At 55.3% G+C, this 111,750-nt stretch carries 130 protein-coding genes, 1 tRNA gene, 1 other RNA gene and 2 pseudogenes (2 of these 134 only partly in view); 60 read left to right on the top strand and 74 right to left on the bottom strand.

Going from position 1 to position 111,750, the window contains the following annotated elements; all coding sequences use genetic code 11:
• The 6 genes from C5Y83_RS06435 to C5Y83_RS06410 form a co-directional block, all read right to left on the bottom strand.
• On the bottom strand, positions 1-1,192 hold the 5' portion of the coding sequence (locus tag C5Y83_RS06435) for a terminase large subunit domain-containing protein (protein ID WP_146117670.1). The gene continues 377 nt to the left of window position 1, outside the view; the window shows 1,192 of its 1,569 coding nt (coding positions 1-1,192); its start codon is at positions 1,190-1,192; its stop codon lies beyond the left edge, outside the window.
• A gap of 18 nt (positions 1,193-1,210) precedes the next feature.
• Entirely contained in the window at positions 1,211-1,594 is a 384-nt protein-coding gene (locus C5Y83_RS06430; RefSeq protein WP_105328827.1) for a hypothetical protein, read from the bottom strand.
• A 2-nt stretch (positions 1,595-1,596) separates the two neighbouring features.
• On the bottom strand, positions 1,597-1,950 hold the full coding sequence (locus C5Y83_RS06425) for a hypothetical protein (protein WP_105328826.1): 354 nt from the start codon (positions 1,948-1,950) through the stop codon (positions 1,597-1,599).
• On the bottom strand, positions 1,947-2,381 hold the full coding sequence (locus C5Y83_RS06420) for a hypothetical protein (protein WP_105328825.1): 435 nt from the start codon (positions 2,379-2,381) through the stop codon (positions 1,947-1,949). The genes C5Y83_RS06425 and C5Y83_RS06420 overlap by 4 nt, the downstream gene beginning before the upstream one ends.
• 230 nt (positions 2,382-2,611) lie before the next feature.
• Positions 2,612-3,541 carry a hypothetical protein gene (locus C5Y83_RS06415; RefSeq protein WP_105328824.1) on the bottom strand — a complete coding sequence of 310 codons (930 nt, stop codon included), beginning with the start codon at positions 3,539-3,541 and terminating at the stop codon, positions 2,612-2,614.
• A gap of 107 nt (positions 3,542-3,648) precedes the next feature.
• On the bottom strand, positions 3,649-3,978 hold the full coding sequence (locus C5Y83_RS06410; protein ID WP_105328823.1) for a DNA-binding protein: 330 nt from the start codon (positions 3,976-3,978) through the stop codon (positions 3,649-3,651).
• Positions 3,979-4,362: 384 nt separating this feature from the next.
• Here C5Y83_RS06410 and C5Y83_RS06405 point away from each other — a divergent pair, with 384 nt between their 5' ends.
• Positions 4,363-5,613 (top strand): tyrosine-type recombinase/integrase, encoded by a 1,251-nt coding sequence (locus C5Y83_RS06405; protein WP_105328822.1) that lies wholly within the window; start codon positions 4,363-4,365, stop codon positions 5,611-5,613.
• A gap of 119 nt (positions 5,614-5,732) precedes the next feature.
• On the opposite strand, the gene C5Y83_RS06400 is transcribed toward C5Y83_RS06405, so the two are convergent.
• Together C5Y83_RS06400 and C5Y83_RS06395 are read right to left on the bottom strand one after the other, a co-directional pair.
• Positions 5,733-5,806, bottom strand: a tRNA-Ile gene (locus C5Y83_RS06400).
• A 422-nt stretch (positions 5,807-6,228) separates the two neighbouring features.
• Positions 6,229-7,203: an acyltransferase family protein gene (locus tag C5Y83_RS06395; protein ID WP_105328821.1), complete on the bottom strand. Its 975-nt coding sequence runs from the start codon at positions 7,201-7,203 to the stop codon at positions 6,229-6,231.
• A 320-nt stretch (positions 7,204-7,523) separates the two neighbouring features.
• Here C5Y83_RS06395 and C5Y83_RS06390 point away from each other — a divergent pair, with 320 nt between their 5' ends.
• Positions 7,524-8,438: a metal-dependent hydrolase gene (locus C5Y83_RS06390; RefSeq protein ID WP_105328820.1), complete on the top strand. Its 915-nt coding sequence runs from the start codon at positions 7,524-7,526 to the stop codon at positions 8,436-8,438.
• Positions 8,438-8,806 (top strand): hypothetical protein, encoded by a 369-nt coding sequence (locus tag C5Y83_RS06385; protein WP_105328819.1) that lies wholly within the window; start codon positions 8,438-8,440, stop codon positions 8,804-8,806. The genes C5Y83_RS06390 and C5Y83_RS06385 overlap by 1 nt, the downstream gene beginning before the upstream one ends.
• Positions 8,807-8,833: 27 nt before the next feature.
• On the opposite strand, the gene C5Y83_RS06380 is transcribed toward C5Y83_RS06385, so the two are convergent.
• Both C5Y83_RS06380 and C5Y83_RS06375 read right to left on the bottom strand, forming a co-directional pair.
• Complete coding sequence (locus C5Y83_RS06380; protein WP_105328818.1) at positions 8,834-9,346, bottom strand: hypothetical protein; 513 nt, start codon at positions 9,344-9,346, stop codon at positions 8,834-8,836.
• 116 nt (positions 9,347-9,462) lie between these two features.
• The gene (locus tag C5Y83_RS06375; RefSeq protein WP_105328817.1) at positions 9,463-10,965 is read right to left on the bottom strand and encodes a hypothetical protein; all 1,503 of its coding nucleotides are present in this window, start codon (positions 10,963-10,965) and stop codon (positions 9,463-9,465) included.
• A gap of 124 nt (positions 10,966-11,089) precedes the next feature.
• Between C5Y83_RS06375 and C5Y83_RS06370 the strand changes: the two genes are divergently transcribed.
• Positions 11,090-11,962 carry a hypothetical protein gene (locus C5Y83_RS06370; RefSeq protein WP_105328816.1) on the top strand — a complete coding sequence of 291 codons (873 nt, stop codon included), beginning with the start codon at positions 11,090-11,092 and terminating at the stop codon, positions 11,960-11,962.
• 40 nt (positions 11,963-12,002) lie between these two features.
• On the opposite strand, the gene C5Y83_RS06365 is transcribed toward C5Y83_RS06370, so the two are convergent.
• Genes C5Y83_RS06365 through C5Y83_RS06355 form a run of 3 tightly spaced genes read right to left on the bottom strand, consistent with a single transcriptional unit; the run spans position 12,003 to position 14,510 of the window.
• Positions 12,003-13,007: a hypothetical protein gene (locus tag C5Y83_RS06365; protein WP_146117669.1), complete on the bottom strand. Its 1,005-nt coding sequence runs from the start codon at positions 13,005-13,007 to the stop codon at positions 12,003-12,005.
• A 41-nt stretch (positions 13,008-13,048) separates the two neighbouring features.
• The gene (locus C5Y83_RS06360; protein WP_146117668.1) at positions 13,049-14,176 is read right to left on the bottom strand and encodes a hypothetical protein; all 1,128 of its coding nucleotides are present in this window, start codon (positions 14,174-14,176) and stop codon (positions 13,049-13,051) included.
• 22 nt (positions 14,177-14,198) lie between these two features.
• A complete protein-coding gene (locus C5Y83_RS06355; RefSeq protein WP_146117667.1) occupies positions 14,199-14,510 on the bottom strand; it encodes a hypothetical protein in 312 nt (103 codons plus the stop codon).
• Positions 14,511-14,729: 219 nt separating this feature from the next.
• On the opposite strand from C5Y83_RS06355, the gene C5Y83_RS06350 reads away from it, so the two are divergent.
• From C5Y83_RS06350 to tnpA, 4 genes are all read left to right on the top strand, one after another.
• Positions 14,730-15,329 carry a hypothetical protein gene (locus C5Y83_RS06350; RefSeq protein ID WP_105328812.1) on the top strand — a complete coding sequence of 200 codons (600 nt, stop codon included), beginning with the start codon at positions 14,730-14,732 and terminating at the stop codon, positions 15,327-15,329.
• 149 nt (positions 15,330-15,478) lie between these two features.
• A complete protein-coding gene (locus tag C5Y83_RS06345) occupies positions 15,479-16,102 on the top strand; it encodes a hypothetical protein (RefSeq protein WP_105328811.1) in 624 nt (207 codons plus the stop codon).
• A gap of 93 nt (positions 16,103-16,195) precedes the next feature.
• The gene (locus C5Y83_RS06340) at positions 16,196-17,056 is read left to right on the top strand and encodes a hypothetical protein (protein ID WP_146117666.1); all 861 of its coding nucleotides are present in this window, start codon (positions 16,196-16,198) and stop codon (positions 17,054-17,056) included.
• 364 nt (positions 17,057-17,420) lie between these two features.
• Entirely contained in the window at positions 17,421-17,873 is a 453-nt protein-coding gene (gene tnpA / locus C5Y83_RS06335) for an IS200/IS605 family transposase (protein WP_105328809.1), read from the top strand.
• 460 nt (positions 17,874-18,333) lie between these two features.
• Here the strand turns inward: tnpA and C5Y83_RS06330 are convergent, their stop codons facing one another.
• Together C5Y83_RS06330 and C5Y83_RS06325 are read right to left on the bottom strand one after the other, a co-directional pair.
• Positions 18,334-19,008 (bottom strand): hypothetical protein, encoded by a 675-nt coding sequence (locus tag C5Y83_RS06330; protein WP_105328808.1) that lies wholly within the window; start codon positions 19,006-19,008, stop codon positions 18,334-18,336.
• 50 nt (positions 19,009-19,058) lie between these two features.
• A complete protein-coding gene (locus C5Y83_RS06325) occupies positions 19,059-19,733 on the bottom strand; it encodes a MerC domain-containing protein (RefSeq protein ID WP_105328807.1) in 675 nt (224 codons plus the stop codon).
• Positions 19,734-19,911: 178 nt separating this feature from the next.
• Between C5Y83_RS06325 and C5Y83_RS06320 the strand changes: the two genes are divergently transcribed.
• The 3 genes from C5Y83_RS06320 (at position 19,912) to C5Y83_RS06310 (ending at position 23,706) form a co-directional block, all read left to right on the top strand.
• Positions 19,912-21,246, top strand: a complete 1,335-nt coding sequence (locus C5Y83_RS06320; RefSeq protein ID WP_158262259.1) for a PQQ-binding-like beta-propeller repeat protein — start codon at positions 19,912-19,914, stop codon at positions 21,244-21,246.
• Positions 21,247-22,016: 770 nt separating this feature from the next.
• On the top strand, positions 22,017-22,658 hold the full coding sequence (locus tag C5Y83_RS06315) for a PEP-CTERM sorting domain-containing protein (protein ID WP_105328805.1): 642 nt from the start codon (positions 22,017-22,019) through the stop codon (positions 22,656-22,658).
• A 406-nt stretch (positions 22,659-23,064) separates the two neighbouring features.
• Complete coding sequence (locus C5Y83_RS06310; protein WP_105328804.1) at positions 23,065-23,706, top strand: PEP-CTERM sorting domain-containing protein; 642 nt, start codon at positions 23,065-23,067, stop codon at positions 23,704-23,706.
• A 433-nt stretch (positions 23,707-24,139) separates the two neighbouring features.
• Here C5Y83_RS06310 and C5Y83_RS06305 read toward each other — a convergent pair whose 3' ends face one another.
• Positions 24,140-24,478: a hypothetical protein gene (locus tag C5Y83_RS06305; protein WP_105328803.1), complete on the bottom strand. Its 339-nt coding sequence runs from the start codon at positions 24,476-24,478 to the stop codon at positions 24,140-24,142.
• Positions 24,479-24,637: 159 nt separating this feature from the next.
• Between C5Y83_RS06305 and C5Y83_RS06300 the strand changes: the two genes are divergently transcribed.
• The 8 genes from C5Y83_RS06300 to C5Y83_RS06270 all read left to right on the top strand — a co-directional run bounded on the left by C5Y83_RS06300 (position 24,638) and on the right by C5Y83_RS06270 (position 29,106).
• The gene (locus C5Y83_RS06300; protein ID WP_105328802.1) at positions 24,638-24,895 is read left to right on the top strand and encodes a hypothetical protein; all 258 of its coding nucleotides are present in this window, start codon (positions 24,638-24,640) and stop codon (positions 24,893-24,895) included.
• Positions 24,892-25,140, top strand: a complete 249-nt coding sequence (locus tag C5Y83_RS06295) for a hypothetical protein (protein WP_105328801.1) — start codon at positions 24,892-24,894, stop codon at positions 25,138-25,140. Before C5Y83_RS06300 ends, C5Y83_RS06295 begins: the two co-directional genes overlap by 4 nt.
• A gap of 86 nt (positions 25,141-25,226) precedes the next feature.
• Positions 25,227-25,517, top strand: a complete 291-nt coding sequence (locus tag C5Y83_RS06290) for a hypothetical protein (protein ID WP_105328800.1) — start codon at positions 25,227-25,229, stop codon at positions 25,515-25,517.
• Complete coding sequence (locus C5Y83_RS06285) at positions 25,514-25,936, top strand: hypothetical protein (protein ID WP_105328799.1); 423 nt, start codon at positions 25,514-25,516, stop codon at positions 25,934-25,936. The genes C5Y83_RS06290 and C5Y83_RS06285 overlap by 4 nt, the downstream gene beginning before the upstream one ends.
• 90 nt (positions 25,937-26,026) lie before the next feature.
• The gene (locus tag C5Y83_RS29090) at positions 26,027-26,215 is read left to right on the top strand and encodes a hypothetical protein (RefSeq protein ID WP_146117665.1); all 189 of its coding nucleotides are present in this window, start codon (positions 26,027-26,029) and stop codon (positions 26,213-26,215) included.
• Positions 26,194-27,276, top strand: a complete 1,083-nt coding sequence (locus C5Y83_RS06280; protein ID WP_105328798.1) for a GNAT family N-acetyltransferase — start codon at positions 26,194-26,196, stop codon at positions 27,274-27,276. The genes C5Y83_RS29090 and C5Y83_RS06280 overlap by 22 nt, the downstream gene beginning before the upstream one ends.
• A 100-nt stretch (positions 27,277-27,376) precedes the next feature.
• Complete coding sequence (locus C5Y83_RS06275; RefSeq protein WP_105328797.1) at positions 27,377-28,276, top strand: hypothetical protein; 900 nt, start codon at positions 27,377-27,379, stop codon at positions 28,274-28,276.
• Positions 28,277-28,413: 137 nt separating this feature from the next.
• Entirely contained in the window at positions 28,414-29,106 is a 693-nt protein-coding gene (locus C5Y83_RS06270; protein WP_105328796.1) for a hypothetical protein, read from the top strand.
• Positions 29,107-29,473: 367 nt separating this feature from the next.
• Here the strand turns inward: C5Y83_RS06270 and C5Y83_RS29970 are convergent.
• Positions 29,474-29,926, bottom strand: a pseudogene (locus C5Y83_RS29970) (IS5 family transposase); the annotation flags it as partial.
• A gap of 25 nt (positions 29,927-29,951) precedes the next feature.
• Positions 29,952-30,305: an IS5 family transposase gene (locus C5Y83_RS29965; RefSeq protein WP_105328793.1), complete on the bottom strand. Its 354-nt coding sequence runs from the start codon at positions 30,303-30,305 to the stop codon at positions 29,952-29,954.
• A 1,194-nt stretch (positions 30,306-31,499) separates the two neighbouring features.
• Between C5Y83_RS29965 and C5Y83_RS06245 the strand changes: the two are divergent.
• The 3 genes and pseudogenes from C5Y83_RS06245 to C5Y83_RS06235 all read left to right on the top strand — a co-directional run.
• Positions 31,500-31,646, top strand: a pseudogene (locus C5Y83_RS06245) (transposase); the annotation flags it as partial.
• Complete coding sequence (locus tag C5Y83_RS06240) at positions 31,636-32,157, top strand: SMI1/KNR4 family protein (RefSeq protein ID WP_105328791.1); 522 nt, start codon at positions 31,636-31,638, stop codon at positions 32,155-32,157. The pseudogene C5Y83_RS06245 and the gene C5Y83_RS06240, both read left to right, overlap by 11 nt.
• 78 nt (positions 32,158-32,235) lie before the next feature.
• A complete protein-coding gene (locus tag C5Y83_RS06235) occupies positions 32,236-33,123 on the top strand; it encodes a hypothetical protein (RefSeq protein WP_105328790.1) in 888 nt (295 codons plus the stop codon).
• 78 nt (positions 33,124-33,201) lie between these two features.
• Here C5Y83_RS06235 and C5Y83_RS06230 read toward each other — a convergent pair whose 3' ends face one another.
• From C5Y83_RS06230 to C5Y83_RS06210, 5 genes are all read right to left on the bottom strand, one after another.
• Complete coding sequence (locus tag C5Y83_RS06230) at positions 33,202-33,672, bottom strand: hypothetical protein (protein ID WP_146117664.1); 471 nt, start codon at positions 33,670-33,672, stop codon at positions 33,202-33,204.
• 187 nt (positions 33,673-33,859) lie between these two features.
• Positions 33,860-34,324: an SMI1/KNR4 family protein gene (locus tag C5Y83_RS06225; protein WP_146117663.1), complete on the bottom strand. Its 465-nt coding sequence runs from the start codon at positions 34,322-34,324 to the stop codon at positions 33,860-33,862.
• A gap of 92 nt (positions 34,325-34,416) precedes the next feature.
• Positions 34,417-35,154, bottom strand: a complete 738-nt coding sequence (locus C5Y83_RS06220) for an SMI1/KNR4 family protein (protein ID WP_105328787.1) — start codon at positions 35,152-35,154, stop codon at positions 34,417-34,419.
• A 60-nt stretch (positions 35,155-35,214) separates the two neighbouring features.
• Positions 35,215-35,502: a hypothetical protein gene (locus tag C5Y83_RS06215; RefSeq protein ID WP_105328786.1), complete on the bottom strand. Its 288-nt coding sequence runs from the start codon at positions 35,500-35,502 to the stop codon at positions 35,215-35,217.
• Between the two features lie 155 nt (positions 35,503-35,657).
• Entirely contained in the window at positions 35,658-36,092 is a 435-nt protein-coding gene (locus C5Y83_RS06210; protein WP_105328785.1) for a hypothetical protein, read from the bottom strand.
• A 584-nt stretch (positions 36,093-36,676) separates the two neighbouring features.
• Between C5Y83_RS06210 and C5Y83_RS06205 the strand changes: the two genes are divergently transcribed.
• Positions 36,677-37,390, top strand: coding sequence for a PEP-CTERM sorting domain-containing protein (locus tag C5Y83_RS06205; protein ID WP_158262257.1), 714 nt, complete (start codon positions 36,677-36,679; stop codon positions 37,388-37,390).
• Between the two features lie 26 nt (positions 37,391-37,416).
• Here the strand turns inward: C5Y83_RS06205 and C5Y83_RS06200 are convergent, their stop codons facing one another.
• The 23 genes from C5Y83_RS06200 to C5Y83_RS06090 form a co-directional block, all read right to left on the bottom strand.
• Positions 37,417-38,163: an ankyrin repeat domain-containing protein gene (locus C5Y83_RS06200; protein ID WP_105328783.1), complete on the bottom strand. Its 747-nt coding sequence runs from the start codon at positions 38,161-38,163 to the stop codon at positions 37,417-37,419.
• Entirely contained in the window at positions 38,160-38,903 is a 744-nt protein-coding gene (locus C5Y83_RS06195) for an ankyrin repeat domain-containing protein (RefSeq protein WP_105328782.1), read from the bottom strand. Before C5Y83_RS06195 ends, C5Y83_RS06200 begins: the two co-directional genes overlap by 4 nt.
• A gap of 61 nt (positions 38,904-38,964) precedes the next feature.
• On the bottom strand, positions 38,965-39,720 hold the full coding sequence (locus tag C5Y83_RS06190) for an ankyrin repeat domain-containing protein (protein WP_105328781.1): 756 nt from the start codon (positions 39,718-39,720) through the stop codon (positions 38,965-38,967).
• 79 nt (positions 39,721-39,799) lie between these two features.
• A complete protein-coding gene (locus C5Y83_RS06185; protein ID WP_105328780.1) occupies positions 39,800-40,534 on the bottom strand; it encodes an ankyrin repeat domain-containing protein in 735 nt (244 codons plus the stop codon).
• Positions 40,534-41,298, bottom strand: a complete 765-nt coding sequence (locus tag C5Y83_RS06180) for an ankyrin repeat domain-containing protein (protein ID WP_146117662.1) — start codon at positions 41,296-41,298, stop codon at positions 40,534-40,536. The genes C5Y83_RS06185 and C5Y83_RS06180 overlap by 1 nt, the downstream gene beginning before the upstream one ends.
• 152 nt (positions 41,299-41,450) lie before the next feature.
• Positions 41,451-41,936: a hypothetical protein gene (locus C5Y83_RS06175; RefSeq protein ID WP_105328778.1), complete on the bottom strand. Its 486-nt coding sequence runs from the start codon at positions 41,934-41,936 to the stop codon at positions 41,451-41,453.
• Between the two features lie 167 nt (positions 41,937-42,103).
• Positions 42,104-42,865, bottom strand: a complete 762-nt coding sequence (locus C5Y83_RS06170; RefSeq protein WP_105328777.1) for an ankyrin repeat domain-containing protein — start codon at positions 42,863-42,865, stop codon at positions 42,104-42,106.
• Between the two features lie 160 nt (positions 42,866-43,025).
• A complete protein-coding gene (locus tag C5Y83_RS06165; RefSeq protein WP_158262256.1) occupies positions 43,026-44,561 on the bottom strand; it encodes a lipopolysaccharide biosynthesis protein in 1,536 nt (511 codons plus the stop codon).
• 291 nt (positions 44,562-44,852) lie between these two features.
• Entirely contained in the window at positions 44,853-45,248 is a 396-nt protein-coding gene (locus C5Y83_RS06160; RefSeq protein ID WP_158262255.1) for an oligosaccharide biosynthesis protein Alg14, read from the bottom strand.
• Positions 45,249-45,443: 195 nt separating this feature from the next.
• Positions 45,444-46,193 (bottom strand): ankyrin repeat domain-containing protein, encoded by a 750-nt coding sequence (locus tag C5Y83_RS06155; RefSeq protein ID WP_158262254.1) that lies wholly within the window; start codon positions 46,191-46,193, stop codon positions 45,444-45,446.
• A 186-nt stretch (positions 46,194-46,379) separates the two neighbouring features.
• Positions 46,380-47,198 (bottom strand): ankyrin repeat domain-containing protein, encoded by an 819-nt coding sequence (locus tag C5Y83_RS06145; RefSeq protein ID WP_105328772.1) that lies wholly within the window; start codon positions 47,196-47,198, stop codon positions 46,380-46,382.
• On the bottom strand, positions 47,195-47,887 hold the full coding sequence (locus C5Y83_RS06140; protein WP_105328771.1) for an ankyrin repeat domain-containing protein: 693 nt from the start codon (positions 47,885-47,887) through the stop codon (positions 47,195-47,197). The genes C5Y83_RS06145 and C5Y83_RS06140 overlap by 4 nt, the downstream gene beginning before the upstream one ends.
• The gene (locus C5Y83_RS06135; RefSeq protein WP_105328770.1) at positions 47,884-48,639 is read right to left on the bottom strand and encodes an ankyrin repeat domain-containing protein; all 756 of its coding nucleotides are present in this window, start codon (positions 48,637-48,639) and stop codon (positions 47,884-47,886) included. The genes C5Y83_RS06140 and C5Y83_RS06135 overlap by 4 nt, the downstream gene beginning before the upstream one ends.
• 226 nt (positions 48,640-48,865) lie before the next feature.
• Entirely contained in the window at positions 48,866-49,285 is a 420-nt protein-coding gene (locus tag C5Y83_RS06130) for an ankyrin repeat domain-containing protein (protein ID WP_409994584.1), read from the bottom strand.
• 24 nt (positions 49,286-49,309) lie between these two features.
• Positions 49,310-49,612: a hypothetical protein gene (locus tag C5Y83_RS06125; protein WP_105328768.1), complete on the bottom strand. Its 303-nt coding sequence runs from the start codon at positions 49,610-49,612 to the stop codon at positions 49,310-49,312.
• Between the two features lie 195 nt (positions 49,613-49,807).
• Positions 49,808-50,557 (bottom strand): ankyrin repeat domain-containing protein, encoded by a 750-nt coding sequence (locus C5Y83_RS06120; protein WP_105328767.1) that lies wholly within the window; start codon positions 50,555-50,557, stop codon positions 49,808-49,810.
• Between the two features lie 14 nt (positions 50,558-50,571).
• The gene (locus C5Y83_RS06115) at positions 50,572-51,312 is read right to left on the bottom strand and encodes an ankyrin repeat domain-containing protein (RefSeq protein WP_105328766.1); all 741 of its coding nucleotides are present in this window, start codon (positions 51,310-51,312) and stop codon (positions 50,572-50,574) included.
• Complete coding sequence (locus C5Y83_RS06110; RefSeq protein ID WP_146117661.1) at positions 51,309-52,145, bottom strand: ankyrin repeat domain-containing protein; 837 nt, start codon at positions 52,143-52,145, stop codon at positions 51,309-51,311. The genes C5Y83_RS06115 and C5Y83_RS06110 overlap by 4 nt, the downstream gene beginning before the upstream one ends.
• Positions 52,146-52,236: 91 nt before the next feature.
• Positions 52,237-53,031 (bottom strand): ankyrin repeat domain-containing protein, encoded by a 795-nt coding sequence (locus C5Y83_RS06105; RefSeq protein ID WP_105328764.1) that lies wholly within the window; start codon positions 53,029-53,031, stop codon positions 52,237-52,239.
• Between the two features lie 161 nt (positions 53,032-53,192).
• Positions 53,193-53,336, bottom strand: coding sequence for a hypothetical protein (locus C5Y83_RS30135; protein ID WP_409994583.1), 144 nt, complete (start codon positions 53,334-53,336; stop codon positions 53,193-53,195).
• A complete protein-coding gene (locus C5Y83_RS06100) occupies positions 53,299-54,072 on the bottom strand; it encodes an ankyrin repeat domain-containing protein (RefSeq protein ID WP_105328763.1) in 774 nt (257 codons plus the stop codon). The genes C5Y83_RS30135 and C5Y83_RS06100 overlap by 38 nt, the downstream gene beginning before the upstream one ends.
• A gap of 145 nt (positions 54,073-54,217) precedes the next feature.
• The gene (locus C5Y83_RS06095) at positions 54,218-54,796 is read right to left on the bottom strand and encodes an ankyrin repeat domain-containing protein (RefSeq protein WP_158262252.1); all 579 of its coding nucleotides are present in this window, start codon (positions 54,794-54,796) and stop codon (positions 54,218-54,220) included.
• A gap of 308 nt (positions 54,797-55,104) precedes the next feature.
• A complete protein-coding gene (locus tag C5Y83_RS06090; protein ID WP_105328761.1) occupies positions 55,105-55,584 on the bottom strand; it encodes a hypothetical protein in 480 nt (159 codons plus the stop codon).
• A gap of 98 nt (positions 55,585-55,682) precedes the next feature.
• Here C5Y83_RS06090 and C5Y83_RS06085 point away from each other — a divergent pair, with 98 nt between their 5' ends.
• Positions 55,683-56,048, top strand: coding sequence for a hypothetical protein (locus tag C5Y83_RS06085; protein ID WP_105328760.1), 366 nt, complete (start codon positions 55,683-55,685; stop codon positions 56,046-56,048).
• A 22-nt stretch (positions 56,049-56,070) separates the two neighbouring features.
• Here the strand turns inward: C5Y83_RS06085 and C5Y83_RS06080 are convergent, their stop codons facing one another.
• From C5Y83_RS06080 to C5Y83_RS29085, 11 genes are all read right to left on the bottom strand, one after another.
• Entirely contained in the window at positions 56,071-58,143 is a 2,073-nt protein-coding gene (locus tag C5Y83_RS06080) for a patatin-like phospholipase family protein (protein WP_105328759.1), read from the bottom strand.
• A 138-nt stretch (positions 58,144-58,281) separates the two neighbouring features.
• Complete coding sequence (locus tag C5Y83_RS06075; RefSeq protein ID WP_105328758.1) at positions 58,282-58,767, bottom strand: hypothetical protein; 486 nt, start codon at positions 58,765-58,767, stop codon at positions 58,282-58,284.
• Positions 58,768-59,019, bottom strand: a complete 252-nt coding sequence (locus tag C5Y83_RS06070; RefSeq protein ID WP_105328757.1) for a helix-turn-helix domain-containing protein — start codon at positions 59,017-59,019, stop codon at positions 58,768-58,770.
• Positions 59,016-60,314: a phage terminase large subunit gene (gene terL / locus C5Y83_RS06065; RefSeq protein ID WP_158262251.1), complete on the bottom strand. Its 1,299-nt coding sequence runs from the start codon at positions 60,312-60,314 to the stop codon at positions 59,016-59,018. The genes C5Y83_RS06070 and terL overlap by 4 nt, the downstream gene beginning before the upstream one ends.
• Complete coding sequence (locus tag C5Y83_RS06060) at positions 60,277-60,558, bottom strand: hypothetical protein (protein WP_105328755.1); 282 nt, start codon at positions 60,556-60,558, stop codon at positions 60,277-60,279. Before C5Y83_RS06060 ends, terL begins: the two co-directional genes overlap by 38 nt.
• An 11-nt stretch (positions 60,559-60,569) precedes the next feature.
• A complete protein-coding gene (locus tag C5Y83_RS06055) occupies positions 60,570-61,097 on the bottom strand; it encodes a TlpA family protein disulfide reductase (protein WP_158262250.1) in 528 nt (175 codons plus the stop codon).
• A gap of 64 nt (positions 61,098-61,161) precedes the next feature.
• Positions 61,162-61,491, bottom strand: a complete 330-nt coding sequence (locus tag C5Y83_RS06050) for a hypothetical protein (RefSeq protein ID WP_105328753.1) — start codon at positions 61,489-61,491, stop codon at positions 61,162-61,164.
• A gap of 9 nt (positions 61,492-61,500) precedes the next feature.
• Positions 61,501-62,634 carry a hypothetical protein gene (locus tag C5Y83_RS06045; RefSeq protein ID WP_105328752.1) on the bottom strand — a complete coding sequence of 378 codons (1,134 nt, stop codon included), beginning with the start codon at positions 62,632-62,634 and terminating at the stop codon, positions 61,501-61,503.
• 12 nt (positions 62,635-62,646) lie between these two features.
• Positions 62,647-63,123, bottom strand: coding sequence for a hypothetical protein (locus tag C5Y83_RS06040; protein WP_105328751.1), 477 nt, complete (start codon positions 63,121-63,123; stop codon positions 62,647-62,649).
• Positions 63,113-63,406: a hypothetical protein gene (locus C5Y83_RS06035; protein ID WP_105328750.1), complete on the bottom strand. Its 294-nt coding sequence runs from the start codon at positions 63,404-63,406 to the stop codon at positions 63,113-63,115. The genes C5Y83_RS06040 and C5Y83_RS06035 overlap by 11 nt, the downstream gene beginning before the upstream one ends.
• The gene (locus tag C5Y83_RS29085; protein WP_146117660.1) at positions 63,399-63,725 is read right to left on the bottom strand and encodes a hypothetical protein; all 327 of its coding nucleotides are present in this window, start codon (positions 63,723-63,725) and stop codon (positions 63,399-63,401) included. The genes C5Y83_RS06035 and C5Y83_RS29085 overlap by 8 nt, the downstream gene beginning before the upstream one ends.
• Positions 63,726-64,414: 689 nt before the next feature.
• Between C5Y83_RS29085 and C5Y83_RS06025 the strand changes: the two genes are divergently transcribed.
• From C5Y83_RS06025 to C5Y83_RS06015, 3 genes are all read left to right on the top strand, one after another.
• Positions 64,415-65,269 (top strand): GNAT family N-acetyltransferase, encoded by an 855-nt coding sequence (locus C5Y83_RS06025; RefSeq protein ID WP_199194994.1) that lies wholly within the window; start codon positions 64,415-64,417, stop codon positions 65,267-65,269.
• 238 nt (positions 65,270-65,507) lie between these two features.
• Positions 65,508-65,795 carry a hypothetical protein gene (locus C5Y83_RS06020; protein ID WP_105328748.1) on the top strand — a complete coding sequence of 96 codons (288 nt, stop codon included), beginning with the start codon at positions 65,508-65,510 and terminating at the stop codon, positions 65,793-65,795.
• 12 nt (positions 65,796-65,807) lie between these two features.
• The gene (locus tag C5Y83_RS06015; protein WP_105328747.1) at positions 65,808-66,311 is read left to right on the top strand and encodes a DUF3916 domain-containing protein; all 504 of its coding nucleotides are present in this window, start codon (positions 65,808-65,810) and stop codon (positions 66,309-66,311) included.
• 53 nt (positions 66,312-66,364) lie between these two features.
• Here the strand turns inward: C5Y83_RS06015 and C5Y83_RS06010 are convergent, their stop codons facing one another.
• Positions 66,365-67,105, bottom strand: a complete 741-nt coding sequence (locus C5Y83_RS06010; protein ID WP_146117659.1) for a hypothetical protein — start codon at positions 67,103-67,105, stop codon at positions 66,365-66,367.
• 366 nt (positions 67,106-67,471) lie between these two features.
• On the opposite strand from C5Y83_RS06010, the gene C5Y83_RS06005 reads away from it, so the two are divergent.
• Positions 67,472-68,170, top strand: coding sequence for a hypothetical protein (locus C5Y83_RS06005; RefSeq protein WP_146117658.1), 699 nt, complete (start codon positions 67,472-67,474; stop codon positions 68,168-68,170).
• Here the strand turns inward: C5Y83_RS06005 and C5Y83_RS06000 are convergent.
• The 3 genes from C5Y83_RS06000 to C5Y83_RS05990 form a co-directional block, all read right to left on the bottom strand.
• The gene (locus C5Y83_RS06000) at positions 68,151-68,435 is read right to left on the bottom strand and encodes a hypothetical protein (protein WP_146117657.1); all 285 of its coding nucleotides are present in this window, start codon (positions 68,433-68,435) and stop codon (positions 68,151-68,153) included. The genes C5Y83_RS06005 and C5Y83_RS06000 overlap by 20 nt on opposite strands.
• A gap of 58 nt (positions 68,436-68,493) precedes the next feature.
• Entirely contained in the window at positions 68,494-69,375 is an 882-nt protein-coding gene (locus tag C5Y83_RS05995) for a hypothetical protein (protein WP_105328743.1), read from the bottom strand.
• A 134-nt stretch (positions 69,376-69,509) separates the two neighbouring features.
• Positions 69,510-70,358 (bottom strand): hypothetical protein, encoded by an 849-nt coding sequence (locus tag C5Y83_RS05990; RefSeq protein WP_146117656.1) that lies wholly within the window; start codon positions 70,356-70,358, stop codon positions 69,510-69,512.
• A 261-nt stretch (positions 70,359-70,619) separates the two neighbouring features.
• Between C5Y83_RS05990 and C5Y83_RS05985 the strand changes: the two genes are divergently transcribed.
• The gene (locus C5Y83_RS05985) at positions 70,620-71,255 is read left to right on the top strand and encodes a hypothetical protein (protein ID WP_146117655.1); all 636 of its coding nucleotides are present in this window, start codon (positions 70,620-70,622) and stop codon (positions 71,253-71,255) included.
• A gap of 30 nt (positions 71,256-71,285) precedes the next feature.
• On the opposite strand, the gene C5Y83_RS05980 is transcribed toward C5Y83_RS05985, so the two are convergent.
• Complete coding sequence (locus tag C5Y83_RS05980; protein WP_158262249.1) at positions 71,286-72,584, bottom strand: HEAT repeat domain-containing protein; 1,299 nt, start codon at positions 72,582-72,584, stop codon at positions 71,286-71,288.
• 277 nt (positions 72,585-72,861) lie between these two features.
• Between C5Y83_RS05980 and C5Y83_RS05975 the strand changes: the two genes are divergently transcribed.
• Positions 72,862-73,677, top strand: coding sequence for a hypothetical protein (locus C5Y83_RS05975; RefSeq protein ID WP_146117654.1), 816 nt, complete (start codon positions 72,862-72,864; stop codon positions 73,675-73,677).
• Positions 73,678-73,696: 19 nt separating this feature from the next.
• Here C5Y83_RS05975 and C5Y83_RS05970 read toward each other — a convergent pair whose 3' ends face one another.
• The 4 genes from C5Y83_RS05970 to C5Y83_RS05955 form a co-directional block, all read right to left on the bottom strand.
• On the bottom strand, positions 73,697-74,179 hold the full coding sequence (locus C5Y83_RS05970; RefSeq protein ID WP_105328738.1) for a hypothetical protein: 483 nt from the start codon (positions 74,177-74,179) through the stop codon (positions 73,697-73,699).
• Between the two features lie 127 nt (positions 74,180-74,306).
• A complete protein-coding gene (locus tag C5Y83_RS05965; RefSeq protein WP_233207147.1) occupies positions 74,307-75,299 on the bottom strand; it encodes a glycosyltransferase family 2 protein in 993 nt (330 codons plus the stop codon).
• A 152-nt stretch (positions 75,300-75,451) separates the two neighbouring features.
• Positions 75,452-76,288, bottom strand: coding sequence for a hypothetical protein (locus tag C5Y83_RS05960; protein WP_105328736.1), 837 nt, complete (start codon positions 76,286-76,288; stop codon positions 75,452-75,454).
• 227 nt (positions 76,289-76,515) lie between these two features.
• Positions 76,516-77,274, bottom strand: a complete 759-nt coding sequence (locus C5Y83_RS05955; protein WP_105328735.1) for a hypothetical protein — start codon at positions 77,272-77,274, stop codon at positions 76,516-76,518.
• A gap of 479 nt (positions 77,275-77,753) precedes the next feature.
• Here C5Y83_RS05955 and C5Y83_RS05950 point away from each other — a divergent pair, with 479 nt between their 5' ends.
• From C5Y83_RS05950 to C5Y83_RS05880, 15 genes are all read left to right on the top strand, one after another.
• Complete coding sequence (locus C5Y83_RS05950; RefSeq protein ID WP_105328734.1) at positions 77,754-79,316, top strand: phage portal protein; 1,563 nt, start codon at positions 77,754-77,756, stop codon at positions 79,314-79,316.
• 134 nt (positions 79,317-79,450) lie between these two features.
• Complete coding sequence (locus C5Y83_RS05945) at positions 79,451-80,524, top strand: hypothetical protein (RefSeq protein ID WP_105328733.1); 1,074 nt, start codon at positions 79,451-79,453, stop codon at positions 80,522-80,524.
• A gap of 141 nt (positions 80,525-80,665) precedes the next feature.
• Positions 80,666-81,415, top strand: a complete 750-nt coding sequence (locus C5Y83_RS05940) for a hypothetical protein (RefSeq protein WP_105328732.1) — start codon at positions 80,666-80,668, stop codon at positions 81,413-81,415.
• 262 nt (positions 81,416-81,677) lie between these two features.
• The gene (locus tag C5Y83_RS05935) at positions 81,678-82,913 is read left to right on the top strand and encodes a hypothetical protein (RefSeq protein WP_105328731.1); all 1,236 of its coding nucleotides are present in this window, start codon (positions 81,678-81,680) and stop codon (positions 82,911-82,913) included.
• Between the two features lie 197 nt (positions 82,914-83,110).
• A complete protein-coding gene (locus tag C5Y83_RS05930) occupies positions 83,111-83,320 on the top strand; it encodes a hypothetical protein (protein ID WP_105328730.1) in 210 nt (69 codons plus the stop codon).
• Positions 83,321-83,356: 36 nt separating this feature from the next.
• The gene (locus C5Y83_RS05925; protein ID WP_105328729.1) at positions 83,357-83,599 is read left to right on the top strand and encodes a hypothetical protein; all 243 of its coding nucleotides are present in this window, start codon (positions 83,357-83,359) and stop codon (positions 83,597-83,599) included.
• Between the two features lie 15 nt (positions 83,600-83,614).
• Complete coding sequence (locus C5Y83_RS05920) at positions 83,615-83,974, top strand: hypothetical protein (RefSeq protein ID WP_105328728.1); 360 nt, start codon at positions 83,615-83,617, stop codon at positions 83,972-83,974.
• Positions 83,974-84,723: a hypothetical protein gene (locus tag C5Y83_RS05915; protein WP_105328727.1), complete on the top strand. Its 750-nt coding sequence runs from the start codon at positions 83,974-83,976 to the stop codon at positions 84,721-84,723. Before C5Y83_RS05920 ends, C5Y83_RS05915 begins: the two co-directional genes overlap by 1 nt.
• Positions 84,723-85,313 (top strand): hypothetical protein, encoded by a 591-nt coding sequence (locus C5Y83_RS05910; protein ID WP_105328726.1) that lies wholly within the window; start codon positions 84,723-84,725, stop codon positions 85,311-85,313. Before C5Y83_RS05915 ends, C5Y83_RS05910 begins: the two co-directional genes overlap by 1 nt.
• Positions 85,310-85,702 (top strand): hypothetical protein, encoded by a 393-nt coding sequence (locus C5Y83_RS05905; protein ID WP_105328725.1) that lies wholly within the window; start codon positions 85,310-85,312, stop codon positions 85,700-85,702. Before C5Y83_RS05910 ends, C5Y83_RS05905 begins: the two co-directional genes overlap by 4 nt.
• Before the next feature lie 18 nt (positions 85,703-85,720).
• Positions 85,721-86,161: a hypothetical protein gene (locus tag C5Y83_RS05900; RefSeq protein ID WP_105328724.1), complete on the top strand. Its 441-nt coding sequence runs from the start codon at positions 85,721-85,723 to the stop codon at positions 86,159-86,161.
• A 12-nt stretch (positions 86,162-86,173) separates the two neighbouring features.
• Positions 86,174-87,076, top strand: coding sequence for a phage tail tube protein (locus tag C5Y83_RS05895; protein WP_105328723.1), 903 nt, complete (start codon positions 86,174-86,176; stop codon positions 87,074-87,076).
• Positions 87,077-87,141: 65 nt separating this feature from the next.
• Positions 87,142-87,510, top strand: a complete 369-nt coding sequence (locus C5Y83_RS05890; RefSeq protein ID WP_105328722.1) for a hypothetical protein — start codon at positions 87,142-87,144, stop codon at positions 87,508-87,510.
• A gap of 20 nt (positions 87,511-87,530) precedes the next feature.
• Complete coding sequence (locus C5Y83_RS29080) at positions 87,531-87,911, top strand: hypothetical protein (RefSeq protein ID WP_146117653.1); 381 nt, start codon at positions 87,531-87,533, stop codon at positions 87,909-87,911.
• A gap of 3 nt (positions 87,912-87,914) precedes the next feature.
• Positions 87,915-88,469 (top strand): hypothetical protein, encoded by a 555-nt coding sequence (locus C5Y83_RS05880; RefSeq protein WP_146117652.1) that lies wholly within the window; start codon positions 87,915-87,917, stop codon positions 88,467-88,469.
• A gap of 115 nt (positions 88,470-88,584) precedes the next feature.
• Here C5Y83_RS05880 and C5Y83_RS05875 read toward each other — a convergent pair whose 3' ends face one another.
• The 3 genes from C5Y83_RS05875 to C5Y83_RS05865 all read right to left on the bottom strand — a co-directional run bounded on the left by C5Y83_RS05875 (position 88,585) and on the right by C5Y83_RS05865 (position 89,742).
• On the bottom strand, positions 88,585-89,028 hold the full coding sequence (locus C5Y83_RS05875; protein ID WP_105328719.1) for a hypothetical protein: 444 nt from the start codon (positions 89,026-89,028) through the stop codon (positions 88,585-88,587).
• A gap of 127 nt (positions 89,029-89,155) precedes the next feature.
• On the bottom strand, positions 89,156-89,434 hold the full coding sequence (locus tag C5Y83_RS05870) for a hypothetical protein (protein ID WP_105328718.1): 279 nt from the start codon (positions 89,432-89,434) through the stop codon (positions 89,156-89,158).
• Complete coding sequence (locus tag C5Y83_RS05865; protein ID WP_105328717.1) at positions 89,431-89,742, bottom strand: hypothetical protein; 312 nt, start codon at positions 89,740-89,742, stop codon at positions 89,431-89,433. The genes C5Y83_RS05870 and C5Y83_RS05865 overlap by 4 nt, the downstream gene beginning before the upstream one ends.
• A 27-nt stretch (positions 89,743-89,769) precedes the next feature.
• On the opposite strand from C5Y83_RS05865, the gene C5Y83_RS05860 reads away from it, so the two are divergent.
• The 6 genes from C5Y83_RS05860 to C5Y83_RS05835 all read left to right on the top strand — a co-directional run bounded on the left by C5Y83_RS05860 (position 89,770) and on the right by C5Y83_RS05835 (position 97,246).
• Complete coding sequence (locus C5Y83_RS05860) at positions 89,770-90,492, top strand: hypothetical protein (RefSeq protein ID WP_105328716.1); 723 nt, start codon at positions 89,770-89,772, stop codon at positions 90,490-90,492.
• Positions 90,493-90,530: 38 nt separating this feature from the next.
• A complete protein-coding gene (locus tag C5Y83_RS05855) occupies positions 90,531-93,089 on the top strand; it encodes a hypothetical protein (RefSeq protein WP_105328715.1) in 2,559 nt (852 codons plus the stop codon).
• 112 nt (positions 93,090-93,201) lie between these two features.
• Complete coding sequence (locus C5Y83_RS05850; protein WP_105328714.1) at positions 93,202-94,857, top strand: hypothetical protein; 1,656 nt, start codon at positions 93,202-93,204, stop codon at positions 94,855-94,857.
• A complete protein-coding gene (locus tag C5Y83_RS05845) occupies positions 94,854-96,035 on the top strand; it encodes a hypothetical protein (protein ID WP_105328713.1) in 1,182 nt (393 codons plus the stop codon). The genes C5Y83_RS05850 and C5Y83_RS05845 overlap by 4 nt, the downstream gene beginning before the upstream one ends.
• Positions 96,036-96,046: 11 nt before the next feature.
• Entirely contained in the window at positions 96,047-96,748 is a 702-nt protein-coding gene (locus C5Y83_RS05840; protein WP_105328712.1) for a glycosyltransferase family 32 protein, read from the top strand.
• 90 nt (positions 96,749-96,838) lie between these two features.
• Positions 96,839-97,246 carry a hypothetical protein gene (locus tag C5Y83_RS05835; RefSeq protein ID WP_105328711.1) on the top strand — a complete coding sequence of 136 codons (408 nt, stop codon included), beginning with the start codon at positions 96,839-96,841 and terminating at the stop codon, positions 97,244-97,246.
• A gap of 137 nt (positions 97,247-97,383) precedes the next feature.
• On the opposite strand, the gene C5Y83_RS05830 is transcribed toward C5Y83_RS05835, so the two are convergent.
• Positions 97,384-97,596 (bottom strand): hypothetical protein, encoded by a 213-nt coding sequence (locus C5Y83_RS05830; protein WP_146117651.1) that lies wholly within the window; start codon positions 97,594-97,596, stop codon positions 97,384-97,386.
• A gap of 323 nt (positions 97,597-97,919) precedes the next feature.
• On the opposite strand from C5Y83_RS05830, the gene C5Y83_RS05820 reads away from it, so the two are divergent.
• From C5Y83_RS05820 to rpoN, 9 genes are all read left to right on the top strand, one after another.
• Complete coding sequence (locus tag C5Y83_RS05820) at positions 97,920-98,213, top strand: type II toxin-antitoxin system HicA family toxin (protein WP_105328708.1); 294 nt, start codon at positions 97,920-97,922, stop codon at positions 98,211-98,213.
• 2 nt (positions 98,214-98,215) lie between these two features.
• Positions 98,216-98,644, top strand: a complete 429-nt coding sequence (locus C5Y83_RS05815) for a type II toxin-antitoxin system HicB family antitoxin (RefSeq protein WP_105328707.1) — start codon at positions 98,216-98,218, stop codon at positions 98,642-98,644.
• 299 nt (positions 98,645-98,943) lie between these two features.
• The gene (gene pyrF, locus C5Y83_RS05810; protein WP_105328706.1) at positions 98,944-99,870 is read left to right on the top strand and encodes an orotidine-5'-phosphate decarboxylase; all 927 of its coding nucleotides are present in this window, start codon (positions 98,944-98,946) and stop codon (positions 99,868-99,870) included.
• Positions 99,871-100,170: 300 nt separating this feature from the next.
• Positions 100,171-100,968: a TVP38/TMEM64 family protein gene (locus C5Y83_RS05805; RefSeq protein WP_105328705.1), complete on the top strand. Its 798-nt coding sequence runs from the start codon at positions 100,171-100,173 to the stop codon at positions 100,966-100,968.
• 169 nt (positions 100,969-101,137) lie between these two features.
• Positions 101,138-101,227: signal recognition particle sRNA small type (gene ffs / locus C5Y83_RS05800), an RNA gene on the top strand.
• A 329-nt stretch (positions 101,228-101,556) separates the two neighbouring features.
• The gene (gene dnaX / locus C5Y83_RS05795; RefSeq protein WP_233207125.1) at positions 101,557-103,326 is read left to right on the top strand and encodes a DNA polymerase III subunit gamma/tau; all 1,770 of its coding nucleotides are present in this window, start codon (positions 101,557-101,559) and stop codon (positions 103,324-103,326) included.
• Between the two features lie 190 nt (positions 103,327-103,516).
• Positions 103,517-103,864 (top strand): YbaB/EbfC family nucleoid-associated protein, encoded by a 348-nt coding sequence (locus C5Y83_RS05790; RefSeq protein ID WP_233207124.1) that lies wholly within the window; start codon positions 103,517-103,519, stop codon positions 103,862-103,864.
• A gap of 69 nt (positions 103,865-103,933) precedes the next feature.
• The gene (recR, locus tag C5Y83_RS05785; RefSeq protein ID WP_105328703.1) at positions 103,934-104,533 is read left to right on the top strand and encodes a recombination mediator RecR; all 600 of its coding nucleotides are present in this window, start codon (positions 103,934-103,936) and stop codon (positions 104,531-104,533) included.
• 146 nt (positions 104,534-104,679) lie between these two features.
• Entirely contained in the window at positions 104,680-106,158 is a 1,479-nt protein-coding gene (gene rpoN, locus C5Y83_RS05780; protein ID WP_105328702.1) for an RNA polymerase factor sigma-54, read from the top strand.
• 1,000 nt (positions 106,159-107,158) lie between these two features.
• On the opposite strand, the gene C5Y83_RS05770 is transcribed toward rpoN, so the two are convergent.
• The 4 genes from C5Y83_RS05770 to C5Y83_RS05755 form a co-directional block, all read right to left on the bottom strand.
• Entirely contained in the window at positions 107,159-107,695 is a 537-nt protein-coding gene (locus tag C5Y83_RS05770) for a hypothetical protein (protein WP_105328700.1), read from the bottom strand.
• A gap of 160 nt (positions 107,696-107,855) precedes the next feature.
• Complete coding sequence (locus C5Y83_RS05765; RefSeq protein WP_105328699.1) at positions 107,856-108,527, bottom strand: hypothetical protein; 672 nt, start codon at positions 108,525-108,527, stop codon at positions 107,856-107,858.
• Positions 108,528-108,807: 280 nt separating this feature from the next.
• Positions 108,808-110,244, bottom strand: a complete 1,437-nt coding sequence (locus C5Y83_RS05760) for a DUF1501 domain-containing protein (protein WP_105328698.1) — start codon at positions 110,242-110,244, stop codon at positions 108,808-108,810.
• An 11-nt stretch (positions 110,245-110,255) separates the two neighbouring features.
• Positions 110,256-111,750, bottom strand: the 3' portion of a protein-coding gene (locus tag C5Y83_RS05755) for a PSD1 and planctomycete cytochrome C domain-containing protein (RefSeq protein ID WP_105328697.1). It continues 845 nt past the right edge of the window; 1,495 of the gene's 2,340 nt are visible here — the last part of the coding sequence; its start codon lies off the right edge, out of view; it ends in the stop codon at positions 110,256-110,258.

Here is a 111,750-nt window from a genome sequence, read left to right as displayed (position 1 = left end):
AATTAAATTCTGCATGCGCTGCGATAATCGCCCGCTCAACCGCTTCAACGTCGACGTGCACGCCGTTTCCAGGTCGCCATAATGTGAGCGACACAAGCCGTAGCTTGCCGGTTCCCTCTTCGCCCGATTCAATTAATTCCGGCTCAGGAGGCTCAATTTCTCCGATGTCGATCAGCGATTTTTGCAGGCGAGTTAACGGCACTGGCTTTTCATCCCAGGCCCGCCAACCGACGTGCTTCGAGACAATTGCAAACGCCGAAAAGTCTTGGCGAATTCCAAGATCCAACGCACCGAAAAACACCCACCCTCGACTAGCGAAATGAAATGTTCCGCTAGTCGAAGGTGAGGCAAGGAATTCGCCTGCGGCAATCGCAGCTTGGATTTGCTCAGCGGTGAATGCCGATTCGCTCGAACCGGTCCACCGATTTTCCCAATACCTGAGATATAAAATTTCGGGCAGCAGTCGACGCTGTTGATCAAGGCGTGATTGATCCAACCAAGACGCTTGAGGGCCATCCAACGAATTAAAATGCCAGGTGTTTTCAAGCCTGATTGCCTCGCGAATTTGATGCTGCCACGATCCAAGCTCGCCCGCATTCGAAATTACCAGCAAGAGGCACCGGGAATTTTTTGCAGCAGCCGAAAACAGCGACCCCCAAAGCCGTTCCCCTTGATCACCTTCCCAATGCGTGACTTCATCTGCCACGATAAAGTCGACTTGTAGACCAAAACTTGTGCTGGCGTCGGCAGAAATAATTTCCAACTCGCTACCCGTCGTCACATTTCGGACACGGAAATTCAAAATCTCCAGCGCCGAAAATAATTCGGGATTAAGTCGCTTTAATCGCTCAATCGAATTGCGGAGGATTTTGGCCTGATCTTTCGAGGCAGCAGCCCCCACGCCGCGAATTGCATTAGGGGATGAAAGCAGCAGATAGGAGACCTGAATTGCGATGTCCGTCGTTTTTGAGTGACCTCTCGCGCGTTCAAGCCAGCATCCTTCAGGCCCTTCATGTGGACCTCGGCAAACGCGAACCAGGGCCGGGTCCATTGCTTCAAAGTCAGCACGTTGCCAGCCATCTAAGGCCGAATCCAGAGGCACGGTTTCCCCCGTCGCTGGATCTTCGATCATCAGCGCAGAGCGAAACGCCGCTGGAGATAAGACCGGACCTGTCACCATTCCTTGGCTCAACGTGAATTCCTTAGGAGCTTAGCCGCTGCTACTCGAAGAACTGGAAATGCTTGAACTGCTGCTTGGGCTACTGCTTGAACTTGAACTGCTCAGTTCATCCCAAGACAGGACGGCTAAGGGTTCCGTTTTGCCCTCGTCGACTTGGAATTGAAATTGTTCAGCGCGGGCACGTAGAAGCTTGTTGACGACGCCACTACCGCCTTCAAACGTGGTGGTCAATTCGAGTCGGTACAGCACGCCTTCATCGAGTTCGATGTCTTCGGTCACGTCAGTCACGGCGGGCGAATGCATCGCGTCTAGCATTTCGATACCGGTGTTTTCGTTGACCGAGAAGGCCTTAAGAGTTTTGCTCGTTAATGCGTTGTTGGCGGGTCCAACTGAAACGCGGACTTGATAACTCATGACTAATCGTCTTCCGTGAATCGTGGCACATCTAATTTAGGTTCAATGCCCGCCAACAAATAGTTAAGTTCGCGGGACCACTCTTGGCTGATCTCAGCGCGGCAAATGTTTAGTTCGAGCTGAAAAATCTCATCGCCCTCAGGTGGCGTTGCGGGAGCATTTAAGATCGCTTCAGCTAATTCCTCCGGCGTGTTAGTCCAGAGCCGTCCGGAGTGGCCAGCGATCGCGATTTGCATTGCCAATCCCGAGTGATCGAGATCGGGGGATTTCTGCCCCGTTCGATGTCGGTGTTGCAATTTCTGGCTGAGGCAATTCCAGAGCTTTGTGCGTCGTCCAAACTTGGATTCAGTGATCATTCGATTGCCTCCTGTGCGTCAAACCGCCTCTGAATTTCCTCTAGCAGCGAACTGGCCTTCTTTTCGTCTTGCAGCAATTCAGCCATGACAGAGCGACAACGGCCCATTGAAGCGGCTTGCTGTCGAGCGATCTGAGACAGTTCAGTACCGCTCAGGTCATTCAATTTGTGGCGGAGAATCCAATCCGCCATTGCAACGCTGCTCACCCAGTAAGTGCATTCGCTAACCGCCGCTGCCTCAAGCAATCCGATCTCGCCTCGCAGATCGATAATTGCCGCCTCAAGCATTCGCCGAAACGCCCCACGACGAAGCTCAACCGCACGAAGTGTGGTGGGTAATTTGCCGAGCAAAATACGCCGTTTGACTTTCAGTCCGGTCTTCAAATTGTCGAGAAGGCCAGCTTCCTGACGCCCCCGCTGATGGTCGATCATCTTGCTTTTAGTTGGGTTTCAGTTTGGTTGTGACACTTCGGAAATCATAAAGTCTTTATCAGAAACGACTAGAGACTTTCTCCCAAGGGATGCGTTCTCCCCTGATTCAAATCGAATCTCCAGCTATCAACTTTGCCTAGATTAAGCCTCTCCCTGAATCTCCAGCTATCTGCCGTTACCTGGTTTAATTTTGAGAATCTTTGAAAATATTTCAGGGTGCTGTGTTTTCGCTAGATCGAGCCGATCTCTTTCGCGGTGTTGAATCGCTTGCGGTAGTTGGAGATGAAAAAGCTGATGAGGTTTCGAATGGTATGGTTCGGCTGTTTCTTGATTTCCTCAACCGCTTGCATCGCCTCGGTTGCCGCTTGCGCCGCGTCATCGCTAACGGCAACCTTTTTGGCGATCATCCACAACTCAGAGTTTTTCCCGCAATTCAAACGCTTTTCAAAATCTGCGAATACCGTTTTCGCAAATTCTTTGTCTTCGGCTGAAAGATCATCCTCAACGTGAATCGGCTTGTCCTCGCTCTCATCTGGATAAGGACTCGGATCGACCACCACTGCGCCAGTAGGCTTAGGATCTTCTTCTAGGATTAGGATAGGAGGTCCGCAAATTTTGCGGTCATGGCTGCGGTCATGGCGCTCGATGGCCGCAGAATTTGAGGTCATGGCTGCGGTCATGGGATTTTCATGGCCGCAGGATTTGAGGTCATGGGGCTTTTGGGGGCTATCTATGACCGCAGAATTTGAGGTCATGAAATCGTCATGGCCGCAGATTTTGCGGTAATCGCGAAGCGGACCAAGTAGGTGGTCAGGGACGTTATCGGGGATTAAAACAACATAGCTCGTTTCGCCCCGGTATTTAGTTCGCAACGTACGCAACCATCCAGCTGCGATGCACGCGTTCACAGCCTTTCGAAGCGAGTTGTCAGAGAGCCCCAGCGCAGTACTCAATTGGGTGTTGAACGCCTTGAAGGGGCGGCTGTATCCAAGCTGATCTTGGCGACAAATCAGGCATGCGATTAGTGCGAATCCGCTCGGTCCAATTTCGCTTGCCACTTGCAGATCTGACAACAGCCGAATAATTCGAGGTGCGAAAACCTTCGCCTTTGCTTGCCCAGGCGGCGAAATAGATGTAGCATTCCGTTGGTCTGAAGCCATCAGGCAGTTCCTTTGCCCGCTACCTGCCATGTAGCGGGTTTTTTTGTTAACGAGGTGTCAGAACGCAGATGGCTTGCTGGACCGTTGCCTGCGTTCTGGTGACCGCATTAACCTTCGGAGTTCGCCCTAGCATTTCGTGCTGCGGCCATTGCCTCTGGCCAGCGAACCGGATCTTTCATGAGGGTGGTCATCGCATCTCGGTCGTCTGCGCTGTACCCAAGCAGGGGTGCAACACGCGACGGGACGACAACCCCCGCCCACCTAAGCCGTCGCAGCGTCTGCACGGACAAGCCGCACCATTTGGCCATTTCTTGCTCGCTGAGAAAGTTCTGATTGCCCGCCGGATCTAGCAGAACCTTAACGCGGTCAAAGACTCTGAGCGCGAGCCGCTCAACGTCAGCTTCGCTCAATTCGAAACTCGTGGTGGCGACAGCCATAACCTCATTCCTTCGTCATTTTTTGAGTGCATGTAATAAATTTCTCTTGGGCTGCTAGCCCGATCGCATACGAAGGATATTGCGACCCAGGCGAATCTGTCTAGCCCTGATATCTAGAAGTTTTAGACATGTGTTTTTTAGAACTTGCCATGCCTCTATTATAGAGTTCTTTACGACTGTCACTTCTAGGATTCGCTGTTCAATTTATTGTGCGCTAGATAAAAAGAAACCGTTCCGCTTCCTATCAGATTCGCCCAGGAAGGCGCTTGCTTCAGCCCTTGGACGAAGGTAGCATCGCTTCCCAACCAGGGGTTTCTCAAGAAACCGAGAGTTTTCTGGCGAAACCAAACCACGCTATTTTCCCCGTTAAAGGAATCGAATCTGATGGCAAAAATTTCTGTGTGGATCGCGAAGAGAAAGCCAAACGGTACAACAAAGTCAGGAAGGACAGCTTGGAAAACGGAAGCCTTTCGATTTAAAAACGAGATAGCCAAGGATCCCGATGCCCGTGTTTTGGTTTTCTGGAAAGTCGGTCGGCGAAATGGCGAGAAGCTAATGGAGGCGACCGGTGAAAACGGTTGGAGGCAAGCGGTCAAGTTTCGCGATGAGAAACTCAAGGAGTTGCTTGCGGAAAACGAGATCGTCCCAGAGGGACGAACTGCCTGGAAAACATTCCGGGCAGAATTTGAGCGTGAGAAGCTCCAAGCGACGGGAACCGAGCGATTAGCTAATTTAACCGTCAGAGACTACCGCCAGTTATTGGATCGTCTGGAGAGGCTCATTAACCCGAAAACGGTGGAAGCACTTGATGACAAGACAGTGGCAAAATTCCGTAGCTTACTGATGACCACGAAAGCCAAGCAGTCCAAGGATGGCAAGCTCGGGGCAGGTTCCGTCTCCAAGTACCTGAGATACTTCCGTTCCTTGTTGAATTTCGCACGTAAGAAAGGCTATTCGGTCGCCAACACAGTTGAGCAAATTAAGACTTGGCCAAGCGACACGCGATATTTGCCAGACGAATCTTTGCAAAAGATTTTCGGTGTCCTCGATTCAGCAAAACGCCCCGTCCTTGATGCGCCTTATTCGATCCCGGATTGGTGGCGAGGTTTTCTGTGGCTAATGCGATCCAATGGACTGAGGCTGAGCGAAGCTCTGAATTTGAGATGGGAAAATGTCTCGCTCGACAACGCGACGATCTTGCTGCCCACTCAGAAAAATGGCCAATCAACGACACTGCCGATCAGCGTGCAAACTGCGGCCTATTTAAGAAAGCTGGTCGACCTCGGAGAGGAATTCGTTTTCCCAACGGGGGGGCTGCACGAAAAGGCGCTATACGAAGAATGGCACGCAATTCAAAGCTTGGCGGGCGTAAATCGACGATGCCTTTTGGCCGATCGAGACCCTGACCACACCTGCACGGAAAGCTGCCAGTATTTCGGGTTTCACAGCCTGAGAAAAGCGTTCTGTTCAATCAACGCCCAGAATGGGATGGCGCTAGAGGTCCTGTGTGCCCTGGCTCGGCATTCGAGCGTGGCTGTTACCCAGCGATTTTACTTGGACGCAGAAGCCCTCCGAATGAAAGCAGCGGGGACTCTTGCTGACCCTAAATTTGAGACCAAGGAACCGACAAAATAGTGCCCGTCCCGTCCCGCCAAACGTTCGGGAGGTCATTTTGGTTTGGCAGCTGGTTTGGCAAACCGATCAACCCGATCTGCCATTTTCTCTAAGTGCCTACAACATAAGAACTTAAAGAGTAGGCCAGGCAGGACTCGAACCCGCGACCAAGGGATTATGAGTCCCCTGCTCTAACCGACTGAGCTACTGGCCCAAGGTATTACAGAGAAACAACTTACAGCCAGTCTCGACAAGGCTTACAACGCTCTCTGACACCTGATTTGACACCTGAACACTTTCTCGAGTTACTCCTTGGACATTCCACAGTCCAGATTGTTCACGAAGCGGTTGAGGTGTCGAATGTCCCAGTCTAATAACGAAAGGCCTCCCAAGCCATACGGGGACTTCCCTTTGTTTTCCAACGTGAAGAAACGATGGGCCAAGAAGATAAGCGGCCGGCTCTGCTATTTCGGCCCGTGGGATGATTGGGAAGGAGCCCCCGGCAAAGTAGGAACAACCGCGAGACGCCTTGTAAGCTGGCCATACCCAAAGGCGATTGGACCGCTGAATTGCTGCATCTGGAAGATGGACGCGGTGTGTGTCATCTAGTCGTTCTAGTTATTCTCCAGCCAGCGTCTAAACGACCGATTTTAGCGGAGTCCTGGTAATCAACACAGCAGCAACCACCGAAAACGCAATTGCAATGCTCGCGTGCAGCACACCACCTTGCCAATCACGATCTATGAATATCCGAGCAGCGGTGATGAAAATCGGGTGAACGATATAGACTCCCATTGTGATGCTCGCCAGAAACACAAGCCATCGCGGTGCATCGCTGTTAGTTGACCACATGCCCGAGAGAGCAAAAAGAGCCAAAGCGGTGAAGCTGAAGCTAGAAACGCTCCACTTCCCAGCGATAACAAACGCGGTAGCGGCCAACAAGCATGAGCCGAGAATGATAGCCAGTGATTCATTCGTGGTTGGCTGTCGACGACTGAAGACTGAAACGTAAACGATGCCGATAATCACAGCAGGTAACGCGCCTAGCCACTGTGGACACGGCGCAGGCAGTAGCCACCAGCTAAATCGAGACTCCATCGCTACCAACGTAAATACAAGGATAGTTGCCGCCACACACGCAATAACTATCCTGCGAGTCAAATCAACTGATCCAATCGCTTTCCGTAGATAAGCACAGCTGACCGTAACAAGAAAGATGAAGGGCAGAAACCACAAGTGGATTGCTGTGCCGTAGAAGAACGACATCCCGTTAAGGTAAGACGGCACCCCGGCCGCACGTCGCACCAAATCAAGCACCCCAAACACCAGACACCAAAACAACCACGGTAGGAGGATTCGTGAAGCTCGTTTGGCTGCGAAGTCTTGCATCGGTCGAGAGGTTTGGGCCAATGCAACCGAGATGATCACCAGCACCGGAACATGGAATGTGGTGAACTTACTTCCGGCTGCACCAACGTGATACCAAATCACTAGTAGCACTGCCACGAATCGCAGAAGATCAAATCCTACGACACGTTCACGCGAAATGCTCTTGGTAGTTTCAGCAACTCTTGGCTTTACGCTTGCCGATTCGAGAGTGGTAGATTTCACGAGTCAGACCTAGTATTGAGGCGCGAGGTTGCCAGTTTTTGCCGCCTTCACACTGGCAGATCATTTCACGAATTGCCCTAATGCCGGAGCAATATGCCATACCTCAAGGTGATGCTCAAATACTTTCGGAGAAGGTTGCACTTTATGAGTAAACAGGATCCCTAACCAACTTCGAAATCGCGTGACATCGATGGTCAAAACGTTTGGATAGGGAAGATACCATCAGCGCACTTTGGCCAATTCACCCAAACTTTCACTTCGCCCCAGGCTGCCATTGACATAGTGCTGGGCGAGCCTGCAGCTTCCCATAGAATGCAGAGATGGACATTGTTACGCACGCATTGATTGGAGCGACAGCTGCGGCTGGTTGGTTACCGTCGCAGCCGGAGTTGGCTTGTGGCGTGGTCCTGGGGAACGTGGTGCCTGACCTCGATGCGTTCTCGCGGCTGGGCGGGAAGCAGGCATTCATACGGTGTCATCAAACGTACACGCATTCCTTGGCCGCCATGGCAGCTGTGTTGCTGGTCTCCGTTGGGCTCCATTTCGTGAGCGGGCCTGTATGGTCGATGTTTGTGCTGGGTCTAGCGATCGGGATGGTCATGCATGTCGGCTTGGACCTAACCAACTCTTACGGCGTGCAGTGGGCGTGGCCGATTTCTCGACGACGGGTCGCCCTCGATTGGATCTTCTTCATCGATCTGCCAGCGCTGATTCTCACGATCGCCGCTTTGGGTTTGATCGGGATGTTTGGGCAGGACATGGCAATGCTACCGTGGGTGTCTGGAATCTACGTCGGGCTGCTATTCGTTTATGTCGCCATGCGGTCACTGATCGCTCGTCGAGCCCAGCGTTTGGCGAAAGAAAGTGACGAAGCAGCCGAACGTACGGCCGTGATCCCAACCACCTGGTTGCCGTGGATGTTCTTGGTTTGTCGCGACTTGGAGAACGCCAGTGAGACGTTTGCATTGAACGCCATCACTGGCCAGCAAAGCCAAGCTCGAACGGTCGCGACGTTCGATGCCGAGTTGCCAGCGGCGGTAAGCGAACTGATCGAGTGGCAGGCCATGCGGGCGTTGTCGCCGTACTATCGTGCGGTCGAGCAGAAGCAGTCATCGGACGAGCAAGCGATCGTCGTGCGGGATCTGCGAATTCGCAACTTCGATACGCGATTCGGAACGCTGACGTGTCGCCTCGACGCCGAAGGTCAGATCATCGACAAACAGTGGGAAGTGTGATGAACTGGAACTGGAAGCATCATCCTACACACGGATTTCGTTTCTCGGCGACCGACGCCTTGGCAATCCTCGTTTGCGCGGTGGCGACGACGTTGGGCCTAACCATGATTGGTGACGTGGCGTGGTTCTTCCCGTTCGTGCTGGGGCACTTCTTTTTGTTCTGCAATTTGTTTCGCGTGCGGCGCTTGCCAGAGCTTGTCTGGGCAGGCGGTTTTCTCACCTTGGTCGTCGCTTGCTTGATCGCGAACGTCTCGGTCTTGCATGCGATGTGGCTAGTGCTGCCGTTGACCGCCGGCGTGTTAACCTATTCGATTCGTCGGCCAGACTATCATGGCATTGGAAGTGTCGCCCCGGTGAAACAAAGCTGAGTTTCACGCTTCACCAGTTGGGCGTCTTTACTTCCGCTGCATCAGTACTTGCACCAGCGTTAAACCAATCGCGCGCATCGAGGCGATAATCCAGAAGCCCAATCCGGCGATCAGGAAATAGATCGCCCAGAAGATCACGGGCGGCTCTCCCATTGCAATCAGTCCGGCGATGATGGCCAATGCAATGAACAGGCCGCCCAACAAGCTGGTCGCCAAAAGCAGACCGTCGCTTGGTTGTGTTTGCAAGCTGCGATACGGCTCTTCAATTGCAGGCGTCACCTTGGTGATCGATTTCAGTTCGACCCCCATCTCTTTCAGATGCTTCGTCAACATGAACTGACTTTGACCGTCCATCACCTCGTCGATTTCCGTTCCATCCTCGGCGGTGCCAATGACGTGAAATTCCATAATCTGTCCTTCGGAGTCTGGTGGCAGCTGGGTTGAGTGACACAGCGTAGTGGTTTGCTTGGTCAGATACAAGCATTCCGCTGCCTTGAAGAACTCTACCTTAATCCAAGGCTGATAGAAACACTTCGTCAAGTTGCTCCGGACCGATGCCTGTCGCCTCGATCAGATGCTGGTGGAAGCGTAAGTGGTAGGTATTCTCAGTCACATTGGCCGGGATATCGACGGAGGGATCGCGGATGGCCTCGATGTTACTGCACCGACACTTCCTGTTGTACACGGGTTTGGTTACCCCCTTGGTCGACGACGATCATCGTGAGCCGGACCTTGCCGTTTTTGGCTTGAGGACGGACGATCAGTTGTTGGCCGTGGACTTTGTCCTTCAGTGGGCCGAAGTCGATCAACGTCGAGGCGTTGCGGTCCATCACCACATAACCGCGGAGGGCCGTTTCGTCGGCGGCTTTCAATTGCAGCTTGACCTGACCGGTGGCGCGGGCGATGTCGACGATCTCGAACTCGACGATCGGCTTGGTGTCATCCGTGCGATCGATCTCGCGGTTTAAGTAGCGAGACGAACTCAATAGCAAGGTGTTCGCGTCGGAAAATGTCACCATCTTACTCTGCGGTGTCTTCGAGGAAAGATTGCGGCGAATGTTGCGATAACCGTTACTCATCACGTTGCGGTCTTGATCGGTGAAATCGTGTGGTAGGCCAAGCGAGTGCCCCAGTTCGTGGATCACCGCGCCAAAGCCGTTCTCGACGAACTCGCACCGAGGAGAATTCATCGGTCCGTCCCACGCTTTGCGGCCTTTCACAGGCGTGGTATCGAAGAAGCGGCTCAGCTGCTCCTTGGTTGTTAACCCACAAAACTCGTCGCGAAGCAAATGAGAAGAGAACATCGCCAGGCCTCCCTTGGCCGATCCGTATGCCCCCAATGCAAGCACACCGTTCCACATGATGTTGGCGGGCGTTTCATCGTAGTTCTCGCAGAAGACAAATCCGATCGCTTCGTCCAGCTTGCCCAGCACCGGCTTCACCTCTTCACCCACCAGCGAGAACTGTTTGTTCTTGTCGTACGCCGGCGGCTTCGTATAGTACGCGGCCGGATGCTTACCGCGAATGAGATGAACCTTCGTCTCGCCTTGCTCTTGTTGCCAAGTGAGGCCTTCGGTGCGGATGCCTTTCGAGGCCAGGTCGTTGCGGTACATCGAGTTGACGAACTGCGTGATCACGCGGATCTTCTTTTCGTAGTTCGCCACCGGCTGGCGATCGCTCGGCACGAAGTAAGCGACGCGTACCTCGTACTTGTGCGGGCCACTTACCAGTGGCCTGACCGTCGGCGTGGGGCTGGGCGTTGGCTTCGGCGCGGGTGCGGGCTTGCTGGCCGATGCGATTTCCTTCAGCAGTGCGGCCGGGGGCTTGGTGAAACCTCCTTTGTAATACGCGTTCCACTTTTCCCCTTTCGGTTGCCGCCAAAATGCCTGATCGGTGGTTAGCTTGATGAAAAGCTTCGTCTTGCGGTTTTGTAAAATGATGCCAGCTGCGCTGCGTTCGATCTCGTCCAACTCGTTCAACTCTTTGCCGGGGCGGACGAATCGCCAGCTGCCGTCTTCTTGCCGCAAGTAACCAACCGTCTGGCCTTCCATTTGAAAGCACCAAGCAGGCTGCGGCGGAGCGGCCAGGGCAGGGGAGCTGCCGCCGGTAAGTAATAGAATGACACTGAGTCGATATATGGTCGTTCGATCGATGAACATAGTCTTTTCCTAGATAAGTCTATGCCTGTTGTAATTGACAATTGTTGGTCAGGCAACGGAAATGGCGTTACGATACACGCTCCCCAAACACGAATCACGCGTTTTCACCCCAGGAACTCTAGTGATGCACCTCTTCCACGCTTGTTCCGCTTTTTGGGCGTTTATGGCCTGGCTCGTGCTGGCCGCCCCGGCGTTGTCTCAAGAGGTTGAGTTGACGTTGCAGTCGGCTGAGCGGAACGTTGATTTTGTTTCGCCGATCTACCTTCAGTTCGACATTAAGAACGTTGGCGACGAACCGTATACGTTTGTTCGTCCCACACTCGATTACACCAACTTCCGTATGGAAGCTTCCGCACGCGATGGCGACGTGGCGAATATCTTGTTTATCGACCGGGGCTACGGGTACGGTTTGGTCGGCGGCCCCGATGCAACCGTTACCCTTCAGCCAGGGTGGACGGCGCGTTACTACCTGCTTCGCTCGTCGGCCCATTACCAACAATGGGAGCCTGACTTCTGGCGACGAATTCAAGAGATTGGCTATTTCGATCTGTCCGCCGTCTATCGACCGAAGCGTGCCAAGGATGCCAACCCGCAAGCGACCTACACGCTCGCCGCGAAGTGCGAGCTGCGTACCGCAAGCATCAGCCGAAACGATCAAAAGCGGCTCGACGAACTGTTCAGCGAAAAGGGACGCCAAGCGGTGAGCCTGTATATGTTGGGCCAACTAGGACCGTCTACGTCGCTCGATCGTCTGCATAGCCTGCGTGGCACCTTCGAAAGCAAATCGTTAAACGACACGATCGAGTTCCTTTACCTGCAGTATCGTGCCTACAAGTCGCCACCCGAGGAGAAAGCAGCCGCCCAGGCCGATTTCGATCGGTGGCTCAACCAACTGCCAGAGATTCAGCGAATGGCAATTCGCCACGTCGGCAATCCTGAGTCAGGCATCTCGAAGACGTTCCTGCTCGACGAAGCGGGGAAGCCGGTTAAAGAGTAGATCGCCCGTCATTCACCTAAGAGCTCAACACTGGGCCGCTTTAGTTCGTCGGCTTAACCACCACGTAGCGGATGCCGTCTGGGTAGCACGCGCGGTTTGTGTTGGCTTTTAATTTCTCGATTGCCGTCTGGTCGGCCTCGTCCAATTGAGCGTCCCACAAAATGGTCAGCCTGCGGATCGAGCTTTGTTGAATGCATTCGATCGGCAGCGCGGCTGGTTTGCAGGCGATGTCGAACTCAGGCGATCGAATCTCCTTCAAGTACTTTAAATTGCCAAGATCAAAGTTGGGGCAATCATCGATCGAAAGCCGCTCGAGCGTCTTGGCATGGCGGAACTCGTGGAGGAATGTTCCGCAAACTTGTCGGCCCGAGACGGCGATCCTCGCCAGATTGCGACAGTGGCAAAACTGGCTGATTCCTGCGTCGCTGATCTGTGGCCCACCGACGGCAAACTCCCTGAGGCTCGTGCAGTGGTTCCAATGACGCAGACCTTCATCGGTAACCTGCGTATTCTTCAGGCGAATCAGCTTGCACTGGTTGGCGAAGTCGGCCAGTTCGCGTAGGAGGCGATCGTCGACATCGGTGCCGGTCAGATCGAGACTTTGCGGCTGCGACCGCAGCGACAAGATGGCATCGGTATCGACATCGCTGTAGGCGAGTCCCAAATAATTCACGTGCTGGCAGCGGCGAATGTTCTCCCAAGCATGGCTGCCAACCAGCTGAGCTCGCTCGCCCACCAGGCTTCCATCGAACCGATCGACATCGAGATAGATCGACGCCACGTACAAATCCTCTTCATCGCTGACCGCCCAGCGAAACGGGCCGCCGGTCATCCGCGCGGTGAGAACCGTGAAACCTTTTTGCTGCAACTGCCGAGCAAAACTAGCTTCGCGCGAGGCGTAATTCGCGGAAGACCAAATCGCTGACATCACACCCACGGCGGTACATAACCCAATCATCCCTCGTAAAGACCAGCGGGGGAGGGGCGGGCACCACCGGGCGAATCGCCGCCAGCGTGGCATCGACTTGTCGCGCAAGTTGTTCATGGCAACGTATACGCTACCAAAATCACACCGCCGAAACACGCCTATTTTGTCGAGTGAATTGCCACCTTGCGGATGCCATCTTTGATGTACATCGTGTTCTCTTTCGCTTTCATTTCCGCGATCGCTTTGTGGTCGTCTTCATCCAGCGGAGCATCCCAGAGGATGTTCACGACCGTGATGGGCGACTTTTTGAATGTTACGCCGCGGAGTTCCGATGGTTTACAAGTAATATTGAGCGTCCGCATGCTGATGCCAGTTAGATAGGCGACATTGAGCGGATCGAAATTGGGGCATCCCGTTACGTCAACATATTCAAGATCTTCAAGCGAACCCCATCCGCGCAGAAAGCTGCCGGTGATTTTCGGGCTTCTCAGGTACAGCGATGAGAACCTGGCTGTGGAATCTATCGCCCCTAGACCTCGGTCAGATATTTGATCGCTGTCGATCAGTAAGTGTCCTCCAAATCCTTTGTGATACCAATTAGGAGGGGACTCACGATCCGCGCAGGCTTCTAAATGATTGATATTCGGATGCTTGCCCACCACAACAAGTGCCTCGTCTGTCGCGCAAGCATCGTTCATAATTAACGTGTGAAGTTGATCGCAATCTGCAAGTTCCTTCAATCCGTTTTCCGTTACAAGGGTTCCTTGAAAGTCCAATGCTTCTAGCTTTTGGTACTTACCCACCGCGCGGAGCAGGCGATCGTCTATATCGGTGTTCGCCACACTTAGCTCGCGTAATGCTGGCAAACAGGCAAGGGATAACAGTGCTTCGCTATCTACATCGCTCTGATCCAACGAAAGGCTCTCGATCTCATCGAGGTAGCGAATCATACCCAGATGATTGCTACCAATAAGCTTGGCCCGACCCTTTGAAAGCTCGCCCCGAAACTTATTGATATCCAGATGGACACCGGTGACATAGTGCCAGGCTGGGTCATTCCGATCTCGCCGTTCGCGGTAACTCAAATTGTAGACGTAAACTTCAAATCCTTGGCTTCGTAGTTTACTGACATAAGAATCTTCCCTCGACTTCTGAAAGATTGCTGTCCACACGCCACATACCAGGGCAATTATCGCCAGCAACCAGATCATTCCCTTGACTGACCAACGCGGCAGTCTTCTTCGCTTACTATCCGGAATCTCTTTGGCTAAGAGCTTGTCAAACATTTAGGTCGGCTAGGAACTTGGCTTAATGGGCTACCTGAGGCATGTCCGTGGATAACGCCGCCAGCAAGATCTGAGCGTATCCAGTTAAATTGCCCACGAACATGGCCACCGCGATGATCTCCACACGGTAACGACATGTTCGCCAGACGAAGCCTTGATGGAAGATCACGGCCAGACAGATTGTGTTGACGATCCAGACATGCCAATAGATCGTCATTACCAAGGCGACGGCGGAGACGGCGATTGTGCCAAGAAGGGAACCTAAAGAGAAACTTACCGGCGCAGACGATCTTCGTCGATCTTGGCCTTCACGGGCATGTTCAATGGATTCCATACTACGTGCACTTGTCAAAGCTGTCGGAAGCATCGTCCCGGTTTCTGACTGGGATGAGTTGGATGTTTCGTCATGGTTAGGGCATGACCAGTCTACTCGAAATCACGCTATCTTCGCAAAAACTTCCTCTTTCCAGAATCCGTAATCAGCACTGCTTCGTCGGAGCTTACAACGTGGCAATGTACATCTTGGAGTTGCGAAAATGGGAAGGCTTCTCAGATGCGAACGGAAACCATCTTGATCAGCGGTACTATCGGCCTGATTCTTCTGGGCTGGGTGATCGTGGCTTCCGAAATCTTGCCGCGGCGCGACGACGCACCTTTCACGTCGCAGTTGACGGTCCATCCGAATACTTCGACACTTACCAGCGACGTGATCGCGGTGGACGACACGTTCCTGTTCGAACGAAGTAGCGGGCATTTTGAAACGGGATTCGACCGGCTGCAGATCCGTGGAAATGGTCAGGTGAAGATGCTCGTCCATGTTCAACTTTCTAACCCGAGATCGATCGAGCCACGACTGGCGACCTTTACGCTGACCGACGACGAACTGGCTCGGCTGGGTTACGCTTTGCGGTCTGCCCATTTCGCTGAGATGCCGGATGGGTACTCGACCAACCTTTGCGATGCCGCATTTTTGAGCATGCTGGTCGCCTGCCAAGGGAAGCGGAAGAACGTCTCGTGCAGTGATTACATTTCCGACGAACTTCTGATGCTTGACGATTACATCTCGCAGCACGTGATCGCACCGCATCGGGACGAAGCCGATAACGCCCAGCCAATCCCGTGGGAAGAAGTCGAACAACGGTTCCAACCGTGACAACATGACAGGTTATCCGCATGTGATAGCGAGCAGGAATAAGTTTTTCTGAGTCAAGAAACCATTGGCTATCGGTGTTCGTCCTGGTTATTAGCTGCCTAACACTTGGTAGGCACTCACTCAGGAAATCGTCCGTAAGGAAACTCGTTATGTTGGCCAATTTCGCAAACCCGACTTGCTTGCTGATGGGAGTCGGAGTGATCGTCAGTGTGTCGATCTTGGCGGCATCGGCCTATCTGCCACTATGGCGCGGGGCTAGTTCCTTTCCGCTAGGCACGACAACGCCCAATAGTTCGACGCTAGCAAACGAGGCGATCGTGCCGGGCGAGTCGCTGGTCTTCCGTTACGGCATTGGCTCTGGCCTGACAGGCTTCGATACTCTGGAAGTCTGCGGCAACGGTGACGCACGATTTCAATTTTGCGAACGCTGCTTCGAGCAGCCGCGCGAAGCCAAGTTTCAACTGCCAAGCGAATCGGTCGCGGACCTTTGCCAGCGTCTTCGTGACATGGAGTTCGCCGATATGCCGGACGCCTACCACGCCAACGTTCACGACGGAACCCAAATCATCTTGACGCTTCAGGTGAACAGCCAAATGAAGCGGGTCTACCTGAACAATCACTTTCCGGCCTCCGTCAAATCGCTGATCGCCTACATCGATCAACAGTTATTGGTAACCGTTCAATCGGAGTTGAACCAATCGCAACCTATCGACCGCGCCGACATCATCGATCTGTCAGCCGCCGATACCGAGGTCGAATTAGTCGGCCGTTAAGATTGATTGCTTCGCGTGAACTCGGTTTGACCTTTCGTTAATTCCCACGTACCCTCAACGTTGTTCCATCTCATCTCATCAGGAAACAACGTTATGTCTTCTCTTCCCATGCGTGGTTTGTTTTCGTTGCTGATCACCTTGTTTGTTGGCTCATCGGTTGTAGCTCAACCTCTTTTTAAGATCGAGCATAGTTTAGAGTTGGCCGTGGCGAACTCGCCTCGGATTTACGTTGCCACGATCGACGCGATCGAACCGGCGGTCAAACTAGGTGCGCCGCAAATGCTACATCTAAAGGTTAAGGAAACGATCAAAGGGCATCACCGGCAGAAACACGCCGTATTGCTGAATCATCTCACCGACGCCCAGCAGCTTGCCCAAGACAGCGGTACGCCGGTTTTGGTGTTGGAAATCGACAATACGCACAAAGCACTGGTCATTCCGTTGACCGAAGAGCCGTCCCCCAAAGCACTGACCACCAAGTTCGACGTCATCCGCGATTCCACCAAGCTACTTGAGATGACCAAGGAACTGGCTCAGGAAACGATCGGAATCGCACGGCAACGTTCGGTTCGAGTACGCGTGCCGCAAGCGTTCGTGAAGGATACCCATTGGATGAAATACTACCGCACTGGTGGAGGTGTTTCGTTGCATGTGCCGGTTGATAAGCAGCTTGAACAGCACGCCAAAACGTGGCTGCGCGATTACCCAGACCATTCGATCATCGGCGGCGAAGCGATCGAAGCGCTACGATATTTCAAAACGGATGAAAACATCGCACTGGTCCGTTCGTACGTCGACCACGACGAGGATGACGAAACCGCGGAAGATACCGACCATCAACCTGGAGGCCGATCATTCAACGCTACCGACTACGCCGCCAGACGCACACTGCGATATTGGGGTGTTCCTTCAGAAGCGGAAGAAGATTCTGAGAACGCTGACAAGGCAGAGTAATAGAATCGTTCTGCCACCGATGTCAGGGCTACAGTATGTCGTGCGTTTGACTAGTATTAACGCGTGATCGAGAAAGTCCTAAACTGCCACACGAACCGCAACGATCGCTTTCCAGGCCTGGAAATCGTAGCGTGGACCTCCTTTCAAAGGACACGCTACGGATCACCTAGAAACAACTTCGCATGGCGACCGACCGATACGCTGACCCAGCGACGAGCCTTATTTACGCGAATCAATCCTTATCGTTTTGGCTTATGTATGCAGCCCTGGAAGGGCGCCAGATTGTAGCCAGGGGCGTGAGCCCCTGGAACGTGATCTACCAAAACCCGAGCCCCACCGGGGCGGCAGAATCGAGAGCAGCATCATGCCTCAGTCGTTCGCAAACCTCCTAATTCACGTGATCTTCAGCACGAAGCATCGCCGGAATTCGATTGATGACGAATGGTCAACTCGGCTTTACGAGTATTTGTCCGGCACGCTGAGAAAACTGGGGAGTCCGTTAATCGTGGGTGGTGGCATGCCTGATCATGTTCATCTGTTGGTGTCACTCTCACGAGAAACGTCGGTGGTCGAATTGGTCCGTAACGTGAAAGCGAATTCGAGTCGATGGATTCACGAGACCATTCCCAATCGTTCTGACTTTGCCTGGCAAGCTGGCTACGCAGCGTTCTCAGTCAGCGAATCAGCCGTAATGGACGTTCGTCAATACATCGAACAACAACAGAAGCATCACCAAACACGATCGTTCCGAGACGAACTGCTCACGTTTCTTGACAAGCATCGTATCAAGTACGACGAGAAGTATGTTTGGGAGTAAATGCTTTATTGAAGCAAGACCTTCTGCCGCCCCGTTGGGGCTCACTTTTGAAGGGCACGCCTACCAGGGGCTGACGCCCCTGGCTACGATCTGCCGCCCTTATCAGGGCTAGGAAGTAGGCGATCGGGATGCCAATCGGCGCCGCATTCAAGACATTGTTGGGGAACTCGGCGGCAGAAACTAGTGAATCGAATTAATCTGAACCTAATAAATGCGATTCATAGCATCCGAGATAATCCGCGCTAAAACACCAGTCGCCAAAAGACTAATGATTCCCCAGAACACGCCAAACAGCAAGTAATTCTTAGTGCTGACGAAATAGCAAATCACGATTCCGATGAGGCTCGCGAGGCCACATCCACCTACGGGCCCCCAAATCATAAAATCAGGCGAGATGAACCCACCAAGAATCAGACCAAGAAGCGTTGTGAAAGCAACGATGTGACGTAGGCTGATTTGCTTACGCTTCGTTAACCAACTCAGGTGTTAGCCAGCGTTGGTTGATCATCCCGGAGTAGCTTGCGCCGCGGATTCGTTTCACGGGGACCAGGTTCAAGCCGGCGAGGGCGTTGGCCAAGTGGCGGAAATCGTTGATGGAATCTCTGCCGCCACGCAGGAAGGGGATGCGGCGTTGGGTTCCGTTTTCCTTCACGACCAAATGCAACTCGCTACAGCATGAATTGTCCGACCAAGTGCTGGGCTGAAATGGGTACGTTCCGATATCTTGCAGATGATCGATCTGGTCAAAGGAAAACGACTCACTGGTACGCGGGAAGACAAACACCCGCTTCACCCGATCGATAATCAGCCACGGTCCTCCTAGCGAATCGTGGTAAATGGCCCAACCTAGAACGGCTCCAATCGCACAAGTCACTGCCCATACCGTGGCGACCAGGCCGGCGTCGACCCACGGATGACGACCGAATAGGTACACAAGCAAGCCTAAGATGGCGAAGACGGGGGTGACCAATAAGGCGGGACCGGCGATGGTCATCTTCGACATCTTACGCGGCATCAGCAACACTTTGTCAGGCGAGACGTCGAGATGCAAAAGGTTCGTATCGACAAATGATCCTTCGCAGATCACATGCAATTCTGGATTGTCCCGATCGGTAATTGGCTGAGCGACGTCCATGGCGAATCTCTTAGTCTGTAAAACAACAGTATGGGCTAATGCTGAAATGCTTACGCATTGTTGACCAACTCGGGTGTCAGCCAGCTTTGATTGATCACTTCGGAGTTCGTTGAACCGCGAATTCGTTTCACGGGGACCAGGTTCAAGTCGGCGAGAGCATTGGCCAACTGGTGGAATTCGTCGGTCGTATCGTCGGCTCCGCACAGGAACGGAATGCGGCGCTGGGTTCCGTTCTCGTTAACGACCAAGTGAAGCTCACTGCTACAGGTTTCTTCCGACCACTTGCTGGCCTGAAATGGGTACGTTCCGATATCTTGTAGATGATCGATCTCGTCAAACGAAAACGATTCGCCGGTACGCGGGAAGACGAACTCTCGCTTCACCCGATCGATAATCAGCCACGGTCCTTGGAGCGAATCACGGTGAGTCTTCCAACCAACAACGACTCCAATCGAGCAAGTTACTGCCCATACGGCGGCAACCAGGCCGACGTCGATCCAAGGATGTTCGCCAAACATGAACGCAACCACTCCGAAGATGGCGAAGAGTGGCGTGACCAGCACCGTCAGCCCGAACATCGCCATTTTCGACATCTCACGCGGCATCAGCACAACCTTTTCCGGTGTGACGTCGAGGTATAACAGTCTCGGAGTAACGTACGCTCCTTCACCGATCACATGTAAGTTTGGGTTATCCCGATCGGCAAGCGGCTGCGCGGTGTCCAAGGCGAATCTCTTAGGTTGTTAGATGAGTTCCAGGCATCTTACGCTCTGTGATGAATCCCGGCAAACCTTTCGTAATCAGTAGCAACGATTCACCCAATCGAGTAGCTTGATGGGAATCTCCTCCTACAAACCAGCTACCTTTTGTCGGTCCCCCACCTTAACTCCTCGCAGGTGTGTCATGCTCCGGTCTCCTTCCTTGGTACTTCCCGTTTCCCTGTTTGGTTTCCTTTTCTTGCTCACGGCAACAAGTTGTCACGCTCAGGTCGAGCGGGCAGGGGGCAACGCGACGGCCACTCAGCTGACGGCAACTTCCAGCGACGATTGGCCCTGTTTTCGGGGACCAAGCCACATGGGCACTTCGCCGTCCGAAGATATTCCCACGTCGTGGAGCGCCACGGAAAACCTTCTCTGGAAGACGTCGCTGCCAGGCTCAGGCGCCTCGAGCCCGATCACATTCGGCGACCACATTTACTTGACCAGCTACACCGGCTTTCTCGTGCCAGGTCAATCTGGGGGCAGTCAGGAAGATTTGAAGCGGCACGTTCTCGCGCTCGACCGAGCCAGTGGACAGATCGTTTGGCAGAAGGAAATTCCTGCTAAGCTGCCTGAAGAAGACAACATTCGCGACCATGGCTTTGCCGCCAACACCTGTGCCGCCGACGAGCAGGGCGTGATTGCGTTTCTCGGCAAGTCAGGTGTCTTTGCGTTTGATCATGAAGGGAATCCGCAGTGGCAGGCCGATGTCGGTAGCAAGACGCACGGCTGGGGAACGGCTTCGTCACCGCTGCTGTACGACGACCTGGTGATCATTAACGCCAGCATCGAAAATGAATCGCTCGTCGCGCTCGATCGCCAGACAGGCAAACCACGGTGGCAAGCTGGCGGCATCCGCGAAGCGTGGAACACGCCCATCATCGTGACGGCTGAATCAGGCCGGAAAGAAGTGGTGGTCGCTCGGCACGGCGACGTCATGGCGTTCGATCCGGCCACCGGCGATCCGCTGTGGACTTGTAAGACCGACATCAGTTGGTACATGGTGCCGACCGGTGTGGCGGCAGACGGCGTGGTTTACTTCTTGGGCGGACGTTCCGGCACGGCGGCCTTGGCCGTGAAAGCGGGCGGCAGTGGCGATGTCACGCAAACGCATCGTTTGTGGACCAGCAAAGCCGGGACCAACGTCCCATCGCCCATCTTGCACGAAGGGCATCTGTACTACATCGATTACAACGGCAGCATTGCTTACTGCACCGAAGCGAAATCAGGCGAAGTCGTCTACCAGCAGCGGCTCAATCGTTTCGATCAAGTGTACGCCTCGCCGGTCATGGCCGCTGGCAAGATCGTTTACCTGGCCCGCAATGGCGAGGCGCTCGTAATCGAAGCGAAGCCGCAGTACGAAGAGATCTCCCGCAACACACTTAAGGACGGAACGCGATTCGACGCGAGTCCAGCCATCGACGGCAACCGCCTTTTGATACGCAGCGGCGACACACTTTACTGCGTGGGCAATCGCTAGGCAGAAGCTTTCATCTCGCTTTGTCTTGACGATCTTGCGTAAACTTACTTGGCACTATGTCCACAGTTAGTAACTTATTCTTTCCGACGTGGATGGACTTCAGACCCGATGGTGGTCGCCGATAAGGCCAGTTGAAGACCGCCAGAGCCCGGCAACCTGACCGTTAAGATTCTTAGTCCGACGTTCGACAATCGCAGACGATCCCGGGCCATCCGCTCCCGCTACCCTTTGTGAATCGTTCCGCTTTGCCCAAGCCGAGGCATGGTTGGTTGGTCTACGGCTTGAGACGCACTGGTAGGGAAGTTCTCACTTCTCCCCTCAAACAGCTAGCTCGTATCTGACTTTTTTTACCTACACGCTGTCCGTGGGGGTAGAGTTTCCTAAAAGGAGAGGTTACAACGTCTGGGCAAAGGGAAATCCATTAGGATCGACCGATTTGTCCCACCATTTACTTTACGTCGACCAACCACCGTGGCCCCAACCTCCAGTTCCTACCTTCTGAATTGTTTCGGAAAGGCCACGACTCTCACGGTTGCTCACAAGCTCGCTTTGGATTGGGCGGGCTTGAGTGTTATTTCGGAAGGGTAAGGCGACCAAACCGGCGCGGCATTCGCAATTGTCTCCCAGGCAAGCGAAGCCTAGTCAACCTACGGCCAACGGCAGGCCAAGTACGAACTAGATCACCGTCTCTCCGCACGTCATCGACGTGGTTTGACATGGATGCACGAGCGCGCTTGCGCTCATAATCTTTTTAACTCAAGGAATGTTTTATGCACTGTAAGTGGTTGAGTGTCCCGGCAGTTCTTGTCGGGCTGCTAGTCCTCGCTGCTCAAACGGAAGCAGGCATGATTGCCTACGACCTCGACCTGCAAGACAAGGGTGGCGGAATGGTCGAAGGGACGACCTCGCTGGCACCACCCGTCTCGGTCGCCGCCGGCGATACGCTGACGCTGGAAACCAACTTCGCTCCTAGTCAAGGTTTGCGGATCGATGGGTCGGGCGGCTCGGAATCGTTGTTCATTGGTCTCTCGTCCGGCTTCAGTGCGTTTTCGTCGGTCAGCAATGCGAAGGTGACCCTCTTGGGTTTTTCGGGAACCAATGGGGCTTCCGACACTTACACCGCCACGTTGGCCACTTCGCCGGCCTACGGCAACATGCTGGGCGTTGTTCTGGCCGACTTCCTGGCCATGAACCAAGCGATCACCTTCACCGGCTACTCGGTTGAATTCAAGGTCAACTCGCTGAACTCTTCGCCGCAAACCTACACCCAAGGCATGCTGGTCGCCAGCAACGCTTCGGTGGTTACCGTTCCCGAACCTTCGACCTACGCGCTGTTCGGCTTGGGTGCTTTGGCAATCGGATTGATTAGCTACCGACAGATGAAACGTCAAAGCATTTTGGCGCTTGCCTAACGACCACGAGACACCCGTGTGTCGACATCATCCCCCTCGGCGGCGCGACTCATCATGGCCGACGTGCGATCAACTTCGATCGTCCGTCGGCTTTTTCGTGGATGCTTCGCAAGAAACCTCCCAGATTCTCTGAAATACCGTAACGACACGTGATCGGTCGAGTTAACCGACGTTCGTTGCCATCGTTCGGGCCTCCAAAACCCCTTAGATAACACGTTACATCGGCGAGCTCCGTTGTATTGGCATTCGGCGTGCAGCTATCTTCGCCGAGCTTTCAAGAGCATGGCTGGCAACCGCATCGGGGTTGTCGTTAGGCATGTCGCGTCGTTCAGTCGAACGGGCCAGCAGCGATCAGAATGCTCGAACCGTTTTGGTCAGTAGCATTACTTATTAGGGAGTCTTTTTGATGCAATGTAAATGGTGGAGTTCTGCAGCGATCCTTGTTGGAATGCTGTTCGTCGCGGTCCAGGCAAACGCCGCGATGATCACATACGACTTGGACCTGCAAGACACAGGGGGCGGCATAATCGAAGCTTCGGCTCCGTTTGCGCCGGCGCAAGTCATTCCGGTCGGGGAAGTCGTCACCATTGACGCTCAATTCGCGCCGGGGCAAGCGCTGCGAATTGATGGCTCGACCGATTTCGAGACATTGTTCTTGGGCATCACGTCCAACACCAATGCCTTCTCAAGTGTGAAGGATGTCACCGTGAAGCTGCTCGGCTTCTCAGGTACCGGGGGTGCAATGGATACCTACAGCGCTCCTACAGCCACGGCACGTGTCTTCGGACACGAGTTGGGCGTTGTGCTCACCGACTTTCTGACGAGCACGCAATCGGTGACCTTCACCGGTTACTCGGTCCAGTTCACGGTCAACTCGCAAAACCCGGCATCGCGATCGTTCGCCGTGGGTACCTTGGCGGCAACCAACGCCGAGATCACCACCGTGCCCGAACCTTCGACGTATGCCATGTTCGGAATCGGTGCCCTGGCAATCGGCCTGGCAGCGTTCTGGAAGACGCGTGAGAAACAAGTCGCGGCAATCGCTTAACCCGCACTATTACGACGATTCATACTACGACCCGATCGGCGAGTATCCGTGGATGCTCGCCGATCTTTTTGCGCCTGCCGGTCTCTGTTACCGGCAATCTGGGGTAAGGGCTTCTTCGCCCCGCAAACCACACTTAAGGGCCGAACCCAAACGGACCACACGAACGGTAAAGTCTGCCTTATGTGTATCATTTTGAACTTCCTGTCTCACTTTACTGTATTGAAACAGATCAACAGCAAGCACTTTCTAGTGGGAAGCACCGCGCACGATTGCCCGCTTGAGACGATTACGCAAACTATTCCGATAATTATCGTGGCGATTTTTCTACCAGGGTAGACCGCATCAGCTTGCCTGGCGCGCCTAGATTGGCGCGGGTGAGATCGCCAAATGCGGTCGTTGCACCGAGGGGCTGGGCTCTACGTGATCAGTCGGGCTAACCCTTGAACTTGCTCAGACGGTCTGCGATACCCATCTCAATCGCCATCTCGTCCACCTTGCGGCCGATTTGCGAGTTAGCCAGCTTCTGCGATTCGCGAGCCTTCTTTCGTAAACCCGAAACGATCGCTTGAATCTCGGCCACCTTCTTGATTTCCATGAAGCTCGCACAGTCGTGCAGCAGTTCGTACACCTGGTAGAACTCGCGGGCGAGCGATTCGATTTCGGCGGCCGTTAACGTCTCGCCTCGGTTCGCGATCTCGCGGCCGAGCTTGTCCTTGGAAAGGGGCTTCTTCGTAGCGGCTCCCTTGCCGGGCTTCTTTGCTTTCTTGGCCATAGTGTGGGCGCTTTCGTGAACAGAAGTGTCTCTAACGCATGACGCTATCATAACTTACTTCATCGTCCAGAATAGTCCAATAAAGTGTTTGACAAAGCGTCACGCTTTATGGACACTATACCTATCACGTAAAGCGTCACGCTTTGGAGAACACCTTTCATGAACAAAGAACTTTGTCTCGTCGCCGCTTGTCCGGTCACCGTCCACAGTCGCGGGCTGTGCGCCAAGCATTACAAAGCGGCCCAACGCATCATCGATCGCACCGAGCTCACCTGGGACGAAGTCGTCCAATCGGGCCTTTGCAAACCGACCAAGCCGAAAGGGCGAACGCATTCCCGCTTCTCACGCCGGCTGCTGGAAATCGCCCACAAACTGCATCCGCAATCGTCACCCGAAACCACCGAGGCCAACGTATGAATTCACCTTCCCCAACTTCCTTGAACCGTGAGGAACGTAACGACTACCTCGAACGTCGCGAACAAGAACGCCAGTTTCGCAGCGACACTTTCTCACGCCGCAGCCGTCCCTTTGCCACCGAAGAAGACCGCCGCAAGATCTCCGCCTGGCTCCAAGGAGGCCTCCGTCAACACATCCAAGACCAGCACGACCAAGACAACCCGAATCGTTCTGTCACGTCCGACCGTCCTTTCCCCTCACCCTAACTCTCTTACCCGAGGAAGGTGGCGAGGGGACACGCATCAGAGTCCCTGCGAACCAAACACAAACCATCCCCACGAGGAGTTCCCCAATGAAAGAGTACTTACGCGAAGTCCGCATGGAGAGCATTCGCATTCACGTCTTGGAATCACGGCGGCTGCTCGGGTTGATCTTGGACGAGTTCGATCCCGAATACCTGGTCAACACCAAATACGCGGCCGAAGAACTGCAGCACGATCTTTTGCACGTTCAATCGCTGCTCAACCGCCTCGGACCTTTTTCAAACGAGACCAATCACATCCGCTTCTGCAGCTTGAAGGATATCTCCAAGCCGAGCTACTTCCCTTCGCAAGTGAAGCTACAGCAAAAGGAGGGCGAATGAACGTCGTCATTCACCGCACGTTCGATGCGATCGAGCACGAGGCGGTTCTATTCGATTGCATGCTCGCTTATACGTTGTCGGTCCGCACAGGCATTCCTGGCTGCCGCTTCGATAGCGAGATCGTCGATCGCCAGATCACCGACTTTCAATTGGAAGATGCCCACGGCATGCACTTCACACCGCGCAGCAGCACCGCGATCAACCACTGGGCACGCACCCGCATCCTGCATGCTCTCGACGAACTCGAACTGTCCCGCGAAGCCGCCAACAAACCACCCCTCATCGACCGCCACGAACTTCACCTGGAAGCCATCGAGCGTTACGAGCAGTGGTTAGACCATCAACCCGCAAGGCAACATCCAACGGCATCCAGTCCACTCATCGCTCTGGTCCCCTCTCTCTCGCAGTCAGAGGGCTAGGGGACAACCGGGTACCGTGCCCTGCGAACCAATATCCCATTCACCCGCGCAAACCCAACCATTCGCTCACTTCAACCCAGGATCACCTCCATGAAACGACTTCCCACTTCTTCACGTGATCGTCCGCGGGAACCTTCCAACCCACAGGCCGATCGTAAACGTCGTGCGTGTCCGCCCCTTTACCAGGTGGTGGTCGAGTGTCGTGACGAACGGGAGCAGCGTGCTTTGTATGAACAACTTCGCCAGAAAGGTTTCTCATGCCGATTGTTGATGCTGTAGTCGATTGCCCAGTGCACGATTCGTTTCGTGTGCAGGCGGTGGCCGGAATGTTTGATGTTGCTGTGGGCGAACGAACCTCGCGGCAATTCGCGGTGGAGGTTCCTTCACTCGACCAATCGTGGCAGGTGGGGGCGATTGTCGGCGAGTCGGGTAGCGGCAAGTCGACTGTGGCCCGCGCGGCGTTCGGCAAACAGCTGGTTCGCACCGCGCGGTGGCCGAAGCAGGCCGCGTTGGTCGATGGGTTCCCCAAGCGAATGACGGCCCGCGAAGTGGTGCATGCGCTCACGTCGGTTGGTCTCAGTTCGCCGCCGATCTGGTGTCGGCCGTATCACGTTCTCTCGACCGGCGAGAAGTTTCGGGCTGACCTGGCTCGGGCAATTGTGGGTCGCCGGCCGGTGGTCGCGTTCGACGAGTACTCGAGCGTGGTCGATCGACAGACCGCCAAGTTCGGTTCGCTTGCCTTGCGAAAGGGAATCGATCGCGGACAAATCGCCGGGCGGTTCGTCGCGGTAACGTGTCATCAAGACATACTGCCGTGGCTGCGGCCTGATTGGGTGTTGGACATGAACCGCGGCGAGCTGACTTGGAGGTGTCTTCGGCGACCTCAACTCGACCTACGAATCCATGCCGCCAGTCGCGACGCGTGGCCCTTGTTTGCTCCGCATCACTATTTAGATGGCCAGCTGAATCCGTGTGCTCGCTGCTTCGTCGGCACGCTCGATGGGCAGCCGGCGGCGTTGGTGGCGGTGCTGAATCACTTTCATGTGCGGCGATTTAGGATTTCACGGTTAGTGACGCTGCCAACATTTCAAGGAGTCGGGATTGGCAGTGCGATGCTTGATGGCGTGGCCCGATGGCTGGCCGAGCAAGGGGCCGAGTTGATCACGATCAGCGGCAGCCATCCGGCGATCGTCGCCCACGCCAACCGCAGCAACCACTGGCAGTTCACCCAACTGCTGAAGACCGGCCGCAAACCGAGTGGCATGTTTCGCCAAGCGTGGAAGACCTCAGCAGGCCGCGCCGTCGCCACCTTCCGCTGGCGCGGTGCAAACGTGGCCTGAAGCAACCAACAACCCGTAGGGTGCGTCTCGACGCACCAAGCCCTGTTCAACGTTCGACGCAACAACCCAACACAACATCACAACGCAAGGAAATCACTTCATGGCAGGCGATTGGATTCAGATGGATCTTGATTTGGAGGACAAGCCCGAGTTCATGCGGCTGGTCGATTTAACCGACGAGGCGGAAGAACTAATCTTGGGCCGGCTGTTTCGGCTGTGGGCATTGGTCGACAAAGCAACCGACAACGGGCTGCTCAAAGGACTCACGCTGCAATCGCTCGCACGCAAGCTGGGAGGCACGCCTGAGTTCTGGCAGCACCTAACCGACGAAGCCGTCGCCTGGCTGACCGTTACCGACGAAGGCATCGTCATCCCAGGCTACGACAAACGCTTTTCCCAATCGGGAAAGCGACGCATTCAACAGGCGCGCGCATCAGCGCGACGACGATCAGAAAAGAAGACTGACATCGAGTTGTCGCCATCTTGTCGCCATCCCAAGCAACGTTTTGTTGACCTAAAGAAGAGAAGAGAAGAGGAGAGTAAAGAAGAGAAAAGAAAAGAACAAGAAACCAAAGAGGGTGCGCCTGACGGCGGCAGTCTTGGGGATTTTGCTTGGAATGAAGCTCCGCCGTCAGGGAAGAACACGCCTCGCTTCGATCCCGGTCGAGAGACGCCTCCCTTCGATTCTGACGCGTTCCGGCAAGCGTGGCGGGAATGGATCACCCATCGCGTCGAGATCGGCAAACGGCTCACATCAACGGCCGTACAGAAGCAGTTCGCGATGTTCCTCGAAATGAGCGAGCTGCGTGCGATTGCCGCGATCAACCACACAATCGCCAATGGCTGGACAGGCCTTCGCGAACCGACCCCGTCGATCGGAATTCCCCAGCGAAATGCTACGTCGCTGCCTTCGATGGCCGAGATCTTGGCGATGGATGAAGCCGAGATCGGCAAACACACCACGGCCAGCTCGCAAACGTTGCGATCAGCCGAACGTTAGAAAGCCACATTATCGAAGCCTGCGCCAGCAATCGAATTAAGGCGACCAACGGAAGGCCCAGATTCGTGGCAAATCGGCCCATTGCCTGTTTGGATTAAGGGCGCAGACACCAACAACCTTTGCCGAGAGAATCCCCTATGACAGCCGACGAGTTTGATCGGTGGTGCGTGCTCGCCAAGGATCTGTTTCCTGGCGTCGGCCATTACCTAAATCGCGTGAGCAACCCAGTTACGGTGAAGCGAATGTGGTTTCATCTCCTCAAAGAGTTCGACCAGCCTTCCGCCAACGAAGCGCTGAAGCGTTTGTTCGCAGGTCAGGCCGAAGTGCCGCGTTCAATGAGTGAACTGCCCAAGGTGGTGCGGCAGATGTTGACTCGCAACGAACCAACCTCCGCGAATCTCGACCGGCCAATGTGTCGCTGCTTGAACGAGGCGTGCGGCCAGTTGTTTCGCCTGGCCCGCGTTTGTCCCGATTGCGAATCGACACTGTGGGAACACGCCTGGCAGTGCGCCGCGTGCGAGGACCTGGGCGTGGTCACCATCTGGAGCCTGCCAGCCATGAAACAGTTGGCCCGCCACCGCAAACGAGCCGCAGTTTCAGCCAGGACGCCATCGGTCACGTTGCCATCCAGCACGTCGTCATCCGCCGTCTCGTCCACCGGTTCGCCGCCCGCCACTTCATCACCGCCGATTGCCAACACACAAGCCACAACCACGGCTCGCTGCTACTGCCCGCAAGGCCAATCCCAACACTGGCCCCCGCTAACCTACAACCCCAACTGCATGTGCCTGGCCAGCGACGATCTAGCAGCGTTTTTAAGCGAACGATAACGGAGTGAAGCTTGAGTTGGTTTGCTGGAATGCGCTGGGGCTTATTCCAGCCTACGGTTACTAGGAACTCGTACGTTACCCAATGGGCAAATCGTACAGCAAGGGACCAAGGAGTACCTTGAAGACGTTCTGTCAGCAATGGTTCGAAAGCGGGGACGGTCAAAAGAAGTTGCACGACAGATTCAACGGGCGCTGGGTGAGGGACAAGTTCGATATGTTAAGATCGGAACACCTATCGGCACAACGCGAAATATTCCAACGCTTAAGAATTTTAAATATGGTGAATTTGATCTGTGAGAGGACACCAAGCAATGCGAATTACTTGGCCAACGTTTGATAGAACACTAGGCTCTGTCAGAAAACCCTATCAACCCATCGTTTTCAAGTACCGTTGAATGAAGGCCCACTTCAGCATCCCGAGGAAGTTTCTCGCTCGCTTCTCGAAGCGAGTTAGGATGCGGCGGCATTCTTTCAGCCAGCCGATCAAGCGTTCGACGATGTTGCGTCGCCGGTATGTTTGCCGGTCAAACTCAACGAAGCGTGCGTCTCGGTCTTCGTTTGATTTGCTGGGGATGGTGGGCAGTATGCCAGTCTCGACTAGGTACTCGTCGATCCACTCGGCACGGTACCCTTTGTCGCCAGCGAGAAAGATGGGCGTGATGATTTCATCCGATTCATCGCCTCGCACTTCGCACGTCTCCAGCAACTCGTGCAAGCAACTGGACTCATGGGCTTGGCCAGGTGAAAGAACGGCATGCAGCGGGTGGCCATGCGAGTCACACAGTAAATGGATTTTGGTGCTAAAACCGCCACGACTGCGGCCTAAGGCTTCACAGCTAGCCTACTCATCCGCCCCCTTTCACGGCTCCAGCAGCACACCTGGCAGCTCGCACGGTCGTGCCATCGACGCACCACAACTCGTTGTCGATCGCCCCCGCATCCACGTGAGCAGAACGCAGCAGATCCAGGATGTCATCAAGCGTTCCGTACTGATTCCACGTCGTGAACAGGTCGTAGACCGTGCCCCACTTGCCGAACTCTTCCGGCAAGTCACGCCAGGGAGCACCGGTCCTCATGATCCACAGAATGCCATCGACCACCATCCGCCGATCGACTCGTGGCCGGCCTGTGCGAGCAGGCGGCGGAAAGATGCCAGCAATCAATTCCCATTGATCATCGGTGAGACGATGGCGTGCTATGGAGGACCTCCGTGCGTTGAAAAGAGAAAATGCTCTTCAACGGTTGGAGGTCGGGAAATGAAAGTCAAATTACTGTTTTCTGACAGAGCCTAGTTTTGCAGAAACACGATTGTCCTGCTGTCGCAATAAAACAAAGACCCGAATCTATAATTGAGGACTGCGTTGCGAATTAAACAGGGGCGACCAACGGAAGCCCCAGGAATCCGTGGATAAAACGTCTGAGCAAGCTTAGATTGCGTGCGCAGACATTAATATCCATAGCAATTAAGGAATTTAGACTATCACATTGCAATCGCAGAATCTGCCATTACACACAACAGCAAGACAATAAAGAACTAAAGAACACACCATGCATGGCATTCATATATTACATGGAATAATACACGATAAATGGGAGAATCATATCGACGAGCATGTCGACGAACTCGCGAACCTTCTTGGGCTAGATCGCGACATCCTTGACTTCAGTACATTCAGCCTAGAAATGGTCGAAGGTCGCATTTTGTCGAGATGGTCTAACAAAAGCTTTCAAGAGCAACAAGAATCGCTGTTTTCACCTCTACTGGCCTATGCTGGTGAGATAGTGAGAAGGTCAGTTTGCGGTGAATGGTTGATCATCGAGGACAAAAACACAGGCACCTTAGAACCATGGATCGTTGACGAATATCGGCGTCGATACGATATCATACGGCTTGTGCATCCCTTCATGGATGATCTGAATTCTCTGTGCCTTAAGGCTAGGGTTGAAGTCACACCGAAGCTTCCTCAGAAGTAGACTGCCTCCGATTAATCCGAGAAGAAGAATGTGTCAGGACTGAATGGCACGAACTTAAGCTCCAACTCATTGTAGCCTCCTGGGTTCTGATCGACTTTCGAGCTGACTGCAGGAGTGTTTACGGTTTTGGGCGGCGTTTGATCAGGCGAGCTTCTTTGCGATTGTGGCGATCGCCTACCGTCAACTTGGCGATCGTTCGCAGCACGCATTCCAACTGTGCAAGATAGCGGCCAGAGCGTCGGCGAAGGTAAGCAGCGAACTCGATAACGTCCTAATTGATGCGCTCAATTAAGAGCCAGCCCTGGCTCTGGTATGGATTTGATTACCAACATCAACTGACCTGCAACCCAAAATCTGAGCCATTCAAAATGAGAAAATCGAGGTAAAATCGGGCCATCCTTTTCGAGGAGAAGATGACCATGAAGAAGTCTCGATTTACGCATGAGCAGATTGCCTTTGCCCTCAAGCAGGCCGAGTCGGGTGTGCCAGTTGAGGAGGTTTGTCGAAAGCTGGGGATCAGCCAACAGACGTTCTATCGCTGGAAGAAGAAGTTTGATGGGCTGGGATGAAAAACTACGAACGACAATTGCAGATTCGCAAACAGTGTCGAATCTGAAAATTGTGTTCCGCTCGGCGGGGCCAGCGGATGAGAGATTCATCACTCACTTGCGAGAACAATATCCATTCATCGCCGGTGACTACTGCCGATTTTTGGCGATTACCGATGGCGCAGGTTTGTGGATGTACGAATTCTTTGGAAGTGGAGCGTCAAGGATGCCAGCAATTAGGGACTTGATAAATCGGTGGCGACCAATCTCAGAGAAGTTACAGGTGTTCCCATTCGCAGAAGATCCTGAAGGCAACTGCATCTCAATGCGCATCAATGGCGAAATCATTCAATATGGTGTTGAAATCGAATCCGACTCGCACTGCATTGTCTTGGCTAATTCCTTCGGTGATTTCCTGGACCATATGTTAATGGGAGAGGGTTTCTATTCGCTATTCGAAGTTCCACCGACGGAAATAGAAAACAACGAATGGCTGGATTACTTAAAACAAAAAGGCTGGCTGCAATAGGGGCTTGCTGGAATGCGCTGGGGCTTATTCCAGCCTACGGTTGCTACGGCTATTGAGTCGCCTTCTTGGAGTCCGAGAATGACGAATGAAGATCCTTCAACAGTTATCGAGCAGGCCATACGGAAGGGCGTGTTGAAACTCTTGTATAATGCGGATGGACAATGTACCAAGGCACTCCTTGAAGGGAATGACACTCAGTTCCTAGCCGTATGCACCATAACCAGTCTGATCGAGCTGGATGTCGACTATTGTTCTCTCACCGATAATGCATTCAGGCACATCGAGCAACTGCCACGCCTGAAAAGGTTATCCTTTGTTGATACGAATGTTACCGGGTTCGCGTATGATGTCTTGAAGACATTGCCCTATATTGAGGAAATCAGGTGTAATCCTTGTCGCGAAACAGCGGCTGCCGCTAAGGCACTTGCCGGTTGCCCTTCGCTTCAGGTATTGAAGTTATCCGAAAGCGGATTTCAATCTGCCGATGTACAGAAACTCCTAGATCTGCCAGTGTTAGAGGAACTCTCTCTTGAATTGTGTGAGAATCTCAGCGATGGCTGTTTTCAAAACATCGCCCGCAGCCAGTTGAAACGTGTCATGTTTTCGCATGGTGCATGCGGCGACGAAACCTGTCGTCATCTTTCTGAATCAACCACGATGGACAGGCTTAGCATCAGCGATGTTCCAATAACTGGCTGCGGCATCGGATATCTAGGTCAAATTCCGAGCCTCAAATCGCTTTTACTCGGCGGCATGAACGTGGGAACAAGTGATCTTAGGCAGCTTGGAACCTGTCCCAATCTCAGGGAGTTGTCACTGTTGGACATGCCGCTCGATGATGGGATTGTTGAATACTTTTTGAATTTGCCGAAGCTTGAAGAATTGCTTATTTCTGACACGAAGATATCTGAGTTGGGACGAAAGAGGCTGATGTCAAAACCGTGGAGCTATCTTTATTGTGAGTAGAACCGCATTGCTTTCCGAAGTCTCATCAAGCGGGGCATGCTGTAATGCGCTGGGGCTTATTCCAGCCTACGGTTCGCTTTAATCCACTAAGGCAGTTGGCCCCAACGAGCAAAGGTTGTCTGGAAACACCTTTTCGACCCACATGAGCTTGACCAGTTCATCGTCGATCGTGTCAGTTCGAATCGCAAAGTCGGTCACTATTACGATTTGCATGTCTCTTCGGAGAATGACAACATCAATCTTTTCTGTTTGATTAAAACTGAAATTAAGGCCCTCTCCTTCTATGAACTTCTGATCTGGGTCGCGTGGAACGATGCGAGAGCGTCCTGTTTGATCATGAAATCTGACATCGCGAACCGTTTGTTGTCGTTTAATGGCGATAATGCGCCCCGAGAAGGTCTTGGAGAATTTAAGAAATACGCCTGGAAATTCGGTTCTTGAAAACACTTGTTTGTCAGCGGTAAGAAGCTGTTGATGTGACAGATCCATGCTCTTCAAAAGACCAGAAGCAGCAATTACCACATAGATAATATGGAATATTGGTACCAACGTTCATGTCCTTTCGAGAGAGCCCGTTCTTTTGCTCGAAAACTCAAAGTCTAACGAAGCGTAACCTACCGAATATCTGCCATTTCTTGCAATACATTTACAGTGTCAAAGCCCACGCAGACGTAAGCATGGCATTCTACGGAGTAATGGCGAGTTGGTTGCGGGGCTTGCTATAGTGCGCTGGGGCTTATTCCAGCCCGTAGGCTTCGTGATAGAACCTTGGGTTGTTTGCCAGTTCCGTTACGAATGCAAGAAGGTTTTGGCTGATTACGTCACCAAACGGCCAACAAACTTGGCCGTCTCGCAATACGAGATACAGTCGATCACCGATCTCAAAGAAAGGTAGCTCCCCATCGTCGAAGCCTTCGCTCGGGAAAATGTCCTCGTCTTCGCCAAGGAACAGTTCAGCGACTTCATCAGGATCAAGAAATCGATTGATGTACTTGAAATCGGTTCTTGATGTATCGCTTTGCGGAGCCTTCAAGAATCCGCTTCCAATCTGGCAAAAGAACTTTCGTAGCTGCTCTGGAAAGGGGTTTCCTATTCGACGCTCTGCACTCTCGATATCTTCGGCGGTAACTGGGAAACGGACGTTGGGGAAATCTGGTTCGCCAGTTCCGTCTCGCATGATGCTTGTCAGAAAATGAAACATGTGATTTCCGTTGGTCAGTCGATCTTCTCCCGTATTCCAGCCGGGCTTGCTGGAAGGCGCTGGGGCCGATTCCAGCCTACGGTTGCTACTGCTCACTGGCTTTCAATCAGATCGCTCATGTGGGTTTGGAAGGCGGTGAAGAAGTTGTTGGCTTCGGTCGTGATGTCTAGGTGGTTGCGATAGTCTCGTTCGATCTGCACGATGAGGCATTCGCCGTCGCTCGTTGGTTTGGCCAGGTCGATGCAGGTTGCCATGTCGAGGTCGTATTCGTACCAAACTACCAGGTACTGGTCGGGCAGGTCCCACGATTTCCGCAACAGCAATGTTTGAAAATAGGCCGATTCGCCGGCCTCGGTGGTGGGATCGTTGTTGACGATACCTCGGTAAGGGTTGTACTCCGGTCCAGCGAATCCGTATGCCTGGACGAACTCGCGGTAGCTGCGGGGCAGCGGGCGTCCGAGTAGCGTTTCGAGCGACTCGATCGCGGCTTCCGATTGTTCGCCATCGGTAGCGACTTCAATCCCGGCCTCTTTCAGTTGAGCCAGGATCTTGTCGCACGAATCTTTTGTCTTGCCGGGCGATGTGGCCAGGATCGCGGATGCTTCCGCCATGGGGTGGCTGGCAACGGGGCGTTTAAAGTAATGAATCGCGTGATCGATTTGCGGCGGGCTTCGTCCATCGGTAATCGGCCACACGCTGACGAGTTCCCAACCGTCGCGGCCCAATTTGTCGAGCGTGGCTTGCACGCGATCGACGGAAGAATCATCTAATGCCCGACGCCAGAGCGTACGATCGATCTCGAGCAGAACTGTTTTGTATTCGAACTGCATGCCCGTTCCCCGTGCGGCCCAGCCGCATGACAGTGGCGGATGAAAAGTTGCGAGTCGACATTATTTCATCGAATCGGACGCCGGACCAGCCAGTTTCAACATTTCATCGACCGCGGCCCGCATCAGCGATTGGGCGTGGGGATCGAGCTGATTGGTATCGTACGTGAGAAGCTCTTGCATCAGGTCGACCAACCGCGCGCTGGGAGCGATCTGCTTCGTTTCGTCGATCTGATCGAAGTCGAGCAACAACCGTTCCAACGGTTGCTGGCAAGCGTTGTAATACAAATCGTTCACCGTCTCGAGCAAGTCATCATGAATCTGCTCGAACGACATCTGGCGGTAGTCCATGCGGGGAGCTTCCTGTTAACCTTGCTGGTTAAGTCATGGTGTCGACACGGGCAATCGGAAACATGTCCCCGAGAGGTTTCCCGGCGATGCAGCACATCGTGCGTCGAGACACATCCTACGGATTGGTGATTGCGACTTGCTTGCCGTGGTCGGCGTTACACGTAGTCGTCTTCGGCGATGATGGGTTTGGTCCAATCGACTTCGAAGTGTTCGATCGGGAATTCGAGGCAGAGGTCGCTGTCGAGTTCGTCTTCGAGTTGGTAGTTGAAGAAGACGCAGCTGGGGTTTTCGGTTTGGTCTTCGAAGTTGAGCGTGATGTCTTGCAGTTCGAGTTCGCCTGATTCGACTTCATGATCGGGTCCCAGCACTTGCAGGTGGCGCTGCGTGACTTCACAGATGATCGGCATGTTGTCGAGCCAGCCTTGGGCGAGCTTGCGGAACAAGGCGACCGTTTCGTCCGAGACCAAATCGACCTCGAAGGTCAGCGTGACCTTTTGCCCGGCCAGATCAACCGTGGCCGTGGGGCCGAGGTAAGTGCATGAATCGAAATCAAAGTCGCTCGGACTAAGGTTCCTGTAATCGACGGCCATGATTACTCCATTCGTTGCTAAGAGAAGGGGGGCGAACCGCCAGCTTCACCATGCGTTCCACGCACGCGGCGAGCGGTAATGGGGGTGCCCCTTATTATGCCCGATGTTTCCTGCCGAGCCAAATTTCTACGGTAAGATGCGCGGGACCATTTCCGATACGAAAGATGAAAATGGTAGAAGCCAAGCGTACCTGGAAGCAGGTTGTATCTCGGCGCACCGGAACTACTTGGCCCTGTTGCGAATGAGGAGATGTCGATCCGCATGCCACCTCGAACGTCACCGGCGCGGACTAAGCGTGAACGCGAAGATCGAGGTGCCAGGCGGTGACCTCTTTGCTTTGGCAGATTGAAATCAAGGGAACGCCAGTCAGGTGCATCGCGAAGTAGCTGACTCGATACCGGCGGGCCGATCTACTCGATGTGGGCTGCAGGTCAAAAGACGCCATCCATTTACCCATTTTACCTATTCTACCACCCCCCCGCTCAAGTTATAATTGCATTTTCTGCTCTCGGCCCACGTCTACCCATTCGAGGCGGGCTGAGTTTTCAGACATCGAATGCAACAGAGACGAGAAGATGCGGGTAATGCGACCGATCGTGGCGTGCGTGGTATTGGCCTTGGGCATTGTGGTCGAGGCGGATGCAGGTATCCTCTTAACTCGCAACGACTTAGATACCTCGCTGGGCGCAGCTGCCAGTACGGAAGACTTCGAAAGCTGGACCGGCAGCGCCTTGACCGCGCCCGACTTCGACACGCTCGATTCCTCGACCATTTTGGGAGGCCAAGGTCCCGGAATTGTGAATGATGGATTGTTGTTCACAGCCGATCCTGGCCCCGCAGGCTTTTCCTTTCTGCAGTTAGATCGCAGCGGTTTTTACAACGTCCCGTCGGGCTCGCTGCTGGCGGTGGGGCAGGGCCTGATTATCGACTTTCAAGATTTCGTAACCGACGCGGGCTTCGATTTCTTCGAGTTCGACGGCTCGGCCGATACGGCCACGATCACGGTGTTTGGCGCGGACGATACCACGCTGCTGTATACCAGCGGTTTACTTTCGGCCCCGAATGCCCCTGCGAGCAACTTCTTCGGCTATCAAGATCTCGGCGGCATTGGCAAGATTGAAATCTCGTCGACGAACCGGCCATTCAGCCCGCTTATCGATAACTTGACCTACGGGTCGACCGTCGCACCCGTGCCGGAACCATCGACGATGGCGCTGATTGCTATCGGTGCCGGCCTGGCAGGCTTGAATGCCCTGCGTCGTCGCCGAGGGGCGCGGCACGCTGAGACGACGGCGTAGCACAATCCGGCACATCGTGAAGCACGCTACGGGTTGGTTGGCGGGTAGTGATCTTCCAGCAGCAGGATGATTTCGTCGTAGCCGTACGTCGATGTCTGGGTGCGGACCGCTTCATCGCGGAGGTTCATCGCCAGAGCCAACGGGGAAGGAAGTTTGGGGTGCGTCGAATCATCGGCCTCGTGTTCTAAGAGTAGCCTCACCACCTCGATGTTACGGCTGCGAATGGCCAGGTGCAAAGCCGTTTCCCCTTGGATGTTCGGCGCGTTTAAGTCCACGTCATGCTTTAGCAGCAGCTCGCACATTTCGGCCCGATCGTACTGGGCGGCCAGGTGCAGATACGTGGGTGCCGCATGGGTGAAGCCACCATGATCGAGCGGTGCCTGCACTTCGGCCCCATGCTCGATCAACAGCTTGGCCAGGTCGCGCCGATTCTGCATGATGGCAAATACCAGTGGGGCAGATTGGTTCTGCACATAGCGATCGTCCGCCTTACCGCCTGCTTCGAGGAACCGCTCGCAAAGATCGTACTGCCCCCCGAGCACTGCCCACGACACGGCCCCGGGTAGCCGTCCGAAATCGGGATACTGAGCACTCAACTTGGCCATCCGCTGGAACGTATCACCCCGAAACTCCTGCGTGGCGATCGTTATCGTAAACTCGTCCTCAGCCGCCAACCGCACAACGTACCGCTGATACAACATCACCCCGACGGCAATCACCGCGGTGATGACCAGCAACGTGAAGATCGAGAAGCGGATGCGAGGTGGTTTCATGGGTCGGAAGTTTCGAGGTGTTGTTCGAGTAGATCGATGATCTGTTGTTGCGATTCTTTCCACAACTCTTGTTCGCCGCGACTGTCTCGCTGGCTGACGAAGATGTCGTACGGGGTTTGGCCCTGCTTGTCTTTGGTGAGCTTCGCTCCATGTTCGAGCAATAGCCGAACTACGGAAAGATCGCCTGCATAGTGCAGTGGGGTCGCGAGATCATCGTTAGTGCTGTTGACGTCGACTCCGTTGTCGAGCAGCACCTTGCAAGTTTCCCCAGCGCCGAACCTCGCGGCGACGTGCAAAAGCGTGGTGTTATCGACGTAACTTCCCGCCGGTAGCGAAATGTCGGGACACTTCACGTCGGCACCATACTGAATCATTAACTGAACCATGTCAGACTCATTTCGCACGATCGGAAACAGCACAACGGGCACTTCCGACTGTTTCATGAACTCTCGCGGATTCGCCCCCGCTTCCAGAAACTGGCGGCATAGATCGACATCGCCATGCAGCGCCACCCAACCCATCGCCTGCGGACGTGTGGCAAGCGTTGGATACCGGATGACCAATGCCGATAATTCCGGGATCACTTCGTCGCCGATTTGGTAATCATTGACGATCTCCAGAAACCGCGTCTCCGCTTTTTGCCAAGCCACATGCCGTTGATACAACATCAGCCCCACGGCAATCACCGCGGTGAAGACCAGCAGCGTGAAGATCGAGAAACGGAAGCGAGGCGGTTTCATGGGTTCAATCTAACGGATCGAACCCTGTGGAGGAATCGAAAAGTGCGGCTCTCGCTAGTCGTTAGTTGCCCTGGGCTGGCTCGATTCCTTGCAGCATTTCAATCGCTTTGTCGTAGCCAAAGTCGTCGCTGTAGTCATCGACCAGGGTGACTCGCATCTTAATCGCGAGTTCGAGCGGTGTTTGGCCAGCGGAATCTTTCAGCAACTGAGCGTTCTGTTCACACAGCAATTGAATCGTCGGCAGATGAATGTGAACGCCCTTATCGACGGCAAGATGAAGCGGAGTTTGGCCCGCCGCATCTTGCAAGTTCGGATCAGCACCACGCTTCAGAAGTTCCGCGCAGATCTCCCAGTTTCCGGCCACAATCGCCGCGTGCAGGTAACTCGGAAACAGGTCCGTCCTATTACGGCTCGGCGGTAAAGGTCCGATCGTCGCCCCATGATCCAGCAACAGCACGATCAGTTGGTTCTTCTGCGAGAATATCGCGTAATGCAAGGTCAAACGTTCATCGCTGTCGGGCCCGTCGTCGAACTTCACACCAGCGTCGAAAAGCTGTTGAGTCAACTTCACGTTGCCATGCTTGATGGTCCATCGAATCGCCTCTCGCCGCTGGGCAAATTCGGGATAACGTCGGAAGAGCTCGGATGCCCGTTCGCTGGCGACGTGGTTGACCGACGGCAGTTTCATAATCTGTGCCAACTCGACCTCCGCTTCCTTCCATACGACATGCCACTCGTAAAGAAACGAGCTGCCGATGAACAGCGTAAGAATAACGGGCAGCGCTATCACCGCACCCATGTGGCGAAGAGGTTTCATGCGTTCAATCTAACGGATCGGCTTGCGAAGGGAAAAGGAAAACGTGGCCCGAGCCAACTCTACCCAATGCTGCGGCCTCTCATTTGGCCGAGGCCTCGTCCAGGGCTTTTAGCTTTTCGACGGTGGCGTTGTATCGCTTAAGCTCGCCTTGCATGCCCTGGTACTTGCGGACCTTCGTTTTGGCGATGTCGTAGGGCGTGCGGCCGAGGCTATCTTTTTTGCTTTCGACGTCGAACTCAAGCAGTGCTTCGATCACCTCGACTTCGGCGATCTCGGCCGCATCGTGCAAAGGGGTGCGATCGGTGCTGTCGGTCTGGTTCACATCGAGTCCGTTTTCGATCAACAGGCGGCAGACCTTTGGCGAATTCCAAGCCGCCGCCAAGTGCAGCAGCGTCCGTTTCTCGTCGAAACGATTGCCAGCATGGATATCGGCGCCGTGCTCGATCATCAGCCGGACCAGTTCGTCGTTGTCTTGAATCAACGGGCCAAAGATGGGTGCCGGTTCAATGCCACTTTCGGCGTCATCCGGATCGGCTCCCGCTTCCAGAAACTGGCGGCACAACGCGTTATCGCCGTGACGCACCGCATAGGTCATCGACCCTGGCCGCTTTACCAAGCCAGGAAACCGCGCGACCAGTTCACGAACTTCAGGCGTGCGGTCTTCACGATGATCGTCGCTCGCAACGATTTCGATAAACCGCTCCTGCGCAGCGAGCCATGCCACATGCCGCTGGTAAAACATCGCAGCCACCGCAATCACGGCGGTCAACAGCATGACGGAAAGAATCGAGAAGCGAAGGTAGCGTGATTTCATCAAGGCAGATCTGCTTTGGACTGGTTCGCTGGCGGTCGAATCGGATCATGACGCGGCAACAAGTCGACGATTTGCCTGGCCACTTGTTCTTCGTCCGGCTCGAGAATAAAGGTCTCGATGCTTACGATCGCCAGATCGCGAGGCGTTTGACCATTCTTATTGAAACGGCTTTCTGCCCCGGCGCTAAGAAGAAGCTGAACGACGCGATCATGCCGATTATAGGCAGCAAGATGCAGTGGTGTGTTGCCCAATTTATCGACCGCATTAACGTCGATTCCGGCATCGATGAGTAGCTGGCACACTTCGTAATTGTTTTCACGTGTGGCGATGTGCAGCAAGGTACGATCCAAGTCGAATTCAGGAAAGCGAACGTCTATGTCGGCACCATGTTCGATCAGAAGTTTCACGATCGAAATCTGACCATGATACGTCGGCCAGAAGATTGTCGACAGCTGTCCTGATTCCGTCCGCTCATTGGGGTCGGCGCCTGCTTCGAAGCACTGCCGACAAAAGTTTACATCGCCAGTGTCGGCTGCGAAGATCATCACTCCGTCTTGCCTGGCAAGTTGCGGATAACGCGCGATGAGTTTAGACGCTTTCGAGGCACGTTCCTCTTGTTTGCCAAGGGTATGCAGGATCTCGCGGAAATCGCGTTCGGCCTGTTTCCAAGCCAAATGTCGTTGATAGAACATCAAGCTGCAAGCAATGACCGCCGTCAGCACGAGGAGCGTCAAGATCGAAAAGCGAAGGCGTGGCATCTTCATCGCCACAATTTACCGCATCGCAGGTCGTGGGGAAATCAGATTGCGATTGGGAAAGAGGGCGTGCGGCGTTTTAGGACAAGATTCTTCGAGCCCCTGATAAGGCGGCACAAAGCGCCGCCCCGTCGAGATGCTGTTGACCTTGGGATGGCGGCCTACGGATTCGGTGTTACCTTTACGCTGCCGCGGATCGTTCGTTGCGATCGCGACAGGAACCGCCGGCCGTTGTTGGTGATGTTAAAGCAATTGAAGTGAGGTTGTCCCAGCAGCACACCACTGACCGTGTCGTATTTCGACTTGCCGTTATCGTGCACCTCGATGAACATCGACAGGCCCACCCGCTGGGGTAGCGATGAGGAAACAATGCGGGCTCCAACAATCACGCTGGTTGGCGAAAGGTAGCGAACACAGAACACATCGCCGTGGGTGATGTTCCCGCTGAGGTGCTCCTTCACCTGAATCTGTCCGCTGTAGCCATCGCTGTTAGCCACAGCCGAGAAAGCGATCGTCTGAAACAGGTTGCCTTCTTTTCGCGTGCCACCGCCGTTGGCAATCGGCCCATTGGCGTATACCAAATCAGGCACCAGGACAAGCGAAACAAGACCGGCCAAGAGAAGCGCAGGGAAGCATGATCGGGGCATCGGGGTTCTCCGACAAAGAAGAGGTTCATCGAGTTGTTACAAGCAACACGCCTCTCGATTGCTCCTTGCGGATCGCATGCTAGAGAACCCTATACAGCATGTCAAACATTTTCCCGTGGTTTTCTACAAACCTACAATTGCAATCTTCATTAGTAGCATTATCACGCCTAACGCTCGATCATTGCATCGTCAGTCGTTTTACAGTGTGCTTCGATCGATCGAATCATTTTGTCGATCGGTTCGACATCGAGATGCGCCAGCACATGTTCTTCCCGCCGCCACTGTGCGACATCGCGTGGCGTTTGTCCCTGAGCGTCCTTCGTGCAAGCCGCGCCATGTTCCAGCAGAAGTTGGACCACCTCGATCTGGGCGTACTTGATTGCCAGATGCAGCGGCGTTTGTCCTTTGGCGTTGACGGCATCGATATCGAGCCCTTCGCTCAAAAGTAGCTGACACATGGCGGTGTCTCCTCGACCAGCGGCCGTATGCAGTAAGCTGTTGTCGAACGACGAACCCTTGTTCTTATCGCGGATGGAAAGATCGGCCTCATGCTCGATCAGCAGTCGAACAAGACCGGTCCGCTTCGCCAGAATCGCAAACTGGAGCACCGAACCACGGATCAGTTGCGAGCCAGCTTCATTGGGATCGGCCCCTTGCTGCAGCACGGTCTCGCACATCTCCAAGTCACCGTATGCTGTGGCCCAGACCATCGTGCCGCGTTTCTTTGCCAGAACTGGATAACGCTCGAGCAGCGAGCGAACCTCCTCCCGAATTTCAACCGACGGATCGAACTGCGTTATCAGGCTCTCATATTCCGCCTCGGCTTCCTTCCAGACAACATGTCGCTGATACAACATCACCCCCACAGCAATCACCGCAGTGAGCAGCAGTAGCGACAAGATCGAAAAGCGAAAGCGAGGTGGTTTCATAACGCCAATCTAGCCGATCGCGACGTTCAGGCAAAACCTGCAAGCGTTTGGCTTAACAGAGCAGCGTCAACTCGGGCTGGTTATTAATATCTGCGCCCGTAATCCGACATGGTAATTGGCTGATTTGCAACGAACCCGGGGCTTCCGTTGGCCGCCCCTGTTAGATTGCTGACGCAGACTTCAATAAAGCATCGGACTGGATGTTACGTACTTGCCGAAACAGGTAGACGCTCCAGATCGTGCTCGGCAGTACACAGACACCGGCAATTGCCAGGATGACGAGCGGATGCTGCAGGTCGAACGACGTGCGGACGAGAAATAAGATGCCCGCTGCGATCATGGCGACGGCCAGCGGAGGTAACGTCGATTGATAGAAGTCGCTGACTTTGATCGGAGTCAGGCCTGCCACAAACACAAACAACACGGGACAGATGATCAATGTATTGACCAGCGAATAGCCTGCGGCGACGCCTTGCGGACCGAACGGGAGCCCGACAATCACCGAAGCAATGGTCGGGATCGCCACAATCAATCCCATGCGATGCAAAGAACTGGCCTTGCCGCACGCGATCAACGGTTGCTCGAGCGCCGAAAAGACACTCTCCAAAATCGCCGCCACACCCAAGATCTGGAAGATGGGAACGGCCTGATCCCATTGGGGTCCTAAGAACGTCAAGATCGCCGCATCCGCCGCCACGATCAAGATCGCCATGGCAGGCATCGTTAAGAATGCCAAGGCCCGGATGATCTGTTTGAAGACAAATCGAAACTTCTCTGGCTGGTCCTGCAGCCGACATAACATCGGCATGAATGCTTCCATCGCCGGGCGACTCAATTGATCGGAGGGAAGCGAGAGCATGCCGTACGCCCGGGAGTAATAGCCCAACGGCCCAGCTCCCCATCGCCAACCAATCAGGAAGTTATCGAAATTACGCGAGAGATAGTTGAGCAGTGCATACGACACGACCCCAAAGCCGAATCGCACCATCTCGAGCGCACCGGTTCCTCGTGACGGCCAACTCGGCCACCATCCGCTAAGCAGCACGCTTAGAAGAGTGACCATCGTCGCTGTCGTGATGTTCATCCCAATCAGGGCCCAGTAGCCATACCCATACCAAGCCATGCTGATCGCCACGACAATGCCGCTGAAGATTCCCCCTAACTCGATCATCGAGATACGGCCGAACTGCATCGACCGCCGCAACAGTGCTTGATGCTGAACCGCAATTCCGCCGACAACGACCGAAACCGACAACGCGAGTGTCACGTAAATCAAACGAGGCTCTTGATAGAACCAGCTAATCAGCGGAGACGCCGCCGCAAAGACGATCGTTACCGTCGCACTGATCAAAACGTTCGCCCAAAACAGGGTGCTGATCTGCGCGTGATTGATTTCCTTCTTCTGGATCGTCGCCATCGAAAGACCGGCGTTCTTGAGGATCTCGGTACAACCCACGATGACCGCGACCATAGCAAACAAGCCGAAGTCCTCTGGCGTCAACAGTCTCGCCAGGATGGCCATCGACCCCATTCGCAAGACAAAACGCACCGCTTGCGCAAAGATAGTGATCGCCCCGCCACGAACCGCCTTGCGGCCCAGGTTACGATCGGAATCCGCCGTATCAAACAAGCTGCCGTCACCACGCCCCAAATGCGCATCCGCCTCACCAGACTCACTACTTGCAGATTCCGACAAAGCGTGATCGCGGGACACCGATTGCGGCAAGGAACCAGCCTCGATTAAGAAATTAGGAAATACGACATCACGCGAGACTCGTCGAGTATGATTATCGGTTCATGACCAACCAAACGTCGATCGCACGCTTACGCAAGATCAAGAGTAATCTTAATCGGTCGCTTTCCCAATGACCGGTTCCTGACTTCATCGAATCATGGCGGCAGAAATCTTCCCCCGCGTATCCCTCAGAAGTTGCGATATCAACTTCTGAGGGTTCTCGATTGCCAGCGGCACAAATCGTACGACGGCTCAGACGTTCGCCCCATGAAATTCGACCCTTCCCGAAGCAAGATGTTGCCACTGCGTGAGGAACGCATCCGAATGGGGCAGCGCGAGTTTGCCCGACAACGAGATCTCTTCGCAGGCCGCCACACTATCGACGAACAGGGTCCTCGCCCCGAAACGCCTACCGAGCCACACGGCGGCAACCCCCGGTGCGGCACCGGTCGTGACAACCGCATCGGGGCGAACCCACAACATGATCCAGAAGATCTGAAAAAACATGCGGATTAAACGTAACTTGTTATCGCGCGTTGCTTCGGTCACGACCCGGAAGTTCGCTCCGATGACCATATCCTGATATTCGGGCACTGTGGTGACGTACGTGACATCTTGATCCGCGAATGCCTCTTTCAAACGGATCAATTCAATCCAGTGCCCTCCGCGCGAAGAAATAGCCAGTACGCGCTTCTTTTTGCTCTCTGTTTCCATAGCAATAGTGAGGGGTACTCATATATACATCGTGGGGTATTTAGTAGAGAGTGTACACGATCGCATCTTTTTGTGCGCAAGAAAATGAAAATAGATTGAACAACGTATAAAACTGCGTTGTTCTTAGCCCTATTGCGCACGACGTGCAGGCCAGTGTTTGTCCAGCATGTGGAGGATGGCGTTGACTTTGGCGGAGCGGAGGTTCAGTTCGGTGTACTCGGCTTGCCTGGCTTCGGCGAGGTGGCGTGGGGTTTGGCCGTCGTAGTCAGGCACGCTCTGGGCGCCATGTTCCAGCAGTGTTTGGACGACGCGGGGTGGTGCCCACTGGGCGGCGAGGTGCAGCGGTGTCTGCCCGGCGGCGTTTCTGGCGTCGAGGGGAAGTTGCTCATCGATTAAGATCTGGCAAAGTTCGTCGTTGCCGCGCCGGGCTGCCGTGTGCAGGAAGGTGTCTCCCACTTCGCCACTACGCGGATCTTGCCGCAGCATGATCGGATTGACGCCGAAATGAAACAGCAGTCGGGCAAGATCCGGATTATCGGTCACCACGGCGAAGTGCAGGGGAGGTTCTCCGAGGAACGTACCAATCTCGTTCGGGTTAGCGCCATGCTCGAGAAAGAATCGACACGTCTCGAGATCGCCGAACAAGATAACCCACTGCATCGAGCCAGGCCGCTCGACCAGGGAAGGATAACGCCGCACCAAACGGATCACTAACTCGATCGTCTCTGGCGACCCATCGCTGCCGGCGATCAGCTTCATGTAACGAACTTCCGCATCCTTCCAAGCCACCTGCCGCGACCAAACCATCACCACCACCGAGACCACCACGGTCAGCAGCAGAAGTTGCGGAATCGTATAACGTAGGCGAGGTAGCATCATGCCCATCAATTTACTGCCGACAGGAGTTACGGGGCAAAGGTTTTGTCGAAGAGGGCAAAATGGAAGCAAACAAGCTCCGACGCGTTTTGGCAAACTCTACGGACCAACATCGCCAGCTTGTAGGGTGTGTCTCGACGCACCACGCCCTGCGGATCAAAGGAAGCGAGCAGGACTGCCGTTTCAGCTTTAAGGACCTGACACCACATCGGTTTTCGTTTCCAATAACGCGATGATCTCGTCGTAGGCCTGGGCTTGGTTCTCGTCATCTTCGTACCGACGGCGAATGTATTGGGCGATGTCGTATGGGGTTACCAATTGATTACTAGCGACGCTAACGGCACCTTGATCCAGGAGAAACTCGACGGTCTCTGGATCGCCACCAATCACCGCCGCATGCAAGACCGTGTTGCTTGCGCTTGTCGAATTAACCCAATCAGACGTTCGCGGCGACCAGGTACTGTCTGGGCGAGGTTTGCCATACACAGCTTCCAAATCCGCGCCACGCTTTAACAGCAAGTCGCACATTCTGATATTGCCATCGAGTGCCGACACATGCAGCGGCGTCACATCTTGGACATTCGTCACGCGATGGATACCGCGAGCTTCGATGTCGGCGCCGGCGTCGATCAACGCCTCGACCATTTCCAGCAGGTTTCGTTGGACGGCGTGGTGAATCGGAAACACGAGCCCGTCGTCCTCATCCTTGTTCGGATTGGCGCCAGCGGCCAGCATATTTCGCACGAGTTCGGTCGTGCCATAGTGCGTTGCCCAGACGACGGCACCTTCGCGCAACGATAACTCCGGGTAATTGCGGATATAGCGTTCAATTGATTCGATCTGCTGCGCGGTGGGTCGAACGTTTTCCCCCTCGATCACGATTTTTTGGAACCGCTGCTGAGCCGATTCCCAGGCCAACGTTTGCTGCCAGTACGCCAAGCCCATCGAGACAACCCCAATGAGGATCAGCATGGCAAGAATCGAAAATCGCAAACGAGGCATCTTCATGGCGAACTTTCTTTCAAGGGCCTTAACTCGATTTCCGCCAGGCGTTGCTCCAGCATCTGAATGATTTCTTCCCGTTCCTTTTCAGGAATGGGCGACTGGCGTATCAAGCGGGTTTGCCACTCGACCGTATGCCGAAACGAGAGGACCGGCTGGTTCAAATCGGCTCCATAATCGAGCAGCAACCGCACCGTGGCTGGCTTGCCAGTCGTGATCGCATAACGGAGCGGAGTTTCCCCGATGCCTGTCTTAGAATTCACGTCGGCGCCTGCTTCGAGCAGCACTTCGCAGACATCGGTCTTCCCATTCAACACCGCGAAGTGCAGGGGACTCAACTCGAAATCGCCTCGCCCTCGGCTCACCGCGATCAAGGGGGCGTCCGTGCCGCGGGATTCGGGATCGGCACCAGCAGTCAGCATCTTTTGTACCAGGTCGGCCGAACCATAACGGGCAGCCCACACCACCGTTCCTTCCCGCTGCGAAAGGACCGGATAGTGGCGAATCAAGCGATCGACCGTTTCAATCTGCTCTAGCGATGGCTGCTGATCCTTCCCCTCAACAATGATCTCGACGAACTTCTTCTGAGCAGACTCCCAAGCGATACGTTGCTGCCAATAGGCCATGCCGATCGAGGCGATGGCGATCAGCCCCAACATCGTCAGAATCGAGAACCGTACTTGCGGCATTTTCATGGTTTCGCTCCTTCAGTTTGGGCCGCTTCCAACTGTGGGCGATACGCTTGCAGTAGTTCGCAAATCTCCTCAACACGCTGCTCGCTATTGGGTCCTGAATAAGAGGTTTTACGGATCGCATCGCAAAACTTGTCAAACGTCTGCTTACCAAAATCCACGACCGCCCCATGTTCGAGTAAGAGCTGTGCCATGTCGGGATCGCCGATGCGAATCGCTAATTCCAGTGGTGATTCGTCGGCTTCCGACTTAGCATTTATGTCTGCCCCAGATTCGACGAGGACACGCCCAACATCGACGTCCTTTCGCCAGACGACAAGATGGAGTGGGAGCGAACAAGGATATTCCCAATCGTCCAGCGAATCGCCCGTAGAGGGATCGACGCCAAAGTCGATCAGCGTCTGAACGACATCGGGATGGCCACCAACAATCGCGTGAAAGAACGGCTTATTCCACTTGGCGTGAAGACTCTCATTGATCGCCGCGCCTCGCTCGGCCAGCAGTCGGCAGAACGACGCGTCGCCTGTTCCGACCGCATAATGCATGCTGCCGTGCGTCTTTGCGAGAATGGGGTACTGCTGTACCAACGACTTGAGCCGCACGACCTGTTTTGGCGACGGATCGGATTGAATAAGCGCTTTGTATTCCGCCTCTGCCGCCGGCCAGGCAACCCACTGCCGATAGATGGCCAGGCCCACCGCAACCAGCGCGACAAGCACCAGCATCGTCAGAATCGAGAACCGCGCACGAGGCATTTTGCTGAGTCCGTTCCTCAAGATCGCATCGGTAAACCAAGGGACCGTATCGTAGCCCGATCAGAGGGAATATACAACGAAATGGCGAAGGTGTTTTCTGCGGCATTGCCGTCTTGATCTGCGGTTTTAAACTTCGCCTAAGCGTCGCCGTGGGACGAAGTCAAACAATTCCCAGGGACGCGAGTTACTGGGAGCGTAAGATTAACAACTTTCCCGCTGCTGCCGATCACAACTCTCCTTTGCGTTCCAGCTTCTCCGCTTCATCGGGAAAGTGCTCGGCCAAGACGCGGATCACTTCAACGCAATCATCCGCAAACTCTTGATTCCCGTACGCGTCGCGAAGTCCGACCGCGTACTCTAGTGGCGTATACCACTTAAATGGTGGTGCATAGGTCGAACCAGAATGGATTAAATACTCCACCAATTCATGATTCCGAGAGATTACGCCCCCGTGGAGAACGTAGAAGCCCTCATAACTAACATGGCTCACGTCTGCCCCATGCTCAATGAGTTCAACGCACATCGGCATGTCCCCCAACTTCGCCGCAATGGTAAGCAATGACTGGCCATTATTCGTGCACAGGGCGTTAACGTCGGCACCGTGCTCAAGTAGTTCGGTAACAATTTCTATTCGCCGCAATATCACTGCCCATACGATTACTGGCCCATTTTAACTCGATTCATTCGGATCGCACCCCGCATCAAGCAAATCCTCACAGAACTCGCTGCTTCCATACATTGCAGCCCATGTCATCAGACCTTGCTGGTTCATCAGAGCCGGATTATGCCTGACCATGGTTTCGATCTCGTCTACCATCTGTGGCTTCGGGAAAGACACGAGGATCAATTCGCCTAACCTCTCTTGCTGGGCAGGCCAAAATACCCAGTGCCGCCACGCCGTTAAAACGCCACCGACCAGCGCAACGAGGACCAACATCGTGAAAATAGAAAAGCGGAAGCGGGGCGAGTTCACTCAAGTTGTCCTAAATAAGCAGTACACATCCAGGCGACTATCGTAGATCGATTCTCGGGAAGACGCAACGAAAGCGTGCGGATGTGGGAATGGCATCTTGCCTGGCAATCGTAGCCCCATTTCTGATCCCCTCATCTCCTAGCGAGGGAGAAGGGACGGGAATTGTCTTTCGGTGCGAGCTCTTGCGGTCCCTCATCAGAGCGCGCCTTCTAGCTCCAGCGTCTCGGCTTCGTCGGGGAAGCGGACGGCCAGGATGCGGACGATTTCGGCGAACTTATCCCGATAGGGTCCATAAAACGAGGCATGATTGCGTCGAATGATGGCATACTCAAGCGGAGTGGGACGATCATACGGTGCACCATACGTTGCGCCGCTGCGAAGTAAGTACTCGACGAGTTCGTAATTCGTTGAGTTGACCGCCGCGTGAAGAACTTGCTGCCCTGTTTTGCTCGTGTGATTCACGTTCGCCCCGTGTTCGACCAGGGTGACACACATCGGCATATTGCCCATGCTCGCCGCGACCGTAAGCGGCGAATAATGATCTTCCGAAGTCAGTTGATTGACGTCTGCCCCTCGATCTAACAGAAACTCCACCATATCAATTCGACCTGCTCTGGCGGACCAATAGATCAGTGGTGCAACCGATTCAAATTCCCTCGGATCGCGACCTGCGTCGAGCAAGTCTTCGCAGAAGTCGACGCTGCCATGTCGGACAGCCCATGTCATCAAGAGAGGTTCCTGGACCAGGCGCGGATTGCGGCGCACCAAACGTTGGACTTGTTCTCGGATGTCGCTTGAGGGACGATCGACCAGGATCAATTCTCGCAGATGATCTTGCATCGCCGGCCACATCACCCACTGCTGCCATGCTGCCATCCCGGCGGCAACCAGGGCGATCAGCACCAGCATCGTGAAGATCGAATAACGTGGTTGCAAGAACTTCAATGCGTCCCTTTCAACTAGGGCGGTAATTGCAGGTGAGGTAAACGTTCTTCGAGCATTTCGATGACCGCTTTCATGTCGCTGCCACCGGTCGGCCCTTGAAAGCTCGTGTCGTAGCCGTAACGGATTGATTCGTTATACGGAAGCATTGGCTCGCGGAAGGTCGCACCGTGATCAAGGAAGAATTCCACAATCTCAGGGTCGCCTGAGCTGAGCGCACACCGAAGTGGCCGGTCGCCATCTTTCGTTTCCGAATCGATATCGATTCCCAAGTCGACCAATAGCCGACACATCTCCAGATTGCCGCTCCGCGCCACGTGATGCAGAGGAGACAGCCGTTTGGCCGAGACTCCTCCGATCGAATCGGGCGAGGTTGGATCGACTCCATGTTCGATCATGAATATCACAAACTTCGTCTGCTTTCGTTGCAACGCGTAATAAAATGGCGTGTAATCACCGGCGTTGACTTCATTCAGCGGAACACCACGCTTCAGCAGATTGCGACATAAATCGAGATCTCCGTAAATGGCCGCGTAAATCATCACGTCTGGCTCGTTGGCTAATGCCGGAAACTCGCGAATCAGCTTGGTCAACTGCTGTCCTACTTCGGTGGACGGACGTTGGCGGCACAAGTCGCGATAGGTGTTGAGCACCGACGGCCACATCACCCATTGCCGCCACAAACCTAGCATCGCAGAAGCTACCGCGATCACCAGCATCAGACCCACTATCGAAATCCGCGGTCGAGGCATCTTCATGGCAGGTCTCCTGCGGGCAAGTCGCCTGGCTTGTCCTCAAGGAGATTGAGACGCTCGGACACGATACTCGACTTCCTGTCACCGAATCGATTGAGCGGAACAGGTTCAGCTCGCTGCAACGGCAAGCGTTCCTCCAACAGCGTGATGATCGCTTCGACATCCTCAACAGGAATAGAATTCACTACGCCAATTTTGATAACTGCTTCTCGGTACGATAGTGAATTGCGTAGTTTGAAGCTGGCCCCATGCTCGAGGAGCAACTCCACCAGTTGCGGGTTGCCTGAAAGCAAGGCGGCGAGCAAGGGCGTTCCGCCGAGTTCGCTTTGATGGATATCGGCACCATGGTCCAACAGCAATTGGCACATTTCCACGTTACCCTGCAGTGCCGCGGCGTGTAGAGGCGACACGCCCCGCGACGACTTGTCATTCGGATCGACGCCGTACTCGATTAGCACCTTCGCCGTACCGACGTTGTTGTTCTTCACAGCGTGATCAAATGGCGTTGGTACACCAGGTTCCTCGGCAAGACGACCTCTGGGATCTGCCCCGCGTTCCAACAGACAACGGCATAAGTCAGCATCGCCATGGGCCGCCGCCCACTCGATTGAACGTGGGTCGACAATCATCTCCGGGAACTGCCACATCAACCACTCGAACCGCCACACATCTTCGGAGGTCACATCGTCCGTAACATGCTGATACCAAAGCCGAGCATATTCCTTCTCTGCCTCGGGCCGCGCCACATACTGCTGCCAAACCACCAGCCCAATGGCCACGCCAGCCACAATGGTTAACAAGCTGAGCATGCTGAACCGAAGACGGGGTAGTTTCACCAGGTTATTCTCAGCAAGGGTACCAGACGGAACGAGCGTTCATCGTAGCTCGTTTCGGTAATCTTCGCAAAAGTAATGCGACTGCGGTTGGTTAGGTCGCGTCTTTGTCGGCACCTTGATCGCTGCTTGCGTTTTCCTGCTGATACGCTTCGAGAATGGCGGTGATTTTTTCGATCGAATCGTTGGTGACGCCTTGATCCTGGAAATGATTCTGCAGGTCTTGCGCCATGGACAAAGGCGTTTCACCTTTGGCATTTGCCGTGCATTGGGCGTGATGATCGACCAGCAGTTGGACCGTCTTGGGCGAGAAACACCCGACGGCAGCGTGCAGGGCCGTGTTGCCATCGCTCGACTTGTAATCGACCTGGGCCCCGTTATCCAACAGTACGCGACACATCTCGGTGTGTCCGAACGAAGCGGCCGTTTCCAGGTACGAGATGCCTCGTAACGAGAAGAAATCGAGATCAAACGGCTGGTCAACTTTCGCCCCACGCGATATCAACAACTCGACCTTCTCCACTTCCCCCTGCGATACCGGCAAGTACAACAGCGGAAAGCTGGGATCTTCGTCGTCCTGATCGTCGACCAACTTGGCCCCGGCGTCAAGAAACACGCGGCACGTTTCGACATCTCCCTGGATCACTGCCCACGTCATCGCCCCTGGCTGCCGCGCCAATTGTGGATAACGCCTTACCAGGCCGCGTGCTTCCTTCAAGACGTCCTGCTTAGGCTTATCGGTCTCGACAATTTCGGCGAAGTCGGCCTGAGCGTCAGGCCACGAAACCCACCGTTCCCATACCGTCAGCCCTACGGCAATCACGGCGATGATTCCCAATAAAGTTAAGATGGAAAAACGGGGAATCGGGATTCGCTTCAAGGAGATCATGAATCGTTCTGGAGATCGGATGTCCGCTGATACGCTTCGAGCTGGTCGATAATCGCCACGCACTTGGACTGGAAGAACTGAGGGTGCCCACGTTTAGCGTATCTCGATTTGGCTTGTTTGGCGATATCCAGCGGAGTATTTCCGTGGTCATCAGCCAGAAACTACGGCTTCTGCTGTAAAAGAAGTTCGATGGTAGCGAGGTCGTGATACATGCTCGCATAGTGGAGCGCGGTTCGCCCACTGCTTGTTTTCGCGGCAAAATGCGTATCATGGATTCGTCGCCGAGGTATATCGAGGACGACCAATCAACGCGTCGAGAACGCGCGCGATCTCGTCCATTTCGGCGGCGTCCTGCGGATACTTGGTCCGCAGACGAACCGCGAGTTCTTTCGGCGTGAGTCCAGAATTGTCTGCCGCGTCGCTTGCGTTATGATCGATCATGAGTTGCACGATAGCGAGGTCGCGGCTTAGCACCGCGCCATGCAGCGGGCTTTGCCCTAGAGCATTTCCGGAATGGGTTGTCATCCCTTGGTCGAGCAGCAATTGACACATCTCGATATCACCTCGCGAGGCAGCGACATGCAACAAGCTGCTTCCGATCGGAATGCCAGGAACTCGCGTGACCACGCACCCATCCAAATCGCTGTCGACAGAAACGTCCGCTCCATTGCGAAACAAAAGCTTGGCAAGATCGATTCGATCGCGCTGCAGCGCCCAATACAGCGGCGGTTCGCCCAGGCTACCAGACCTATTCGGATTCGCCCCATGCCGCAGCAGAAACTCGCACAGGTCAACGTCACCATAGCGGACCGCCCAGTTCATCGCATCCCACTCGGCGGCTAATTGCGGATAACGCGTGACCAGCTGCTTGGCCCGCGCGAAGTCTTCCGGCGTGCAAGCATGGCTGGCAATCATCTCGCGAAACTCGGACTCGGCGCTGGTCCAAGCCAGGTGCCGCTGCCCCCAAAACAGTCCGACCGCCACCAGCGCGATAAGCACCAGCAAATGCCTAATCGAAAAGCGAATCGCGGGTAGTTTCAACGAGACAATCCTTGGCAAAACAGATCAGGAGCATACTCCGTATCGTATCCCGATTCCTGGTGAGAAGCAAAGTGCGCGATCTGACGGGCGGCATCAAGCGACAAGCATCCCAGCAAGCCATACCAGGCGGCTGTACGAGAGCAATTTACGGGCTATCGCTCTTGCTCGCCGGTTCGGCAAGTTCCGGGAGCTTTTCTTCGAGCAGGCGGATGATCTCGTCCATTTCGTCTTGTGGCACCGGCTCTCGCGTCGGGGGAAAGAAGGCGAAACGGATCGGGTACATGTCCCGAATTTGCACCGCAATGGGTGACTGACTCTGTCGCGGATAGACGGCACCTTGATCCAAAAGGAACTTGACGACGTCCGCCTTGCCACTGCGGATTGCGGAATGAAGCGGTGAACTTCCTTCATCGACAACCTGATTGACATCTGCCCCTTCGGCCACCAGCAAGCGACACATTTCCAGGTGCCCAGCTAATGCGGCTGTTTGAAGAGGCGTTCCGATTTCTTCACCGGTCCCATTCCACGAAGTGACATCCATTCCTGCGTCTCGCAAGTACGCGACAATATCGCAACGGTTGTAATAAATAGCTTCGAATAGGGGCGAATTCTTACCATTGACGGACAGGGCGTCTAATCTGGCACCTTGCTTGTGAACGTAACGAAACCATGGGACGTCTCCGATTTTCGCGGCCCCATGAATCGCGTCCCGTTCGTGCGCCAACTCGGGAAACTCCCATAAGTACGGCTTTACCAGATCAATTTCATCTTGCAGAGGTACCCCACGACATACCCTCTGATAAGCACGCTGCGCCCTCGGAAACATTGCATAACGGTGCCAAGCTCGCACCCCCACAGCAATCAGGGCTGTAGTGATCAACAGTGTTAAGATCGAAAATCGAAGAGGCAGTCGTTTCAACGAGAGGTATCCAGGGCGCGGGCTATCGATGGAAGATTACTCAGCGTATCCCCCATGGCTAGTGGAAGCAACGTCGCGTGCCGTGCTTCCTTTGCTACTCCTAGATTTATCAGTTAGCCTCCAAACATGCCAGCAAAGACTAACGATAGTACAGCCGCTGCCGCACGAACTTTTCGGCCAACGTACAAGATACTACCCGCAGTAACGCCGAACAGAAGACAACTTAACAGCACGATGTGCGTCAGTACGGTTGCGTTAATTCCCGGCCCGATCAGTATCAGTCCAATCGCAACGAATAAACCCAGGAAACCACCGAAGTTTGCGCCAATCAATAGCGAAGCGAAGCGTAGTAGCCAAGATCGCAGGCGAGGCGGGCAGGTTTCGTCCGAGAGCTTTTCGATCTTCGTCATAACATCCAGCATTGCCGCGAAGCCGCCAGCAAACCATAAGAGGCCGATCTGCCAAAAGCCGAGATACCGATACGTTAAAAACACAATGACACATCCCAATTGCAGGAGAAATAGCTCCTGCAACGTCGCGATTGGTCGCGGCTTGGCGGAGGCTTCCTCGTTTTGTGTTGCCTCGTCGGACATGGGACTCTCCAAATGAGCTCAAGGTTTCCTGCAATGAAACCACCCTCTAAGATAAAATCGGACGCAGATCGGATTTCACTCGACTGTACTATAAACGTATGAATCCTTGGAAAGAACTGCTTGAGCTTTGCGATCAGTTGCCGGTCCTGCAGTCGCCGCACAGTTCCCCCAAGCGTCTGCAAACAGCGCTGCGGCGGATGAAAACGCTGCTGCGTTCGCTTCCCAGCGATGACATATCGCTCGCCGCTGCCAAGGCTGCGTCCATGTATCACGAAGCGGTGGGGGACTTGCCGGCAGCATTGGAGGCCAGTCGAATTTATCTTGATCGCTTAGAGCGTTTGCACCGCGAATTGGAAACGAATGACTACTCGCCATACGTTCGCCAGGTGTTACTCGAAGGTTACGATGCCAACGAGCTCCAACGCTGCCAGATGACGATTCAGCGTCTGGAAGCTCTCATTTAGCCAACCCGATCACCGCCGCACGTTACTCATTCGTCCAGCGGCATTCGTAGACGTAATCAATTTCTGGGTTGACGACCGACCAGCCGATTAGCGAGCCGTAAGGATGATTCACGCGATAGCGCGAGTTCATCACGATAGGAGCTCGATTCATACTGACCGGGTACCTTACCAGTTCGTAGTTCTGATAAGGGCGATCTTCAGGAAACAAGATCCAGACACTGATCAAGTCGGTCGGAAACCGCGCCACAAATGGGGCTCGCGTGACTTCCTCAGACACTCGAATGTACATTTCCAGGCTTACGGTCACCGGTTCGCCATGGGGCAAATTGGTAAAATCGTAAGCTACTTCGTACGAAACCCGTTCCACTCCGTAATCCATGACCGGTTCCGTAAGCTTGCGGATTTCTGCCTTGTATCGCTGCTCTGGCTGACGGAACTCGATATCTTTGAAAATCGACGGATAGCGGAACGTCGCGTGCGCTTCGGCTACCTCTTGGGAATCGGTCTCTTCTGGCAGCACCAGCATCACGCGATCTTTCACGTAAATGCCGCCACGATCCTCGCTACTCTCGGCCGAGGGATCCCAGTGCCGCAAATCGACGATTCGGCTGTAATCCAAAATCTCGACTCCCTCCACATCGTTGGGCGAAGGGGTGTCGATCTCCTTGACCATCTCTGGCTGCCAGTCGGCGCCCGGGTCGCGATCGAGTAGCGAGATGATGTCACGAATATCGGGGTTACCGCTGGCGATCGCATCGATCATCTGCGCTTGCACCTGCGACTTCTTATAGAACTCGTACGCTTTGACCGGCAGAAATACGAACAGCAGCAAGGCAATCGCGATGTAAACATACGATGTCCAATCACGCCAGTTGAACAGCGTCGACCAGACTTTTCGTAACGAGGACCGTCGTAGCCGCCGCGCGACTGCCGTGGCGGGCGATGCTGCGGTCGCTTTGTTGGCGCTCAGTTTCGGTCCTGGAAGTCGTTGGCTTGGAACCGGCGCCCAGCCATCCCCACTCGGAATTTGATCCGCCATATCAGGATGCGTATAGCGGAACACCTTGCGGGTCACTTCGTATCCGTGCTGGGCGAGGCCGTTGATTTCCTCAGCGCTGAAATGATCGAGATCGGTTCGGATGGTCTGAACTTCGGCCTGAATGATCGGATGCAGCGTCGGGTCTTCGTCCAGTTGCACGGTTTCGGTAATCGGCAGAAAAACAAATCCCGTTTGGCGACCGAAGTTCTCGCGTTCTAACTGCCAGACACGATCCCACAGAATGTCCGATGCTCGGATCGATTGCCCGACGAAGCCGAGCGCGTTATCGCTTAAGATCTGAAACGGCTTGCCAGCATCGCTGACGTAGACCTCGTCGAACGACGCACCAAGATCGCGCAGCCAAGAGAACGCGCGAATGCCAAGGTTATCGTAGACACCGCCATCGGTGAAATACTCGGTCGGGAACTCGCCATCGCGTACGCCAAGATCGTTCGCCGTAAACTCGACCGGCGGAAAGAAGCCGGGGAACGCCGAGGAAGCCGCAACGACACGCGGAATGCCGGCCATATGACCAGGTACGAAATCGTAACGGGCGATACCTTCTTCACTTCGCTGCTGGATGTAAACACCGTCGCGATTGAATACGGTCAGCCCACCATTACTGACACTGGTCGCCAGCATATGCAGCATCGGTGTCTCAGGCAGTTCGTACAAGCAACGATCGCCGTACAGTTGCCGTTGATAACAACGTTCCAAGATCGCATTCGGCGTGAGCGAGCGGGGCGAAACGCGGGTAAGTTTTGTCGCCAGGCGGGCCGGATATTGAAACGGCATTCGGCGAACAACATGATTGCGGACGTCGAATTGCACAAAGCGAACAATCTCGTCGACCGCTTTATCGAAGTCATCGTCAGAACCGTTATATCGGTCCCAATTAAGCGTCAGATGCGCCGCCAGGATGCTGCCGCCTGAAACGGAGGCGATGTCGGTCACTTGATGCAGTAAATCAACATCCTTCAGGAAGCGCAATACGCCCAAGTGATATAACGTTGCCCGGAATCCGCCGCCGGAAAGGGCTAAACCGATTTTCGCCATGTCGAGATCTTTCGCAGGTGTCCATCTGGAGTTAGCGTCCCTCAACTATAGTTTGCGGAACCTGTGAATGCGATCGATTGCACAGGGTGAAACATAATCGTAGAAGTATGCTTTCAACCCAAATTAGCAGGCAAATACTTATTCGAAATCGTCAAACAAGCACTTTCCGAGCGTTGCGACTTCGCTAAGTTCCAGCGACACGCCGTCGATCCGTAGACCGTCATCCTTCCGGGCGATCTCCACGAACCGACGCTCCCTCGCGAATGCCCGGGCGATATCTATCGCGGCCTGGCATGTTTGCTCCGACACGACACGACCCCGGCGACGATCCAGGGTGTACTCGGTCACATGCAACGAAAACGCATCGGCGATAAAGCTCATCTTCAGTGTCACTACATGCACCCTGTTGGAAACGATTGGTGGAGGTTCAATTTCATAACTATTGCAAAACGAATAATTGAAATCGGTATGGTTCGTCACCTTATATTCAGGAAATGCCTGAGCCAGTTCCTGAAAGAAACGGCTACGATCCCATTGAAGAAGAAAGCCGCTCGGAGGCGACTTCGCGAAAGCCGTTTTCACCTGCGTGAGAATACGCTCGAGTGGTGTCACATGCTGTTTCATTTATCCGTTGCATTCTCTCGTCAGCCTGGGTGCCATGTCCCCTCGCCACCGTTTGCGAGAGAGGGGACCAGAGGCGGTTCGGCGAGAAAGCGGATCATGTGTCTGGCTCGCCATCGTGTACTTCTTCACCGTATTGTAACTGACGCCTGTTTCGCGGGCGATTGCTCGGTAGGGGTGGCCTGCCTGGTGGAGGCGGTGGATGCGGTCGATCAGGGCATGATCCAGCGGGCGACCTTGGCGGTGGTTGTTCATAGCCCGGGGCCTCCTCCGTTGGTTAAGTGCGAGAGCAAGCGGATCGTCATTTCTAACGCATCGGGGCCGTCGTCATAACGTCCGGTCGGAAACTCTTTCAACTGCTGCACCAAGCGGCCCGCTCCAAAACTGCCTCGCTTGAAATGCAGTTCGCCGCGAGCAAGAAACGGAGTGAGCGTGCCGCGGATGCGGGTGATCTTGTTGGTCGTATGATTGCACTCGTGAACCGGGAACATCTCGATCCCGCGCTGACGAACGATTGACCGTAGCTGAGTGACAAGCAGCTCTTGGAATTGGTTCGTTTCAATCACAATCCCACACGGTTGAAAGTGAACGGCCTGATCGACCGTGGTGCTGGCAATGGTGGCTAGATCGCGACGTTCGATATCGGCGTCGATGTAGACGTGCCCGTCGCGGGTCAGCTTGGCGAGGACCAGCGCTGTGTAATCGCATTTATCATCTTTCCCTTTCGAAGGATCGAGCCCCATCACCCGGAGGCACACTTCCCGTTCGGATGGTTCTTCGTCGTACCAGAAATTAGGATTCAGGAAGTAAGCTCCGCAAAACTCGGAGCCTTCCGTCTGAACGAACTGGGCAAGCACTTCCTGCTGGAACGCACGATCGCCGATTTCGCGCCGCAGCGCATCGATTTCGTCAGGCGTCATCAATGGGTTATCGCTGGACGGGCATTGCCACGACTTGAACTGCGGATCCAGTCCGCCTCGATCGAAACGATCCTTCACCCAGTTTGGTCCGTTCGGGGAAGTGAGAAACAGGGACCAACCCTGCTTGTCGGCCAGGGCAGGGCGGAGGGCTTCCCGCCACGAATCTTCTGGGGCAAAGGCCGCCTCATCGTAAACGATGCCGTCGAGCCCATCGCCACGCAGACTGGTGGGGGATGCCGCAGTCTTCAGCGTGATGCTGCCTCCGCCGCGCAGTTCAATCCGGCGATGCGTCTTGTGGTACTCGAGCCCGGAGGCCTGAAAGCTCTGGATCAAATCGCGTTCGATCTTGCGCGTGATGCCAAAGGTCGGCGCGATCCACCAGATAGTGCCGCCGTCGACCGCTCCCTTCAAGTGGTGTCGGCTGGAAGGATCTTCGTCCCCATGACCGTACACCACGGCGGGTAGGCCCGCCCCCGTCTTGCCCCAACGTCTGCCGCAGACGGCTGTCTTGTGTCGATGCGGATCGCGAAGCAGTCGTAGCTGATGCGGCATTGGTTTGGGAACAAATATCTCGTACCCGGCACGTCGACCTTTAGTTGCATTCAAAGCCTTGTTGCTTAATCTTTTCATGGGCATTATTTCCAAAGAAGTTCTCGTCTTCGCGGACCACGGGATCAGGCAGCTCCGAACCGAGACCCGCTGCCTCTTGCTCCATCAGCTGAATCCGAATCTCCCACGCGTCGCGAATGAACGATTGCAGAAGCTGGACCGCTTTCAGCTTGTTCGAAACGCTCGTCGCGTCGTCCTCGGCCAGGTCGCACAACACGCCCGTGGCCACATGCCACACGCGAACGGGAACGGTGTACCCTTTCATGATCTTTTCCTTTACATCGAGATGTATTCAGGTGCATTGATTCTTGTTGTCAATCGTCTTGTGAGTTGTGAGAGAGACATCTGTCGGTAACTGCGGGCCTGATCTGCCTCTTGGGTGAAAAGGGCAACGAACGGCAGCGTTCGATGATTGCCCATAATCTCTTTCGCCAGGTTGGTTTGCTGGTCGTAATCGAGAACCACGAGCGAAGCGTCAGCCAAACGACCTTCACGCTGCATTGCAAGTAGCTGCGATTTGATCGCCGGGCAATGTGGGCACCACGTCGCCGTGACCAGCACCACCATTGGCCGCCGGTTGTCCGTGTAAGCGGTGTACGCTTCGCGATAGCTGTTGAGGCCTACCGGAAAAGCGGCGTCCGGTTGTGGGAGAACAGGCGGAATAATCGGCGGACGCGTGCGCGTGACGATGCTGTAGGCCAACGCGACGGCTGCCTGAGCCCTGGCCGCTGGTTCGCCTCGTTCGCCGGGCTGCATGAGTGGAAAGAACGTCAGAACAAGGAGAGGTACGATTCGATTCATCATCAATAACTTTCCCGCAAAGAAAAAGGACCAGGGTACGATGAGCATTTCATTTCATAGATACGATTTACCAGCCAGCATGATGATCGATGCTCTCCCCTTCGCGAGTACGAAACTCGCTAGGTCGCTCTATCGGCATGTGCAGCGAGAGAGTGGGCGTGCTGAGCTGAACCGCTTGAACATCGCTGTCGTCGGGTTTGCCTGGTGGCTTCTTTTGAAAGGCCCGATCGAGTCCCCAGTGGGCGAGCGCCCTGACGAGAGAACGGACCAGGCCTTCCCGTTTGGCAGGCACGGCATCGGGCTTTGGACCGTGGATCACTTCCACCGATTTGTCCATCAACAGCCACACGACAAACAACGCCAACGCGGCAATCCAAATTGCTTTCGAGATCTTCATCACATCACCTTAAGGTGCGAGCACGTAGCTCGGCTCGCTGTCGCCGGCGGGTGTGGCTTGCACCCATTTGGCATGGTCTAATTGGCGGAAAGGGAAGCCGTCGTAGCCACTGACGGCGAACGAATCGTTCTGCGCGAGCATCCGATTCACAGTCTTTTGATCGACCCAGAACGATCCATCTGGCATGTCGCTCGGATACTTCGGACCCGAGATCCAGTTTGGCCCCCAACTGTTTAAACAAAGCAGACCGGGCCGGCTTCCGTGCCGCACGGCGACGAAGCACATGCAGTGGGGCCAGGTTCCTTGGGCCTGGGCGAATCCGTCGGCATCGCGCTGCATGCGAAAGCCGACCATCGAGCACACCGGCACGGGATAGCCGCTGTGAATCGCGGCCGCTGCCTCGTCGAAATTGCGGACCAAGGCAACGCTCCGCACGGGATGCCGGCGGGCTTCTTCGTCCAAGCGGCCGTTGTCGTCTTGGCCGCCGTTGCCGTAGTTGCCCCAGTCTTTCGCTCGCTTCGAGGAATAGTGCGAAAGATCGACCGTCGCGTACGGCTGACGAAAGACGAGACCATACTCACGAAGCCACTTCGCCGCGGCCGCACCGTAACTGCCGTCGCTCCAGCCACCTCGCGTCACGCCGCGTGCTTCCACGCGTGAACCACCGTAAATCGATTCGGTGGCGGTCGGCTTCCAATCGGCTGAATCTCCCAGCGACCACATCACCGCCAAGTGAATGTCCGCTCCATGTGCGAAGCCGAAGCTGACGCAGTCGCCAATCCCTTGTCGGCCAACTTGCCAAGGCGTGCCGTACTTCAGCAAATGCGCGTCGTACAGTGCGCGGTACAGGAAGACATCGTTCTGCGGGGGATCGCCTTGAAACAGCTGTGGGCCTGCCTCGCGCAGCGTGGCTTGAGGTAGCCGACGAAGAAACTTGGCGGTTTCGTCTGGGTTGGGTTGATAGCCGAAGCGCTCGTCCGGCATGGCCTGAGCGATTGGCGTTTTTCCCGCTGTCGGCTGCTCGGCGATGGGCGTGTCGTCGGGCGTGCGATCGTGGTTGGTCAGCCACGACAAAGCCCCTACGCCGAGTAGTACGGACAGGAGAAATGGAATCAGGTATTTCGGTTGAGGTTGCTTGCGCACGTGTGGGGTTCCTTACAGCGAGTCAGCGGCATACAGGGCAGAAGCGGCCAATGCTCGGTAAGCGGCAATCCACCGCGCCCGGGCTGCCGGATCGAGCTTGCCGCCATCGGTTCCGAGTTGGCTTTCGAGGTAATCGCCAGCAACGTGTGCTAGCGCCGGATAACGTGTGGCGTAGCTGGCACCATTGGCTTGATAGAAGCGTGCCAAAGTGCGAAAGTTGTCAAGCTGCACGCCGCTTACCAGTTGGGGCTCGGGCTGCTGGCCATCGAATTCGATCATCGCGGCCAGCGACCGACACAATTGACCGAATGCCTGAGCGTCCGCCACGGCTTGAGTCGTCTGGTCCGATTTCTGGAACACAGCCAACAAGTTCGGACCGCCAGGATCACTCGGCTCCGGCTTTGTGTCATGAGGTTCAACGAGCGGTGCAAGTAGCGAATAGGCGATCACCGCCAGACCGCACCAGGTAACCAGGGTGCTATTTTTCATCGTTAGTTTGCTCCACAACGAGCGGCGTCAGGCAAGCCAGGCCGGCAGCACGTATCTGTTCGGGAGACGCCTGCTGAGCTCGCATGGCCTGTTCGATTTTCAGCCAGGCAGCGAACGCTTCGCTACGCGTTGGCACGTTGATTGGTCGCGACGTAGCACCCGCCTCGTTCTTCGCCTTAAACGTCGGCTTGGCCGAACTTGGTGCGGTGGGACGGTTCTGCATCAGCTTCCAGACCACGCCCGCAACGAGCGTGATCAGGCCACAAACGGTGAGACTACTCATGGGCGAGTTGCTCCTTAAATTGGCTGTAAATCGCTTCGATCGCCCCATCGGCAATCGTCAGCACGATGCTCTTCAGAGGGGACCGGACAATCGCCAGCCACCAGGGAAGGGGAATGGTATCGAGTGCTTCGCCAAGGGCTTCGAGCACGAGCTGCTTCTTCTCGGGCCCCTGATTGGCAAGCAGCAGCGAAGCGGCTTGCATTGCCTGGACGAGAAACTGCTGCAGCACTTGGCTCAATTGAGCCAGCGAGAACGAACCATCGAGCTGCCAGACGGCATACGAAATCAACTGCGCAATGCGATCATGAAATGCGGGCATCGGAACCTCTGGGGTAAGTGGCACACGTTCAGCAGAAAGTACCCCGCTACGTGGAAGGCATGACACGCAGCGGGGTACACGGCCGGCGACCGCTTGTGGGCGAATAGGTGGAGTGAGCATTCGCCACGAAACACAAGGCGCCCAGGCCAAGTTCTGCCGACAGAACTTTGTGATCGCCAACATGTTTTCGTGCGGCGATGCGATAGTTATCTGCGCCGCATGTAAACTTGAAAAGCGTCGCGAGCTTGTTTCTTTGGCCTGGCGAAACCTCAGACATTAATGAGACAACACTGAGACAGATGGCCCACCGTTTGGGACACACTGCGCGACTTGTTTAGACCCGCAAGTTCTCTTCGCCGAAAGCTCTGTTTCATCCAGTCGACGACTTGCCGATTGGGGAAAACTTTTTTTCGATGTCCAAGCGCGTCCGAATTTTGTCCTGCGCATGTCGAGCAGGGCGCCCAGTGTCTCACGATGTCGCAGAGATACGATATTGCTCGGTAGTTGAATGGATTTCTCGTGACGATCGACCGAATAGATGAGACAATCGCCGGGAACATGCCCCCCCAAGCGTGATTGCGGTGCTACGATTTTCATCGACGGGCTTCCGTCGACTGCCTAGCTGAGCGGCCATGCCTCGGCACTATCGTTCTCCGCCGTGACTCTTTAACCATAGAAACATGTGACCCATGATCGAAATTCGTCCGATGACCAAGCCCGAAGTCAGCCAACTGGTGGACTGGGCCGCAGGGGAAGGGTGGAATCCTGGGCAGAACGACGCCGAGTTATTCTGGCAGCTCGATCCGGATGGCTTTTTAGCCGTCTGCAAAGATGGTGAGTTCGTTGGTGGCGGCGCGGTAATTTGTCACAGCGATTCCTTTGGTTTCATGGGGCTGTTCATCGTCCAAGAGGCATATCGCGGCAAAGGCCTGGGAACGCAACTGTGGTTTGCCCGCCGCGATCGCCTGTTGGCCCAGCTTTCCGCAGGAGGAACCATTGGCCTCGACGGCGTTGACGCAATGGTTCCGTTCTATGCGAACGGCGGCTTCGAGATCTTTACGCGGCATCGCCGCTTTCAACTAACAAAGCCATTGCCGTCTGCCAAGCGGAGTGAACGGATTGTTCCGCTCGATTCCTTGCCGATGCCAAAGGTGACCGAATACGACGCCCAGTGCTTCCCTGCTCGGCGTGACAATTACCTGCCGCGCTGGATCGATCAGCCCGGCGCCGTTTCCCTTGCCTACGTTGACAAAGGAACGCTCCTCGGCTTCGGCGTCGCGCGTCCCTGCGTGATGGGACACAAAATTGGACCATTATTCGCGGACAACATCGATGTTGCGGACGCGCTGCTGCAGGCGTTTCAATTGCAGATCCCGGACGGGCCACTCTTCCTGGATGCCCCAGACAACAACCCTGCCGCGGTCGAGCTGTGCCACAAGTATTCGATGGAAGAAGTCTTCGGCTGCATGCGAATGTATAACGGACCGCCGCCGGAGATCGCTCATGAAAAGATCTTTGGCATCACGACGCTGGAGGTGGGTTAGCCGTCATGGTCTACCAGGTGTGCCCCAAATGTGGCGTCGGTATGCACGGATTGATTAATGACTCAGACGCCGTCGCGTGGTATGCGAAACACCATTCAGGCGTATCACCAGGGGAAACGATCCAAAGTGTGTGCCCTGCTTGCCAGAGAATCGAAATGCCAGATTCTGCTGAACCATTTTCCGATTTAGGTGTGTGTCGATCGAAGAATGCACCGCCACTCCGTGAAGAGGGTTTCTTTTGACTGACGATGGCCGCTTCAAAATTGTCTCCAGCTACACCCTAACGGTATATCCATGCGGCATCCATGCCGGTCAGAAGGTGCAGCTGAAGCGCGATCTTCCGATCAGGGATCCCACCGGCACTATTGTCGCGATTTATCAAGCTGGTGGTGTTTGGCAGGTGCTAAAAGGAACCGTTGACGAGCCAGATATCGTTTGGTTACGCCAGCCTGATGGGCGTCGACACACGTGGGACGACGATGAGCTACTCGATTGGTTTGAAGTCGTTACGCACGACGCAAATTAGAATGCGGATCCCATGAGAAGACTACTTATCGATCGGTTTGAGCAGAAGTTACGAGGCAAACGTCGCCAGTTTCGCGATGCCGTTGCATGGGCACAAGGAACTGATCTCGTACCGGTCCGTGTCTCTGATACGTACTGGAAATTCGTCTTACCGTTACCGCAAGCGATCACCGATGGACCACGTGCGCGGGGTAGATATCGCAGGAATGCATTCCGATTGATCATCGAAGCGGCAAACCGACTAGCTACGTCCTCACTCCGCGAACAGTACGACTTCTACCACGTCGCGATCATGCTGGAGATGCCATCGCTATTTCATAGTCAGGTCGATTTGTTTGTCGATCGAGATTACTTCTCACGGTTCTTTGTTGAAAACCAGTTACCTAACTCGCAGCGACCAAGTCATCTCTTTCATGTCGAGCTGCCCGACTATTTCGATATCGAACGCGGAATGCGAGTCGAAGTCGATGCCGATTATGCTTTTGACTCGTGGATCATCACGTCTTCCGCCTGGTGAACAACGCGTTACGGATCGTAGGCCAATGTTATCGTCACCCTTCGCGACTCGTCTCAGTTCTCTTGAATCTTTGCCTTCTCAATTAATCGAGCCACGTACTCACCCAGTTCTTCTTGGCTGTTCGCTGCGCTGCACGTGAAGTCCTTGGCTCTTTCCTTGAGTATCACCTCGTGATCCGGGGCGATTGCGATGATGAACCCTCGCGGCAATACTAGCTTTGGTTTTGGGCCCAGTCGAAATGTCACCTCGCTTTGAATCGTCGTTTCGTCATTGCCGTGAATACTTACGCCCACTCCTTCGAGCACCTCACGTTCCGTGCTGCTAGATACGACGACTCCCAAGACACGAGAACTGTTCTTGGTTTCGCTTTCTGCAAGCAAAGCCAAACCGGTCCAAGACTCGTCGTTGACCGAGAATGAGAAAGGGACCGATTTCAGCCACTCCTTGGAGTCCGCGAATGCCTGTTGACTCGTCAACTTACGCAGCTCCGTTTTCAGATAAGCTTCCAATTCATCAAAGAATTCCGCTTCTGGTGCGTGAACAGGGGGGTTTTCGACCTTCGCGAAGATGTCATCGTCATGATTGACAAACAAAATCGTTCCTGTCGGAAATTCTACGGCGAGATGATCTTCGTGTTGCAATTGGAAGCCATCTCTTGATTCCACGAGTTGATATTTCGGTCCACGACCACTTTCGAGCCCTTCCCAAACAAGTAAACCGACAATCTTAACTGGCTGCTGTTTGTCCTCGGGAAATTTGATCATTCCGAAGTAATTCCAATGGCGATTATCCATCAGGAAGGGCTCCGACAACACAGTAATCGGGGTCGCATCTTGTGTAGAAGTGCTTGCACTTCCTACTTTCGAACTTCCCGGCACGACTGGACCGCAGCCAAACGCTTGCAAGAGAGTCAGGCAGATCCACAGCATTATCGAGGAATTCATCGCTCGCGCGCGTGGTGTTCCCAAAATCGTAAGTCGTGGCATGAAAGGTGGTAGCCCGAAGAGAATAGCGGGGTCAGGTGTTCGCCGCAGTATAACGGCGTGTCGGTAGCGAATAAACCAATTTCCTCGCGCGAGATGATGTGCCGAATGACAATGCAGTTTTCCAGCAGTACACTGTGAGTCATCAGCGCTCACTTGCTTGGCACGCTTTTTCTCATGGACCAGCCGCATCACTATCAGCCATGTTTCTCCAGTGTGCCGTCCAGCGCGACACAGCGCTGGACGCTGCTGCGAACCTTTGTGCAGCGGTGGTATGATCTGGAAATGCCGCTCGATCGCGATCTGGAATCAGCGGCCCATGAGACACAAGCAGAGCTTGGCCTGCCGCTGTCTGATTCGATTCGGGAGTGGATTGCCTTTGCTAAAGACCTGAAAGCGTTGGGGCGGTTTGAGTACGTATTGCGAGACTGCTTTGAAGTCGCCCGCTTCAAACGGCTCGGCTGCACCACGCTACTGCTGCAAGGGGAAGGGGACGTCTATTGGGCGGTACGGGACGAACATGCCGACCAGGACGATCCCCCAGTTGATTGCCTCCATCGCGACTTGGAAACGGGCCGCTGGACCATTGGTTGGCGTGATACCGATTCACTGACGAGCTTCGTGCTCTGCCACATGGCAGCCTTCCTGGGGCCAGGCTTCACGCGAGTTCGCGACATTACCGATGAAGTCATCGCCGAGCTTACCGACGCGTTCCCCGTTTCATCGGAGTACAACGGAATCCTAATCTTGGAAGATACTGACCTGATCGGTTTCGTTCGCTCGCGCACGGAAGGGGAACCCACGCTCACCATCGCACGCCAACCGTCGTTCCCCGAATCGGCGCTGCCGGAGTGCGTCAGGCGACTTTGTCCTTAGCGGCTTGCTCGGCTCGCCGTCGGTGATAATACTTACCGGGAACCGGGCTGTTGGCCAGCAGAGCGTCGTGCCAGGCTTTGCGATCTTGTGCGTGTATGGTACTGAACCAGGCGTAAGCCACCACTGCGATCAGTCCATAAAGCCAGGGCCAGATGGTCCCCCGGCCGAAGCGGATAGCAAATGGCAGGGAGAAGAAGACGGCCACGTTGATCCAGAGAGCCAATTGGCATCTCCAAGAGGGTTGATAACGCTTTGGGGAAGACATCGATGGTTACTCCTACGTCACGCCTGACGACTTCCACGAGTCATACTGCGTCCTTGGGTCACGGGACATCGGTTGTCACTCGATCGTGATCGCTTACCGCGACCTGCGATTCGCTTTTCTCCAGCGTCGATTCTTCGCCGAATTCCTCTGGTCTGCGATCAATCGGTTGAAAAATGCGACAATAGGGCTCGCCGTTTGGCCGCCTAATTGCTTGCAGCGGGTAGATAGAAGCAGCCGTGGCTAGGGCTACGATCCAGACCTGAAGATTCACCATGATGACAGCTTCCGGACTAATCGGTTCCGACAGTGACATCGCCAGGGCAAGGATTCCCCAGGGAATCATGATCACGATCCCCCAAGCCACCCAACTAATTCGCCAACGCGTAACTCGCGAAGCGAACAATGCTGGCAACGCCGTGAGTATGACTACTCCCGTGAAGATGGCCAGCATGATCAAGATCGGCAAATCAAAGTCACCCTCAAACACCCTTTGCCATATTCGGATGAGGACGCTTCCCCAAACGACGCATCCTGCGAAACAAAAGGAGACTAACAGCATCATCTGCAAGATCGAGAACTGCGGAAATGCAAACGGTTTTCCCAGCCACCATCCACACAAGTGCCTAATGCACCAAATTGAAAAGATCGTGTTCGCCAGCAAGAGACTAACAAAATAAAAGACTTCATCTGATCCGTAGAATACATTACTAACCCAGTAGAGATAAGGAGCCAACACGAGAAGCAACCCAGCACGAATCCACCAACGCGCTGCTCCGCCGACGATCCACATTCCGGCTAGACAAGCCTGTAAGAACAAGATGTAGATGGGTTCGCTGAAGCCCCAGAGGATATTAAATCTGGTCATCTGCGAGAGATGCCCACATGCGACCAGCACCACAATCAACCCAAGCAGTCCGTTCCAGCGGCCATCTTTGTTCACCTGTCGTTCACCTCGTTGAGATGTTGCCTGTTAATTCTGCCCACGTGAAGCCGACGTAACGAGATACTCATTGCGGCACCCGGGAAGGCCAGATGATCCACAGGCTGGTCGTTCGCGGAAATCTAGGACCCAAGCTAAGTACTATCCGAGCGGACTTTATCTGAGCCCCATTCCAATCCATCTTTTGATGATTGTTCTGCGGCGAATCTCTTGAACTCTACGTCTAATTGCCAGAACACTGGATAGAACGAAGAGCCATCTTTATTCTTGATTGCTTGCAGCGGGTAGATCGTGACTGCGACGACGATGGCAACTCCCCAGGTCCATAGATTAATAAAGAATAGGATCTCGTCACCCATTAGCCAGGCCAGTATCAGAACCGCCCAAGGAAAGATACCAATTATCGTGCAGGCTGCCGCGACAACGTATTTTTGATGCCTCGACGACTGGAACAGCGCCGGAAAGGCGGCCAACGCGGGAACACCGGAAAAGATGCTGAACTTAGCCACCAAACTCCACCGGAAGAACGTGACGATGTTGTTGATCAGATCGACGGTGGCACGTCCCCACACCACGCATAAGGCAAAGCAGAACGATACCAAGAGCATCATTCGCAAGATCGAGAATTGGCCCGGTGGCTGAATCTCGTTTAAGCAAATACGAGCCAGAAGCTGAGCGATGCTGAATACCATGATGCTGACAAGGAACACACTCGTCATTTCATCCAAGGTCTTCTCCGGATTATATGTCAATTGTGCCATGCCATAGAAACAAGGATACAAAGCAAGCAGCAATAACCCGCGAACCCACCATCGCGCGGCGCCACCAGCAATCCACATCCCGATCAGTGAAGCTTGAACCAACATGAGTGGTTGAAAAAATGATCGCCATGAGACATCGACGAGCCAGAAACTTGCATGCAGGCACGCAACGATCACCACAATCAACCCAAGCAGTCCGTTCCAGCGGCCATCTTTGTTCACTCGTCGTTCGCCTCGTTGAGATATTGCCTGATGATTATGCCCAAGAGGATCGGCGAAAGTGAGACGCCATCTGCTCTCGGAGGCCCGATGCATTGCTTGGCCGTCCCCCCATTCTAGGCCCAGGAATGCGTCCCTGCCCAGGCCGATTCCAGCCAGCTTGGCCTCGGGCAAATTCCCACGACCAGCCACATGGGGCTTGACAGTTCCAGGGGCCACTTTGTCTCTTAGGGAAACCTGATTATTATGCTTGGATTGCTGACCATGCCTGACCCGATTCTTTTGCAATTGGACGGTTACCTGTCGGCATACCTCTTACAACAACCAGCAGCGTGGAAACGGCGAGATGGAGCCGTACGTTTCAAAGGGACAACGATGATCATCGATCTTCAGGCGGATGCCGAAACGATCTACAACTATCTACAAGAGCGAATCGACGAGTATCCCGAGTACATCAATGCTGGCCCGGGCGACGATGAAGATCCGATCTCGCTGATCACCTTCGGCTATCAAGCCGACCAGGCCGGCTGGGTTGCGCTGGTATTTGATACCCGCCCCGATGCTTCGCCGGACGGCGAGTGGAACGCGTTCATCGAAGACAACTGGCTCGAATTCCCAGAATGGCAGGAAGCCATCGAGATGTTGTACGACGACGACACGCCAGAGCCCATTGATCTGGTGCTGCCAGATGGCTCCAAGCAGCGAGTCACTCAAGACGACGAAGGCTTGTCCGAAGCGATCGGCGAGATGCTGAAGAATCTTTTGATCCAGGCCCGCAAGGCGAAGCTATTCGCCGATTTGCCGCTGGCCGAGAACTGCATTATGGGTGTCGAAGACCACGACGGCGCCTACGGTTGGCCCGAATGGGAAAAACGGCATAAAGATGGCAAGGTGGTTTAACGAAGACCAAACACGCTAACTGCCGCTTCGTTATTCCAATTCAGCTGGCGGGATCTGCTCGAGTTTCGACAGCACCTCCGCCAACGCCTTTCGCCGATGTACGTTGGTTTCCGCTTCTAGCCGCTGACGCACTTCCGTGGCCAGATGCTTGGCCTCAGGGCCCCAGTGGCGCAGGTTCTCCAGAGCGATCAACTCGATCTGCGTAAACGGCTGGTCGAGTGCCTCGACCACGGCATTGGCCACCTCGGGCACGTTGGGTGAATACGTTCGCATGGCGCGCAACACCGCCTCGCGGATTTCGTGCTGGCGGTCGTCTTGAAGTTCGATCAACAACGGCAAGGCGTCGTCAGGGTCGATTTGCACCACCGCGCGAATCGCGCTCGTCCGAATCGGAATGGACCAGCTGGCGGCCAATTCCTTCAACAGCGGCATCGCTACCTTGGCCTCAGGCCCGATTTCCCCCAACGTCCGGATTGCCCAATACGCGCCTTCTTTATTATCCGCGACGTCCCGAGCCATACTGCTGAGCTTGGCGATCGGCATCAGATCGCTCGGATCGATCCGTGCGATGGTCAGCGCTGCTGAGGTTTGAATTCGAGGGTCGGAGTCTTTCATCTTCTCCTTCAACACCGCAATTGCTGGCCGGGCGGCTTCTCCCATTTCACATAATGCCTGGCAGAGGGCAAGATAATTGGAGCGTTGCCTACGCCTGGGGGCATCTTGCAACATCTCGATCATGTGAGGAACTGCCTGCTGACCGGCCGGTCCCATTTCGCCCAGATAGCGGATTGCCGTGTTGCGATTTTCTGCATCACTGTCGTAAAGCTGTCGTGTGAGGACGATCGCGTACTTGCTTGGTCGCTGAGCCACGCTCATTAACGTTTCCATCGCGTGGTACCGCGTATCGGCGTTCGCGTGACGCATCGCCCGAACCAGAGCAGCCTCGGCACCTGGTCCTGGCTGTGGAATGCCACGCAGTGCCAAAAGAACTTCGACACGGAGCTCATCACTTTCGGTTTGGTCCAGGGTTGTTTTCAGCTGAGCAATCGCTGGCTTTCCGATCTTGTGCAGGGCAGCCAGCGCCGCTTGAGCAACCTCTTGCGAGACAGCGCTGCGTGGTTGGGATCCGAAAGGATCGGCCTGCCACATTAATGCAGCAATGAGTGCTGGCACCACTTGCTCGGCTTCTTCTGGACGGTCCCCCAGTTGTGCCGCCGCTTCAATGGCGGCTTGCGCGTCTCTTCCTTCCAGTGTCGCGATCAAGACTTCCGTCGACGGATCGTGATCTTGAGCAACCGCCGATGTTGCGAGCGTCAGGAAAACTCCCAACGTCCCTATCCTGAGCGATTGAGACCAACGTGACGAAGCCCTTGCGTAATTTCGGTACGTAGCGTGCATGAATCGGTTCCTCAGCGCGGGGGACTGCTGGCCGCATTCTAGCGGTGCTCCCCAGAATGAGGAACCTTTTTGTGAACTTGACGTATCGAAGTTCAGACAAACGACCGCCGGTCATTCCCAGATCGATGCTTGGCGTGTACCCTGAAATTACCCAGCCTCGCCTGCATTTGGGGGCCATGGGCAAGCTGGCAATTGTTAGGAAAGTTTCATGCTCAGAATTGTTATGTCGGTGCTGGCCTTGGTTCTGGGAACTGTGGGCACGATCGCCTGTATCGCTGCGATCGTGGTTATTGGGACCGTGAACCAGCGGGTGACGCATGCGACCGGCAAATTGTTTGACGCCGCACACACGGCCGTGGGGGACGTGCGTCTGCATGTCGAACGTGCCGAGCAGCGGGTCGAAGCAATCAAAATCACTTCGACCACTATCGAAGATCAGGTTAAGAAATGGACCGCCGAACATGCCGAAGAACTGGCCGTTTCCCGCTTAGGCGTTCAGCAACATGTCGACTTGTTTTTGGGCGAGCTCGACAAGATCGAACAATGGGCGGCCACGGTCGAAACATCGACCGAGATGATCGGCCAGGCCCTCGATGCCACGGAATCGCTCGGTCTGCCAATCGATGTCGAGCCAGTCATGGCGCTGCTGGAAGACACGAAGCAGATTCAATTACAACTCGACACTGGGATCTCCGCGGCCAGAAACCTGGGGGAACGCCTCTCGGAAAAAGAGGACGATCCGACTGAACAGAAGAAGCAAATCCTGCGACTTACTGCGCGGGTGATTGCGACGCTGACGATGGTCGACAAGCATATCGCATCCATCGACAACCACCTCGAGAAAATCGAAACCGTCATCGACCATCAAAAGAAAACGGTCGCCAGCTGGGTAAACTTTGTCGCTCTGGCGATTGCCGGCCTGATGACCTGGATGGGCCTCGGCCAAGCTGCGCTCACCTATGTTGGCTGGCGCTGGCTTCGGAGCGGTGATAAAGAAAAGCGTGTCGCGAGTCAGGGCGACTAAACGTCCGTTCCGGCGCCTCTCACTGCTTACCCACCTGTTCAAATGCGGTTCCCATCTGGCGGAAGACCAGGAGGTGTTCGTCTGAGTTCAGCGCGTGTCCAAAATCTCGGACCGCTTCTCGGTACTTCTCGGCTTCCTCGTCATGGCCGTCCGCTTGCAACTGATCTGCTTTCTCGATCATTCCTCGTACGACCGTTTTCACTTGGCCAACAACGATCAACACCTTGCTCATCAATTCCGTTCGGTAGGTATGCGAGAGGGCTGCGAATTCGTCTTCTGAGTATTGGAACACCTCAGGAGCGTCACTCGCGGAGAAGACGGTCGGGTCTTCCAGGATGAGCTGGCTGGCACCTTCAATGTCTTCGCGTTGGATCAAATCAAATAGCTGGCCTGCATTGGAAGCTGGGCCGGTCGTTAACGGAGGTGGCGTAGGGGAACAAGAGCATCCGCTGAAGGCAATCAGTAAAACGCCTGTTACGAAAAAGCTTGCCCGAACCATCATTACCCCCTGGCGTGCGAAAGGCGAACGGCGATCCCACTTCAAATACTAGACATTTCATCTAACATTAAGTGAGACGGCGCACCAGAGTCAAGTTTCGGGTAAACGATTTGACGGCAGGAAGTTCAAACTAAGCAGCTTGACGCGTAGCAGTTACCGTTTTGATCGTCGGCCCAGCGGCGCTATGCGTTGAGGCAATCGCGTCCCGTTTCAGCGCGGCAATGTACTTCAAGCGGCCTTGGCGAATGGCGCCGTGCCAGAAGTGCACGAAGTATTGAAAGCGGCGATCGGCGGACATGGGAAACAGGTTAATCGCTGCGGCGCGGATCTGTTGGCGCGTCCATTCCCGGAACTGCTCTCGTTTCAAACGGCCGAAGCGATTGAGGAACTTTTCTCTTTGTCGCCATTCCCAACTAGCGGCCGGCTGTTCGTCCGCTGCTCCGAGATGGCTGCAGCGACATTCGTCTTCGCCGTACTCGATCAGCTCGGCGGCGAGCTCTTTCAAGCATTCCTGATTGCCATGCGAAACGACCGAACGCTCCGCGCAACCCACACGTGCTCCCAGCGATTCGAGCTTCCGACCAATCATCATTTCCGAGAAGTGGCCATACTCTGCCTGGAAGCCACCAGCTTTCTCCCATAACGCTCGCTCGATCAGTGTACCCCGAATCGCGACCTTACACTTACGAGCTCCCATCCAGCGCACAAAGTCTTCCTCGAAGATCCGCTGCTCGCCAGCGGCAATGTGATTGCCAGGCAGTCCATCGCTAGCACTGCAGGCTACCGGCAGTTGATTTTGGCGTACGTAATCGAAGATCTGCTGCAAGCAATCAGGCTGCGGCACACAGTGCGACTCGGTGATGTAGAGGTACTTGCCCCGTGCTTCTTCCGCACCCGCGTTGTACAGTCCGTTCACACGCAGCCCAGGCCGATGAACCCAGCGTACCGACGGAAACTGTTCAAACAGCGAAGCCAGCGATTCAGGTGAACGTTCCGACGTCGGCACAATCACCTCGAAAGGAACATCAATCTGCTGCTGCGTGAAGCCTTGCAAGCATTCCAGCAAGTGCCCTCGATCATCCGGTAACGGAACGACGACGGAAATCAAAGCGAATGCTGGCATCTCTTGCACGTGCGAATCCATTCTACTGACTGGGGTTTGGGTAGTAGATCTTGCGGATAGATAGTGCCCCAGTTCCGATAATCGGAATAGGGTACCCAGCGACTTTATCCGGACCTGCTTAATGCCCTAAGAAATATCTTGCCACTGGCAATTTAGTGGAGGTCGACGCGTATCTCACCAGGTTCATCGCGGATCTTGCTGTCGTTAAGGGCATCGACTTTAACAGTTCTAAAATCGCCAACCAGGCTCGTCTCATTAGCTGAATCGGACGCGTTTATCTGCAAGGATCCACATATGCTCAATACCGTCTCAATGTCGGACTTAGGGAATTCGTAGAAATAGATTTGTCCTTGATAGTGGAGATCATGGGAAATCCATACGAATCGGGGGTATTCGCTACCGTAAAAGAGAAAACCATCGAATAATGGCGTTTCATAAAAATAGAATTCTGTCTCGTTATCATATCCGAGTCTCACATTTTTATGGAGCAGCTTAAACTCCAACAGATCTAGCTCTTTTCGCGACATGTCCCAACGAAACTCGTCAACCGTCGTTCTAAATGCCTCGGCTTTCAAAGCTAAGACTCTGTTTGGCAATTCTTTAGGCGACACCTTTAGTAATTGGCTCATCTCGTCGATTGCCGTCGCGTCACCATCCGTAGTAACGATGTCGATCGCTCGACAACCATCGAATTCAACGGCCCAGGCCTGCATCCAAGGATCATCAGGGCAGTGTTTGGTAACCGATCGACTATTCGGCAGCATGACGGAAACCGACGAAACGCTGAGTTGTTTCCAACCATCTGGAAAATCAGTCGGAGGTGTCAAATCATACAACCTCGCTATGCGATCATCATAAAAAGTAAATAGTATGACAAATCGCAGATGATCGGCCTTCCATAACAATAAAGTCATCGCAGATGCGAAGATCACCAAGCCAATCACGCATGCTGCCCATTTGGTCTTCGTCCAGGAGGAAGCGGGCATCATCAGGCAACTCCTTTTGCTCGAAGGGATCTCACGTCCTAACAGTTGACGTTCTCGCAGTCCAAGCTGAATGCACTCTAAACTGGCATTATTGTCGATTCAACAAAGAATCGCGTGCTAATCCCCGACAAACCCTCGATTAGCGGTGCTCCGCATCGATTTTGAACAAACATGAGGAAGCTACCGTTCGAGCACTCGTCTAGCCAACGTTCAGTACGCAGCACGAAGTTTTATTCGGACGGCAGATTCGTTGATTCTTGCCGCGACAAGTCAATCTGCACCGTTTCACAAATCTGCTTGATCCATTCGACATCGGTACCTGGGGGCGTCTCAAATAAGAGCGATCCTCCTTGTCGGAAGTCGTGCGATTCCCAGGCAAATGAAGCGTAGTTGCCGAATATGGTCAACAATCCGTCCCACTGGTCTTCCTGACGAATCATCACGGCCTCGGTGTTCGACATGCATACAGTTTGTTTTTGCGAGAGCATAAAATCGAGTTCTGCCAAGCGATCCCCCGGCATCATCCAATGAAACGATTCTGGCGAAGCCGCGTATACGTCGGCAACTAACTTCGCACGGCTTGGCGGGATGCCAGGGGGCAGGGATCGAAAGTAGTCGACCGACGATTCTACGTCGGACGACTGAATATTGCCGTACAGTACAGTAAGCTTCCGACCGGACCCAAGTTCGATTTGTGGGCAGTCCCGTTCACCGATGGGCGAGGGGTGGGTCCGCATTTCGATACCACCATCGGTCGGCACCGAGAAACGGATCTCATCGAAGGTCAGCGACTTCCAACTCGCCGGTCGCTTCGTATCTTTCGTCAACGGTTCGACCGAAACAACCTGGTACGTTTCCCAACCGTGTGCGAGGAAAAACCGAACGTGGTGAGCACGCCACGCAACAAGCACCATGATCAGCAGCAGCATCCCACCCAGCAACAGACCGAAGACGACCCGCGCCGGCTTCCGTTCACTTCGCTGTTCCACAACTGGGCTCCTTCTAACACATTATTGGGGATGACTATTGAAGTCTGCGACAGCAATCTAATAGGGGCGAGCAACGGAAGCCCCGGATTCGTGGCAAATCGTCCCATTGCCATGTTGGATAACGGGCGCACACATCAATAAGCGTTAGCGTAGCATGGCGCGAATTGGCGCACTAGCAATGCGATCAAGCGGTAAACAAATGGACCGCGCACCCTGGTATCGTCTCTCACCCTAGCCCTCTCCTCACAGGGGCGAGGGGACCGGAGGCGCTCCGTAAGCGGCCTCAAGTCTCGAACGTCACGATTGCTAAACACCCAAAATCGAACACCGCCGATTCGCTCGTAGGGCGAATGTAAACTTAAGAAAATAAATCTTGTCGCCCCAAGCCTGCTGCCTGTAATGGGTTGCGATCACGCTCTTAAAAAAATGCGTCAGAGACGCTTTAAGTTTGAAGCGCTTCGCTGGCATCTTTGGCGTCCATGAAAACGACAGCCAAGAACCAGCTAGATCCTATCCGCGAATGCCGCGAGTTGCGGGCTCAGATTGAGTCGCACTATTTGCGACAAGAGCTCGATTGGATTGAACAGAAACAAGCGGCCACGAATCGCCGAGTCAGCGAGTCGTGGCGCGAACCAACCTTAGGACGCACCTCCGTAGTCGACGTGCCGTTCCACCAGGGATCGCCCGTCATGCCCGATGTGGCGAGCGATCGCGCCAGCGGCGACTATCGCCCTATTTTCCAGACCGAATGGGACCTGGCAGTGATTCGTGGCATCGCTCGCTACCTTGCTCAATCAGCGTTCGGGCAAGGGATCCTCGGCAATCTTCGCAACTACATCATTCATACCGGCTTCGACTACGCCGCCACCGCCCGCCGCGGACACGATGCCCCCCGCGGCCTGGTGCAGCAAGTGCAACGCATTATCGATCGCTTCTTAGCCGACAATCGGTGGGAGCTCGATTTCGAGCAAGAGCTATGCGACGCCGAGCATATCGACGGTGAAGTGATTCTCGCCTTGGAACAACAAGGCCATCAGGTGCGCGTCCGCCGGGCCGAACCTGCCTGGTTAACCGAGCCGGCCGACACCGACTATTTGGAACGTCGCCTCGGTTCCGCTTCGCAGCTGAAGTGGCGCTACGGCGTTGCTACCGACGCCGCAGATGCCACGCAGGTCTACGGCTACTTCATCCAATGGAACGGCGACGCGCACAGCTGGAGGTTTTATTCGCCTCGGCGGGTGATGCATTTGAAAGCGAACACGCCACGACATGTGAAGCGCGGCTTGAGCGACTTCTACCCAGTGCAAAACGACCTCGTTGGCGCCACCGAACTGCTGCGACGCATGATGAAAGGGGCCGGCATTCAAGCCTCGATTGCCATGATCATCGAAGCAGTGCAGGGGAGTGGCAGCTTAGGGATCGGCGATGCGGCGAACCTGGGCGGCAACCTCGTTCGTGCCGCCGACAGTCCCCATTTGCATGTTCGTAGCGACGGCCGCTATCAAGCCGAACGGATCAGCGATTGGTCCGCCGGAACGGTGATCGATACGAAGGGTAAAAAGTTTCAAGCCGGCCCCATGGCCGGAGCCCAGGCCGCGAACTTTGTGCGAGTACTTAGTGCCGGGCTGCGAGCCGCTGGCGTTCGCTGGAACTTGCCAGAACACATGATCAGCGGCGACGCCTCGAACAACAACTACGCGTCGATTCTCGAAAGCAGTTCACCGTTTGTTCGCAAGATCGAGGCAGAGCAAGAGCGTCTCACCAAAGCGTACGAGCGCATGTTGTGGAGCGTGATTCGTATGCAGTTCGAGTGCGGGCGTCTAAACCTCCGCCGCTACGGCATGAACTGGAACGATCTGACGCAGTGCCTCAACGTGATCGTCACTGGATCAAGCCCAGCGGTACGCAACCGTGCGGACGATTTCCGTGTCGATGCCCAGCTGCATGAGATGGGCATTGTTTCCGCCCACAGCCTGGCCACCAAGTACGACTGGGATCCGACCGAAGAACGGGAGAAGCAGGTCCCGCTCGATCAACCGTAACTCACTCCTTCCCGTAGGTCTGGCTGTGCCTGACATGGCCCTGACTGTTTCCCTCACTACCTCACACGTGCTTTGCGTCAGGCGCAGCCTGACCTACGGGTTGCCTGATCAACTTACTGAAAGAACCAATTCTTATGTCCAAGATTACGGAAGCATTCGAGCAAACCGCCGCTTTGCAAGTCGACCTGGAAGCAGGCATCATTCGCGGCGTAAAGGTCTGTGGCAACCGCTCGAAGAATGGTCGCCACTATCCGGCCGATGTGCTCGAGAAAGCCGCGCCCCTGTACGACAGCGTACCGGTTTACCTGAATCATGGTTTACTGCCGGGGGACGAGCGAGAAATCGATGTCCACTTCGGCAATCTGCAGAACGTCCGCGTGCAATCAGGTGAGCTCTTCGCCGACTTGTACTATCTAAAAAGCCACCCTCAAGCGGCCGCGATTGTTGAGCGCGCCCAGCGTTTTGCCAGGAACTTCGGTTTGTCACACGATGCCGAAATCGAAGCGATCACTCAAGACGATGGGCAGCGCGTTACGCGAATCGTCGCGGTGAATAGTGTCGATATCGTCACCCGACCGGCAACCAATAACGGTATTTTTGAACAGGAGCATTCTTCCTTGATCTCAACTCGTTACCCCTATAAACGGCTGATCGAAAGTCTGCCGATTGGCCAATATGCCGGCAAGTTCACCGTGTTGGAAGCCATGGAACGTGATAACGATCCTCTTCTCTCCACGCCGATTGAAACGTCCGAGACCGACGAACCGTCCCTGAAACAGGCAACCCGTCAGCTGATTCTGGCTATTCTCGACGACACTTCCCTCGACGAAGAAACGACGCTCACGCGCATTTCGGATTTAGTCCAAACCCAACTGACGCTCCTCGGTTCAAGCATGCCAACCGGGGGAAGCACGCACGAATCGTGGCAAGCCCGTGCTCTGGCGGCCGAAACGGAACTGGCAGGTGCCCGCGATCAAGTCATCGAATCAGTCTTGAAAGCACACGGCATCGAACCCAACTCGCGTCTAACTCGCACACTCCGTCAGCTTCCCAACCGTGACGCCATGAACGCCTACCTCGACGGCGACGATATCGGCACAGTGCTGGAAAGCTCGCATCACGCGATCGCGAAAGCGGAAGGAGAGGACGTCGCAACTTACGAGGCGGCTCAAGACGACCAGACCTTCCTGGCCCGCATGCGGATGTAGGGCTGACGCGAGTTGGAAGTCTTCAGTGTGTTCAGCTTTCTTCGCAAGATCACGCTCAGTCCAAACCAACGCTCACACTTCCCACCACGACTCTCGCGACACATTGACAACGGAACACTTCACTAAAACAAGGCTTCAACCATGCCCACATTTACCACACCTTCTAACACGCTCAGCCAACACTGGAAAGTCGCGGCCGAGTACTTCACGCACTTTCTGGGCGTTCCTAGCGAGCTTTCCGTTACTGGGCTCGATACGAATGCAGGTCTCTCGATTGCTGACGCTGCCGGCGGTGGCTACGGGCGTCTTACCACAGGCAACACCGATCCTGGCAACAACGACGGAGTTTTCCTGGCCACGCAGGGCGAGATATTCAAGTTCGATGCCACACATGCATTCTCACTTCGTTCGCAACTGAAGTGGACGCCAACGGCCAGCGACACCGACAACGTCATGGCGATCGGCTTGATGAATGCTCCGACCGAGAACACCTTCCTGGCCGATAACGGTGCCGGCCCACCGGCTGATTACTGGGGTGCGTGCATCTACAAAGTCGACGGCGGCGTTACCTGGCAATGCGAAGTCAGCTACGGCCCGACCCAGCAGACACTCGACACCGAAATCCCCGTCGATGGCAGCGAAACCACATTTGAAATCGAATACCAACCTACCGTCGGTGCCACCGGTTACGGCCAGGTGACCTTCCGTATCAACGGAGAACTGATCCGCCGTCCGGACAGCTTCTTCCGCGAGTACTTCGCTCCGCAGTTCGATCTGACCAACGCCACCGAGATGAAAGGCCTGATCGGACTTAAGAAGGGAGACGCAGCCGCCGCTGCCGTTTCAATTGATGTCAATGCGTTTGGGTTCGCGATTGCTTTGGGCGGGTAACACAGCAATGTCGCTGCAATTTGTAAGTCTGCAGTTTTCAGTGCAAAACCTCACCGAGGCCACATCTACTTTCCCACTCCCCACCAAATCCTGTTCCCTTGCCCCTGTGGGGAGAGGGTTAGGGTGCGGGGACAGGAAGAAACGGAACCTCGGATTGCTTCCTATCTCCTCGCAAACCGAACACACACGACCGAACAATTCACTCTCGTCCTCGACCACGATCACAGAACACATCACGAGGACTTTCAAGGAACTAATCAAGATGATCTCACATTTAGGACTCTGGAACTGGCAAGCTTACGGCCGGGAATTCGCTGCGGCACAGCGAGATCGGCGGAAGGAGGCTCGCCGGCAAGGCGTGCACGAGTCGCACGTAATCAACGTCGCCGAAACCAATATGTGTAAGGCGATCCTGCGCGGTGAAGTCACCGAGTCCGATTACTCGATTCGCCGCGCGTTCTATGCCACGGTCGCCGATGGCCGCGAAATTGTGCAGAGCTGGGAAGATAGCCGCGCTGGCCGCCCGCAAGGGGTGAACCTGGTTCGCGAAAGCATCAACACCAGCGCCTTCGCCAACATCAATCAGACCTTCATGGTCAAGAAATTGATCGATCACTTCAACAAACCGCAGCTGATCGCGCGCCACCTGGTGAGCATTGTCCCCACCGGCGATAAGTGGGAACGCATGCCAGGCGTTGGCCAACTGGGGGACGGCGTCAGGAAGGTCGACGAAGGCGAAAGCTATCCACGCGTCACGCTCAACGAAGACTGGATCGAAACCCAAGAGACCGAAAAGCGGGGCTTCATCGTCGAAGTGACCAAAGAGGCAATCTTGTTCGACAAGACGGGCGAAGTAATGCGAATGGCCGACAAGGGTTCAGAGTGGCTGGCCATCAACTGGGAGAAGCGGGTGCTCGACACCGTGCTAGGCTTGGTCGATCGCTACCACCGCAAAGGTCGCGGCGTTCAGCCCACCTACGGCAACAACAGCGGCGACCACGACTGGAACAACCTGCAGGTCAATCCGCTGGAAGACTTCAGTTCGCTCGAAAAGGCGGACATGCTGTTCGAAGACATGACCGACCCCGACACGGGCGAACCAATCATCGTCGGCGAGAAACAAATGGTCGTCCCTGGTGCGTTGTATCAAACGGCCTTATCGATCTTGAACGCCACCGAGATTCGCCGCAACACGCAGGGCGTTACCGACATCGGTCACGCAGGCAGCACAGCCTACGCCAATCCATACCGCGGTTTGCCAGCCCCGCTCAGCAACCAATACGTCAAACGCCGCACGTCTTCCAGCACCAGTTGGTACTACGGCGATTTCAAAAAGGCATTCGCCTATATGCAAAATTGGGCCCCCGAGTCTGTCACCGCACCCGCAGGTAACGACGACGACTTCGAACGCGATATCGCCTTCAAAGCGAAAAGCAGCGAGATGGGCCAAGTCGCCGTCGTCGAGCCACGCTGCGTGCAGAAGAATACCGCCACGTAGCTGCAGTTAGTTTGAAGTTTTCAGTGTTCAGTTTCAGAAACTATGTGATTCGATCCTACCCTCACCTATTCCAACAAATCCTGTCGCCTCGCCCCTGCGGGGAGAGGGGACAGGAATGGCGAGAGCACTGATTACTTCATGCTTCTTCCCTTTCACACCTTTCCCATCGAACACGTCCCACGAGAGAACACCGACCCATGACCAAGCAACCTACGGAACTTGAATCCAACCATCCAGCAAAGCCCGGCCTTCGCGACTTCATCGTCACCGTGACCAAACGGGGCGAGCCCGATCTGGACATCCCCGTCGAGGCTGTCGATGAGGCAGACGCGGTTCGCCTTGCGTATCAGGCCGCCGGCGTTGCCCAGCGTACCGAAGCGTACAACGCCGTCGCGACTTCTGTGTAACTGAATTGTCCATTCCTCAAACAACTCGTCATCCCCATGACTAAATCGACCACCCAAGTGGTTAATGACCTACTTACCCGCCGCGATGCCGTCTTGCAGCAACTGGCCGAGATGGCCGTAACCTCGCCAGGCGGTCTCCCCAACACCTCTGGCACCGGCGATCACATCGATCATGTCGGCCTTCGTCAAAGCCTGTACGCCGAACTGAACGAAATCGACTCGCTCTTGGCCCGCATGGAAGGTCCGCGCGAGTCGATCTCGCAGGGACGCCTTACGTAAAAGGAGCTAACTGTCATGCCTTGGCCTTATCGACATATCGTTGTTGTGAGTGCGGCCGAACAAGCAGCCGCCAATCAACTTGCCGCCCAGATCGATCCAGACGACGGAAGCAATACGTTTGGCGTCCCTCTCTCGCCCAACGGCCTGGAACCTGCCACACACTTTGGTTGTAGCACCGCATCCGAGGCGGTCATGGCCCAAGCGATGTTCGACGCGCAGCCTGTCTTACTTTCGGTTCGCTGGTGGCGTCTCGAAGCAGCCACTGGAGAGTTAATCGACACGAACACGGCCCAGGGGCTTCCAGGCCAAGTCTGGACCTGGCGAGACACATTAGCCGCGGTTGGCTTAACCACGGTTGCCGGAGAGGAACCGTAATGCCGATCACGCACCCTTCCGATATCGACGGGTTAGCGCATCGCTACCAGCCAGCTGCGACTGCCTTTCAAGATGCGGCGGCAACCATTGTGGCGGAACTTAATGATCCCATTGGTTGCCTTCCCGATGGCATCGGTTCCGATCCCGTAACGCAAAGCAATACCTCGAAGAAGCCGCTTCTCATGCAAGATCAGGTCGGCTGGCCGTATGCTCACTTCGATGGCGTCGACGACTATTTGCAAACCATGTTCAGCTCGGCAATCGCTTCCCCGCTGACCCTCGTCATTGTCGCCAACATTCCCAATTCCAGTACCAACGATTTTCTGATCGATGGGGCATCGAGTGCCCGCGCGATTCTATGGGTGCTCGCCGACGATCGAATTGGTTTGTACGTCAACGGCGGACCTCGCTCGCCGGTGGACTACACGCCTGGACAACGCTTCACCGAGATTGCCGTTTTCGCCGGGGACGACTCGATCAACCGAATCGATGCCGTCGAAGTCGCCGAAGGCTCCAGTCCGGGTGAATCCCCCTTGGCCGGACTAACACTCGCAGGCCGCTATCAAGGGGACACACGCCTGCTGCGATGCGATATCTACGATGTTCTGCTTTACACGCGGGCACTTAGCGAGCCGGAAAGAACCGATCTCAGCAACTATCTCACGCAGCTTTACAACAACGCACCGCCCACAAGCGGAGTCCCTTTTCCTTTCCTGCATCATCATTTGCAAATGATGGGAGCCCGCTAATGCACAGCTACCTTCGACAAGCGACATCCTCGCAAACACGCGTCCTGGGTCCGTTTCTGGACGATACCGACGGTCGATCGCCCGAAACGGAGTTATCGATTGCGAACACCGATATTTACCTCGTCGCCAACGGCGGCTCACCATTCACAAAATCAAGTGGCGGCGCGATTCATCGCATCAACGGCGAATACGCCGTCACATTTGACGAAGTCGATACGGCCACGGTCGGCGAATTGACCGTCAGCGTTATCGTTGCTGGCGCATTGCCCGTTCGAGCAAAGTTTGTTGTCCTCGAAGAAGCGGTCTACGACAGCTTGTTCGCCCTTGGCAGTTCCGCCCAAGTCGACCTGATCGACGCTCCTAATACGGTTGCTGTCAATGCTCTCGCCACCGCACTCTTGGATTTGAACAACGGAGTTGAATCGGACTGGACGGTACGACAACTCTTTCGTGTCGCATTGGCCTTGTTCGCCGGAAACTCGACCGGCAACGGCACCAACTTCGCCAATCCCGCCGGAACCAAGACACGCCTGCAATCTACCGTCGATAGCAGCGGCAATCGCACAGTGACCAGCAAGGACGTTTCATGATGGCCAGTTACTTCGGCAACTACTTTGGCGTGTCTTCCGCCAGCGCGTGCCCCGTGGCATCGTTCGCCTCGCAGTATGCCATGTACCAGAACACCTGGCAAAGCTTTCCCGATATTGGCGAAGTCACGTACCAAGACTCGCAGAGCTCGGTTGCCACCGCGAAAGCACGCAAATGCCTTCCCCGCCAAAGCGAACTCCATCGCATCGAGTCGTACGCGGCTCAGTCCGACTACGCCACGTTCATCGTCTGGGACGCCACGTTGGCGGGCGTTTCCCTGAAAGGAAACGGAAAGCTGACTTGGACCGACGGAAGCGTCTGGACCATTGAAGCGCTGTGGCAGGAACACTTTGAAACCCAATGGCGCTGTCTCTGTCGCCGCGATATTTAACAGCCTATTAGGACAATCATGACCGCCACATTTGAAACCTTGTGGGATGCTGTCCAAGCCGAGATCGTCGGACTCGAGCTCGACGGCCTGACCGACGACACCATCCGCCAACAACAATTTCCCGCCAATGTCAGTGACAACCAACTTACCAGCGGGGCGTTGCTTTGCCCCATGCCAGAGGAGGAGGGCCCTGCCGGGACGAATCGCTCAAGCGACGTTGGATACGGCTTCTCACTCACCATGCTGCAAAAAGCAAATTCGCGGCTGGGTAAATCGCAGCTTCCCAGCCTGCTAACTTGGCGCGAGGCCGTACGCAAGCACTTCCATCATCAATCTCCCCTTGTCGCAAGCGGCTGTTATCGCTGTACGGTTGAACCGACCGACGCCATTATGCCGGCCGCTTGGACGAAGCAATACGACGTCTCGACCCTCATCATTCGCTGTTGGGTCTTGGAATAAGGAACACAACCGATGGTAACCATGGGCTACGCCACCCAGTTTGGACTGGGCCCTCAACACGCCACGAATCTGGCGACACGACAGTTCGAGTTTCAATCATGCTCGCTAAACAAACGCCAGCAACTTGTCCGTTCGCAAGGGATTCGCGGCCAACGTGCTCCAAGCGGCGACACCACGCAGCCGGGCACTTATGCGGTAAGCGGCAGCGTCATGCTGGTCCCGCGTCCGGACGATCTCGACTTTCTGCTGCCATACATCCTGGGGGCAGCCGAAGATGCCGATCTGTTCGCGATGGCCGAAAGCTTGCCCGATTTAGTGGCCACGATCGACAAGCAGGTGTATGTCGAAACATATCGCGGCCTGCGAGTTGCCCGCGCGATCTTCCGCAGTAGTCAGGGGCAACCATTGACGCTGGAACTGCAGCTAGAGGGAACCACCAAAGACAACATCGCCGCGGCCGGTACCTTCCCCAGCATTACCAGCACACTTTCCGCGAAGCTACCGTATGTCCATCATCAAGCGACCTGGACGTTCGACAGCACCGAGTTCGAACTGAACGATTTGGTTCTGACAATCGACAATCAGCTGGAAACCGACCACTACAACAACAGCCAAACACGAACCCGTCTGCCTCTCGGAGAACCGCAAATCACACTGGCCTTCAATACGCATCACGATGCCAGTTTCCACGGCAAACTGCGCGACATCGCCCCCAGCGGCGTCAGCGCCGCACAGCTCCGATACAACAACGGCACCGATAGTCTCGCGATCGATTTCGGTCGCTTACAGAAGCACGAGACCCCAGTCGACATCCGCGGCAAGCAATCTCTCCGCCCTGATGTCACTCTCGCAGCGTTCGCTGACACGGCAAACAACTTGCCCATGATCCAATTTACCAACACCAACTCCGCATAACCTTCGGTCGCCTCTCCCCAGCCACAGAAAACTAACAACTCCATACTCACCGAAACGGCATTCCTGTGACGAACACACTTTACTTCATCGACGACGGTTACACCCAAACCGGGCACATCCTTCCTATCGAAGGTCTGCATGGTGCAGTCACGTTTCAATTTCGCCCCATGCTTTACGAGCAGCGGCAACGCGTGAGCGAGTTACTGAAAGCTGCGGCCACTGGCGAAGCAACCCAGGTTTTGGCGGCGGCAATTTGTCAGCAGGTTCTCTCCTGGAGCTTGCCGCGTGAACTCAAGCCGGCCAATGTCCGGCGACTGCGTCCGAAACTGCTCGATCGCATCTACCTGATTGTCGCCGGGCATGAAGCCTCCGATCCACTTCCATCCGGACAAGCGGTAGAAACCTACGACGAGATCGCCGACGCAAAAAACTGATCGAGGGTGTAGCCCTGTTGGTGCTGCACCCTGCCGTTGCCGCGATCAGCTGCGTCGACTGTGCCCGGTGGATTTTCAACCTGCAGACAGGTCAGCGCGAGACGGTTCGCATCGGTCCTCAGCGGATTCCAGTTCCACAGCGACGCCCCGCCGGTATACCGACGCCGTGTGCTTCCTGCCCCAAGCAAAGCCCACAGCAAGCAGAGCTTTGGAAGTTGAGCCGTAAGAACGAACAAACCTATCACTTGTGGCAGCGTGCCCAGGCCACATTCGGCCGGGCGATTCCTGATCACCTCAAACAAGACACACTGCTGGCCCGCAATTTCGCGGAACTCGACCAGTTGCATGCCGCGATCGACTCGGCCCGACACCATCCCCGTATCGTACCCAATGCCAGGTAACCCATGAACGTGGAACAACTCCCACAAAGTGCCCTCGACCTAGCCCGCCAAGGGGAACTCTCCTCGGCCGGGCCTATGCAGATGGAACAAGCGCGGCATCATGCCATCCATCGACTCGTACCGAAACCATCCGAGCCAGACACGGAACAGTCATTTTCGGCGCAAGAGATCGCTCGAATGGATTCCGCAGCCGATTCCACGTCCGATCGTCGTTCGCCTTCGCCCCGTCCCGCCCAGGCAGCCGCCTCACTCGCCCAAATCGCACAGCAAACGGGTGGCTCTGCAAGCATCGCATTCCCTGAAGCCAGCCTTCCAGCGATGCCTGATCTGTCATCGACGCTGCAACAGCAGATCGAAGCGACGGTCCGCGTCGAGCGCGAGTTGAAAATCGAAATTGAAGACAACATCGAGGAACTCGCCCAGCGTACCGGGGACTATCTGGTCACCCAGCTCGATCAGCGCGAACAACAACTACTGGAACGCGTCGCTGAGCAGATCAACCAGCAACCAACCCGCCGCGCCCACCTGGCTGGCCCAGGCACCACCGTCGGCGGTTAACCCGCCAACGCATCCCCATCGGGTTCCCTCGCACCCGAGTGGAGAGGGTCTATCGTCGCAGCATGACGACACAGATTCACCATTCCGTCACCCTTCCAGGAGAAGATCATGGACCCTATTCGTCCGGTTGGTCATCGCGCAGATACTTCGCAATTTGATACAGCACAATATTCGCAACACAACCGATCAAAACGATCAGCCCCACCGTGTAGCTAACCGGAAAGTTGATCTGCAAAAGAGGTCTTGAGAATACCACAAACGCGACGGCGGAGTACAAACAAACAACATACAGCACCGCGATACCGAACCTCTTTGCATCGCGTGCACGCTTGGGATCGGTGATCCAGCGACGCAGATTGCCCGGAAAGTGTTTCTCGGCTTCCTCTTGTTGGATCTTCGCTTCGTCGTACGGTTCCTGACGCACAATTGCCACATCAAACTGTCGCGCGTCGAAATGAGCGAATACTTCCTCGGCGGATTCCGCATTCAGATCCTCGTGCCGAATCTCGCCTGACTTGCGATCAGTGATGCGAACATGAAATCGAGTTGCGACAACCATGTCTTTAAGAAGTCTGCGAAGAGAGTAGTGCAAGCTAACAATTGGGAGATCCAATCAGCATGTCATTTATCTACCAATATGGCAACTCAAATGTCACTTCGTTCCCTAACTCCTCGAGTCGAATCGGTCAGACATCGCCATCCTTTTGCTGGGCGACTAGATAAATCCGAAACGCCAGCGACAAGGTAATCCCTAGTCCCCATACCAAGATCATCCCCAACGAAATCGTGTTACCTGGCGCAGCACGGATTGCTCCGTACAACCCACCGAACAAGACAATCAATGCCAGCACCAAGATCACCGATAGAACCACCAAGCGACGCCACTTGGCATGTCGACGAGGAGCCGTTGTTTCCGACTCGCGCAGCTCGGAACTTGGCGAAACGAACGGATTCTCCTCGTTCATTCAGCGTTCCTTGCACGATTCGACACAATGTAAATACAGACTCCCAAAGGGGCCACGATCACCAACCCCATAACCACAACGGAAGCCAATTGAGATCGAAACTCTGCCGTCAAGAAGGGGAACGCGATCACCAGACCGATAACGAAGGGGCTCGCAAGCGACACAGCACCAATCAATAAGCCCCACAGCAAGACCAACTGACGGCGGTAAATCTTCTGGATGCGCGAAGGAGGCTCGGCGTCTGGCTGAATAACAACCGGCGAAACGAACGGATTCTCCTCGTCAACTTGCCCTTCAGGCGTATCCATTAAGCCAATCAATCAAGGACCTAGCTCATGTATTTGAAGTGGGGTGATTATACCCATCCACTCGGCGAGCCTCAAATTACCATCACGCGTCAGCCCATCCTGGCCGAGTCAGGCATCCCCGTCGCGCACACGGTGACGTGGGACATTCAAGGCAAGTTACTTGGCTCCGGCCAAGCCGATCTCGACGCTAAGATCGCCGCGTTGAACGCCGCTTACACGAAACAAAACCAAGACCTCATCTTACTCCGCTCCGACGGCCAGACCGACTCGCAGCATAGCTTGCGTCGTGCCGATACCCGCGGTGGAACATGGGTCGTCAGCGGTCCCAACTTCCCCGATGGGGGCGGTGCCGAGTACGCGACCGTTAGAACCTTTCAGCTTCAAATCCAAGCGGAAGTCCCGGTAACGAATCCGCAGACGACGTTCGTTTCGTTCGAGGAAAGCTTACGACTCTCCGGGGGCGGGCCGCTCTTCTCCCATGTAGAAACGGCATTCGGCTTCCCAGTTCGGCAACAGCTACGGGCGAACACCACCTTTCGCGCCGTTCAATCAGGCAGCGCGATCGGTTATCGCAATTATCCGCCGGTACCTGGCCCACTGTTTGGCTACGGGAATCTCACGCGCGAGCCTGTCATCACCCGCGTTTCGCCAAAGCGTGTGGGAACTGCCCATCACCAGTATCGCATGTCGTGGCAATACGAATTCGAGTCGGCATTTCCCTTATCAGGCCTTCCCCACATCAGCCCGTAGATCACGGCCATCAACATCCATCACAAAGGTAAATCACTATGTCACTCTGCATTTGGCGCGGCGACGCGCAAGGGATCGCTCAGGTCGATCGTGTCACCGTCAGCGAAGTGGAAGTTGGCGACACGTTTACGCTGACCGTCAATCGCAAAGATGTTTCGTTCACCGCCACGTCCACCACCACCGATCACGTCTATGGCGGCCTCGCTTCGGCGATTGCTGCGGCCAACTTGCCTGAGTTCCCCTCGGCTACGGTTATCGGGGCCACGATTGATCAAGCCTCTTATCTAAAACTCATCGGTCGCGGCGATGGCACGCCATACACGATCAGTGGCAGCACAACCAACGGCGGCACCGGCTCCGTCGATATCGAGCTCATTCAGACCGGCACGCCAGGGCGAAACATGAAGCAGCGTATCGCGTTGCCAGTCGGTATCAGCGGCGGAACCTTTACGCTCACCTGGTCAGGTCAAACCACCACGGCGATCGATTACGACGCAACCGCCACGGAAGTGGACGCCGCTTTGGAGGCGCTGACGAACATCGGCAGCGGCGACGTCAGCGTCACCGGCGATCCTGGTGGACCATGGGTTGTGGAGTTCACCGGCACCCTTGCCGCAAGTACCCAACCGCCAATTAGCGGTAATGGAGCCAGTCTCAGCGGCCAAGCCGTGAGCATCACTCAGGTCCAAGCGGGCCAGTCTGGCTCGAACTACGCCGGCAACTTCATCGTTCGTTACAACTCGACCGACAATTACGCCGCCGGGATTCAAGTGACCGGAACCGATCCGTACGGCAACGTTCGCTCTACCGCGACTTACAGCTTTCCTTACAGCTACGACACCATGTGGCGAAACACGTTGGCCACAGCACTTGGTGTCGGGAACGCTGACATCGCCGTTAGCGTCACCGATCAGTCCGCATCAAGTGAGTACGATGTCGAGTTCCGTATCATGTTCGAGTGCGTCGGGCAGCTAGCCGGTCGTGGGAACATCAATCTGGCGCTGCTCTGGCTTTCCGATTTTTCGACCATCACGGTCACCGAAAGCGATGCTGGTGGCAACACGAGCAACGAGATGCAGTTGGTTACGTTGCCAGGTAGCCCGACCGGAGGCACATTCACGCTCACCTTTCAAGGACAAACGACCAGCGGCGTCCCCTACGATAGCTCGGCCGCATCGCTGCAAACGACGCTGGAAGCGCTTTCCAATATCGAAAGCGGCGACGTGATTGTTACCGCGGGAAGCGTCGGCGGATGGCAAATCGAGTTCGCCGAAAGCCTCGGCGCCCAAGACTTGGCCTTGCTGACTGCCAGTGGGACAAATCTCTCTGGTGGGACTATCGCCACTTCGACATCTCAAGCGGCAATCTCCCCACTCAACGAGAAAGTACTTGTCACGCTCGGACAGGAAGTTAGTGGTGGCACGTTCACACTTACCCACAGTGACAACACCACTGGCAACATCGCATTCAATGCGACCTCCGATACAATTGACGCGGCCTTGGAAGCCCTCGCACATCTTTCCAGCGGCGATGTTCACACCAGCGGCGATCCTGGTGGGCCATGGATCATCGAGTTCACCGGCAATTTGGTGGCAACCAATGTTGGCGAAGTGATCGCCAATGGAGACAACCTGACCGGAACTTCGGCCCAAACAATCACCATCACTTCGCTCAGCACGTCAACCGGACCTTACCACTGGGACAACGCCGAGAATTGGAGTGGCGGCAGCGTCCCGGTCGACAACGACACGGTAGTCTTTGAGCAAAATGCGAATCCCGTGAAGTACGGCCTTGATCAATCTTCGACGACACTCGACTTGCTTGATGTACGGGCCAGCTACACCGGAACGATCGGACTGCCCAGCGAGAACCGAAGCGGCAATACGCCTTACATCGAATACCGCCTGCGTAGTCTTCAAATCGGTGCGACCAACGTTCGCATCGGGGCAGGGGAGGGGATTGGCAGCGAGCGCATTCGGCTCGATCTCGGTGATGTCCAAAGCACGGTCACCATTCACAGCACCGCGACTCCTGCCGCGATTGGGCAACATGCGGTGACGTTTCAAGGGACTCATGCGGCCAACAAATTGTTTGTCTATCAAGGATTTGTCGGCATCGCGCCGAACTCCGGCGACACGGCCGTCCTGAACGAACTGCACGTGGGTTACGAAACCGACGCCACCAGCGACGTCGAATTGTACGTGGGAGACAACGTCACGCTGGGCGATGTTGTGGTGCACGGCGGGCAGGTCACGACGCAGGGCCGCTCGTCGACGGCGATTACCTCGCTGCTGGTCACTGCTGGAGAAGTCACGCTGCTCGGAACCGACGGCGTTAATCAACTCGACATCGAGGGAGGCATCGTCTTCTATCGCACCACCGGCAACCTAGGCGGCAATACGATCGTCAGTGGCGACGGGCGATTGTCTCTGACAGGAGATCTCCGCGCAAAAACCATCGCCAATACGGTAACTTGCCGCGGCGATAACGCCCTCGTCGAAGATCCGCAGCAGACCGCTTCTTCGCTGTCAATCGCCTATGAATCGACCAGTCGCCTCCCAGAGCTTGGCACCACCTTCACCATTGCCCGCAGCTAACATGCTTCGCGCTTTCGCTTCGGCTTGCTCGCAGCACGGCCAATAACCTCGCCGCCTCTCCCTTGTCCTTTCCACACACGGCCGAGGTGACCGACATTTGAAAGATACGCCCATGCAACCACGCTTTTCCTTTCCCGGAATCAACGACTACCTCAGTGTCCAATACACATTGAGTCAAGGCATCAGCCCAGGCCGAATCCAGGTCGTCGCCTTAGCGGAAACGATCGCTCCGCAGCGTTACGGAACCGCCGAGTTCTCCGATCCAACGACCGGCGTCTCGTTTCGTTTGCCCGATTGCCTGGTCGATCGGCCACGGTTCGAGCGACAGGCCAATGGACGCACGCTTGCCCGGATCGATATCCTCGACCAGCGCTGGCGGTGGCAACGCTTCGGACAGATCTCGGGTCAATGGAACGTACGTCGGGCCGACGGTTCCTCGCTCGTCCCAGGCACCGAGAAGTCCCCCCGCAAACTCCTTTCACTCTGTTTTGCCGCGATGGGGATCGATCGGCCTGACTTGTCGCAGGTACCGAACCTGGCCCGTCCGTATGTTGATTGGGATATCACCAACCCCGCGCAAGCATTGGCCCAAGTAGCCGATACAGTCGGCTGCGTCGTCGTATTGAAGCCAGGCGGACGAGTCGCGATCGATCCGATCGGCCGCGGCAAATCGCTCCCACAGAACGAGTGGCTGATGGCTGGCCACGTCGGCTACGATCCGCCCGAGTTAACGTTAGGAGTTGAATTCTTCGCGGGGCCCACCCGTTATCAAATCGATGCCGAGCTCGAACCGGTTGGCGAAGACCTCGACGGCGAGATTCGCCCGCTCGACAAGCTGAGTTACAAACCGGCAGAGGGCTGGGAATCGGTCGCCCTGCCAGACTGCCTCAGCGTGGAAGCGAAGTATCGCGATCTAGCCAAAAAGAGCCTCTACCGGATGTATCGCGTCAAGCCGCCAAAGTACTTGCCAGGCGTGCCGAAAAAGCGGGAGAACCGTGTCAGCACGCTCGACGAACTCCTGCCACTATTACCGCATCAGGTTGAACGCGAGGTGCTCCCTGATGGAAGTCACCAGCGACGGCCAGCTTGGATCTACGGCGACTTCGATCGAGGCGGCACCGATTACGCCAAGCCTCGGAAGGTTAAACAGGTCGATCCCAATCTGAATCAACAGCCACAAGACTTGTACACGCGTGGTTACACCGTCGATCGTCAGCGCGGCATCGTTCAATTTGCCGAGCCGGTCTTTCAGTGGCAAACCGGCACCAACGATTACAAGCCGCAGCCTGCGGAGCTAATGATTCGCATTGCGGTTCAGTGGCGACGACCGCGCCTTCGCGATCTTCAACACTGGTCAACGCTCCGAGGTCGCAAATCTCGAACGATGCCTCCGCTCACGATTCATCGCAACGATATCGCTTTGGAAGCTTTCATCCATCACGAACAGAAGAAGGTCGTCACGAATGAGAAAGAAGTCGAGCGACAAGCCAAGCACTACCTCGACCAGGCCATCGCCTCGCTCCGTCCGCACGAAATCGGCGGCGCTTCCTACGTCGGGCTGCAAGCGATCGAACCGAGCGGGGCTGTGCGGCAAGTCAGTTGGTCGATTAACACGCAAGGAGGCATCGCCTCACGGACCGATGCCAGTGTCAACTTCGACGACCCAGCCCTCGATATCAGCTACGAAGAACGTCGCCTGTTCGAGAAGCTGCAGTACAGCCTCCGCAAACAAACCATCCACGAACAATCGCCGGGAGTCATCGCATGACTAGCTTCCCTACACCAGCACGCGACCGGCAACGCTGGCAACCATTTCGCAACGCCAGCCAGGAAACGCTGCCTCCGTTTGCCATCCTCGGTCCTCAATTCGGCGAACCACCCAATGACGACGAATACATCGCGATCGAAGGAGCCGACCGTCGCGAGTCGGTACTTCGGCTGGGCCGCCCGCACGCCGCATTTAATGGTGGACAAGATGCCGCCTTGTTTTATGTGAACGGACCGCAAGCGGTTCCTGCTGGTAGCTTTGGCAACTGCACGCAGGACGGTCCCATGCAAGCGATGGTCAGCTTCCCCGCCGACTCGCCGCCCCAATGGAACGATTACCTGGCGATCGATCTATTCGACATCTACAACCGCGACGTCCCACTGAGCTTGGTCCCAGGTCTGGGGGGCTATCGCCTGATCAGCTTTCATGGTTGCCCAACAACGAACTATCGCGATCCGGACCGCCCCAGCATGGTGCATAAGATCGCCTGGGTCGCGCCGGCCTACAAAGACGCGATTCCTGCTGGGTTGGTCTTCCGCATGGGAAGTGGCGCCGAGCTGGTCGAAGCAAAATCAATCGTCCCGTTCGGAACCGCCCTTGGTCCACAGTGCGAGTGGTTCGGCCCGCTACGCCAGATTTTCTACCCAGGCGAACAGGATCAAGCCGATCGCTACGCTGGCTTCTTCCGCATTCCAACGCAAGGGCATTACCTGTTGAACTTCAGCGCAACCATCCGTTCCCCCGATGCCCCCATCTCCGGCGCGTACACGCTAGGTTTGATCGCCCGCACCGGACGTTACGGCGAAGCGCTCGAGTCAACACTTAATCGCGCCCAGATCGAAGCTTCGCTCGACACGCTACAAGAAGGTGTGACCTATCCCAACTTCAACGGGCGGCATCAACTGTTGGCGGCAACGCTTGGTGTGCAGCCCGCCGATACGAACCTCTACCACGACGAGGTCGACGGTTACATCACCGAGCGAACCTCGCAGGAAGTGACCCGGCATTGGTTTACGGTCTCAGGCTCAACCGTGCTCGACATCTATGCCGGCGACACGTTTTTCTTCATGAATCCGACGTCGTACCAGATTCAAATCGAGAACTTCAGCGGCACGCTGACGCTGCTTCCCGGCACACCCGCGTTCTCCGCTCGCAACAATCAACTTGGCGCCACGTAACACGAGAACCAATGACCAACGCAAAACAAACTTACGCCCCGAAACTATTTCATGCCCGGCCCAGTTATCGCCCGCCACAACCACTCAGCTACGATCTACCGCCCAAACGATCCGATCGCATTCCTCGCGTAATGCATTTCGTTTGGATCGGCGAAGCTGATCTCCCGCCGCGCGATGCTGGTTACCTTGAGGCCTTTCGTCAGCTTCATCCCCACTGGGAAGTGCGCGTTTGGCGGGATGACGAGGTGTTCGCTTTGCCGATCACCGGTCGCCTTTGCCAAAACCTGCATCCGCCAGCGGTCGCGGCAGATGTCGCGCGGGTTGAAATCGTGCATCAACTAGGCGGCTGGTACAGCGATACGGATGTGCGATGGCTGAAGAATATCGATTACCTGGCCGAGCAAGCCGTGATTCTCTCGACCGAAGCGGATCGCCGCGCCCATCGTTTGGCCAACGGAATCTTCGCAGCAGCAGCCAAGAGTCCGCTACTGGAAGTCATTCTCAAGCGAGTCGCTGCCCTTTCGCCAGGAACGATTGCTTCAAGCGACGTGCTGAGCGAAACAGGCCCCAAACTATGGACGCGGGCGCTGCGTAACTTCGCTCCCCGTGCGCGCCTGCATCATAGTTATAGTGACGCGATGGGAGGTTTAGTGGTCGATGTCGAGACAAGCGAAGTGATCGCCCATCATGATTTGAGTTTTCGTTGGATGTGATACAGCGAAGCCATTAGAATCTTGCACACCCAGCAGACGGATGCGATTCAATAGGTGTCACTTTTCGATTTCTCGACGAGGAGCCGCGGTGTGGAAATCCCTTTGGGCAACGCGAACGACGACAACTTGCTGAATCAATGCGAAACGATTCATGTCGAGGCAAAGGACATCGATGGCAAACTGGCCGGTGCCTTCGCTTCCCTTTCCACGATCCGTACCTGGGAAGCGGGCACCCTCGCTAAGCGACTCATCTTCCGTCCCGCATCCACCAGCATTCGCAATGTGAAAGTCGCGTTCTCGTGCGCCAACGAGTGGCTACCCCAAGGTGGCCACGAAGGCGCGATCCACTTCCACACCGTCACTTGGATTAAAGAAGAAGATGTCGTCGTGTGGGTCACCAGCATTGCGCGAAACGAATTCATGTCGGACGGCAAGATCGTCCCAATTTCGCTCGACCGCGATATCTCGGTGTGCGTGGGGATTATGATCGCGAATTGATTTTGGCGTCGCGCTGCTATCCCAGCCGTCGCGACATCGGACCAACCGTGTCCGTCTTGTTCCCGCTTGACCCTGCTGGCACAAGATCTCGATTTTAGTGGGCGCATGTACACTATTAGTGTACACTACGTCTTATCTCAAACGCAAACCTTTCCCACTCCGATCTGGCGATCGGCCGGTCGCGTGATACCGGGGATCACGCTTAGCTCGAAGGTGTCATCGGCCTTCGATTCGCAGCGAAAGCCCTGGCGGATGGTGTGCGTCCCCTGGCTACCGCTGCGCGCTTTTGTCGAGGAATCGTCGCGGCGGGGAAGCCGCGCTGGCACGGATGGCGATCGGGAACGCATCACGCAGAAATGCCGCGAGTGAGGGTCAAACGGAGATGATAGGAACGGGCGAGAAGTCAGATCGGTGGATGGTAATCGTGGTCCAGGGGAAGGGGAGTCAGGAACAATGCAAAGTCACATTAAAGGGCGTTTCGCACCGCATCGCCCAAAACTACGCCAAAGGTTTCAATCGGCCCAAGAAGAAAGCCCAATACCCACACGCCCGAGCGATCGTTTGCGATTGCCGCTGATGACAAGGCTGCCGCATCCGTCAGAAGCGAGAACCTGACATCTGCCGATAAAATCGCAACAACTTGCCGATAGTATCACTACATGATATCATTTCAATGAACAAAAAGCATCGCCGCACCCTCGCTGCCGTCTTCGCCGAACCGGTCCGATCTAACATCGCGTGGCGTGACATCGAGTCGATGTTGGTCGCTGCCGGCGCGATTGTGGAAGAAAGAGCCGGCTCGCGCGTCGGTGTCTTGTTGAATGGTGTGGTCGCGATTTTTCATCGGCCTCACCCCGAGAAAGAGACCGATAAAGGGGCGGTGCGTTCGGTTCGATCCTTTTTGATTGCCGCCAATATCGTTGCGATCAACGAGAACGGAAGCATCATCATTTCGGAGGAACGTTAGTCGTGTTTCAGTACAAAGGGTACCTTGGTCAGATCGAAATTGACGAGGAAGCAGGCTTGCTTCACGGGCACGTCATTAACACGAAAGATGTCATTACCTTTCAAGGGGAATCGGTCGAGGAAACAAAACAGGCTTTTTATGATTCGGTCGACGAGTATCTGGAATTCTGCGCCGACCATGGACAAGAGCCAGATAAGCCGTTTTCCGGGCAATTCATGACAAGGATCTCGCCAGATCTGCATCGAGCCGCCAGTGCTCAAGCCGCCGCTGAGAAGATGAGCCTGAATGCCTGGGTCGAATCGCTCGTTCGTCAGGGAGTTGAAGCCACCAAGAGCAAGCGTGTTGGCAAGCAACCGATCAAGCGGAAGGGCTCCACCGCAAAAGCAAATACTCGATCTCCGAAGAAGAAGCTTCCCAAGCCTGCCCGTTAAGTCGTCGAGCATACGTGCCTCCGACGAAGGTCGAATTCGCTTCGTGGTAGTTTGAATCGCACGAGATCGCAAAGGAGGGCGGGGCGACCGAGAGCAGAAACACGTTTCCAACAAAGAGGCTGCAACTTCAGAACAAAATTTTCACAATCCGACAACACAAGGGATAGGGGTTCGCTGGCGATTCTGCTCTATATGAGTGCGAGTTCTGTCTATCCAGGGGTAGGCACCTTTTCCTTTTGGGGCGAACGGTTTAACTTCGTAGGTCGACGAGAGGATTGATTACGAAAGGTACTGCGGAAATGGCCAATTTTTCGGATCGTTTGCACGACGCGATTGTTCGCACGGCGGCCCCTGTGGTGGTCGGCCTGGATCCACGCTTTGAATCACTGCCTCAAACCTTGTTGGGGGATCATCGCGGAACACACGACCCGAAAGTGAAGGCGGGCCTTTATTTGGTTTTCTGCCGCGAAGTGATCGACGCCGTCTATCAACACGTGCCAGCCGTCAAACCGCAGTCGGCGTTCTTTGAGGAACTGGGCCCAGCCGGCATGATCGTGTTGGCCGAAGTGATTCAGTACGCTCGCGAGAAAGGCCTGTTGGTGATTCTCGACGCCAAGCGGAATGATATCGGCTCGACTGCAACCGCCTACGCCAAAGGCATGCTCGGTCCCAACAGTCCCTGGCAAGCCGACTGCCTGACGATCAGCCCCTACCTGGGTGATGATAGCCTGACACCGTTCGTCGAAACGGCCATCGCCAACGAGGCGGGTCTGTTCTGCCTGGTGAAAACCTCGAACCCAGGCGGCAAGATGCTGCAAGACTTGGTCGTCGACGATCAGCCAATCTATCGTCACGTCGGCGCTTACGTCGAAGGGCTCGCCCAGCAAACGCGCGGCAACTGCGGCTTCGGTGCGGTTGGAGCGGTGGTGGGTGCAACCTATCCCGATCAATTGTCCGAGCTGCGCACCGCGATGCCCAGCACCTGGTTCCTGGTCCCTGGCTACGGCAGCCAAGGGGGCGGCGCAAAAGACGTCGCTGGCGGTTTCAACGAAAACGGAATCGGTTCGATCGTCAACAATTCGCGCGGCATCATCTTCGCCTACTCCCGCGAACCCTTCGCTTCGAAGTACGAACCAAAGCAATGGCAACGCGCCGTCGAAGACGCCACCCTGGAAATGATCGCCGACCTGCAAGAGCATACGACGGCGGGTAAGCTGAAGGGCTGATCACTCGCTTTGACCAGCCGTAGGGTGCGTCTTGACGCACCAGACCCAGGGTTGGCAGCCTTGGTTATTTTCTATCGCCTTCCCAAGACAACGCATACCAGGGGCTCACGCCCCTGGCTACATTCTGCCGGCCCTTTGGGCCTTCGGATGTTCGTGTTTGAATTCGCTTAGCAGGGGCTTGGTGCTTCGAGACACACTCTACTAATATTGAACTTGAGTTCATGTTCCGATCGTTCGGCACGGCAGTTGCTGCTTCCCTGTTTGCCCCATTTACAACAGCGGCCAACAGGATTCGGCACGATGGAACTTGAAAATGAACTCGACTACGAAATGCGCGACCGACTCGTTTCGCCGGAAGAGATTGATGCGAATCCCTGGCTCAAGACGTGGGGCTTCCGGTTCGCGATCTTGGCGGCTGTTGCCGGACTCGTTGGCATCATGTACTACGAATTCAGCGACTATTTGTCGCTGGAATACTTAGCCACGAAGGAAGCTGCTCTGCGTGATCTGCAGTCGGAGCACCCGATTGCTTCGTATGCGATCGTGTTTCTGCTGTATACCGTGCTGCTGGCGATCGGCGTTCCGCTGTGTGCGCTGATGACGATCATCTGTGGCTGGCTGTTTGGTTTCGTTCCCGCCATCTTGTTGGCAAGTTTCGGATCAACCGCCGCCGGTGCCCTGAATTTCATCGGTTGTCGTTACTTCTGCCGGGAATGGGTCGAGAAAACTTTGGGAGACACGCTCGAGAAGTTCAACGAGCAGTTGGAAGAAAGTGCCGCCTTTTACCTGTTTGTCACACGTCTGATCCCGCAGATCCCATTTGTGCTGGTCAATCTCCTGATGGGACTTTCGCCGATCAGTCTTAAAACCTTCTGGTGGGTCAGCCAACTGGCCATGTTGCCGGCGCTGCTGGTATTTGTGTGGATCGGAACGACGCTCCCTAACTTGAAGACGATCTCCGAAGAAGGGATGTCGTCCGTCTTATCGTGGCAGTTGATGCTGAGCCTGGCCGCGACAGGGCTGATTCCACTGCTGATTCGCTTCGCGCTCCACGGTTACGAAAAGAAGAAAGAGAAGAAGAAGCACGCGCCTGCTTAAGATGACCGTGCCGCAACGATATACCGTCCGATTACGAACCAGCCTAATTCTCTGTCTTACACCGTAAGATCCCTGCCACTACGCCGAACAGCTAAGTTGGTCGCCGTACGCCCCTTTGACAATTTTGCGACGGCAATGTAACCTTAGTCGTTTGCACTCACTGCCTTAGAGCGACCCTCGCAAGGGGAAATCCGGCAACTTGGTCAGGCCTTAATTGGAGCAGCCACACCCGGAGGACTCTTGTGCGAGGGTCACTCCAGGGCAGTGAACGACGCTTTCGCATGGGAAATTGCCTGCGAAATACTCTGTTTTCAAGCGATCCTCGTTAGGGGAATGTTGATAACGGTGATGTGGATAACCCAGTCAAGGCCTTAATGGGAGCAGCCACATCTGGCGGAACCTTGCTTGGGGATCACTCGAAGGGGGCGAATCCTCCGCGAAACGCGTTGTCAAACGTCGCCGGCTGGGCGGTTGCTTACCAAACGCTGGTGCGTCAAACTAGTCGCACGGAAACCAACCGACACCTCTTTGTCTCGGTTTGCTGCAAACTATCTAAGCTAGTCAGGCTTTTGCCGGTTGAGAGGGATCGTGGCAGAGCAAAATACGTCACCCGATTATCTCGTTGTCGCCCGACGCTATCGCCCCCAATCGTTCGAAGAACTCGTGGGCCAACAGCGCGTCGCCACGGCACTTGGCAATGCGATCGCTCGCAATCGTGTCGGCCACGCGTACCTATTTACCGGGGCTCGCGGAGTCGGGAAGACGTCATCAGCTCGTATTTTCGCCAAAGCCCTAAACTGCGTGAAAGGTCCGACCTCCACGCCCTGTAACGAGTGCGAAATCTGTCAGAGCGTGACCGCCGGCGAAGATGTCGACGTGCTCGAGATCGACGGTGCCTCGAATCGCGGTATTGAAGAAATCCGCCAGCTGCGCGCCAACATCAACGTCCGTCCTAGCCGGGCTCGCTTCAAGATCTACATCATCGACGAAGTCCATATGTTCACCAAGGAAGCGTTCAACGCGCTGCTGAAAACCTTGGAAGAACCGCCCGATCACGCCAAGTTTATCTTCTGCACGACCGACCCCGAGCGGATTCCGATCACCGTACTGTCCCGCTGCCAGCGGTTCGATTTCGGTGGAATCTTGCCCGATGATATCGTCGGACGCTTACGGCATATCGTCGATACCGAAAATGTCCCCGCTGCCGACGAAGCATTGAAGCTGATCGCACGCCGCGCCAACGGTTCGATGCGCGATAGCCAATCGCTGCTTGAACAGATCTTGGCTTTTGGCGATGCGGAGATCACCGTCGAATCGGTTCACCGGCTGCTGGGAACCGCAGACAATCAGCAGGTTGTCGAGTTGGCCGGGCAGATCCTGGCCTCGGACACGGCTGCCGCGCTCCAATCGGTTCATAACGTCTTTACCGAAGGGGTCGATCCCGGGCAGCTGCTCGAGCAATTGCTCCGACTTTTCCGCGATTTGATGGTCTTGGGAAGTGGTGGCTCGCCTGACTTGCTGCAATCGCTCTCCCCTGGTTCGGTCGACGAAGGGACACAACTGGCCCAGAAGGCGGGCGTCGCCAAGCTGTTGGCGGCCGTGCAGTGCCTGGACGACACTTTGGTGCGTTTACACCGCAGCACCTACGGTCAGGTTCTCACCGAAGCTGCGGTCGTTCGGCTCTGCCAGCTTGAGGATTTGGATAGCTTGGGCAGCTTGATTGCCACGCTGAAAGAGGGAGGCCTGCCGGCGAAGTCCGCTCCGGCCCCCAGCAGCCCACCTCCTCAAAAAAAAACGGCTGAGCCAGCCGTAGCAGCACCAGCAGAGCCAGCAACGATTCCCATTCGGCCGCAACCGACACGACCGGCTCCGCCTGCGCCAAATCCTACTCCCCAGCCACCTCCAGCGGAAGTTTCCGCCCCCTCTAGTGCCCCGAAACTGGTTTTAACCGAGAAGAATGTCAAATCGGTCTGGAATCAGATCACCGAAGAGTTGCCTGGTCTTGTCGGTGATTGCGCCAGGAAATCCCACTCTGTAGCAATTTCTGGGCCAAAACATCTAGTCGTTGATTTTTTCACGACGTATAATTCGGCTGTCGACGCTCTCCGACGGCCTAAGAGCCAGGAAGACCTCGAGAAGGCATTCCTTGCCGTCTGTGGCGAAGCGTATCAGGTCGAGTTCCGCACGGTCGAAGACCCCAATGCAGGACGAGACCCCAGCGCTCATATGTCGCCGCAGAAAGCAGTGCAGGAAGGTCGCGTCAGAGCTCGACTATTGGCCGAACAGGAAACCATGGTCCAACGGGCGATGGAACTGTTCGACGCGGAAGTGACCGGCGTTCGGGAACCCGACGCTTAAGGCTTCAATCGTTTCGTCACGCCTTGGCCATGTTATCCAGTGCCGTGCCTGCGTCCCTTAGGGCAATGCATCGCGCGATGAAACATGCCAACGCGGACTAGCGCACAGCACCCATCATTGGGATGCTTTTTCGGTAGCCTGACCTACACTTCCTTGGACCAATAACACCCAAAACCGAGGAGATCAGCCCGTGTTTAAGAACCTTGCCAATATCGCCGGCATCATGCAGCAGGCCACTCAGGTCGGCAAAGAAATGAAGGCCATGCAGGAAGAGCTTCGCAACAAGCGTGTCAAAGGCTCGGCCGGCGCCGGTTTGGTCGAAGCCATTTGCACCGGTCATGGCGAACTGGTCAGCATCAACATCGATCCCAAGTTAATCGCTGACGGCGACAAAGACTTGATTGAAGAACTGATCCCTCAGGCCGTCAACGAAGCCCAGGCCAAAGGCAAGCAGTTGCATCAAGAGATGATGCAGTCGGTTACCAGCGGGCTGAACGTACCTGGTCTGGACGAAGCGATGAGCCAGTTCGGCCAGTAATTGCCGATCGGTTTCGCCACCGCCAGCGAGACCTCAAGGAAAACCAACGTGGAAGGAGCGAATGCATAGATGGCACAGCTGACGGAATCGGTCGTTCGATTGATCGACCAGTTGTCGAAACTCCCAGGCATCGGCCGTAAAAGTGCCGAGCGGGTCGCCTACCATCTGCTTCGTGTTCCCACGGACGACGCCCTCGGTTTGGCTGATGCCATTCGTGACGTCAAACAAAATGTCCGGTACTGCGCCCAATGTTTCAACCTTTCCGAAGGGGAACTGTGCACCGTGTGCCAGGACCCCCAGCGCGATAAGTCGCTGCTTTGCGTGGTCGAACAACCGCGCGATCTGATTGCGTTGGAACAGTCTGGCGTCTTCCCAGGCTTGTACCACGTCCTTCTTGGCCGGATCGCTCCGCTCGAAGGCGTTGGCCCCGATCAACTCACGATCGAAGCCTTGGTCAATCGTGTGGCCAAGGGAGACATTCGTGAAGTGATCATGGCCACCAACCCGACAACCGAAGGGGACGGCACAGCATTGCACATTTCGAGCCTGCTGGCCGAGTACCCCGTAAAATTAACCCGTTTGGCACGAGGCGTGACCGCTGGAAGCGTTCTCGAGTTCGCCAACAAAGAAGTCCTGGCCGATGCCTTGACCGGCCGCCAGTCACTTTAAATCCACGATCACCCATGATCAGTCAGAGAAGATAGGAAGGTAGCCATCGCGGCCGCCGAGAACTCGGAGAGTTCATCCCATCTCCTCTCCAGAAGTCGATCCAACAACATCGACACAGCCACTTCCCCACAAGCGGATACGTTCCTATGAGAATGTCCTTCGGTCTCGAACAGAAAATGGTCCAGAAGCAGGTTCTGGCCCCACGGATGATTCAATCCATGGAGATCCTGCAGCTGCCCGTTCTCGCCTTGCAAGAGAAGATCGAGCAAGAGATGAACGAAAACCCGATGCTCGAAGTGCAAGAGCAGGAAGCGAGCGACCAGGACGATAACCGCCACGAGGAAGCCGAATCGCGCGCCGAGTCGGAACAAGAGTTCGTCGTCGAAGAAGGTAAAGACAACGCCGACGATTTCGAACGCCTGCTGGAAATGGACCAGCAATACCCCGACACCTTCGACGAACGACCGCAACGTTCTTCCGGCCAGATGGAAGAAGACGCCGAGCGCCGCATGGACGCGTTGGCCAACGTCCAGTCGCGCCCCGAAACGCTGCAAGATCACCTCGAACATCAGCTCTCGGAACTGAGCATCGATCCGCAATTGCGCGAGTGGTCGGAACGCATCATTTCCTCGCTCGATTCCAACGGCTACCTCACGACCAGCCTGGAAGACCTGCTGCCGGCCGACGCCACGGACGAACTGAAAGAGCTGGCCATGGAAGCGCTGCACGTGGTGCAATCGCTTGAACCGGCCGGAGTCGGCGCGCGGGATTTGCGGGAATGCTTGCTGCTGCAAATCGATCCCTCGCGGATGTTCTACGAAGAACTTCGCATGCTAATCATGAACCACCTGGAAGACCTTCGCGATAACCGCTTGCCGCAGATTCAGAAGGCAACCGGCTTCTCGATCGAGCGAATCCAAGCCGCCTGGAGCGAACTCCGCCGTTTAGATCCCAAGCCAGGCTCGATCTACAACGACGCCCATGTTGCCAACGTGATTCCCGACTTGATTCTCGATGTCGATGAAGAAGGGAACTACGTCGTTCAGGCCGAAGACCGCGACATTCCCCAGCTGCGGATCAGCAACTACTACCGCGAACGCCTTTCCAGTCCGACCGCCACGCGGGAAGAGAAAGAGTTCATCAAGCGGAAGCTGAACGCCGCCCAGTGGTTGATCGACGCGATCATCCAGCGGCAAAACACCCTTAGCCGCGTCGCCCAGGCCATCGTTGATTACCAGAAGGACTTCATCGAGAACGGCCCCGAACACATCACGCCGCTGAAGATGCAGCAAATCGCCGATCAGGTCGGCGTTCACGTCACCACTGTCAGCCGCGCCGTCGACGATAAGTACATCCAAACGCCCCGCGGCATCTTCCCGCTGAAACAATTCTTCGCCGGTGGTACGGTCAACGAAGCAGGCGAAGAAGTCACCTGGGACCAAATCCGCCTCCGCCTGCAAGAAGTGATCGACAACGAAGACAAAGCCAAACCCCTGTCGGACGACGACCTGGTCAAAAAGCTAAAAGACGACGGCCTAAACGTAGCCCGCCGCACCGTGACCAAGTATCGAAAGAAGATGGGGATCCCAAGTAGCCGGCAGCGTCGGGATTGGTCTAAGCGGTAGCTTTCTTGATGCTACCGCACGGTTGAGAATCATCTTCCCTGGCAACTCGACGTAAAGTTCGGCGAAGACTAGAGCCGAATTCGCGAAGGGCACGCCGATATTATTTTTAGCCTGCGGACATGAGCGGGCCTGCGCTAGCTGAAGAACAACAAACCGCGAACATCAGCCGAAAGAACAAACGGCCAAATGCGGGCAGGAACGACGAATACCTTCTAGAAGTGACGCATGGTGTGCTGACCCTGGGGGCTGACCTCTGTCCCAATCTAATGGCACTACATGTATTTAAGTTCACCAAAGGCAGAGGCTAATCCGCAGACACCCGCTACCAGTGTCACCAGGAACATCACAATCGCCGTCCACGACTCTCTTCTCCCAGCTTCAGCATACCTCCAAGTCGCAACATACCCCCAAATCACAGTGGTGAATAATGTGGCACACCAGAATAATACTGGAAAAGCGATAAGCCAGAACTCATACCGACGCCATTCCATTACGTCGGGCTCATCCGGTGATGAGTCAAGCGAAAGAACATTCGCCCTAACTAGCTCCCCGTAAAAAGCAAATGGAAACACTTGGCACAATAGAAGCATTAGTGCAGCTCCCGCCATAAATGGTATGAGAAACTCGCGCAGCCTCAATCCATGGGCGCCACTCCCCAAGTCAGCGTTTAGGTCATCGTGAAAGCCTGATGGGTGCGGCGATTTCGAGCTACTCATACACTACTTCGTATTAGGGTGTTGCCGTGCAAATGGACCGTCGCTGTGGAAAACCATCAAAAGTATCATAGACCAAATCTCCCTACGCAAACTGAAATCGTTTTGTACGGATAATCGCTTGTTGGCCTATTTCGGAAAACACGCTCGGTATTCGAAGACATTGACTCACAAGGATGCAATGGTGGAATACTGGTCGGCACATTCCATTCGGACGAGATATCGAGTGAGCCCCCCTTGTTCCCCCGACGACCGCGTTGCCATTCCGACGTTGTTCTAACTGCCCGTTACCGGCGATCATCAGCGCTCATCTTGTAAGCGGTAGCCACCGCCTGAAATCGAACCTGATTCGTGTCCAACTTTTCTAAAACATCCAAGGCGGCTTCCGCGATTTCTCGATGCTCGGTCGCGAAGCAGCTTACCAGCTTGTACAGGGTCCAGATGCCTTCCCTGGCGGCTTCGAGGCAAGCGTGTTCTAGCTGGCAATCGCTGGGGACTTCTTCGATACCACTTACCGATCCGAAGACGATTTGCGCGAGAAGTTCCAGCAGGCAAACCTGAACATGGATCGGGCGTTGGAAATCGGTCAGGGCACTTAGAATAACGGCGACCGCCGCCGGAGCGGAATCGTAGACGTTTCCCTGCACGACGACGTTGTTATCAATCCGCCAGTAGGCCTGCTCGGCCTGGGTGCTGTTCTGGCTGTCGAGCAGCGCGCGGAAAGCACGTGGGACTTCGTCCGCAGCTTTGTCACCGCAAACCGTTAGGCAGCTCCAATCGATCGAATCTAGAAGCACCGCCGCGATTTCGTGCTCGTTGCTCATCCGCCTATCATTCCTTGCACGATGGTGGTTGTGGGACCACTTATTGGAAGAAGAATCCCACCATTGTAAGCAGCAAGTCCAGTAAGTTCGAAACCATTACCAAGCTCGCGGCCACACAAAGGCAATCGGCCCTCAACCACCAATCGACAGCATCATTCGCCTAGCTAATCTGAAACCGCTTGAATAATTGCCGGATGCCGAAGCCGAAGGTTTGGTCCGACTCGTGGCGTTGGCGTTGGTCGTGGAACGCGGCGAGTTCGTTCAGTTTGCTGAGACGGGTTTGTTGATCGTCCAGCGAGATCGGGCGGCCGATCTGCTTCGAGACAACTTGCTGCACCGTTTGCGGGCTCAGTTGGTCGCGGGGGATTTGATACCGGCGTAAACCGTGCGGTTGGTTGCCGGCCGAGGTCGTAACGGGTGCAGTGATTGGGGCTGGCGGCGTGGCAGGCTGCAAAGCCGGGGCACCGGTGGGTGGAGCAGGCAGCGGCTGCGCGGGTGCCACAGGGGCTGGTGAAGGGGCCGACCAATTTGGGTAAGGCTGCGCAGCCGGGCCAGACGTTTGGTAAGGACCTTGCGACGGGACAACGTACTCATCGTACGGAACGTAGATCGCTCCGGTGTAGAAGTCGACCACAAACGCGACCACGCCCGGCACGAAAAACAGCAACATTCCCAACCCATCGAGGGCAGCAATCTTCCAGTCGATCTGATGCGTGTGAGGCTGCCCGACTCGTTCGTTGTGAAGAAGCGTTCCACAACCGGTCAAACCGCAAGCAACCGGCCCAAGACAAACCGAGGCGGTCGTAACTGAAAGAAACTGTCGTCGCTGCATTCTTTTCTCCGCGAGGAAACCGAAGCCCGACAACGACTGCCAGCACGACTTCCCCCTAACAAGATGCCCCCGAAGGTCTATCGACCATGCGGATTGCGAAAGTTGAATCGACTTGCGCGGACAGATAATCTCAGCTGACGGCTAGCCACGCAAGACGAAAATGGCCGAGTTAAGGACCAATCGAAGCATGCCGATTTCTTGTGCTGGCATCGAGGAATTCACAACGCCGCAATCGCCCCAATCTCGATTACGTAGCCGATCTGAGAAATTCAACAGGCTGCTAGGCCAAGATCTCTTGAATCACCTTGCCGGCGACGTCGGTCAGGCGATAGCTGCGGCCGTTGTGGAAGTAGGTGAGGCGTTCGTGATTCAGCCCCAAAAGGTGCAAGATGGTAGCGTGCAGGTCGTTCACGCTGACGGGGTTCTCGACCGCTTCGTAACCGATGTCGTCGGTCTCGCCGTAGCTGACGCCTCCCTTGATGCCGGCGCCCGCCATCCACTGGAGGAAGCCTTTCGGATTGTGATCGCGGCCTTTGCCGTTTTGCGAGATTGGCATGCGGCCAAACTCACCACCCCAAATCACCAAGGTTGAGTCGAGCAGACCGCGGGCTTCCAAATCGGTAAGCAGGCCAGCCACGGGAACATCGGTGGCAGCGCAGTGATGCGTGTGGTTCTCTTCCAAGTTATCATGCGCATCCCATTCGCCGTCGCTGTAAACCTGAATGAAGCGGACACCACTTTCGACCAACCGCCGCGCCATCAAGCATTTCGAGCCGTACGATTTCGAACGAGGATTGTTCAGCCCGTACAACTCGTGCATGGCAGGCGTCTCGCGGGACAAGTCGACCACTTCGGTTGCTTCCTTCTGCATCCGAAAGGCCAGCTCGAACGATTGCATACGGTTGGCGAATTCCGCATCACGCGTGTGACGCTGCATGTGTTCGTCGTTGAGCTTGGCCATCAGGTCAAGCTGAGCCCGTTGGTCTTGCTTGGTGATCTGCGGCTGCCGCTTAAGATTCAGAACCGGCGTGCCTTGCGAACGGAACAACGTACCTTGGAAGGTTGACGGCAGGAAGCCCGAGCCCCAGTTGTGCGGGCCCCCCTTGGCACCTTGCGTGTTGCCCATGACAACGTAGCCGGGCAGATTTTGGTTCTCACTTCCCAGACCATACGTCACCCAGGCACCGGCGGTTGGGAAGCCGGGGCGCGGCAGCCCGCTGTTGATTTGATAGATGGCCGGCACATGGTCGTTCGACTCGCTGTAACACGATTTGATGAACGCCATCTTGTCGACGTGCTGAGCGACGTTGGTGTACTTATCGCAGACCCACTGACCACACTCGCCGTACTGCTTGAACGAAAACGGTGACTTCATCAGCGGCCCGGGATTGCCGAAGAAGGCCTGGATGTCGGTCTTCTTCCCGTCCATCTTGTCGAGTCCAGGCTTGCGGTCGAACATATCGACGGCACTCGGAGCACCTTCCATGAAGAGCCAGATCACCGACTTCACTTTAGCGGGGAAGTGACCAGGGCGGGGCACGAGCGAAGTGATCGGCTCGTTCGGGGCTTCGGTCTCGGCGGCCAACAGCTTTTCGTCGGCAAGCAAACCAGCCAGGCCAATCATGCCTGCCCCAGCGCCGGCCCGGCAAAGCCACTCGCGACGACTTACCAGGTTCGCGACACGGCCACAGGGAAACAATGGATTTCGCTTGTTCATTTCTATTTCCCTTAATCGACGTAAATGAATTCGTTGAGTCCGAACAACGACTGGCAATAGTCGGTCAGCGCTGCGAGACGGGGTTCTGCTTCGCCTCGTTCGGTACGTACCTTAGCTTGGGCCTCGATGAACTCGATCGAGGCGGCCACTTCCTTCTCCGTCGGCTGGCGAGCGAAGGCTTTCTCGAAGGCGTTGGCGATGATCGGCGGTAACTTGAAGTCGTTTCCGCTCGATTCGCCCACTTCCTTTTGCACCAGCAAGCTGGCGAAGTCGTGAGCCACCGCGCGGACGAAACCATCGTTTAAGATCACCATTGCCTGGGGGGCCACCGTCGTATTTTGCCGGGCCGCGCAGCTGGTCATCAGGTCGGGGCGATCGAACGCTTGAAACATGGGGTAGGGGATCAGCCGCTTGTGGAACATGTAGACGCTGCGGCGCCGCGTGGCGGCATTGTCCTTGGCATCTTTCGGGTAACGTTCCCCTTGAATGTTGCGAGCCAGATTGGCCTCAGGGGCGATATACGGCTTGAAGCCAGGTCCGCCTGCCTCCAAGTTCAACGTGTCGCTGACCGCCAACATGGCATCGCGCATCGCTTCCGCCTCCAGCCGCTGGGGCGTCATTCGCCAGAGCAAGTGGTTGGCAGGATCGACCTCCAAGCCCCGCTCGTCCGCCGCGCCACGCTGACTGGCTTGTTGCCAGACAGCGCTGGTCAAGATTTGGCGGTGGAGCGATTTGATGTCCCAGCCGGTGGCGACGAACTCGCTGGTCAGGTATTCCAGCAACTGCGGATGGGTTGGGGCATCGCCTCGAACACCGAAGTCACTGGTCGTACCAACGAGCCCTTTACCGAAGTGATGATGCCAGACACGATTGACCATCACGCGGGCCAACAATGCTCCGCCACCATGTTCGGTGTCGGTCATCCACTGGGCCAAAGCACGCCGCTGTAAGGTACTTTTCGGTTCGCCGAAGTGTTCTCGGTAAGCTTGCTGAGCGGTCTGCCAGAAGTCTTGGGCATCTTCCTCGACGGAGAGCATCGCAGGGAACCCGATATCAAGCTCGATCTCACGATCGTAGAAATCGCTCCGGCGGAACAGCCAGGTGGTGCGCCGTTTGGCATCAAAGTCCTGGAAGAAAAAGCCTTCCTTTCCACTGGGTAATTTATCCGTCACGCGGTCGCCGCTGTGAAAGACGCCCAACAGTTGGTAATACTCTTTTGCCGAGAACGCATCGTATTTGTGATCGTGACAGCGAGCGCAAGCAACGGTGATACCGAGAAAGCCAGAGCCAACGGTCGAGATCACATCGTCCAGTTCGTTGTAGCGATTCAGTAGGCGTTCGCGTTCCAGGAAAGTATCGGGCAGCTTGAACGCGGGACCCGAGGTGAGAAAGCCAGTGGCAGAAACGGCTGCGTCACTTTTCGGCTGAAACTCGTCACCGGCGAGTTGCCATCGAACGAACTGATCGTACGGCATGTTGTCGTTAAACGCTTGAATCACGAAGTCG

The sequence above is a fragment of the Blastopirellula marina genome (genome assembly GCF_002967765.1).
In the GTDB taxonomy this organism is placed as follows: domain Bacteria; phylum Planctomycetota; class Planctomycetia; order Pirellulales; family Pirellulaceae; genus Bremerella; species Bremerella marina_A.
Note: the sequence above shows the minus strand (reverse complement) of the source record. Positions and strands in the feature narration are given on the sequence as shown.

Coding starts and splice junctions, on each gene's coding strand:
- C5Y83_RS05920 (WP_105328728.1), top strand. CDS start 83,615: ATGCCTTGGCCTTATCGACATATCGTTGTTGTGAGTGCGGCCGAACAA.
- C5Y83_RS06010 (WP_146117659.1), bottom strand. CDS start 67,105: ATGGATAATCGCCATTGGAATTACTTCGGAATGATCAAATTTCCCGAG.
- C5Y83_RS29090 (WP_146117665.1), top strand. CDS start 26,027: ATGAAACGACTTCCCACTTCTTCACGTGATCGTCCGCGGGAACCTTCC.
- C5Y83_RS05880 (WP_146117652.1), top strand. CDS start 87,915: ATGAACGTGGAACAACTCCCACAAAGTGCCCTCGACCTAGCCCGCCAA.
- C5Y83_RS06320 (WP_158262259.1), top strand. CDS start 19,912: ATGCTCCGGTCTCCTTCCTTGGTACTTCCCGTTTCCCTGTTTGGTTTC.
- C5Y83_RS05855 (WP_105328715.1), top strand. CDS start 90,531: ATGTCACTCTGCATTTGGCGCGGCGACGCGCAAGGGATCGCTCAGGTC.
- C5Y83_RS05930 (WP_105328730.1), top strand. CDS start 83,111: ATGACCAAGCAACCTACGGAACTTGAATCCAACCATCCAGCAAAGCCC.
- C5Y83_RS05965 (WP_233207147.1), bottom strand. CDS start 75,299: ATGCCAGCATTCGCTTTGATTTCCGTCGTCGTTCCGTTACCGGATGAT.
- C5Y83_RS06270 (WP_105328796.1), top strand. CDS start 28,414: ATGACAGCCGACGAGTTTGATCGGTGGTGCGTGCTCGCCAAGGATCTG.
- C5Y83_RS05970 (WP_105328738.1), bottom strand. CDS start 74,179: ATGATGGTTCGGGCAAGCTTTTTCGTAACAGGCGTTTTACTGATTGCC.
- C5Y83_RS05845 (WP_105328713.1), top strand. CDS start 94,854: ATGACTAGCTTCCCTACACCAGCACGCGACCGGCAACGCTGGCAACCA.
- C5Y83_RS06375 (WP_105328817.1), bottom strand. CDS start 10,965: ATGTTCATCGATCGAACGACCATATATCGACTCAGTGTCATTCTATTA.
- C5Y83_RS05910 (WP_105328726.1), top strand. CDS start 84,723: ATGCACAGCTACCTTCGACAAGCGACATCCTCGCAAACACGCGTCCTG.
- C5Y83_RS05850 (WP_105328714.1), top strand. CDS start 93,202: ATGCAACCACGCTTTTCCTTTCCCGGAATCAACGACTACCTCAGTGTC.
- C5Y83_RS06430 (WP_105328827.1), bottom strand. CDS start 1,594: ATGAGTTATCAAGTCCGCGTTTCAGTTGGACCCGCCAACAACGCATTA.
- C5Y83_RS06175 (WP_105328778.1), bottom strand. CDS start 41,936: ATGCCCCGATCATGCTTCCCTGCGCTTCTCTTGGCCGGTCTTGTTTCG.
- C5Y83_RS05870 (WP_105328718.1), bottom strand. CDS start 89,434: ATGAACGAGGAGAATCCGTTCGTTTCGCCAAGTTCCGAGCTGCGCGAG.
- C5Y83_RS05960 (WP_105328736.1), bottom strand. CDS start 76,288: ATGATGCCCGCTTCCTCCTGGACGAAGACCAAATGGGCAGCATGCGTG.
- C5Y83_RS06220 (WP_105328787.1), bottom strand. CDS start 35,154: ATGCAGTTCGAATACAAAACAGTTCTGCTCGAGATCGATCGTACGCTC.
- C5Y83_RS06050 (WP_105328753.1), bottom strand. CDS start 61,491: ATGAAGATCTCGAAAGCAATTTGGATTGCCGCGTTGGCGTTGTTTGTC.
- C5Y83_RS05840 (WP_105328712.1), top strand. CDS start 96,047: ATGACCAACGCAAAACAAACTTACGCCCCGAAACTATTTCATGCCCGG.
- C5Y83_RS06180 (WP_146117662.1), bottom strand. CDS start 41,298: ATGAAGATGCCACGCCTTCGCTTTTCGATCTTGACGCTCCTCGTGCTG.
- C5Y83_RS06310 (WP_105328804.1), top strand. CDS start 23,065: ATGCAATGTAAATGGTGGAGTTCTGCAGCGATCCTTGTTGGAATGCTG.
- C5Y83_RS06040 (WP_105328751.1), bottom strand. CDS start 63,123: ATGAAAAATAGCACCCTGGTTACCTGGTGCGGTCTGGCGGTGATCGCC.
- C5Y83_RS06280 (WP_105328798.1), top strand. CDS start 26,194: ATGCCGATTGTTGATGCTGTAGTCGATTGCCCAGTGCACGATTCGTTT.
- C5Y83_RS06205 (WP_158262257.1), top strand. CDS start 36,677: ATGCGACCGATCGTGGCGTGCGTGGTATTGGCCTTGGGCATTGTGGTC.
- C5Y83_RS05940 (WP_105328732.1), top strand. CDS start 80,666: ATGCCCACATTTACCACACCTTCTAACACGCTCAGCCAACACTGGAAA.
- C5Y83_RS06085 (WP_105328760.1), top strand. CDS start 55,683: ATGAATCCTTGGAAAGAACTGCTTGAGCTTTGCGATCAGTTGCCGGTC.
- C5Y83_RS06170 (WP_105328777.1), bottom strand. CDS start 42,865: ATGAAACCACCTCGCTTTCGCTTTTCGATCTTGTCGCTACTGCTGCTC.
- C5Y83_RS06185 (WP_105328780.1), bottom strand. CDS start 40,534: ATGAAATCACGCTACCTTCGCTTCTCGATTCTTTCCGTCATGCTGTTG.
- C5Y83_RS06240 (WP_105328791.1), top strand. CDS start 31,636: ATGGGCTGGGATGAAAAACTACGAACGACAATTGCAGATTCGCAAACA.
- C5Y83_RS06345 (WP_105328811.1), top strand. CDS start 15,479: ATGTTGGCCAATTTCGCAAACCCGACTTGCTTGCTGATGGGAGTCGGA.
- C5Y83_RS06235 (WP_105328790.1), top strand. CDS start 32,236: ATGACGAATGAAGATCCTTCAACAGTTATCGAGCAGGCCATACGGAAG.
- C5Y83_RS05760 (WP_105328698.1), bottom strand. CDS start 110,244: ATGAACAAGCGAAATCCATTGTTTCCCTGTGGCCGTGTCGCGAACCTG.
- C5Y83_RS06350 (WP_105328812.1), top strand. CDS start 14,730: ATGCGAACGGAAACCATCTTGATCAGCGGTACTATCGGCCTGATTCTT.
- C5Y83_RS05975 (WP_146117654.1), top strand. CDS start 72,862: ATGCTCAGAATTGTTATGTCGGTGCTGGCCTTGGTTCTGGGAACTGTG.
- C5Y83_RS05905 (WP_105328725.1), top strand. CDS start 85,310: ATGATGGCCAGTTACTTCGGCAACTACTTTGGCGTGTCTTCCGCCAGC.
- C5Y83_RS05985 (WP_146117655.1), top strand. CDS start 70,620: ATGCCTGACCCGATTCTTTTGCAATTGGACGGTTACCTGTCGGCATAC.
- C5Y83_RS06365 (WP_146117669.1), bottom strand. CDS start 13,007: ATGAACAACTTGCGCGACAAGTCGATGCCACGCTGGCGGCGATTCGCC.
- C5Y83_RS06410 (WP_105328823.1), bottom strand. CDS start 3,978: ATGGCTGTCGCCACCACGAGTTTCGAATTGAGCGAAGCTGACGTTGAG.
- C5Y83_RS06075 (WP_105328758.1), bottom strand. CDS start 58,767: ATGAAACAGCATGTGACACCACTCGAGCGTATTCTCACGCAGGTGAAA.
- C5Y83_RS05950 (WP_105328734.1), top strand. CDS start 77,754: ATGAAAACGACAGCCAAGAACCAGCTAGATCCTATCCGCGAATGCCGC.
- C5Y83_RS06370 (WP_105328816.1), top strand. CDS start 11,090: ATGCACCTCTTCCACGCTTGTTCCGCTTTTTGGGCGTTTATGGCCTGG.
- C5Y83_RS06115 (WP_105328766.1), bottom strand. CDS start 51,312: ATGAAGATGCCTCGACCGCGGATTTCGATAGTGGGTCTGATGCTGGTG.
- C5Y83_RS06420 (WP_105328825.1), bottom strand. CDS start 2,381: ATGATCGACCATCAGCGGGGGCGTCAGGAAGCTGGCCTTCTCGACAAT.
- C5Y83_RS06215 (WP_105328786.1), bottom strand. CDS start 35,502: ATGGACTACCGCCAGATGTCGTTCGAGCAGATTCATGATGACTTGCTC.
- C5Y83_RS05820 (WP_105328708.1), top strand. CDS start 97,920: ATGAACAAAAAGCATCGCCGCACCCTCGCTGCCGTCTTCGCCGAACCG.
- C5Y83_RS06055 (WP_158262250.1), bottom strand. CDS start 61,097: ATGATGAATCGAATCGTACCTCTCCTTGTTCTGACGTTCTTTCCACTC.
- C5Y83_RS06285 (WP_105328799.1), top strand. CDS start 25,514: ATGAACGTCGTCATTCACCGCACGTTCGATGCGATCGAGCACGAGGCG.
- C5Y83_RS06295 (WP_105328801.1), top strand. CDS start 24,892: ATGAATTCACCTTCCCCAACTTCCTTGAACCGTGAGGAACGTAACGAC.
- C5Y83_RS06360 (WP_146117668.1), bottom strand. CDS start 14,176: ATGTTTGACAAGCTCTTAGCCAAAGAGATTCCGGATAGTAAGCGAAGA.
- C5Y83_RS06145 (WP_105328772.1), bottom strand. CDS start 47,198: ATGAAGATGCCTCGTTTGCGATTTTCGATTCTTGCCATGCTGATCCTC.
- C5Y83_RS06135 (WP_105328770.1), bottom strand. CDS start 48,639: ATGCCTCGTGCGCGGTTCTCGATTCTGACGATGCTGGTGCTTGTCGCG.
- C5Y83_RS06190 (WP_105328781.1), bottom strand. CDS start 39,720: ATGAAACCTCTTCGCCACATGGGTGCGGTGATAGCGCTGCCCGTTATT.
- terL (WP_158262251.1), bottom strand. CDS start 60,314: ATGAAAAGATTAAGCAACAAGGCTTTGAATGCAACTAAAGGTCGACGT.
- C5Y83_RS06005 (WP_146117658.1), top strand. CDS start 67,472: ATGGACCAGCCGCATCACTATCAGCCATGTTTCTCCAGTGTGCCGTCC.
- C5Y83_RS05770 (WP_105328700.1), bottom strand. CDS start 107,695: ATGAGCAACGAGCACGAAATCGCGGCGGTGCTTCTAGATTCGATCGAT.
- C5Y83_RS06340 (WP_146117666.1), top strand. CDS start 16,196: ATGTCTTCTCTTCCCATGCGTGGTTTGTTTTCGTTGCTGATCACCTTG.
- C5Y83_RS05805 (WP_105328705.1), top strand. CDS start 100,171: ATGGAACTTGAAAATGAACTCGACTACGAAATGCGCGACCGACTCGTT.
- C5Y83_RS06035 (WP_105328750.1), bottom strand. CDS start 63,406: ATGAGTAGTCTCACCGTTTGTGGCCTGATCACGCTCGTTGCGGGCGTG.
- C5Y83_RS06210 (WP_105328785.1), bottom strand. CDS start 36,092: ATGGCCGTCGATTACAGGAACCTTAGTCCGAGCGACTTTGATTTCGAT.
- C5Y83_RS06330 (WP_105328808.1), bottom strand. CDS start 19,008: ATGGACGTCGCTCAGCCAATTACCGATCGGGACAATCCAGAATTGCAT.
- C5Y83_RS06390 (WP_105328820.1), top strand. CDS start 7,524: ATGGACATTGTTACGCACGCATTGATTGGAGCGACAGCTGCGGCTGGT.
- C5Y83_RS06200 (WP_105328783.1), bottom strand. CDS start 38,163: ATGAAACCACCTCGCATCCGCTTCTCGATCTTCACGTTGCTGGTCATC.
- C5Y83_RS06195 (WP_105328782.1), bottom strand. CDS start 38,903: ATGAAACCGCCTCGCTTCCGTTTCTCGATCTTCACGCTGCTGGTCTTC.
- C5Y83_RS06225 (WP_146117663.1), bottom strand. CDS start 34,324: ATGTTTCATTTTCTGACAAGCATCATGCGAGACGGAACTGGCGAACCA.
- C5Y83_RS06415 (WP_105328824.1), bottom strand. CDS start 3,541: ATGGCTTCAGACCAACGGAATGCTACATCTATTTCGCCGCCTGGGCAA.
- C5Y83_RS06355 (WP_146117667.1), bottom strand. CDS start 14,510: ATGGAATCCATTGAACATGCCCGTGAAGGCCAAGATCGACGAAGATCG.
- C5Y83_RS05900 (WP_105328724.1), top strand. CDS start 85,721: ATGACCGCCACATTTGAAACCTTGTGGGATGCTGTCCAAGCCGAGATC.
- recR (WP_105328703.1), top strand. CDS start 103,934: ATGGCACAGCTGACGGAATCGGTCGTTCGATTGATCGACCAGTTGTCG.
- C5Y83_RS06015 (WP_105328747.1), top strand. CDS start 65,808: ATGAGAAGACTACTTATCGATCGGTTTGAGCAGAAGTTACGAGGCAAA.
- C5Y83_RS06405 (WP_105328822.1), top strand. CDS start 4,363: ATGGCAAAAATTTCTGTGTGGATCGCGAAGAGAAAGCCAAACGGTACA.
- C5Y83_RS06385 (WP_105328819.1), top strand. CDS start 8,438: ATGAACTGGAACTGGAAGCATCATCCTACACACGGATTTCGTTTCTCG.
- C5Y83_RS05935 (WP_105328731.1), top strand. CDS start 81,678: ATGATCTCACATTTAGGACTCTGGAACTGGCAAGCTTACGGCCGGGAA.
- pyrF (WP_105328706.1), top strand. CDS start 98,944: ATGGCCAATTTTTCGGATCGTTTGCACGACGCGATTGTTCGCACGGCG.
- C5Y83_RS06140 (WP_105328771.1), bottom strand. CDS start 47,887: ATGAAAATGCCGCAAGTACGGTTCTCGATTCTGACGATGTTGGGGCTG.
- C5Y83_RS06080 (WP_105328759.1), bottom strand. CDS start 58,143: ATGGCGAAAATCGGTTTAGCCCTTTCCGGCGGCGGATTCCGGGCAACG.
- C5Y83_RS05860 (WP_105328716.1), top strand. CDS start 89,770: ATGTATTTGAAGTGGGGTGATTATACCCATCCACTCGGCGAGCCTCAA.
- C5Y83_RS05895 (WP_105328723.1), top strand. CDS start 86,174: ATGGTAACCATGGGCTACGCCACCCAGTTTGGACTGGGCCCTCAACAC.
- C5Y83_RS06290 (WP_105328800.1), top strand. CDS start 25,227: ATGAAAGAGTACTTACGCGAAGTCCGCATGGAGAGCATTCGCATTCAC.
- C5Y83_RS06090 (WP_105328761.1), bottom strand. CDS start 55,584: ATGTCCGACGAGGCAACACAAAACGAGGAAGCCTCCGCCAAGCCGCGA.
- C5Y83_RS05875 (WP_105328719.1), bottom strand. CDS start 89,028: ATGGTTGTCGCAACTCGATTTCATGTTCGCATCACTGATCGCAAGTCA.
- rpoN (WP_105328702.1), top strand. CDS start 104,680: ATGAGAATGTCCTTCGGTCTCGAACAGAAAATGGTCCAGAAGCAGGTT.
- C5Y83_RS06300 (WP_105328802.1), top strand. CDS start 24,638: ATGAACAAAGAACTTTGTCTCGTCGCCGCTTGTCCGGTCACCGTCCAC.
- C5Y83_RS06060 (WP_105328755.1), bottom strand. CDS start 60,558: ATGAAAGGGTACACCGTTCCCGTTCGCGTGTGGCATGTGGCCACGGGC.
- C5Y83_RS06105 (WP_105328764.1), bottom strand. CDS start 53,031: ATGATCTCCTTGAAGCGAATCCCGATTCCCCGTTTTTCCATCTTAACT.
- C5Y83_RS06070 (WP_105328757.1), bottom strand. CDS start 59,019: ATGAACAACCACCGCCAAGGTCGCCCGCTGGATCATGCCCTGATCGAC.
- C5Y83_RS06025 (WP_199194994.1), top strand. CDS start 64,415: ATGATCGAAATTCGTCCGATGACCAAGCCCGAAGTCAGCCAACTGGTG.
- C5Y83_RS05865 (WP_105328717.1), bottom strand. CDS start 89,742: ATGGATACGCCTGAAGGGCAAGTTGACGAGGAGAATCCGTTCGTTTCG.
- C5Y83_RS05945 (WP_105328733.1), top strand. CDS start 79,451: ATGTCCAAGATTACGGAAGCATTCGAGCAAACCGCCGCTTTGCAAGTC.
- C5Y83_RS06275 (WP_105328797.1), top strand. CDS start 27,377: ATGGCAGGCGATTGGATTCAGATGGATCTTGATTTGGAGGACAAGCCC.
- C5Y83_RS05925 (WP_105328729.1), top strand. CDS start 83,357: ATGACTAAATCGACCACCCAAGTGGTTAATGACCTACTTACCCGCCGC.
- C5Y83_RS29085 (WP_146117660.1), bottom strand. CDS start 63,725: ATGCCCGCATTTCATGATCGCATTGCGCAGTTGATTTCGTATGCCGTC.
- C5Y83_RS06315 (WP_105328805.1), top strand. CDS start 22,017: ATGCACTGTAAGTGGTTGAGTGTCCCGGCAGTTCTTGTCGGGCTGCTA.
- C5Y83_RS06425 (WP_105328826.1), bottom strand. CDS start 1,950: ATGATCACTGAATCCAAGTTTGGACGACGCACAAAGCTCTGGAATTGC.
- C5Y83_RS06155 (WP_158262254.1), bottom strand. CDS start 46,193: ATGATGCTACCTCGCCTACGTTATACGATTCCGCAACTTCTGCTGCTG.
- C5Y83_RS05915 (WP_105328727.1), top strand. CDS start 83,974: ATGCCGATCACGCACCCTTCCGATATCGACGGGTTAGCGCATCGCTAC.
- C5Y83_RS06305 (WP_105328803.1), bottom strand. CDS start 24,478: ATGGCCAAGAAAGCAAAGAAGCCCGGCAAGGGAGCCGCTACGAAGAAG.
- C5Y83_RS05765 (WP_105328699.1), bottom strand. CDS start 108,527: ATGCAGCGACGACAGTTTCTTTCAGTTACGACCGCCTCGGTTTGTCTT.
- C5Y83_RS06000 (WP_146117657.1), bottom strand. CDS start 68,435: ATGTCTTCCCCAAAGCGTTATCAACCCTCTTGGAGATGCCAATTGGCT.
- tnpA (WP_105328809.1), top strand. CDS start 17,421: ATGCCTCAGTCGTTCGCAAACCTCCTAATTCACGTGATCTTCAGCACG.